Here is a 111,513-nt window from a genome sequence, read left to right as displayed (position 1 = left end):
GCCCTGCGGCGCGGCGACCGGCGCGTGGGCGTGCTGCTGCGCGACCCGGCCATGGCCGACCAGCTCGCGCTGGTGAACGCCGTGCTGCCGCAGAAGCGCCGCCTGGGCGTCATCGCCACGCCCGAATCCGAGCCGCTGGTGCGCGAGCTGCAGCGCGCCGCGCAGAACGCCAACCCGGCCTGGGACCTGCAGGTCGAGATCGCGCCCGACGCCCGCTCGCTGGCCACCGCGCTGCGCGCGCTGGTGCCGCGCAGCGACGCACTCATGGTGCTGCCCGACCTGATCGGCGACAGCCAGGCCGCCACGCTCTCGGTGCTGCATGCCGGCGCCGGCGCGGGCCTGCCGGTGTTCGGCGCCAGCGAGGGCCTGGTGCGCTCGGGCGGCCTGGCGGCGGCGGTCTCCACGCCCGGCCAGCTCGCGCAACAGGCGCGCCAGCTCGGACAGAAGGTGGCCAGCGCAGGCAGCACCGGCAGCGGCCCGCTGGTGGAAGCGGCCACGCCGGCCACCGTGCGGATCAACGCGACCGTGGCACGCGGGCTCGGCCTGCGTCCGCCGGAGGAACGGGAGCTCACCGAACGACTCGCAGCCCCGCGATGAGCACCACGCCGGTCCCCCCGAGCCCGCTGTCCCGCCCGACGGCGGCGGGAGCGGTCACGGCGACCGAATCCCCATCGCCCCCTCCACCACCGGCCGCCACTTCGCTGGTGGTGCGCGGCAACCTGCAGCGCGACCTGTTCCGCCTGGGCGTCGTGCCCTGCGCGGCGGTGGCGCTGGCGCTCACCGGCTGGTTCACGCACAACCGGCTGCAGACGCTCGAAGCCGCCTTCGACGCCGAAGGCCAGGCCGTGGCGAAACAAGTGGCGGCGATGTCCGACCTGAGCCTTTACGCAGGCGACCTGCCGGCCCTGCAGAACGTGGCCTCGGCCGCGTTGCGCGGCGGGCAGGTGACGCGGGTGGAGATCAGCAACAGCGCCGGCGTGTACGTCACGGCCGGGCCGAAGAACGAATCGCTCGCGCAGCTGCGCATGTTCAGTGCGCCGGTCACCTTGCGCGAAGCCTCGCGCGCCAGCGCCTTCGCGCCGGCCGGCTCCACCGCGGCGGGCGACACGCCCATCGGGCTGGTGCAGACCTTCCGCGACACCACCGCCTACACGCACGAGCGCAGCCGCTCGCTCATCGCCGGCATCGGCATCGCGCTGGTCGCGCTGCTGGCGGCCTGGGCCTCGGTGCGCCACATGGCGCGCACCGTGGCGCGGCCGCTGCGGCGCGTGTCGCGCACGGTGGCGGCACTGGAGGCCGGCCACTTCGAAGTGCGCTGCGACGTGGTCGAAGGCGGCACGCGCGGCACGCACGAGCTGGCGGTGCTCGCGCACGACATCGACCGCCTCGCCGAACGCCTGCAATACAACCGCCAGGTGAGCGAGGAGCGCGTGCGCGAAGCCACCGCCGTCGCGCTGCAGCGCATGGCCGAGGCCGAGCAGGCCGCCCTGTCGCGCGCGCGCTTCCTGGCCGCCGCGAGCCACGACCTGCGCCAGCCGCTGCATGCCATGGGCCTGTTCATCGACGGCCTCCTGCCCAGCGCCACCGAGGCGCAGCGCCCCGCCGTGCTGCGGCTGCAGGAGAGCACCGGCTTCATGGGCGTGCTGCTGGACGACCTGCTCGAAATTTCGCGGCTCGATGCGCAGGTGCTCACGCCCGCCATCACGCGCGTCTCGCTGGCCGCGCTGTTCGACCAGCTCGATGCGCAGCACGCCCCCGCCGCCAGCGCGGCACAGGTGCGGCTGCACTGGCGCGACCGCGGCCTGGCGGTGCGCAGCGACGCGGCGATGGTGCAGCGCATCGTCGGCAACCTGGTGGCCAACGCGCTGCGCCACGCACCCGAGGGCGGCACCGTGCTGGTGGCCGCGCGGCGCAGCCGGGCCGGCGTGCGCATCGAGGTGCGCGACAACGGCGTGGGCATCGCGCCCATCCACCAGGGCCGCATCTTCGAAGAGTTCTACCAGGTGGCCAACACCGAGCGCGACCGGCGCCGCGGCTTCGGCCTGGGGCTGGCGATCTGCGCGCGCATCGCCACCCTGCTGGGCACCCGCATCACCGTGCGCTCGGCGTTGCAGGCGGGCAGCACCTTCGCGTTCACGCTGCCGCCCGCGCGCAAGGCCGACGTCGCGCCGCCCGAGCCCGCACCGGTCGCACCGGCGCCGCTGGCCGGCCTGCGCTGCCTCGTGGTGGACGACGACCCCGCCATCCTCGACGGCACGCACGCGCTGCTCACGCAGTGGGGCTGCGAGGTCGAATGCGTCACCACCGGCGCCGAGGCGCTGGCGCGGCTGGGCACCGGCGACATCGTCTACGACGCCGTGCTGTGCGACCTGCAGCTGGCCGGCGACGCCGACGGCGTGGAAGTGATCGATGCCGCGCGCCGCCTGCAGCCCGGCGCGCTCGCCGTGCTGGTGTCGGGCGCCACCGGCCCCGAGGTGCTGCAGCGGCTGCGCCACGGCGGCGTGACGCTGTTGACCAAACCGGTGGCACCGGCCAAGCTGCGCGCACTGCTCACCACGCGGCGCCACGCGCCCGGCGCCTGACCCCGCATGCCCACCGCCATAGACCTGAAAGACGTCCGCCCCTTCGTCGCCACGCCCTGCCACGGCGGCGCGGTCGGCACCGAGTGCGTGCGCAGCCTGCTCGGCCTGGTGAACCTCGCGTGGACCCACGGCTTCGCGATGCAGACGCGCTTTCTCGACGGCGACAGCCTCGTCACGCGCGCGCGCAACCGGCTGGCCGCCGAGTTCCTGGCCGACACGCGCTGGACGCACCTGTTCTGGATCGACGCCGACATCGGCTTCGAGCCCGAGGCCGCGCTGCGGTTGCTGGGCGCGGGCCGCGACGTGGTGGCCGGCGTGTACCCGCACAAGAGCGACGGCTGGCCCGAAGGCGGCCTGCGCGCGCCGCTGCCGGCCGGCACCACGCGCGCCGACTTCGAGGCGCTGCATGCGGCGTTCCCGGTCAACGTGAACGATGCGGGCGCGCGCGTGGACGCCGATGGTTTTCTCGAAGTGCTGGACGCACCCACCGGCTTCATGCTGATCGCGCGCCGCGTGCTCGAACAGATGGCGCAGGCGCTGCCGGAGCTGCGCTACACGCCCGACCGCATGGACGACCCGGTCGTCGCGGCGCGGCCGCACTACCGCTTCTTCGACGTCTTCGCCGAACCGAACAACGGGCGCTACCTCAGCGAGGACTACGGCTTCTGCCGGCGCTGGCAATCGATCGGCGGGCGCGTGCATGTCGACACGCGCTCGCGGCTGTCGCACCAGGGCCTGCGCACCTACCGCGGCGACTTTGCGAGGACGCTGGGGCTGGGCGACTGAGCCGCTTGCAGGTCAGGCGGCAAGGTGCGGCGGTCGTAGTCGCGGTCGGGCTCGATGCGCATCAGCTGCAGCCCCGGCCCTTCTTCCGCGAGGTAGTCGTACCCGATGGCCTGGAACTGCCGCGCCGGATCGAGCCGCGTGTAGAGGTCGCGCCGCGCCACGCGGTCGGCGTGACGGATGCTCTTCAGGTGGTAGAGCCGGTAGCGGCTGTAGAACATCAGGCCGTGGCGCTGCGCATCGTCGGGCAGCCAGGGGCCGTGCAGGTCGGCGCTCAGTTCGAACGAGATCTGCTGCGGCAACCGGAACAGCCGCGCGCGCGACTTGCGGCCCCACGGGCCGTCGCTGCGCCAGGCGTCGGGCGAATTCCAGAGTTCGCAGGACACGAGCGACAGGCTGGCGAGCTGGTTGTCTGGCAGCGAATCGACGGTCGCGTGCAGGTGACTAAGGAACAACGTTTCGTAGCGCTCGTCGGCATCGCACACCAGCACCCAGCCTGCGCCGTGGCGGCGCGCGGCTTCGAGCAGGCGGCGCTTGTTCTCGTTCTCGCGCCAGACGTGCGTGCCGTCGTCGCACGGCGGGTTCGACAGCAGTTCCAGCAGCATCGGTTCGCGTCGCAGGATGTCGGCGGTGCCGTCGGTCGAGCCGTCGTCGAGCGCGACGATGCCGTCCACATGGCCGCGCAGGTGGTCGAGGCAGCCCGGCAGACAGCGCGCCTCGTTGCGCAGCTGCAGCACGCAGACGATGCGCAGCCGCGACGTGAGACGCGGTGCGATCGGCGGGCGCGCGCACCGCGGGCAATGAAAGGCGCTGGGCTCGTGGTGCAGCAGGCGCGCGCAGACCTCGCACTGGCGGCGCGAGCCCATCGGAACCACGGGTGCGGCGGCCAGCCAGGCCGGCGCTTCGGCGGGCCATGCACTGGCGCTGTCGTCGCGCGCGATGCGATGGAAATCACGGCCCCATCCGGCATCGCCCGCGCGCGCCTCGTGCGGCGTGCATTTGATCCAGTCGACGTCGCGGTCGAACTGCTCGCCGCCCGTGCGCGTTTCGTCCGACAGGTGCAGCAGGTGCGCGTCCGGGCAGGCCAGCAGCTGCCAGCCCGCCATCTCCAGGCGCACGCGCAGGTTGTCGTCGTCGCCGCCCCATTCTTCGAACGATTCGTCGTAGCCGTGCACCGCATCGAAGGCCTCTCGCGCGCAGCACAGTGAGCCGTAGAAGGTCTGCAGCAGCAGCGCGGGCGGCACCTGGCGCGCGAAGACGGTTTCGAGCGTGTCGGTGAGTTCGTCGAAGCGCGCGAAGCCGACGCGGCCGACCGCCACGCCGCGCGCGTGCCCCATCGCGGCGTGCAACAGCAGGGCCGGCGCATCGCCCACGTAGGCGGACTCGGGCGAATGGACCAGCACGAAGCGCCCCGCGCTGCCGCGCACGCCGGCGTTGATGGTCTTGCAGGGCGGGCGCCACGCATGCGCGACGTCGTTCACCAGAACCTTCCAGCGGATCTGCGGGAGGCGTGCGATCAGCGCCAGCACGCCCGCTTCCTCGCCCGGCTCGTCGAGCGCGAGCACGACCTCGATGCCGGGCCGCGCCCAATACCCCGCATTCATCGGCAGCACGCGCTCGAACTCGGCAAGCTTGCGGTAGAAAGGCAGCACGACGCTGAGCCAGGGACGGCCCGTGTCAGCCTCTCGACCTTCCGACGTCATGATGTTCACTGCATCGCTCCTTCGGCGATGACGCACTGGAGATGCCCATGCAAGGCTGCTACATCAACCTCGAGCGAAGCACCGAGCGCCGCGCCGCGATGGACGCGCAGTTGCAGCGGCTCGGGCTGACGAATGTCAGGCGGCACGCAGCCATCGACGCACAGGCACTCGCGCCCGGCAACACGGCGATCACGCCGGGCGAGCGCGCCTGCTTCCTCTCGCACACCGAAGCCCTCACCCGCGCGAACCCCTGCGAAGCGCTGCTGGTGCTCGAAGACGACGCGCAGCTCAGCGATGCCCTGCCGACCGTGCTGCGCAGCGGCGCGCTCGCACAACTCGAAGCGGAAGGCTGCGACATCGCGTTCCTCGAATGCCAGCCTGTGACCTCGACGCAGCACCTGCTCGCGCTCTGGCACAGCCTGCAACGGCGCCTGCCGCCGCAAGGAAGTGGTGCGCCGCGCCATGCACTGTCGGGCATCGACTTTCTCGACGCGCGCACGCTCTACAACTGGGGCGCGGTCGCCTACCTCGTCACACCGAAGGGCCTGCGCGTGCTGCCCGCGCTGCTGCAGGAAGCGCTCGCGCACGGGCCATTGCAACCGTACGACCTGACGCTGGGCAGCTTCCTGCGCGACGGCCACCTGCAAGGCGTGGTGCTCTCGCCCTTCCTCGCCACGCCGGCATGGGGCAGCCATGCCGACAGCACCCTCGGCAGCCCCGCGGAATCGGCGGCGCACGACGTTCTCGGCGGTGCGCTGCGGCGCCTGTTCTTCGCCGGCCCGCTCGACGGCCTGGAGGCCCATGCCGCGCCGTGGCGCCACGCCCCGCTCACCGACGACCCGCAACTGCGGCTGCTCGCGGACCTGATGGCGCAGCTCTTCGTGCTCACGGCCCGCGATCACGCGCCGCGCTGACACCTTCTCAGAAATCCGAACAGCCGTTGCGCCGCTCGGTGTTCACGCAGCTCAGCAGGTTGGGCCGCGAGCGCACGCGCGACCATTCGCGCGCCAGCACGTCGGCGCCCTGCTGCGCGCGGTCGCCGTCCAGCGGCCCGGTGGCCAGGCAGATCGGCGCCTGGCCGATGTTCCGGTCGTACAGGTACGAGGTCAGCGGCTCGCGCACCACGTCCACCGAAGGCAAGAGCGGCAGGCCGCTCACACGCAGCTGGCCCGGCACCACGCGCACCGCATAGCCCTCGGCCGAGGTGAAGCTGCCGTTGATCGGGTACAGGCCCGTCGGGCTGCCCGGCAGCGCCGGCGAGAACATCGAGCCGCTGAAGCCCGCGCCGGTGTCGCCCAGGATCAGCCCCGTGAGGCTGTAGATGAAGAACGGGTTGGGCGCCCCCACCGTGCGCGAAGCGTCGGCGATCACGACCGTGGCCGTCGGCTGCTGCGCGTAGATGAAGTGGTTGTCGCCCGGCGTCACGGTCACGGTGCACAGGCCCAGGTAGGCGCAGTGATAGAAGTTGGGCAGCGGGCCCGAGCCAGCCAGGCCGCCGCGCGTTTCGCCCACCCAGGTGTCGGCCCACACGCGCCACAGCGCACCCGAGATGCCATGGCCGCCCGGGTTCTGGAAGCGCGCCGCCGCCACGAGGTCGGTGCCGCTGGTGCTGCTGACCGGCGCGCCGAGCGTGAGGTCGCCGCTCAGCGTGCGCACGAACACGGTGTTGGCGGCCATCGAGTCGGCCGAGGTGACCTGCGGCAGGTTGCCCGCCGCATCGAAGCCCGTGACCGACACCGGCCCGATGGTGACCGCGTTCGCGTCCACGTAGGCAAAGCCGCCCGCCGCGCCGCCGCCGACCGTGGTCACGTCGTTGCCCGGATTGCGCAAGTCGACACTGCCGTTGCGCGAGCGCGCGAGCAGCGCACCCGCCGTGATCGTGCCCGCGCCCGACTGGCTCACGTTGCCGCCCGACAGCAGTCCCAGCGTCGCGGCCGAGACCGGCGCGTTGAGCGCGATGCCGCCGCCACCGCCTTCGTTCTGCAGGGTGAGCGCGCCGGAGGTCGTGAGCGCGCCCGCCACCGTGATGGCGCCCGCGTGCGTGGTGCTGCCTGCGACGATAGTCGGCGCCGACAGCTGCGCGAACTCCGCGCCCGACACCGAGAAGCCGTTGACCGTCGGCCCGCCCAGCACGATGGGCGTGGCCGTGTCGTCCGACGCGACCATGTTGACATCGACCCCGCCCGGGCGCAGGTCGATGGTGCCGGCCGCGACCACCGGCGCCTCGATCACGATCGAATCGCCGCTGCCGTCGTTGCTCGCGCGCAGCAGCACGTTGCCGCTGCTGCGAATGCCGGGCAGCGCACCCGGCGCGGTCGGCGCACCGCCGGCCTGCAGCACGACGCCACGCCCACCGTTCTGCGAACGGCCCGTGACCTCGATGTTGCCGCCGCCCGTGGTGACGAGCTGCGCGCCGTTCTCCAACCGCACGCCGCTGTCTTCGGTCACGCCCGGCGCCGAGGGGTCGTTGTTGAAGTTGTAGCCGCGCACCGCGATGTTGCCGCTGCCGGTGGTGATGGAACTGCCGCCGTTGATGAGCACGCCGTGCGCCGCCGCGAAGGTCGACGAGGCTTGGCGCCGCGCCACGCCCTGCACCGTGACGTTGCCGCTGGTGGTGCTGATGGTGCTCGGCCCGATCTGGCCGCTGGTGATGACCACGCCGCTGTCCCAGGTGGTCGAGGTGCCGCGGATGTCCACGTTGCCGGTGGCGCTGGCGATGCGCGCGCCCTGCAGCAGCACGTCGCCGCCTTCGATGCGCACGTTGCCGCCCGCGCCCGCGTTGCTCTGGCCGACGCGCGTGTCGACCTGCACGTCCTGCGTGAGGATCACGGTGCCGGTGGGCGCGCCGGGCTGGCCGCTGAGCAGCGACACGTTGCCGCCGTCGGTGACGACCTGCCCGCCGTTCAGGCGGATGAAGCCGCTGCCAGGCGTGCCCGTGCCCAGCGCGTTCATCGTCACGCTGCCGCCCTGCGTGAGGATGTTGCCCCCGAAGTCGATGAAGCCGCTGTTGCCCGAGGGCGTGCCGTCGGGGTTGACGCCCGCGTTCATCACCACGTTCAGGTCGTCGCCGCCGGTCGCGCGGATGGTGGTGCCCGGCGTGCGCGTCTGGATGCCGCTGGCGGCGTCCAGCTGCAGCGTGAGCGGGCCCTTGGAGCCGGTGTAGTTGATGTCGACGTCGGCATCGAGCGTGATGACACCGCCACCGCCCGTGCCGGTGCCCGTCGTGATCTTCACGCTGGTGCCGCCGTTGAGCGCGGTGTTGATGTCGCCGTCCTGGATGGTCGAGTTGGCGACCGCGTCGTAGGGGTTGGTCGGCAGCGTGCCCGCGGCCGTGCCATGGGCGATGGTGAGGTCGAAGGGGTCGATGAACCACTGCCCCGCCGCGCCCACCGGTGCCGACGCGTCGACGCGCGCGCCGCGCAGGTCGAAGCGCCCGGCCGAGGTCTCGATGCGCCCGCCGTCGCCGCCGGCCGCGCCGCCGCGCGCCGAGAGCTGGCCGTGCGCGCGCAGCGACTCGGTCGCCACCACCTTGATGCTGCCGCCGTTGCCCGCGCCCGTGCCCGCGTTGGCTTCCAGGCGCGTGTTGCCGCCGACGGCGATGGCGTTGGTGGCCGCGATGTCGATGCTGCCGCCGCCGGTCGCGCCACTGGCGTCCAGGCGCGCCACCGCGGGCGAGCCGTCGGAGTTCGTGGCGCCGTCGATCAGCACGTTGCGCCCTTGCACCGAGATGCTGCCGCCCTTGCCGCTGTCGCTGGCCACCGAAGCCAGCGTGCCGACGCTGGTGCCCACGCCGGAGATGAAGGTGACCATGCGCATCGAGATGTCGGTGCCCTGGGCGTCGATGGCGATGGTGCCGCCGTCGGTGCGCAGCGCCGTCGGATGGTCGGCGTCGGCCGTGACGGCCACGCCGTAGGTGGGCGTGGTGGACGGCGTGATGATGATGTCGGGGCTGCCGAGCGTGGCGCTGAAGCCTTCGCTGCCCGCGTGGCCGATCACGTCGATGCGCCGGCCCGCGCCGGCCGAGACCGCGCCCCGGATAGCGACGCCGTTGCCGCCGCCGGCCGACATGTTCCCCGCCGCAAAGCCCGTGTCGGTGCGCAGGCCGTCGAGGTTCGCGCCCTGGCCTTCGATGCGCACGTCGCGCTCGCCGGCGACGGTGGCATCGTCGATGACGACCGCCGTGCTGGCGCCCACCGCGGCCCCGCCGATGTTGGAGGTCCAGGTCGGGCCCTGGCCCTTGATGCCGATATCGCCCACGGACTTCAGCACCGCACCGCTGCCGATGGCCACGCCGCTGCGCCCGTAGCCCGCGAGGCCGTCGAGCTGCAGGCCGCCGGTGCCCGCTTCGACCGTGCCGCCCGTGATCGACACGCCGTTGCTGCCGCGGAAGATGAAGTCGCTGTTGTCCTGGTCGTCGATCCAGGTGCGGCCCTGGCCGCGCATCGCGATGCGGCCTTCGCCGCCGGTGGTGACCTGGCTGCCGGCGAGCGTCACGCCGTCGCGCCACACGAAATCGCCGGTGTCACCACCGAGCGGGACGATGCCACCGATGGCGCGGCCGTTCTGCGCGTCGCCCTGGCCGAAGAAGCGCACGTCGCCGCCGTTGGCCGTGATGGTCGCGCCGGTCAGCACGATGGCGCCCGCATAGTCGGTCTCCGCAGAAGGGTTGCCGCTGCTGTTGTTGATGTTCTTCGCGTTGGTGGCGACGCGGCCGGCCGCGTCGGCGTTGAAGTCGACGTGCAGCGCGCCTTGCTGCGATGCGATGGCCGAGCCCTCGTTCATCACGATGCTGCCGGCCGAATCGACGCGCAGCCGCGCCGTGCCGCCTTCGCTCTTGACGACCTGCACGCCGGGCGCAAAGGTCACGCCCGCGCCGAGGCCGGTGCGCCCGCTCGCCAGCGTCACGTCGGTGCCGCGGCCCAGCGTGTCGCCGACACTGCCGGCGCTCACGGAACCGCCGGTGAAGGCCGGCAGTTTGCTGTCATACGCCGGCACGTTGCCGGCCTCGACGATGCCCAAGTCGGACTGCTTCGCGCTCACGCGCCAGCTGCCGTTGGCGCCGCCTTGCGAACCGCCGCCCGCGTCCACACGCACGGCCTGCACACGCACCGCATCGGCTTCGTTGGAGATCGCACCGCCCTTGCCGGCGCCCGCACCGCGCGCGGTCATCTCGCCGTAGGCCTGCAGCCGCGACTCGCGCTCGGGCGCCGGATCGGCCTCGCCGACCAGGGCCTGGCCCTGGGCACTGGCCGTGGTGACGGTGCCGCCCGCGCCGCCCGTGGTGGCGTCGGCGCGCAGCACCGAGGTGGACGACAGTGCCACGTCGTAGCCATGCACCGACACGCTGCCGCCGCCGGCCTGGCCGCTGGCATCGATCACCGCGCGCTGGTCGCCGCCGCCGGTGCCTTCGATGCGCACCTGTCCCGCCGCGATGCGGATGGTGCCGCCGCGCTGCCCCGCCCCCATGCCGGTGGCGTCGAGCGTGCCGCCGTTCATCTCGATGCGGTTGTTGCTGCCGGCGCCGAGCACGATCTCGCCGTTGACGTTCTCCAGCGTGCGCGCGCGCACCGTGCCCGACTGGTTCACCACCAGCTCGCCCGCCGTGGTGGAACTGCCGATGAGCATCACGCGCCCGCCGTCGGCCTGCAAGGTGGCGCCTGCGGCGTTCACCACCTTGGCACTGGTGGCCATGGCATCGGCCGCGACCACGAGGTTGGTGAGCCCGTCGTTGCCCAGGTCGAAGCTGATCCTGCGGCCCGAGGCCAGTGCGACGGTGCCGCGGTTGGCGGTGATGCTGCCGGTGTTGGTCACTTCGGCGCCCATCAGCACCACGGGGCCGCCGGTGGCGGTGAGCACGCCGGCGTTGCTCACCACCTTGGCGTTGGCGTCGTCGCGCAGGAAATCGAGCTTGGTGCTGGCAGCAGTGAGGAAGTCGTTGTCGGTGGTGTTCAGTGCCAGCGTGGAGGCCACGAGACCGCCCACGTTGACCGTCGCGCCCTGGCTGAACACCACGCCGCTCGGGTTGATGAGGAACACGCGCCCGTTGGCCGTGAGCTGGCCGGCGATGGTCGAGAGCTCGCCGCCCGTCACGCGGTTGAGCAGGATGCTGGACGCGCCCATCGACTGACTGATGTTGACCGCGTCCTTGGCACCGATGGAGAAGCTGTTCCAGTTGATGATCGCGCGCAGCGATGACTGCGAGATGCCCAGCGCCTGTCCGCCCACGCTGGTGGCCGACGTGGTGGTTCCCACGGTCACGCCGCCCTGCGTGGTGTAGCCGTTCGGGCCGAAGCTCGGCAGGATGGTTTGTGCCAGCGCCGGGGCCAGGCCCATGCAGGCAATCGAAAGCGCCAGCGGACGCAGCGGATGCCGGGGTTGGAAGGTGGTGCGGGGCTTCATGGTCAGAACGCCTTCTGCAGCTGCACGTACAGCCGCGGGTTGCGCCCGCCGCCGTCGGTCTGCGCGGGCGGTGTGCCGGCGCGCCAGGCGAGCGTGGCGTTGATCGAGAAGTTGCCCGGGCGCGACCAGCTCAGGCCGATGCCGTAGCCGCGCAGGCTGTGGGAGTTCTCGCCGTCGAAGGGCGAGGGATGGCGCGCGATGCGTCCGCGCGCCGCGTCGTAGAACAGGTAGGGCGTGATCTCGTCGGTCGCGGCCCAGCGGTATTCGAAGGTGCCGATCAGGCCCTGGTCCACCAGCAGTTCGCCCGAGGGGTAGGCGCGCACCGCGCGCGCGCCGCCGAGCGCGAGTTTTTCCGAGGCGTCGAGGTTCTTGCTGGCCCACTGCCCACCGACCGAGAAGTACAGCGAGTGGCGCGGCACGATGGCCTGCAGGCGCGACACCTGGAAGCTCAGCTTGGTGAAGCCGCCTTCGGTGTGGCGCCCGCCGAACTGCTGGTCGGACTGGAAGCTCTGCGCGTCGCGGATCGACAGGTCGCCGTGGTACAGCGTGCCCGAGCTGGCCCAGTAGCCGCCGCCCAGCACCTCGTCGCGCCGCTCCCAGGCCCAGCCGATGCCGAAGCCCTGCACGCGCTTCTTCGCCGTGAAGTCCACGCCGCGCAGCTCGTCGGTGAGGTCCTTCACGTCGGCCGTGAGGCGCAGGAACAGGTTCTGCTGACGCTGGCGGATCAGCGGGTAGTTGAGCGACACGTCGAGCACGTCGGCGCGCCCGCGCGCGTCGAGGTCGACGAACTTGCCGCCCAGGTCGTAGCTCACGCGCGAGATGCCGATGCCCGCGCGCAGGCCGCTGGTGCCCAGCGGCGCCTCGTACGACACACGGCCGTACTGCAGCGCGTTGCTGTTGGACAGCAGCAGGCGCGCATCGAGGTTGTCGCCGATGCCGAAGGGGCTGAGCCAGCGCGCCGTGCCGCCCACGCGGTAGCGCCCTGCCTCCTTGGTGCCGTGGTTGTCGGCTTCGGCCGAGAAGGCCCAGCGCGCGCCGGCCTCGACCTCGACCGACAGGTCGGTGGTGCCCGCCTGTGCGCCTTCCTGCAGGCTCGACGACACCTTGAGGCCGGGCTGATCCGACAGCAGCAGCATGGCGCGCTCGTAGGCCGGCGCGTTCACGGCCTCGCCCGGCTGCAGCGCCGCCAGGAAGCCGCGCACGCGCGCCTCGCTGATCGGCGCCTCGGGCGCCACCAGCACCTCGACCTTGCCGAGCCGGCCTTCGATGATGCTGATCTCGACGATGCCGTCGCGCACGGTCTGCACCGGCACCACCGCCTGCGCGAGAAAGTAGCCGCGTTCCTTGTAGCGCGTGGTGATCGCCTGCGCGAGGCCTTCGAGGTCGCCGAGCGTGACGTCGCGGCCAATGTACGGCGCGGTGATGGTCTGCAGTTCTTCGTTGCTCAGCGCCTTCACGCCGTTCAGGCGCAGGTCGGTGAGCTTGAAGCTGCCCGCGCCTGCTGCAGGCCGGGGCGGCGCGGGCAGGGTTTGCGGCGCGACGGCGCCGGTGGCCTGCGCCACGGGGCGGTCGCAGCTGCCGCACGGGTCCTTGGTGGGCAACAACGTGGTGGCTTCCTGCGCATGGGCGCGGGGCATGGCGACCCACAGCGTGGCGCCGACGAGTGCCATGGCGGCGAGAGCGACCGGCGTGGGCCGTGGACGAAGGCGGATCGCAGGGGCCATGGCAGTGCTTCTTTGCAGGAGGGAGCGTGGCGAAGACATGGTCAGCTTCCCACCGTGAGGCGCCAGTTGCCGATCAGGTTGAACGGCGCCCAGAAGAAGGGGTGGGACATCTTGGGGTCCTTCAGCACGGCCAGTTGCCCGGCCTGCATCGCCTTCTGGATGTCGCGGCCCTTGGCGAGCTCGCCGTAGAGCGTGCCCATGAGCACGGCGGTGGCGTCGTCCGACACGGGCCACAGCGAGGCGATGAGGCTGGAGCTGCCGGCCGAGAGGAACGAGCGCGTGAAACCCAGCACCTCGTCGCCCTGCGCGATGCGCCCCAGGCCCGACTCGCAGGCCGACAGCGTGACCAGCGCAGTGCCGTCCATCGGCAGCGCGAGGATCTCGTGCGCCTCGAGAAAGTTCTGCTTGCCGCCTTCGTTGGCCAGCAGGATTCGCGAGTACAGCGGATCGACCTCGTCGGCCTCGGCGTGCGCCGCCACGTGCATCAGCGGCGAGCGCGAGGCCACATCGCGGAACTGCGTCTTGGTGGCGGCGGCGCCCATGTACACCGTGTTGCGCGGGAACAGCTGCGCGAGCTGCTTCACTTCGGTCTCGGCGCCGGGCAGGTCGTACTTGTCCTCGATGCGCGGATTGCCGAAGGCCGTGAGCGACGCGTTCACGCGCGGCGTGCGCTGCGCCAGCTGCACCGCGATGCTGATCGACGGCGCCACCGACACCGGGTGCGTCTCGATGAGGTAGCGCCCGTCCAGGCGCAGCGCCTGGAACGGCAGGTAGTGCAGCGGCCCGTGCGGCACCACCACCACGCGCTGGCCCGGCGCCAGGCCCAGCGGGCCGAGCAGCGCGGCGCCGAGCTTGTCGGCGTTGGTGATGGCCGCGCGGCGGCCGCGCACGATCGAGTTGCGGAAGGTCTCGACGAGTTCAGTGAGCTCCTCGCGCTTCACCGCGATGCGCTTTTCGACAATGCTGTCCGGCCCCACGACCCAGACCATCAGGCGGTCGGGCAGCGCGTGGTACTGCACCACGCGCTCGTCGGCCGCCAGCGTGCGCTGCAGCGCGGCCACGCCGACCGTGCCGGCCGACGATTCGCTGAGCTTGGCGCGCCCGCGCACCGCGTCGAGCAGCGCACGCGAGCGGCTGTGCTCGCTCACCTCGAAGGCGCGCTGCGGATCGCCCGCTTCGCTGTACACCGCCACGCCGCGTTCGAACACCGACTGCAGGTCGGAGAACAGGCCCATCTTCACTTCTTCGCTGCGAAAGCGCGCGCGCACCTGGTCGACGTCGGCGAGCGCACGGCCCGCGGCCTCGGCGGCGGCCTGCTTCTGGCCCAGCGCGAGTTCGCTGCGCGCCACGCCGTCCCAGGCCCAGAGCCGGTAGTAGGCGGTGTCGGTGCCGACCTGGCGCGTGGTGAGCGCGCGGTACTTGTCGCGTGCCTCGGCCGGCTTGTTCTCGGCCAGCAGCAGGCGGGCGCGCGTGCGTTCGAGCTGCGCGGCCAGCGGCGCTTCGCGCGGCTCGGCCATGTCGCCGAGCACCTGGCGTGCGCGTGCCGCGTCACCCGATTCGATGAGCGCGTTGACCAGCGAGGCCTGCACCAGCGGCGCATAGCGCGGCGAGCTGTTGGCCAGTGCCTCGTCGTAGCTGAGCACCGCACCGGCGAAATCGCCGCGCCGCGTGCGCACGTCGCCGATCACCTTCTGCACCGGGCCGACCACCAGCTTGGGGTCGCGCGCGGTGTGGCGCAGCGCTTCGCGCGCGAACTCCTCGGCCTTCTCGAGCTGACCCGAGTAGCTGTAGACGATCGCCAGGTCGCGGTTGGCCACGGCGCGCAGGTTCGGGTCGCTGGTGGCGTTGGCCAGGTGCAGCGCCTTGCTCGCGGCGCGCACGCTCTGGCGGAACTCGCCCGCCTCGGCCAATGCGACCGCCTGGCTGCAGTATTGATAGCCCGAGAGCTTGACCGCGTCCTGCCCGTAGAGCACCGCGCCTTCGCTGGTCAGGGCCAGCAGCGTGTCGGTGTCGGCCAGCCGCGCCTGCGCCATCCGGTCGGCCGCGGCTTCGGCATTCGGGCCGCCCGCCGAAGCAGCGGGAGTTGCAGGTGGTGGCGCGGGACGTTGTGCCTGCGCCGAAGGGCCGCCGGGACCCAGAAGCAGCACACCCACCAGGCCGACCGCACCGGCAAGACCGGCACGGCGACGCGCCGGATGCGCACATCCCCATCTCGAAAACCACGCCATTGAACCCCCTCGACCCATGCACTCGCTGCCGCGAACGCTCGACGCCGCGGGAGTGCGCGCCGTTCAGGCCTCGTGGGAAAGTCTAGGAGCGGGTGTTCACCTCGCCTATTCGCAATACGGTCTAGCGCAAATGGCGTAGAGCCGGTTCACGCTAGGCGGGCACGCTGTCGATGTTGAGCCGGTCCCAGTGCCGGTGCTTCGCGATCGCTGCAATGAAGTCGTGCGCAATCTGCGTCGCCGCCGTGGCGTCGCCCAGGTTCGTGACAGGCGTTTCGGCCACCACCACGCCAGCTGGCGCCTCGCCCTCGGGCGTGACGCCCAGCGTGGCCAGCAGTTGCACGCCCTCGCCCACCGCGCAGATCGCCTTGCAGTGCTTGTAGGCCTCGAGAACGAAGTGCACGGCATCGCCCTGCGCCGCAAGCGCAGCGGCGCCCTCGGCGCCTGCAGGCACGAGCACGGCGTCGAACAACACCGAGGCGGTGTTGGTGAAGGTCATGTCGACGTCGATCTGGCGTTTCGACGCGCTGGCCACGGTGCCGAGCTTCGGGCCCACCACCTTGCACAGCACGCCCACCTGCTCCAGCGCGTCGCGGATCGGCTTGAGCGAGGCCGAGTCGACGCCGTCGGCCACGAGGATCGCGACCTTGCGCGTGCGCACCACACCGTCGGCGCTGCCGTCGCTCATGCGCAGCGCGGGCGATTCGTCGATGGGCAGTTCGATGCGGTGTTCGCGAAAGCCCGAGTACCCTGCGGCCGCTTTCGCGTCGGGCTCGCCGATGCCCAGCGGCTCGGCCACGCGGCGCGCGAGCTTTTCATCCACGTGCGCGAGGTTGTCGACCATGCGCTGGCGGATCGCGGGCACTTCGAGCTTCGACAGCTCGAAGCGAAAGGCCGCGACGATGTGCTCCTTCTCGGCCATGCTCTGGCTGTTGAAGAACAGGCGCGCCTGCGTGAAGTGGTCGTCGAACGACGGGCTGCGGCGCCGCACCTTCGGCGACTCGATCTCTTCGGGGAAGGACTGGAAGCCGTGGCTGCCGCCGTCCACGCGGAACTCGGTGCCGCTGCCCAGCGTGTTGGGTTCGTAGGCGACCTGGCCGCGCGCGATGGTCTGGCGGTGCATGCCGTCGCGCTGCATGTTGTGGAACGGGCACACGGCCTTGTTGATCGGCAGCTCGTGAAAGTTGGCGCCGCCCAGGCGCGAGATCTGCGTGTCGGTGTAGCTGAACAGGCGCCCCTGCAGCAGCGGGTCGTTGCTGAAGTCGATGCCGGGCACGACGTGGCCCGGGTGGAAGGCCACCTGCTCGGTCTCGGCGAAGAAGTTGTCGGGGTTGCGGTTGAGCACCAGCTTGCCGATGCGTTGCACGGGCACCATCTCTTCGGGGATCAGCTTGGTGGGGTCGAGCAGGTCGAAGCCCAGCGACTCGGCCTTGTCGGGCGCGATGAGCTGCACGCCGAGTTCCCACTCGGGAAAGTGGCCCTGCTCGATGGCTTCCCAGAGGTCGCGGCGGTGGAAGTCGGGGTCCTTGCCGGCGATCTTCTGTGCCTCGTCCCACACGAGGCCGTGCACGCCGAGCTTGGGCTTCCAGTGGAACTTCACGAAGTGGCTCTCGCCGCGCGCGTTGACGAAGCGGAAGGTGTGGACGCCGAAGCCTTCCATCATGCGCAGGCTGCGCGGAATGGCGCGGTCGCTCATGGCCCACATCAGCATGTGGGTGCTCTCGGGCATGAGCGAGGCGAAGTCCCAGAAGGTGTCGTGCGCGCTCGCGGCCTGCGGCATCTCGTGGTGCGGCTCGGGCTTGACGGCGTGGATGAGGTCGGGGAACTTCATCGCGTCCTGGATGAAGAACACGGGGATGTTGTTGCCCACGAGGTCGTAGTTGCCCTCGCGCGTGTAGAACTTGACGGCGAAGCCGCGCACGTCGCGCACGGTGTCGGCCGAGCCGCGCGAGCCGGCCACGGTCGAAAAGCGCACGAACACGGGCGTCTTCGCATCGGGGTCCTGCAGGAAATCGGCGCAGGTGTACTGCGACATCGACTGGTAGACCTGGAAGTAGCCATGCGCTGCCGAGCCGCGCGCGTGCACGGCGCGCTCGGGAATGCGCTCGTGGTCGAAGTGCGTGATCTTCTCGCGCAGGATGAAGTCTTCGAGCAGCGTCGGCCCGCGCACGCCCGCCTTGAGCGAGTTGTGGTTGTCGGGAACCTGCAGGCCCTGGTTGGTCGTCAGGTGCGTGGGGTGCTCGGTGGTGAAACCCTCGAGCTGCAGCTGCTTGGCGTTGGCGCCGTCACCGGTCTTGGCGGTGCTGGCGCGGCGGCCTGCGGCGGCCTTGTTCTGGGGGGACATCGGGGTTCTGGGCATCGATGCGGGTCGGCTCAGCCGGCCTCGTTGCTGTTGCCGCTGCCGATGAAGATGTCGAGCACGTTCACCACGGCGATCAGGCCGATGCAGGCGGTCACGGCAGCCACCGCCCAGATCAGGATGTCGTCGCCCCAGGTGCCCATGAGCGAATCGAACAGTGCCGAGATTTCCATGATGTTTTTCCCTCCGAGAGAAGCGGGGCCGCAAGCCGGCAAATCCGCAAAGAGGAAGCTTAGGTGGGGCCCGGTGCGCGGGCCGTAGTGGCCGCCCCTCCCCGTCTGTGGGAGAAGGTGGGCGTCACCGGTAGGAGGGCGCCGACAGGCGCGAGCCTCAGACGGTCGGGTCGAGCACGCGCTCGCTGGGCCGCGCGAAGTAGAACCACTCGGCGCCCGGCAGCGCCATCGCGTTCGGGAACACGATGAAGCCGTCGTCGGGCGCGCTGACCAGCGTGCCGTCGTGCCGCATGCCCACGGGTTCGCCGCGCTGCACGGGGTCGAAGGTGGCCCAGTCGCGCACGAAGCTGTCGTCCTCGTGCAGGCGGTCGGTCACGCTGGCCAGGCGCAGCAGCTGGGGCGGCTGCGGGGGCGCGGCCGACAGGCCCGGCGGCAGCGCCGCCATGCCCAGCAGCGCGAGCGTGCGGCGGATGGCCGCCCACGCCACCTGCGGCGCCTGCGGGTCCTGGTGCTGACCGCATTCGAGGGTGACGCCATAGCCGCCGCAGCTGCGGATGTACTCGTTGGTGCCGCGGCCGAAGTCGATGGCGGCCTCGTCGACCGCCGCGCCGCGCTGCGCGAGGCCGGCGGCGTAGATGTCGAGCCAGCCCTCGACGACGATGGGCGTGCCGATGTGCAGCGCGAGCCGGCCTTCTTCCTGCGCGCGCGCAAAGGGTTCGAGGCTGCCGCTGTTGTCGCGCGGTCCGATCATGGCGAAGGCCTCGCCCTCGCTCTGGAAGGAATGCAGGTCGAGCAGCACGTCGTGGCGCGCGATGACGGGGGCCAGCCGGTTGGTGATGCGGGCCTCGTAGTCGGCCGGCGTCTCGCTCGGCCGGAACAGGCGGTTGAGGTTGCGCTGGCCCTCGCGCTGCAGGCGCCGCCGTGCGAGCGGGTTGGCCACGGGCACGAGCGTGAGTTCGCCGCGCAGCAGGCGCAAGTCGCCGGCATCGAGCTCGGCCAGCACGCGCGCGATGCCCTCGGTGCCGCAGGTCTCGTCGCCATGCACCCCGCCGATCACGAGCAGGCGCGGGCCGGGGTTCAGCGACGCGAATGCGTGAAGGCGCAGGCTGTCGGTGGCGGTCGCGGCGTCGTCGAAAAGCGGGGTGGACATGCGGGCGATTATGCGGAGGCGACTGTGACCACGCAAAAGACAAGACCCTGTGGCTTGGCGGACGCGCAGCGCGAACCTACAGCCGCGCCCTGGCCTGTCCTACCGCCCCGTGGCGGGGCGCCGCGCAAGCTGGCGCCAGACCCGAACTTTGAAGGAGCACACGATGGCCCAGCAGCCGCGCAAGGACAAGAAGGACACCACCCGCGTCGCACAGGACGGCGAATCGGCGCCGCGCCTGCCGCACGAGCGCGACCAGTCATCGGACAGCCAGGTGATGCAGGACGGCCAGCCGCCCGAGAAGGGCCGGCGCGGCTACGAGGACGTGGAACGCGGCGTCGTCGACACCGACCGCGGGCTCACGCCCGAGCGCACGCCCGACGGCAAGGTCAGGCCTTGACGGTGGCCAGCTGCTGGCGCATGTCGCCGATCACCGCGCCGTAGTCCTTGGCGTTGAAGATCGCGCTGCCCGCCACGAAGGTGTCGGCGCCGGCCGAGGCCACGCGGGCGATGTTGTCGGCCTTGATGCCGCCGTCCACTTCGAGGCGGATGTCGCGCCCGCTCTGCTCGATGCGCTTGCGCGCCTGCTCGATCTTGCGCAGCGCCGAGTCGATGAAGCTCTGGCCGCCGAAGCCGGGGTTGACGCTCATGATGAGGATCAGGTCGATGTCGTCGATGGCCCAGTCCAGCGCCTCGAGGCCGGCGCCCGGGTTGAACACCAGGCCGGGCTTGCAGCCGGCGGCCTTGATGGCCTGGATGCTGCGGTGCACATGGGTCGATGCGTCGGGGTGGAAGCTGATGTAGTCAGCGCCCGCTTGCGCAAAAGACGCGGCCAGCGCGTCGACCGGCTGGATCATCAGGTGCACGTCGATGGGCACGGGCGTGCCGTCGGCGGTCTTGGCGTAGGGCTTGAGGGCCTGGCAGATCATGGGGCCGAAGGTCAGGTTCGGCACGTAATGGTTGTCCATCACGTCGAAGTGGATCCAGTCGGCGCCGGCCGCGATCACGTCGGTCAGTTCCTGGCCGAGGTGCGCGAAGTCGGCGGAAAGAATGGAGGGCGCAATGCGGAACGGGGTGCTGCTCATAACCCCGGATTCTCGCAGCCGACGGAAGTCCGAGGAAAGGCCTCCGTTACCATGCGCCCCATGTCACACAGCCCCTTCAGCGTACAGGTCGAACCGCGTTACCTGGCCGACCAGTCCTCGCCCAAGGACAACGTCTACACCTTCTCCTACACGATCACCGTCACCAATGTGGGCACGGTGGGCGCGCAATTGATCGCGCGCCACTGGCTCATCAACGACGCCTCGGGCCATCCGCAGGAGGTCAAGGGCCTCGGCGTGATCGGCCAGCAGCCGCTGCTGGCGCCCGGCGAGTCGTTCCGCTACACCAGCGGCTGCCGCCTGCAGGCGCCCAGCGGCACGATGCACGGCAGCTTCTTCGTGGTGACCGAAGAAGGCGAGCGTTTCGACGTGCCGGTGCCCATGTTCGTGCTCGAAGCGGATATCGGCGGCGCCCCCGTCTCGCGCGTGCTGCACTGAGCGCGCCGCGCTCGTTCTTTTTCTTTTCTCCCCGCTCCCCATGGCTGCCGCATCGCGCGATCTGCAGGGGCTGCTTGCCGGCCTCGACCCCACGGCCGATGTGGCGCAGCGCCACATCTGGCTCATCAACCTCTTCGACTGGCTGCGCGGCGACCGCGCCTCGCCGCAGGCCGCCATCGGCCGCGTGCAGCTGCTGCTCGACGCCGTCGAGGCACGGCCCGAGCTGTGCGAGCGGCTGCGCGCCTGGTGGCGCGCGTTCACGCAGTCGGTCGACCTCACGGCGCTGCTGGCCGACTACGGCTTCGCGCCGCGCACCGCCTTCCTGAGCGAGTTCGGCGAGCGCATGCGCCGCAAGATCCTGCCGGGCACGCCCGAGACCACCGACGCCTCGGACCTGTTCCGGCTGGTGCTGCCCGGCGTGTTCGACGCCGGCTGGATCGCGCTGCTCGACGACACCCAGCTCGCGCGCATCGGCGCGCTGCTGGCCGACGCCGCGCCCATGCCCGACGGCTCCGCGCGCTGGCGCCACACGGTGATGGACGCCGTCACCTACTGCTGCAGCCAGGTGGTGGCCACGGGCTTTTCGCCCGAGCTGCGGCTGCGCATCAGCCCCGAAGCGGGCGAGGCGCGCCCTTTCCACGCCCTCATGGCCGACCTGGACGCGCTGCGCGAGCAGATGTTCGCCCTGCCGCGCGACGAAGAATCCCTGCAGGCCGCCTTCGTGGCCTTCCGCGACCGGCTCGATGCCTGCCGCTCCAGCGCCTCGTCGGTCTACACGCACCTGGAAGACAACGGCATCTCGGTCGGCCTGGTGTTCCGGCTGCGCCAGCTGCGCGAGCGCGTGCTGCGCATCCGCGAGCTGCTCGACTGCCTGATGTCGCCCGTGCCGGGGCCGAGCATGGCGCGGCTGGTCGGCAAGCTGGTGCTGGCGGGCGGCGAGCGCAACAGCATCCGCGCGCTGATCGCCTCCAACTCGTCGATGCTCGCGGCCAAGGTGACCGAGCGCAGCGCCGAGACGGGCGAGCACTACATCACCCGCGACCGCCGCAGCTACCTGCAGATGGTGAAGAAGGCTGCCGGCGGCGGCGCCTTCACGGCGCTGACGGTGCTGGCCAAGTTCGGCATCTACGCGCTGGCCCTGTCGGCCTTCTGGAGCGGGCTGACCGCGGGCCTCATGTATGCGGCCAGCTTCGTGGCGATCCAGCTGCTGCACCTCACGCTGGCCACCAAGCAGCCGGCCATGACCGCGCCCGCCATGGCGGCGCGGCTGCGCGACATCAAGTCGGACGACGCCGTGGACCAGTTCGTCGACGAGGTGGCCAACCTCGTGCGCTCGCAGGTGGCGGCCGTGCTGGGCAACGTGCTCCTGGTGGTGCCGGCGGTGGGACTGCTGGTGTGGGGCTGGCAGGCCGCGCTGGGCCGGCCGCTGCTGGACGCGGCGCATGCGGCCTCCACGCTGCATTCGCTGTCGCTGCTGGGACCGACCGTGCTTTTCGCGGCAATCACCGGCATCCTGCTGTTTTCGTCCAGCATCATCGCCGGATGGACAGAAAACGCCTTTGTCCTGCATCGCCTGGACTCCGCCATGCGTTACAACCCTCGCATCGGCGCCTTTCTCGGTGCCGCCCGGGCCCGTCGCTGGGCCGCCTTCATGCGCACACACATCTCAGGCTTCGCCTCCAACATCTCGCTGGGACTCATGCTCGGACTGCTGCCCGCGTTCGCGGGCTTCTTCGGGCTCGGGCTGGATGTGCGCCATGTCACGCTGTCGGCCGGCCAGATCGCGGCCGCGGCGGCATCCATCGGCCTGCCGGCACTGCACCAGCCGGCCCTGTGGTGGGCGGTTGCGGCGATCCCGGTGATCGGCGCGCTCAATGTGAGCGTGAGTTTCTACTTCGCTTTCCGGCTGGCGCTGCGCGCGCACAGCGTGAGCCTCGGTGACCGCGCCCGCATCCGCAGCGCGATCTGGGCCCGCTGGCGCAGCCGGCCGGTGAGCTTCTTCCTGCCTACATGAACCTGACCGCACTCCTCGCCGAACTCCAGGGCTTCTGGGCCGAATGGGCGCGCCCCTCGGCCGGCCTGCCCACCGTGCTCTGGGCCCTGCTGGTGGCCGCCGCCGCGGCCTCCGGCCACCTGGTGCAGCGCTACCTGGGAATGCCGAAGGTCATCGGCTATTCGGTGGTGGGCGCGGTGGTGGGCTTTGCCGGTTTCGAGGGCGCGATCTGGCCGCTGCGCGGCATTAGCCTGTTCCTGCTGGAGCTGGGCGCGGCCGTGGTGCTGTTCGAGGCGGGCGGGCGGCTGCCGCTGCGCTGGTTCCGCCACAACCCGATGGTGCTGGTGCAGAGCCTGCTGGAGGCGGGGCTGACCTACTTCGGCGTGTACTGGATATTGATTCTTCTGGGCCTGCCCGAGCCGGTGGCCAACCCCATCGCGTTGATGGCGATCGTCGCCTCGCCCGCCGTGCTCAGCCGCGTGATCATGGACACCCGCGCCGCCGGCCCGGTGACCGAGCGCGCCATGACGCTGGCCACGCTCAACACCTTCTACGCCCTCACGCTGGGCTACGCGCAGGCCGGCCTGATCGAGCGCGCGCCGCAGTCGCTGATGCTCAAGCTCTACCCGGTGGCGGTGGTGCTGGGCATGTCGTTCGTGGTCGGCGCGATCATGGCGCTGGCGCTGCGCTCGGCGCTGCGCGTGATGAGCCCGAACAGCGAGAACACCTCGATCCTGCTGCTGGCGATCATCGCGGCGGGCGCGGCGCTCACGGCCCACATCGGCGGCTCGGCGCCGCTGGCGGCGCTGATCGGCGGCGTGCTGCTCAAGACGCTCAACCCCAAGCCCTGGGCCTGGCAGCGCCAGCTCGGCACCGCCTCGTCGCTGCTGACCATGCTGATGTTCGTGCTGGTGTCGATGGTGGCGGCCCAGGCCGACTGGACCCTGCCCGTGGCCAGCGTGGTGCTGGCCGTGATCGGCGTGCGCCTGGTCACCAAGATCTCGGGCGTGGCCATTGCCAACCCGGGCAGCGGCGCCAGCTGGAAGCAGGCGTTCTGGGTCGGCTGCGCGATGACGCCGCTGTCGTCCATCGCCCTGCTGATCGCCTCCAATTTCGCCTCGGCCTCGCCGCTCCTGGGCACCATGATCACGCAGGTCGCCCTGCCCTCGATCCTGCTGATGGAAGTGATGGGCGCCGTGCTCGCCACCGTGGCGATCCACGCCGTGGGCGAGAGTTCGGTCCCCTGGACGCCACAGGCCTTCAGCACCACGGAAGACACGCAGCGATGAGCAGCAACAGCAACCCCACCTCCGTCCTCCCGATCGACCCGGACAGCGACGACGTCCGCTCTGCGCCGCTGCCCGCCGATCCGGCGAGCCGCGCCGTCAAGCTCGAGCCCTTCAACAAGTCCGAAGCGCTGTCGCTGGGCGTGGAGCTCGAGCTGCAGCTCGTGAACACGCACGACTACGACCTCGCGCCGTACGCCGAGGACATGCTGCGCCTGATGGCGCAGACGCCGCTGCCCGGCAGCGTGGTGCCCGAGATGACCTCGAGCATGATCGAGATCTCGACCGACATCTGCCACTCGGCGCAGGACGTGATCACGCAGCTGTCGCCGATCCGCGAGGCGCTGATCAAGAACGCCGACAAGCTCAACATCGCCGTGGTCGGCGGCGGCACGCATGCGTTCCAGCAATGGCACGAGCGGCGCATCTACGACAAGCCGCGCTTTCGCGAGCTGTCAGAGCTGTACGGCTACCTGAGCAAGCAGTTCACCATCTTCGGCCAGCACGTGCACATCGGCTGCCCCGATGCCGACTCGGCGCTGCTCATGCTGCACCGCATGTCGCGCTACATCCCGCACTTCATTGCGCTGTCGGCCTCGTCGCCTTTCGTGCAGGGGCAGGACACGCAGTTCGACTCGGCGCGGCTCAATTCCGTGTTCGCGTTCCCGCTCTCGGGCCGTGCGCCCTTCACCACGAGCTGGAAGGAATTCGAGGCCTACTTCGAGCGCATGACCCGCACCGGCGTCGTGCGCAGCATGAAGGACTTTTATTGGGACATCCGCCCCAAGCCCGAGTTCGGCACCATCGAGATCCGCGTGTTCGACACGCCGCTCACCATCGAGCGCGCCGCCGCGCTCGCGGGCTACGTGCAGTCGCTGGCCGCGTGGTTCCTGCAGGAGCAGCCTTTCGAGCCGAGCGAGGACGACTACCTCGTCTACACCTACAACCGCTTCCAGGCCTGCCGCTTCGGCCTGGACGCCGTGTACGTCGACCCGGCCAGCGGCCAGCACATGCCGCTGCGCGACCACATCCTGATGACCATGACCCAGCTCGAATGGCACAGCGAGGCGCTCAACGCCACGCAGGCGCTGGGCGAGCTGCGCACCAGCGTCGAGGCCAACCGCAACGACGCGCGCTGGCTGCGCGAGAAGCAGGGCAAGGAACGGCTGCTGGCCGAGGTCGTGCGCCAGGCCTCGCTGCGCTTTCGCGGCGCAGCCTGAGTTCGCGGGTCAGGCCGCCACGGCCTCCTGCGAGAACTGCCGGCGGTACACCGTCGGCGACACCTTGAACGCCGTGGCGAAGTGCTTGCGCAGCAGCACCGCCGAGCCGAAACCCGCATCGGCCGCCACGCGCTCCACCGAGCGGTCGGTCGTTTCGAGCAGCCGCTGCGCCAGCGCCAGGCGCTGGTTCTGCAGCCACTGGCCGACCGTCGTGCCCGTCGATTCGCGAAAGCGCCGCGTGAAGGTGCGCCGGCTCATGAGCGCGCGGCGGGCCAGGTCGTCGAGTTCGTGCGGCACCTGCAGATGCCGCCCCAGCCATTCGAGCAGCGGCGTGAGCCGGTCGCGCTCGGCCGCGGCCGGCACGGGCTGCTGGATGTACTGCGCCTGCCCGCCCTGCCGGTGCGGCGCGACGACCATGCGCCGCGCGGCGCGGTTCGCGGTGTCGGCGCCGTAGCGCACGCGCAGCAGGTGCAGGCAGCAGTCGATGCCCGCGGCCGTGCCCGCCGAGGTGAGCACGTTGCCGTCGTCCACGTACAGCACCTCGGGCTGCAGCACGACCTGCGGGTACTGCTTGGCGAAGGCTGCGGCCAGGTGCCAGTGCGTGGTCGCGGGCCGGCCGTCGAGCAGGCCGGCCTCGGCCAGAACGAAAGCACCCAGGCACAGCCCGACCACGGTGGCGCCGCGCCGGTGCGCCGCCTGCAGCGCGCGGATGAGCGCGGGCGGCGCGGGCCGGCCGTCGTCGCGCCAGGACGGCACCACCACGATCTGCGCGCGGCGGATCGCCTCCAGGCCGTGCGGCACGACGAGCGTGAAGCCCGCGTTGGTGGCCAGCGGGCCGGGCTCGGGTGCGCAGACCTGCACGCGAAAACGCGGCGCGCCGGTGTCGGTGCGGTCTTCGCCGAACACCATGCAGGGCACGGAGAGGTGGAAGGGGCTGATGCCGTCGAAGGCCACGACAGCGATGGTTTCAACGGCAGAGGAGCGCATGGCCCGATCTTATCGATGAATGGCTTTCGGGCCACTGTCGCAAAACCCGCGGTGCGCGAAGAATCGAGCCATTCCAGACACACACAACCACCGAAGGAGATACCCATGAGCCAATCCGCACCGCGCCGCGCCCTCGTCGTCATCGACGTGCAGAACGAATACTTCGAAGGCGGCGGCCTGCCCATCGAATACCCGCCGGTCGAAAGCTCGCTGCCGAAGATCGCGCAGGCCATGGACGCGGCGCGCGCGGCCGGCGTGCCGGTGGTGGTGGTGCAGCACCACGCGCCGAAGGGCGCGCCGGTCTTCCAAGCCGACAACTTCTACGGCCAGCTGCACCCCGAGATTGCGAAGCGCCCGCGTGACCACCTGGTCACCAAGGCCTTCCCGAGCGTCTTCACCGGCACCGACTTCGCCGACTGGCTCGCGCGCCACGAGATCGACACGCTGAGCGTGACCGGCTACATGACGCAGAACTGCGACGCCTCCACCGTGTTCGAAGCCATGCACCGCGGGCTGAACGTGGAGTTCCTGTCGGACGCGACCGGCGCGCTGCCTTACCAGAACGCGGCCGGCCGCGTGAGCGCCGAGGAAATCCACCGAGTCTTCAGCGTCGTGTTCCACAGCAACTTCGCCGCCGTGGCGACGACCGATGCGTGGATTGCTGCGCTGAAGAGCGGCGCGGCGATCGAGAAGGACAACGTGGTCATGTCCAACCGCCGCGCGCGCGGCGTCTGACCTTCTCGCTCAGGCCAGGTTCAGCGGCTGCAGCACGGGCTGCCAGCGCTGCACCGCGATCTTCTTGAAGCCGCGGCCGTTGGGGTGCAGCTCGTTGGCCCAGTCGGTGGGGCCCAGCGTGCCCCGGCTGTCCACCACGTGCAGGTGCTGCGGGTCGCCCGCGGCGATGTTCTGCAGCATGCCGTGGAAGCCGTCGATGAGGTGGTCGACGCAGGGCTTGAACAGCTCGGGTGCCACGCCCGCGTCGACCAGCGCCGGGCGCAGCCAGCCTTCGCGCCCGAACAGCGCCTTGCCGGTGGGCGGCGCGTAGTCGTAGCTGTGCATGACGATGTGGCAGTCGACGCTGGTGCGGGTGTAGATGAGGCCGATGAGCGCGCGGTACTGCTCGTCCATGTCGACGAGGAACTGGTCGAAGCCGCCCTTGCCGTTGCGAAAGCACTGCGCGGCCTGGGTCTCACCCGTGCAATCGGACTTGAGCAGCGGGCGCAGGTCGTTGAAGCCCGCGAAGTCGTTGCCGCCGCCGCTGATGAACACCGCCGACAGCGTCGGCCCGTACAGGCGCAGCGACTCGCGCACGGCGTTGCGGTACTTGCCTTCGACGTAGTCCTGGGCTTCCGCGCCGTTCATTCCCTTGGCCAGGATCACGTGGCCGCGCGCGCCGACCACGTCGCCCAGGAAGTTCAGCAGGCTGCCGCCCGGGAGCGGATACCAGAACCACGAATCGCCGAAGGCGAGGATGGTCGCGGTGCCGTGCGGGCCCATCTGCATCTTGGTCTCGTCCCAGTAGACAGCCATGGCGAACTCCTCGTGTAGAGGGCGCCATGGTTCTCGCAACCGCCGCGCGGCGCCATCCCCCGTTCGCAGTAGAACCTGCTGCTCAGTCCCGCAGCGACTGCACCAGCAGCACCAGTTCCGCCTGCCGGTGGCAGTCGGTCTTGCGCATCACGTTGCGCAGGTGGCTGCGCGCCGTGTGTTCGGAGCAGTGCTGCGCGGCGGCGAAGTCCTTCACGGTCTTGCCGCTCGTCAGGAGCAGCGCGAGCCGCGCCTCGGTCGGGCTCAGGCCGAGCAGGCTCTCCAGCTGCCGCGGCTCCACGGGCGCCGCCTCGGCCGGATGGGCGAAGACCACGAGCGCCCGATGGCGCTGGCGCAGCACGGCCAGCGGGTGCGAGGGCTTGAGCGGCAGCACCGTGACGCGGACCACGCTGCCGGCCACGGGCAGGTGCAGCACGCCGGCCCGCGCGCCACCGGCCGGGGCGCAGGCCTCGCGCACCCGCTGCTCGAAGGCTGACTGCAGCGCGGACGACGCGAGCCGCAATCGCCCCTGCGCGCTGTCGAACAGGCCGCCGCGGCCCGCGCACGCCGCCGCGCGCGCGTTCAGGTGGTCGATGCGGCAGGCCTCGTCGACCACGGCGATGCCCTGCGGCAGCGCGTCGAGCGCCGACAGCCCGGTGGCCGCATGCTCGCCCAGCTGCATCATGCGGGCGCGCAGTTCGCTGGCGCGCACCAGGTGCGGCGACAGGCGCCGGCAGAAGGCCTCGCTCTCAGGACCGTAGGGCGCTTCGGCCCGGGGGCGGATGAAGCCGAGCACTTCGCGCGTGTCGTCGTCGGCGCGCAACCCCATCGCCAGCGTGTGGCGCAGGCCGAGCGGCGCCAGCCAGTCGACATAGATCGGGCTGCGCGACAGCGTGCGCGCGCCGAAGTAGACGTGGTCGGTCACCGGCGTGCCCAGCGGGGCGTTCACCGGCATCTGCATGCGGATGTCGTCGCGCGCCAGGTGCTGCTCGTACTCGCGCACCTTGTCGGGCGGGCTCTCCAGGTTGGCGAGCCCCGCGCCCACCACCGAGCAGTCGGCGCGGCGCACCGTGAGCGTGTGAAAGCACGCGGCGCCGAGCACCTCGCGCATGGCATCGAGCGCGTCGTACCAGTCGCCGGGACAGGTGATCCCGTCGTACAGCAAGGCAACGATCCGGTCGGTGTCTGCGTCGGCGGACACGCCTCCCTGCACGATGGCTGTCATGGCGGCCTCCTCCTGTTCGGACTTTCGGTGTATCCGCTTGCATGACGGTATTACAAAATGCTTCCAGTGTCAGCCCCCCCTTTCCCGTGGGCGCCGCGGCGGGCGGCCCCGCGCCAGGTCGTTATGCTCTCGCACCCATGGGTGAATTCGACCTGATCACACGCTATTTCAAACGTCCCGCCACGCGCTCGCCGCTGGGCGTGGGCGACGACTGCGCCTTGCTCGCGCCGGCCGCGGGCATGCAGCTCGCCGTGTCCTCCGACATGCTGGTGGAGGGGCGGCACTTTCTCTCGACCGTGGAGCCGGCCCGGCTCGGCCACAAGGCGCTGGCCGTGAACCTCAGCGACCTGGCCGCCTGCGGCGCGAAGCCGCTGGCCTTCACGCTGGCGCTGGCGCTGCCCGGCGTGGACGAGCCCTGGCTCGAAGGTTTTTCGCGCGGCCTGTTCGCGCTGGCCGACGCCCACGGCTGCGAGCTGGTGGGCGGCGACACCACGCGCGGCCCGCTCAACATCTGCATCACCGTGTTCGGCGAAGTGCCGGCCGGCGCCGCGCTGCTGCGCTCGGGCGCGCGCGCGGGCGACGACCTGTGGGTGAGCGGCTCGCTCGGCGATGCGCGGCTGGCGCTCGAGGTGTTCCGCGGCACGCTGAGCCTGCCTGCCGACGCCTTCGCACAGGCCCGCGCGCGCATGGAACAGCCCACGCCGCGCGTGGCACTGGGCCAGGCGCTGCGCGGCATCGCCACGTCGGCGGTGGACGTGAGCGACGGCCTCATCGGCGACCTGGGCCACATCCTCGCGGCCAGCGGCGTGGGCGCCACGCTCGATGCCGATGCCACCACCGCGCTGATCGCGGTCGACACGGCCGGCCTGCCCACCGAGGCGCTGCGCACCTGCGCGCTCTCGGGCGGCGACGACTACGAGCTGGTGTTCACTGCGCCGGCCTCGGCGCGCGATGCGGTGGCGCAGGCCGGGCAGGCGAGCGCCACGCGCGTGACGCGCATCGGCCGCATCGAAGCGGACGCGGGGCTGCGCATCGTCGATGCGGGCGGCGCGCCGGTGTCACAGCGCTTCGGCTCGTTCGACCACTTCGTCTGATCAAGACCCGCGCATCAGCGCGCGCATCTTGTCCTGCGCGGTGTTGATCGCCGCCGACTGCTTGCCCATTTGCTGCGCCATCTTGTTGAGTTCGTCCCCCACGGCCGAGTCGGTCACGGTGAGCGTGCCGCCGGAAACCCGAAGCTTCGACTTGTTCTTCTCCATGAAATCGGCGATGGCCAACGCACTGTCGATCACGGCGTCGACCGGAGGGAACACCTCCTTGAACGTGGTGGCGGGCGTGGTCACGGTCTTCTCGTAGGCCTTGGCATAGACCTGCTTCAGGTCGTCGGGCTGCTTGAGTTGCGCGCGTGCCGCATCGGCCTTGGCCAACTGCTGATCGAGCGCGGTGCGAAGGCCGCCCAGGCCCTCCTTGGCGGCCTTGAGATCGTCCCGGCGTGCCGGCAGATCGACGAACGAGCGCAGCGCGCCCTTGTTCATGACCTGCGTCATCGGCTGGCTCACCGACTTGTTCATGCCTTCGTTGAAATCGGTGATCACCGCGTAGTGCTGCGCGTAGTCGCCGAACGAGGCTTTTTCTTCGGCGGTGGGCGTGGGCACGCGCAAGCCGGGCTTGTCGAGCACGCGGGTCTGCAGGTAGGCGATGAAGGCAGTGCGCTGTTCGGCCTCCTTGTTGCCGCAGGCCACGAGCAGCATCGACAGCATTAAGCCGAGTGCAAGACACAGCCATGCGGAAGAGAAACGGGACCGTGTGGTGGTGGTCATGGGGCACCTGCTTTCGCGCAAAGAAAAAGACCGGCCAGCATACGACCGGCCCGCCCCCACGGCTACTGCAGGCTCTGCTTCAGCGCCTCGATGAACGCCCGCGCCGCCGCCGACAGCGAATGGCCGCGCTTGGTGACGATGGAGATGTCGCGCACCACGCGCGGCGCGCTGAGCACCTTCACCACGAGCACCGGGTTCTTCTCGGCGCGCGCGAAGGCCGACGGCATGATCGACGCGCCCATGCCCGCCGCCGTCATCCACAGCGCGGTGGACAGGAAGGACACCTCGTTCACCACGTCGAGCGTCACGCCGGCCTCCGCTGCCGTGCCGTCGATCAGCGGGCGCACGCCGTAGCCGGGGCGCACGGTGATGACCGGGTGGCGGCCCAGGTCCGACCAGCGCACCACGCGTGCCTTGGCCAGCGGGTGGTCAGTGCGGCACACCACGGCGAGGTGGTCGCGCATGAGGCGCTGCACCTCGACCTCGGGGCCGGGCCGCTCGGGCGTGCCGATGCCGAAGTCGACGTGCTCGCCGAGGATGCGCGACAGGAACTGGTCGGGCGCGCAGTCGTTCACCAGCACGCGAACTTTCGGGTGCTGCTCGCCGAAGGCGCGCAGCGCATCGGGCAATAAAAACCCGGCCAGCGTGGGCGTGATGGCCAGCGTCACGCGACCGCGTTCCAGCGTGGCGAGTTCGCGGAAATCGGCCGAGAGCGAATCGACGTCGCGCAGCACGCGCTCGACGGTGGAAATCATCTGTTCGGCTGCGGCCGTGGGCTTGAGCGCACGCGTGGTGCGGTCGAACAGGCGCGTGCCCAGGCCCTCTTCGAGCTGGCGGATCAGCATGCTCACGGCCGACTGCGTGACGAACAGCCGCGTGGCCGCGGCGCCCAGCTTGCGCAGCTGGTAGACCGCGAGGAACGCACGCAGCTGGCGGATCGTAGGACTGAAGTTCGTATTCATCAGAAAATTTGAAAAATCATTCGGAATTTCTTGATTTACGAATGAATGCTGCCATCGTTCAATCTCCGATCAAAGCACCGAATTCAAGGAGAGGCCCGAATGACAGCACCCATCGCCCGCGGCATGCACGCATTTCGTGGGCGACGCAGGCAACTGCTGTGGGCCGTGGCCGGCGCGCTGGTGGCCGGCACCGCCCTGGCACAGGCCCCGGCGGGCGATTTCCCCACCAAGCCGATCCGCATGGTCGTGACCTTCCCGCCCGGCGGCAGCGCCGATGGCGTGGTGCGCATGCTGGTGCCGCGCCTGAACGAGAAGCTGGGCCAGCAGGTGGTGGTCGACAACCGCCCCGGCGCAGGCGGCAACGTGGGGCTGACGCTGGTGGCCAAGGCGCCGGGCGACGGCTACACGCTGGGCGTGGGCGCGGCGGGCGCGCTGGCGGCCAACGTGAGCCTGTACCCGCAGATGCCCTTCGATCCGCAGAAAGACCTCAAGCCGGTGGGCATGCTGGCGGCCATTCCCTTCGTGCTGGTCGGCCATCCGTCGGTGGCCGCGAAGACGCAGCGCGAACTCGTGGCGCTGGCCAAGGCGAAGCCGGGCACGCTGTCGATCGGCCACGGCGGCAACGGCACGGCCATGCACCTGTCGGCGGCGCTGTTCAACCAGATGGCGGGCACGCGGCTGGTGGAGGTGCCCTACCGCGGCTCGGGCCCGGCGGCGCTCGACGTGCTGGGCGGGCAGATTCCGCTCGCGGTGGTCGACCTGCCCTCGTCGCTGCAACAGATCCGCGCCGGCAAGCTGATCGCCTTTGCCGTGACCAGCCCGCAGCGCCTGCCGATGCTGCCCGAGGTGCCGACGGTGGCCGAGGCCGGCCTGCCGGGCTACGACTCGACCGGCTGGTTCGGCGTGGTCGCGCCGGCCGGCACGCCGGCGCCGGTGGTGGCGCGGCTCAATGCCGAACTCAACGCCGCGCTCGGCGACGAGCAGGTGAAGACCGCCATGCGCGCGCTCGGCGTGGAGCCGGCGCCGGGCTCGGTCGAATCCTTCGACAGCTACATCCGCGCCGAGACGAAGAAGTGGGCCCAGGTGATCCAGGACGCCCACATCAAGCTCGACTGAACGACAAGCCGATAGAGACATGACGAAGACCGCCGACACCTCGATGCAAGCCGACGTGCTGATCGTCGGCGCCGGCCCCGTGGGCCTCACGCTGGCGATGGACCTGGCCTCGCGCGGCGTCTCGGTGATCCTGTGCGAGACGCGCCGCTTCGCCGAGCCGCCGAACGTGAAGTGCAACCACGTGGCCTCGCGCACCATGGAGCAGTTCCGCCGCCTGGGCGTGGCGCAGCAGCTGCGCGATGCCGGGCTGCCGGCCGACCACCCGAACGACGTGGTGCTTCGCACCACGGTGACGGGCACCGAGCTCACGCGCATTCCCATTCCGTGCCGGCGCGACCGCTACACCGAGACCGAGGGCCCCGACGCGTGGTGGCCCACGCCGGAGCCGCCGCACCGCATCAACCAGATCTACCTCGAGCCGATTCTGCTGAAGCACACGGCCGCGCTGCCGGGCGTGACGCTGCTCAACCGCACGCGCTTCGAGCGCTTCACACAAGATGCCGACGGCGTGAGCGCCATCGCCACCGACATGGACAGCGGCGCCACGCGCAGCATCCGCTGCCGCTACATGGTCGGCTGCGACGGCGGCAGCTCGCCGGTGCGCAAGCAGATCGGCGCCAAGCTCGAAGGCACGGCCGTGATCCAGCGCGTGCAGTCGACCTTCATCCGCGCGCCGCAGCTGCGCGCGCTGATTCCGGGCAAGCCCGCGTGGTCGTACTACGCGATGAACCCGCGCCGCTGCGGCACGATGTTCGCCATCGACGGCCACGAGACCTGGCTGGTGCACAACCACCTGAACGCCGAAGAGCCCGAGTTCGATTCGGTCGACCGCGACACCTCGATCCGCGAGATCCTGGGCGTGGGCCCCGACTTCCATTACGACATCATCAGCAAGGAAGACTGGATCGGCCGGCGCCTCGTGGCCACGCGCTTTCGCGACGGCCGCGTGTTCCTCGCGGGCGACGCCGCGCACCTGTGGGTGCCCTACGCGGGCTACGGCATGAACGCCGGCATCGCCGACGCGCTCAACCTCTCGTGGCTGCTGGGCGCCTGCGTGCAGGGCTGGGGCGACGAGGCCATCCTCGACGCCTACGAGGCCGAGCGGCTGCCGATCACCGAGCAGGTGTCGCAGTTCGCGATGGACCATGCGCAGAAGATGATCCGCGCGCGCCGCGCCGTGCCGCCCGACATCGAGGCGCCCGGCCCGGCGGGCGACGCGCAGCGCGCCGAAATCGGCCGCGAGGCCTACGCGCTCAACGTGCAGCAGTTCTGCTGCGGCGGGCTCAACTTCGGCTACTTCTACACCGGCTCGCCGATCATCGTGCCCGACGGCGAGCACCGCGCGCCGCCGTATTCGATGGGCGAGTTCACGCCCTCCACCGTGCCCGGCTGCCGCGCGCCGCATTTCTGGCTGGCCGACGGTCGCTCGCTGTACGACGCCTTCGGCCCGGGCTACACGCTGCTGCGCTTCGACCGCAGCGTGGACGTGCGGCCGCTGGAGCGCGCGGCCGCCGCCTACCGCATGCCGCTCACGGTGCTCGACATCGAGACCGCGAGCCTGCCCAAGGCCTATGCGCACCGCCTCGTGATGTGCCGCGCCGACCAGCACATCGCGTGGCGCGGCGCGCACCTGCCGGCCGATGTGTATGACCTCGTCGCCACCTTGCGCGGCGAAACGCGCCGCGAACGTGGACGCCGGCGCGCGCTGGCCTGGGAAGGTGTACTGGCCTAGCGCCGCGCCACCGCGCGCCACGCCAGCCACGCGGCGATGGCAGGCGCCAGCGCGAAGACCGTGAACAACCAGATCGCGGCCGAGCGCGCACCGTCCACGCCGCCGGGCACCGTGAGCCCCGCCGCATTCGCCACCAGCCCGGCCACGGCCGCGCCGACGGCCATGCCGTACAGCTGCACGGTCGTGATCGACGCGGACGCCAAACCTTCTTCACCGTGCGGCGCGAGCGCCATCACGCGCGTCAGCAGGTGCGGCCAGCCGATGCCTACGCCGAAGCCGACCGCGGCCAGCGCCACGGCCACGAGCGAGGTCTCGACATTGGCGTCAAGCGCACCCGGCGTCGGCAGCAACCACGCGAGCGCCAGCAGACCTGCGGTGCAGACCACCGGCCCGGCGCGCAGCATGCGGTCGGCGCCCGCGCCAGTGCGGCCCGACGAGGTCAGCGAGCCGATGCTCCAGCCGCCCGCCATCGCCGCCGTGAGGTAGCCCGCCGCGAGCGGCGAGTGGCCGTGCAGCAGCTGCAGGAAGTAGGGCACGAATATCTCGGTGGTGGTGCCGATCAGCAGCAGCGCCACGCTCGCATAAATGGCGCCCAGCGGCGTGCCAAGCGCATAGGCACCGGTCGGCAGCAGGCGCACGGCGCCGGCGCGGCGGTCGATGCGGGTGGCGGCGAAGCCGATGGCCAGGCCCAGCGCCACGCCCACGGCCTGCCCTGCGAGGCCGGGCCAGAAGCCGCTGGCGGCGATCACCAGCACCGACAGCGCCAGCAGCGCGATCTGCGGCGCCGGCACGCGCGGCATCTGCGCCGGCCGGTCATGCCGGATGCCGGCCGCGGGCCGCAGCTGCACCGTCACCAGCAGGGCCTGCGCCGCCGCCACCGGCAGCAGCGCCCAGAAGGCCCAGCGCCAGTGGCCGGCCTGCGCGAACAGCCCACCCACGGCCGGCCCGCACAGCGTGGCCACGCCCCACATTCCCGACACCAGCGCCACCGCGCGCGGCCACAGCCGCGGTTCGAACACGCGCTGGATCAGCCCGTAGCTCAGCGCCGCCAGCAACCCGCCGCCCAGGCCCTGCACCGTGCGCCCCGTGAGCAGCCACGGCATGGCCGGCGCCAGCGCGCAGCCCACCGAGCCGGCGGTGAACACGGCCAGCGCCGTGAGGCAGGCGCCGCGCGGCCCGCGCGCGGCCAGCAGCCGCACCGAGAGCGTGGCGCCGAGGATCGAGCCGACCACGAACAGGGTCGTGCTCCAGGCGTACCAGTCGAGCCCGCCGATCTCGCGCACCACCGAGGGCAGCACGGTGGTCACGATGTGGACGTTGACCGCGTGCAGCGCGACGCCGCCGGTCAACGCCAGCGCGCGCCAGCCGTTGCGCCCGCTGAACAGCTCGCGCCACGCGGCGGTGGGCGGCGGCGCGCCAACGGCGGCGGCATCGAGGGAAGAAGAGGAGGACGACATGAGAACGAAGGGGAACGCCAAAGGAGCCTGGATACTAGGCGGCGCCCCTCAATTAAACAAGCTATTGCTTTGATAAATAGAAACTTCGGCGCGCAGCCGTCGCACAGGATGCGCGACACTTCGAAACCGATGCACGCCGTTTCTTCTTCCCCTTCTTCCTCGATGGATTCCTCTTCCGCCACCACCGGCGCCCTGCCCCGTCCCCCGATGCGTCGCCCCACCCTGCGTTTCCTGCTCTCGCACCCCGCGCACTTCATCGCGCTGGGCTTCGGCTCGGGGCTGTCGCCCTTCGCGCCGGGCACCGTGGGCACGCTGTGGGCCTGGGCCGCGTTCGTGGTGATGCAGCTGTGGTTCACGCCCGCGACCATCGGCTGGATCATCCTGGCCGGCCTGCCGATCGGCTGGTGGGCCTGCACGGTCGCTGCGCGCAACATGAACGTGTCCGACCCCGGCGCCATCGTGTGGGACGAGGTGGTCGCCTTCTGGCTCGTGCTCTGGCTGGTGACGCCGGCCGGCCTGTGGGCGCAGGTCGTGGCCTTTGCGCTCTTCCGTTATTTCGACGCCGCCAAGCCCGGCCCGGTGGGCTGGGCCGACGCCGCCTTCAAGCCGCACGACCCCGCGCGGGTGCAGTGGTGGCGCGCGGGCTTCGGCATTCTTCTGGACGACCTGGTGGCGGCCTTCTGCACGCTGCTGGTCATTGCGCTGTGGCGCGCATGGTGACCCCGATGCAACCTTCCGCTTCCCCGGCCTTGGCCGAACAGGACGTCCCCGCGCTCGTCGCGACGCTGGCCGAACGGCTGCAGGCCCGGGGCTGGATGATGGCCACCGCCGAAAGCTGCACCGGCGGCCTGATCGCCGGCGCCTGCACCGACCTGGCGGGCTCCAGCGTGTGGTTCGAGCGCGGCTTCGTCACCTACTCGAACGCCGCCAAGACCGAGATGCTGGGCGTGGACGCCGCGCTCATCGAGGCCCACGGCGCCGTGAGCGAGCCCGTGGCGCGCGCGATGGCCGAGGGCGCCATTGCCCGCGGCGCACCGGCGCGTGCATCCGTCGCTGTGACCGGCGTGGCCGGCCCCGCAGGCGGCTCGCCCGACAAGCCGGTGGGCACCGTGTGGTTCGGCTGGTCGGTCGACGGGCAGGTGCGCACCGAGCGCCGGCGCTTCGACGGCGACCGCGCCACGGTGCGCGCGGCCACGGTGCACTACGCGCTGCAGACGCTGGTCCAGCTGCTGGCGCGCTGACCGCGCGCGGGCGCTTCAGGCCTGCATGAAGTCGCCGACCGGCCGGCGCGGCGCGGGCGGCACCGGCGCCGTCGGAAAGCCCAGGCGGCACATCATCTGCACGGTCGGGCTGCGCGCATGGCGCGACGGCGCGGCGCCGATCAGCATGTCGTGCACCGCCGCGTGGTGCGGCGCCATCTCCGGAAATTCCTCGAGCGGCTGGCTCATCGGCTGCATGCCCAGGCCCAGGTCGGTGGCGCGCAGCTGCTGACGCACGTAGGCGCGGCCCGCGGCGATCTGCTCGCTGCGGCTGTTGCCGCCGGTGCTGATCCAGACGAAGCCCATTGCGGTGTGGGCCTGGTCCTCGAACATCCGCAGCGTCTGCCGAAAGGAGAGACTGTCTTCGGCCGCCGGCACCTCGCGGTCGAAGCGCCCCAGCGCGACCGCCATGCGCAGCGCTGGGTCGTTGAGCGAGAAGCCGTCGCGGTGCGCCAGGATTTCCTGCGGCCCGATGCGCAGCAGGCGCAGGTTCTCGCGCGCGGTGTGGGGCGTGACCAGCTCCACGCGCGCCGCCGCCGCGCACAGCTTGCGCAGCGGCAGCACGCGGGCCATGTCGACCGTGCCGGCCGATTGCACGCCCCCGCCCGCCCCCGAGGCCACGGCCGCGGTGAGCCCCTGCAGCATGTCGGCCGACACCCTGCGCCCGGTGTCGAAGCGCTGCTTGGGCGTGCGCCGGCGCAGCACCTGCGCGAACAGCGGATCGGGCGTGCCGCCGCGCGACAGCGTGAGACGCGCCACCGGCAGGTCGGGCCACTGCTGCGGCGCATCGCCCACCAGTTCGCCCTGCGGCCACAGCTGCACGCGCGCCTGCACGCCCTGCTGGGCCAGCGCCATCACCAGCAGCTCGATGAACGCACCGTGGCCGATCATGAGCTGGCGGCCGAAGGGGTCGGTGGCGGGCTGCACGCGGGCGCGGTCGGCGTGCAGCACGATGGCGTCGGGCTCGCGCAGGTCGACCCGCCACGGCTGGCCGTTGTAGGCCGTGGGCGCGGTGACGGCATAGGCGACGGCGCGCTTGCGCACATCGGGCTCGTCGCCCGGGCCGTTCCAGATCTCGAAGGCGGCGGCCGGCACGTCGGCGTGGAGCCACCAGGTGGCCAGGGCCGTCGCGCCCGCCGCCACCGCGAGGCCGCCGCCCAGCAGGCGCACGAAATTTCTGCGTTCTCTCATGGGCTCGATCGGTTGAAGCATCGGGCGCGTGACACACGGCCTGCCCGTGGCCGATTGCAGCACCGCCCCGCGCGGCGCCATGCGGCCCCCTGTCGTTTCCGACAGGGGTCGGTGGGCCGGCTCAGGGCGTGAGCAGGCCCAGCGCCAGGGCCCGCGCGCAGGTGGCGGTGCGGCCCTGCGTGTCGAGCTTGCGGGCGGCGCCCACGAGGTGGAAGTACACGGTGCGCTCGCTGATGTGCAGGATCTCGGAGATTTCCCAGGTCGACTTGCCCACGGCCACCCAGTGCAGCACCTCGCGCTGGCGTGCACTCAGCACCGGCACCTTGGCGTCGCCCTGCAGCCGGCGCACGGTCGAATGCAGGCAGGAGGCGAAGTAGTTCATCGGCGCCAACGTTGCACGCAGTTCGCGGAGGTCGGCGGTGGCGTCGGTGGTCAGGGTCATGAAGGCCCAGTCGATGCCGGGCGTCCACAGCGGCACGGTCAGCCCCGCCTTCAGCCCGTGCTCGCCCGCGCTGCGCAGCAGGCCGCGGGCACGCTGCCCGATGTCGGCGCGCGTGTGGCTCACCTGCCCGAGCCAGCTCCACGCGGTGGCCGGCATGCCGGCGCGCACATGCTGCACGCGGGCGTCGGCCTGCTCGCCGGCGCTGCTGCGCAGCGACTCGTAGCGGGTGCGGGCCCACGCCGGGGGCAGGTCGTGGAAGAACACCAGCGCGTCCTGCGCGGGGGTGTCGGCACGGGGCGCGGGCACCGGGCGCTTGAGCACGTAGGCGCCGTGGTTGAAGCCCATCGCCCGCATCGCGCGGCGGTTGACCTGCGCGACCTCCTCGAGCGTGCGGGCGGCCATGACGGCCTCGACGAACTGCCAGTCGTTGATCACCTCGGCCATGGATGCGTCCCCTCGGGTTGTGTGCGGCGGGCGCTGCGCTGTGGTTCTGGTTTTTCTGCGCCACCGCCAGGGCGCCGGCCCTGCAAGGACCGGCATCGGGGCGCATGTTAATGCGGGACACCCGGAATCACCCATGCGCTTCCTTGCGCGCCGCATCCCGGCGATGATCCGGGACCACCCATCCCGAGGCCCCATGACCGCAGCCACCCACGCCCCGACCATCGAGCGCTTCTACAGCGCGTTCTCGCAACTCGACGCCGCCACCATGGCCGCCTGCTACGCGCCCGACGCGGTGTTCGACGACGAGGCCTTTTCGCTGCGCGGCCGGCGCGAGATCGGCGGCATGTGGCGCATGCTCTGCGAGGCCACGAAGGCCAAGGGCGCCGACGTGTGGCGCCTGAGCTGGCGCGACGTGCAGGCCGACGCCCGCACGGGCAGCGCGCACTGGGACGCGCACTACCGCTTCAGCGCCACCGGCCGCCTGGTCGACAACAGCATCGACGCGCGCTTCACCTTCACGCCCGACGGCCTGATCGCCACGCACCGCGACAGCTTCCCGTTCTGGACCTGGTCGCGGCAGGCGCTGGGCACGCCGGGCCTGCTGCTGGGCTGGACGCCGATGCTGCGCAACAAGGTGCGCGCCACCGCCGCCGCCAACCTCGCCACTTTTCTTGCACGCCAACCCTCATGACCACTTCTTCCTCGACCGCCCTCACCTTCACGAACAACGAAGCGCAGCACCGCTACGAAGCCGCGCTCGACGGCAAGCTCGCGGCCTATGCCGAGTACAACCTGCTGACCGACGCGATCATGTTCACGCACACCGAGGTGCTGCCCGAGCATGAGGGCAAGGGCGTGGGCTCGGGCATTGCGAGGCACGTGCTCGACGAGGCGCGCGCCGCCGGGCGGCATGTGATTCCGGTGTGCCAGTTCATCGCGGGCTACATCCGCAAGCACCGCGAGTACGCCGACCTCGTGCGCCCGGACATCCAGCGCGCCTTCAAGATCTAGAACCAGGCTCGCCCCCAGGCTGCGCGCACTTCGTGTCGCTTCGCCAACCCCCTACCGGGGGCAACACCTGAGGCCCGGCAAAGCCGGTTCCTCGGTGTTCCACGATCAGGCAGCGGTAGATTTGGGAGCGGGCAGCCACGCGAAGGCGGCGATGCCGATCACCAGCAGCGCCGCAATGACCGCCAGCACGGCGGTCAGCGGATCGCCGCCGTGCGCCGCGGCCACCGAGGCCGCCACGCCCGTGCCCCACTGCATGAACGCGACGCCCAGGAACATCGCCATGGTGAAGACGGCCATCGCGCGGCCCGTGAGCGCGGCCGGGTAGGCCACACGCACGTCGGCGTACTGCCAGACGATGAAGCCCGAGAGCACGCCGATGAGCACCATGCCCGCAATGTCCAGCCAGGCGGAATGCACCACGGCGATGAGCGCGAACAGGCCGGCGTAGAAGAGGCCGCAGGCCACGATCCAGCGGCGGCGCGCGGCGCCGTCGCGGTCGAAACGGCCGAACAGCGGCGAGCCGAACAGCGCGATCACCGACACGGCAAGCGCGACGTTGCCGCTTTGTACCAGCGAGTAGCCGTGGCGCTCCATCATCAGCGGGCCCAGCCACAGCCCGCGCAGCGAGATGAAGGCCGCGTACGTCACCGCGCCCAGCACCATGATGCCCAGCGTGTGCGGCATGGCGAACAGCGCGCCGAACTGGCGCACGGCTTCGGGAATCGATTCTTTCACCTGCGGCACGGCCGACGCGGGCTCGTGCACCCAGCGCCAGATCGCGAGCCAGGCCAATGCGGAAGCCAAGGCGAGCACCAGGAAGCCCGCGCGCCACGAATACGCCTGCACCAGCCACGCGAGCGGCGTGCCGGTGGCCAGCATGCCCAGGCCGCCGATGGCCAGCACCAGGCCCGACACGGTGGCGAAACGCGCCGCCGGAAAGTGCCGCGCGATGAACACGGTGCACACCAGGAAGGCCGGCGCGCAGCCGACGCCGATCAGCGCCTGCCCGGCCACCAGCACGAGATAGTTCGGCGACACGGCCGACAGCAGCGCGCCCGCGATCGCGACGGGAAAGGCCACGAGCACGGTGCGGCGCACGCCGTGCAGGTCGATGCCGATGCCCATGAAGAGCTGCATCGCGCCGAACGCAAAGTGGAAGGCACCCGAGAAGATGCCGAGGGCCTGGGCGGAGAGATGAAAGTCCGACTGCAGCGGGCTCGCCATGATGGCGCCGACGGTGCGAAAGGCCTGGCTGAGCGCAACCCCTGCGCAGAGGGCGAGGACCATGACCCAGGCGGCTCGGGGTGTCAGGGGCTGTGCTGCAGGGCTCATGATTCGTCAGTGTTCTTGTTGTGATTCAGGGCGCGTGCACAGGCCACCGGGTACTTCCCTCCGCGAATGTCCCCCGGGGCTGCGCCCCTCCTCCTTGATTTCGCTGCGGGAAGCACCCAGTGTCCTGCGCACACCGAGCGCGGCCGTGGTGCGGGCCAATCAACGACCGCTGCACATCACGCTCACGCCGATGGGGTGCCTTGCGCAGCGAAATCAAGGAGGAGGCCGAAGGCCGGGGGACATTCGCGGAGCAAGGTACCCCGTCGGCGGGAGCGCGCCCTGAACACCGCGCTCCATGCGAAAGCTGGGAAGAAACCCAGTCACTCACCGTGGCACTTCTTGTACTTCTTGCCGCTGCCGCAAGGGCACGGATCGTTGCGGCCGGGCGTGGCCTCCTTGCGGATCGTCTCGACCTTCGGGCCCAGGCTCTTCCAGAGCTGGCGCAGGTCGTACACCGCCCAGATCGCAGCGCCGAAGTCGTCCAGGCGCTGCTGGCTCACGCTCGGCGGGCCGTTCTCGTCGTACATCGACAGCGTGGGCTTGGCGGTGTCGTCCTCGGTCAGCGCGACGATGTTGTCGAGCGCGTCGTCGAGCATCTGGGCAGCTTCCTTGTCGCGCGGCGCGGCCCAGTCTTCGGGCCAGTTCTCGACCGCATACATGAAGCCCAGCGCCCAGACCTGGGCGAAAGAGGGAATCTCTTCGGCGGCCATCTCGGCCCGTTCTTCCTCGGGCAGCGAAGCGATGGCGCCGCGGGTGTCGAGCACCTCGGGTTGCCAGCTGCGCTCGTCCTCGAGCGATTCGACGGGGGCGTCGAGGCCTTCCTCGATCTCGCGCCAGCGGCGCTTCCAGTTCCAGACGAACTCCATGTGCTGGGCCGGCACGAAGTGGTCGCCCAGCAGCACGGGCCAGTATTCGGTGGGGTCGATGGGGCGGCGCGTGCAGATCAGCGCGGCCATGAAGCCTTCGCAGAACTCCCACTGGGGAATTTCCTCGTCGTGCTCGCGCATGGCGTCGAGCGCGCTGTCGAGGGCGTCGAAATCGTCGGGCCCCAGGGCTTGCGAGGAGGCGGCCAGGGCGGTGTCAGGGGTATCGGGGGTGTCGGGTGTGGTCGTCATGGCAGCAGTCATGGCAGGTTGGGGGCAGCCCTCTATGATGCAGCAGGCTCCAGCCGACATCTGATGACTATGCCCACGATTATTCCGTTTCCCGCACGCTACAGCGCGTTCGCCCTGTGTGTGCTGGGTCTGGTCGCCTGCCTGGCGCTGGTTCTGGCCTCGCCGCACCTGTGGCTCGCGTGGATCGGCGTGGCCGCGTTCGCGGTGCTCACCGGCACCGGCGTGCATGACCTGCGCCAGGCGCGCCACGCCATCCTGCGCAACTACCCGGTCATCGGGCACCTGCGCTTTCTGCTCGAATTCATCCGCCCCGAGATCCGCCAGTACTTCATCGAGAGCGACGCCGAGGCTGCGCCCTTCTCGCGCGCCCAGCGCTCGCTGGTGTACCAGCGCGCCAAGGGCGAGCCCGACAACCGGCCCTTCGGCACGCAGCTGAACGTGTCGGCCGCGGGCTACGAGTGGATCAACCACTCGATGCAGCCCACGAAGCTGGCCGGGCACGATTTCCGCATCGTGATCGGCGGCACGCCGCAGCCGGCCGATGCGAACCTGGCGCAGGTCTGCACGCAGCCTTACAGCGCGAGCGTGTTCAACATCTCGGCGATGAGCTTCGGCGCGCTGTCGGCCAACGCCATCCTCGCGCTCAACCAGGGCGCGCAGATGGGCGGCTTTGCGCACGACACCGGCGAGGGCTCGATCTCGCAGCACCACCGCGTGCACGGCGGCGACCTGATCTGGGAAATCGGCTCGGGCTACTTCGGCTGCCGCAACGACGACGGCACCTTCAATGCCGAGCGCTTCACCGCCAACGCGCGCGACCCGCAGGTGAAGATGATCGAGATCAAGCTCAGCCAGGGCGCCAAGCCGGGCCACGGCGGCGTGCTGCCGGCGGCCAAGGTCACGCCCGAGATCGCGGCAGCGCGCGGCGTGCCGGTGGGCGTGGACTGCGTCTCGCCCTCGTCGCACAGCGCGTTCTCCACGCCGACCGAGATGATGCATTTCGTCGCGAAGCTGCGCGAGCTGTCGGGCGGCAAGCCGACCGGCTTCAAGTTCTGCCTGGGCCACCCGTGGGAATGGTTCGGCATCGTCAAGGCGATGCAGGCCACGGGCATCACGCCCGACTTCATCGTGGTCGACGGTGCCGAAGGCGGCACCGGCGCGGCGCCGGTCGAGTTCAGCGACCACGTGGGCGCGCCGCTGCAGGAGGGCCTGCTGCTGGTGCACAACACGCTGATCGGCGTGAACCTGCGCCACCGCATCAAGATCGGCTGCGCCGCCAAGGTGATCACCGCCTTCGACGTGGCCCGCATGATGGCGCTGGGCGCCGACTGGTGCAACGCGGCGCGCGGTTTCATGATGGCGCTGGGCTGCATCCAGGCGCAGAGCTGCCACACCGGCCACTGCCCCACCGGCGTGACCACCCAAGACCCGGTGCGCCAGCAGGCGCTGGTGGTGCCGACCAAGGCCGACCGCGTGCGCAACTTCCACCGCAGCACGCTGCATGCGCTGCAGGAGCTGGTGCAGGCCGCGGGCCTCGATCACCCGCAGCAGATCACCGCGCACCACATCGTGCGCCGCATCTCCGACACCGAGGTGCGCCTGTTGAGCAACCTGGTGATGCAGGTGCAGCCCGGCGCGCTGCTCGGGCCGCTGGACAACCAGCACACCGTTTTCCGCACCTACTGGCCGCTGGCCAGTGCACAGAGTTTCCAGCCCGTGACGCAGGGCCCGCACGGGCTGCTGGCGCCGGGCTTCGCCATGGCCGCATGAATCCACTGAGACGAGGAGGCGCCGCGACGCGCCTGTACAGCCAACGGGGCGCCGCATCGGCGCCCGCGCCGCTCGACGACGCCCCGGGCTCGGCGCCCGGCGACTACGCCGAGTTCCTGCGCGTCACGCTGCCCAGGCAGGCCAAGAACGTGGCCAGCCACCGCTTCGGCAGCGAACGCGTCTGGCTCAAGAAGGCCGGCCCGCGCCACGGCAAATGGGGCTACCGCGTGATGGCGCTGGCCGCGCGGCTGGCCGGCCTCGACGTGATCAAGCCCGTGCCCAACCCGGGTGGCGAAGCCGCCATCGCCACCGAGGCACGGCGCCTCAAGCAACTGGCCGCCGCAGGTTTGCGCGTGCCGATCGTGCTGGCGCAGCAGGCCGACGGCCTGCTGATTTCCGACCTCGGCGAAAGCGGCCGTGCCACCGTGGTGCTGCAGGAGCGCATCGACCAGGCCGCCGCCGCCGGCCCGGCCGCCCTGCTCGCCGTGTGGCGCGAGGGCCTGGCCGCCATCGCCGCCGTGCACCTGTGCGGCCAGCACCTGAGCCAGGCCTTCGACCGCAACCTCGTGCAGTGCCCCGACGGTGTGATCGGCTACATCGATTTCGAGGACGACCCCTCCGAGGTCATGACCCTGGCCGAATGCCAGGCCCGCGACTGGCTGAGCTACCTGCACTCCACGGCCATGATGCTCGAGGCCGCCGCGCCGCAGGCGGCGGGGCAGCACTGGCACGCGGCACTGAGCAGCGTGAACGAGGAAGTACGCGAGCGCATCGCGAACGCGGCGCGGCGCATGAAGTGGGCGCAGAAGCTGCCGGCCAGCCGGCGCTGGGGGCGGGACACGCAGCGCGTGCGGGCCGTCGCGCGCCTGCTGGGGCAGTGGTACGAGCTGAACAAGGCCTGAGACGGACCGGCGTGGCCTAGGCCAGCGCCGAGCGCACCGCCACCCCGCGCAGCGCCAGCCGCTTCTTCATCGACAGCACCGCCTTGTCCTTGCTGAACAGCTGCGCCCCGTGCGCCACGGACAGGTCGATGAACACCTGGTCGTCCGGGTCGCTGCATACGCAGGGCGCGCGCGCCGGCACCTCGGTCACCAGCTGCACGCGCGCATCGAAATCCGCGAGCACCACGGGAATCGTCAACTCCCGCTGCGCCATGCGCCGGGCGATCAGCGGGTAGCCCAGCACGCGTTCCAGCTCGCTGCGCATCGCGGGCGTGGCCAGCCAGCGCAGCGCGCCGCGTGCAAGGTCGTCCACCAGCGGCGCCCAGGCCGGGTCTTCGAAGACCAGCAGGTCGAGGGCGATGTTGGTGTCGATGACGACGAGGTCGGGGGCTGGCAAGGTCATGGGTCGCGTGAAAACGGTCGAGCGCCGATGTTGCACCATGCGGGCGCCACGGCCGCCAGCTAGCGCGCCGTCGGCCGCCCCGCAGGCATGGCCAGCACCTTCACGTCGGCGGCGAGCCGGGCGTAGGCGAAGTCGGTGAAGGCCTTGATCCGCGCGACCTCCTTCAGGTCGGGATGCGTCAGCACCCAGACCTGCGTGTCCAGCGCCTCCTGCGGCGGCTCGACCTGCACCAGCTCGTCTTCCGCGTCGGCCAGCATGCACAGGAGCATGCCCAGCCCCAGGCCGCGCTTCACGAGCTGCGTCATGCCGACGAGGCTGTCGACGCGCGCCGCGATCCGCGCCGGCGGCACCTGCTCGCGCAGCCACTTGGCCTGCAGCAGGTGCGACAGGCCTTCGTCGGGCGCGACCCAGTCGTGCGCAGCCAGCGGTGTCGTCGCCGGGTGCTTCGCAAGGTACGCCTTCGAAGCGTACACCGCCGTCTGCAGGCGCCCGGCCCGGCGCCCGACCAGGTGGTCCGGCGGGGCGTTGGTCGGGCGGATCGCCACGTCGGCCTCGCGCTTGGTGAGGCTCAGGAAAAGGTTGTTCATCACCACCTGCAGCTCGATGCCCGGGTGCAGCGCCCGGAAGTCGGCCAGGATCGGCCCGAGCAGCCCGGCCATGAAGGTGTCGGTGCTGGTGATGCGGATGACGCCGGTCAGCCGCAGGTCGAGCCCCATGAGGTGGCGTTGCGCGGCGTCGATCTGCTCGCCCACGCCGTGCAGGCGCTCGCGCAGCGCCTCGCCGGCCAGCGTCATCGCGTAGCCGGCGGGCAGCCGGTCGAACAGGCGCACCGCCATGCGCGCCTCGAGCGCGCCCAGGCGCCGCAGCACGGTGGAGTGGTTCACGCCCAGCTGGCGCGCGGCGCCGGAGAGCGAGCCGGCCTGGCCGACGGCCAGGAACACGCGGAAATCGTCCCAGTCTGTGCCCTGCATTTATGCATACCCCGGATGCGATTTTTTCGAATGGCTTTGCAAACGTGCGGATCCTACAGTCGTCCGCAAGGGGCCGCGATTCGCCCGCCCCGCATCCACACCACACGGAGGTCGATCCACCATGGACGCGTTTTTCATTCCTGCCTCGCTCGTCGCCGGGGGCCTGCTCGCGGTGCAGGCCGGCGCCAACGCCCAGCTCTCCAAGGCCACGGGCAGCCCGTTCACCGCCACGACCTTGCAGCTGTCGGTCGGCACGCTGGCCCTGCTGGCGGTGGCGCTCGCCACGGGCACGCTGACGGCGCTGGCCGGCCTGCCGGGCGTGCCGTGGTGGCATGTGATCGGCGGCACGGCCAGCGCCTTCTACGTGGTCTCGACCATCCTGCTGTTTCCGCGCCTGGGCGCGGTGGTGGCGGTCGGCCTGTTCATCGCGGGGCAGATGCTGGCCTCGTTCGCGCTCGACACCTTCGGCCTGCTCGGCGTGGCACCCAAGGCGCTGACACCGGCCATGGCCGGCGGCACGCTGGCGGTGCTGCTCGGGGCCGGTGCCATCGTCGCCGGGCAGGCCGGCAGCCTGCGCCAGGCGCTGGCGGGCAAGGCCGGCTGGATCGTGCTGGCGCTGCTGGCCGGTGCGGTGCTGCCGGTGCAGGGCGTGGTCAACGGGCTGCTGCGGCAGGACCTGGGCGCGCCCTTCGCGGTGGGCGCGGTGAGCTTCTTCGTGGCGACGCTGGCGATGGCCCTGGCGCTGCTGCTCGTCACGCTGTTCCGGCGTGCGCCTGCCCCTGCGGCGGTCGCACCGCAGGGCTCGGCGCTGCGCGGCATGCCGTGGTGGGGCTGGCTCGGCGGCTTTGCGGGCGCGGCCTATGTGACGACGGTGTTCACGGCGATCCCGGCCATCGGCGCCGCGGCCGCGGTCGGGCTGACGGTGGCGGGGCAGCAGGTGGCGTCGGTGTTCGTCGACCGCTACGGCTGGTTCCGGCTGCCGCAGCGCCCGGTGTCGGGCCTGCGCATGGCGGGCGTGGCCGTGCTGCTGCTCGGCGTGGCCATCATCAAGCTGCTGTGAAGGGAGCGAACGCCATGGCCTGGTTCCTTCTGCTTGCCGCCGGACTGGTGGAGATCGTGATGGCCCTCGCGCTGAAGGCCGCGGCGGGCTGGGAGCGCCCCGGCGCCGGCGCGCTGGGCTTGGGCGCCGCGCTGGCGAGCATCGTGCTGCTCACCGCCGCGATGAAGACGCTGCCGGTCGGGACGGCCTACGCGATCTGGACCGGCATCGGCGCCATCGGCGTCACGCTGATCGGCATCTTCTTTTTCCAGGAAAGCGCGGCGCCGCTGCGGCTGGTGTGCATCGCGCTGATCTTCCTGGGCATTGCAGGGTTGAAGCTGCAGTCCTAGGCGTCTGGCGGCGCCGCCCGGTTCGAGCCCCGCACCATGTCGAAACGGAACAGCCGGCATTCGATGGGGCCGTTCCACATCGGCACGCGGCGCGACTCCTTCAGGCGCATCTGCTTGGGCAGCTTCAGGTCGGGCGTGAGCACCCAGGCGGTCCAGCCCGCGTAGTTTTTCTTCCAGTGGGTGGCGAGCTGCGGAAAGAAGTCGCCGCCGTCGCCGCCTTCACCGTCGCCCGGGGTCTGGGCGGCTTCGCGGGCGCCGAAGCGTGCCACGCCGCCGACCTCGATGCGCTCGCCGTACGGCGGGTTGAGCATGATCACGCCGCCCTCGGCCGGCGGCATGCGCTGCAGGGCGTCGCCGCCGCGGAACTCGATGGCGCCGGCCACGCCCGCGCGTTCGGCGTTGCGCTCGGCGAAGTCGACCATGCGGTGCGACACGTCGGAGCCGAAGACGGCGATGGCGCTCGCATGCTGCGCGTTGGCGGCTTCATTCTTGATGGCGGCCCAGACATGGGCCTGGAACGGCAGCAGCTTCTCGAAGCCGAAGCGCCGCAGCGAGCCCGCCGCGATGCCGCTGGCGATCTGCGCAGCCTCGATGGCGATGGTGCCGCTGCCGCAGCAGGGGTCGTACAGCGGGGCCTTGGCGACCTCGCCGGTCTCGGGGTTCCACCAGCCGCTGGCGGCCAGCATGGCGGCGGCCAGGGTTTCCTTCAGCGGGGCGTCGCCCTTGTCCTGGCGCCAGCCGCGCTTGAACAGCGGCTCGCCCGAGGTGTCGATGTACAGCGTGCAGCTGTCGGTGGTCAGGTGCGCAAAGATGCGGCAGTCGGGCCACTGGGTCTCGATGCTCGGGCGCACGCCGTTGGCCTTGGCGCGGAAGCGGTCGGCCACGGCGTCCTTGATGCGCAGGGTGGCGAAGTTCAGGCTCTGCAGCGGGCTGTGCTGGGCCGTGGTCTCGATCTTGAAGGTCTGCTTGGGCGTGAACCAGATCTCCCAGGCCACGCCGTTGGCGATGGCGTACAGGTCGTTCTCGTTGCGGTACGGCCCATGGGCCAGTTCGACCAGCACGCGCTGCGCGAGCCGGCTGTGCAGGTTGAGCTTGAGGCCGTCGCGCCAGTCGGCGCGCACGCGCACGCCGCCGCGCAGGGTGAGCAGGTCCTGCCCGGCACGGCCGGTCAGGGCATGCACCTCCTGGGCAAGGAATTCCTCGACGCCGGCGGCGCAAGGCAGGAAAAATGAGAGATCGTTCACGGAAAGTCGGCCATCGGGAAGCCCGCTAAGGGCCCCCATTGTCGCCGGGGCTGGGGCCTTCTCTATATAGTCGATTTGCCCATGACGCCCACCCCCGCCTCCGCGGCCCCCCCGGCAGACGCCCGCGACGGCGACCACCGCTTCGCGATCCAGTGCGAAGTGCTGCGCTTGTCGATCCGTCCGCTCGGGCCGGTGCTGCTGGTGCAGTACCTGCTCAACTGCGGCGTGGCGGCGCTCTTCGCCTGGCAGTTCTCGCCGGTGCGCGCGCTGGTGTGGCTGGCGCTGGTCACCGGGGTCACGGTGATGCGCGGCTTCTTTCCTCAGCGCCTGCCCGAGCCCTTCACCCCCGCCACCCTGCGCGCCGCGCAGCGCCAGCACACGCTGCGCACGGCCATCTGGGAGCTGGCGCACGGCCTGGCGGGCGTGCTGCTGTTCAACCCCGAGCGGCCCGACCTGCAGCTGCTGCTGGGCCTGATCCTCATGGGCATGACGCTGTCGTCGGCGTTCTCGGTGTCGTTCTACACGCCGGCCACGCAGCTGGCCATCACGCTGCTGCTGGCGCCGGTGATCGTCACGGGCCTGTGGCTCGGGGCGCCGGTGATGATGGCCGTCGCGGTGATCGGCATCGGCCTGACCGCGATGATGTGGAAGCTGGTGGCCGACCATTCGCGCCAGCTCGAGGAGAACATCGGCCTGCGCCTGAACGAGCGCACGCTGCGCGAACAGGCGCTGGCCGGCCTGCGCGCCTCCGAGCAGGCCCAGGCCGAGCGGCTGCGTTTCTTCTCGGCGGCCAACCACGACCTGCGCCAGCCGGTGATGGCCATCGGGCTGCAGGCCGAGGTGCTGCGCCAGCAGCTGCAGCACGGCACCGACAGCGCGGCCGTGCAGCACACGGTGGCCTCGCTCTCGCGCGCGCAGCAGGCGCTCGAGGGCCTGACCAACCAGCTGCTCGAGATCGGCCGCATCGAGGCGGCGGTCGATCCGCTGCGCCCGGCGGCGGTGGCGCTGGCGCCGCTGCTGAACGAGCTGGCGCGCCAGGCCGGCGAAGGCCGCGTCGCGGTGCGCTGCCCGGCGGAGGCGGTGGCCTGGACCGACGCCGTGGCGCTGCGCCGCGTGCTCTCCAACCTGCTGGACAACGCGCTCAAGTTCACGCCGCGCGGGCGCGTGCTGCTGGCCGTGCGGGCGCGCCGCCGGCCCGGCACGGACACCGGGCGCGCGTGGCGCGTCGAGGTGCGCGACAGCGGCATCGGCATCGCGGCCGAATCGCAGACGCGCGTGTTCGACGACTTCGAGCAGGTCGGCAACGTGGAGCGCAACCTGCAGCACGGCCACGGCCTGGGGCTGGCGATCGTGCGGCGGCTGGCGGGGCAGCTGGGCATCGAGGTCGCGCTGCGCTCGGCGCCGGGCAAGGGCTCGGTCTTCAGCTTCGAGCTGCCGGCGGCCCGCCTCGGTGCGGCGGCCGTGCCGGCCCCCGCGCCCTCCGTGGCGCTGGACGAGCCCGACGCCGACGCCGAGCTGCGCCCCGGCCTCGCCGTGCTGGTGGTCGAAGACAACATCGTGGTGGCCGACAGCCTCTCGGCGCTGCTGCGGCACTGGCACGTGGCGCCGCGCATCTACGCCAGCGCCGCCGAGGCGCTCGCGCTGGCCGACCTGGACGCGCTCGACGCGGCGCTGTGCGACATCCGCCTGCCCGGCGCGTTCAACGGCATCGCGCTGGCCGAGCGGCTGGCGCAACGCAAGCCCACGCTGACGATCGCACTGATCTCGGCCGACATCACCGAAGCCACGCAGCAGCTGGCCGCCACGCGCGGCTGGCACGCGCTGCGCAAGCCGGTGCAGCCGGACGCGCTGCGGCGCGTGCTGCTGCGGGCCCAGCAGCAGCAGCAACCGCCGTCGTCGACGTAGCGCTCGGCGCGGGCCGGCCCCGCTGCGGTGTCATCGCTTCCGAGCTATGCTCCGCGCACAGGCCGCCGCCGCCCCTGCCCCGATGCCCGTCGAACCCCTTCCCGCCCCTGCCGTTGGCGCCGCCGCCCTGCGCGAGCCCCGCTACGGGCGGGTCGCGATGGCCTTGCACTGGCTGCTCGCGGCGATGATCGTCGGCTCGCTCGGCGTCGGGCTCTACATGACGGGCCTGCCCTTCTCGCCCCAGCGCCTGAAGCTCTACAGCTGGCACAAATGGGCCGGCATCACCATCCTCCTGCTGTCGGCGCTGCGGCTGCTGTGGCGCCTCACGCACCGCCCGCCGCCGCTGTCGGCGCGGGTGCTGGCGGCCATGCCGGCCTGGCAGCGGGCCGCCCACCGCATCAGCCATGCGCTGATGTACCTGCTGTTCTTCGCGGTCCCGCTGTTCGGCTGGGCCTACAGCTCGGGCATGGGTGTGCCGGTCGTGTGGTTCGGCCTGCTGCCGCTGCCCGACCTGGTGCCGGTCGACAAGGACTTCGCCGAGGCCGTGCTCAAGCCGCTGCACCAGCGCAGCGCCTTCCTGCTGGCCGGCGTCACGCTGCTGCACGTGGCGGCGGCGCTCAAGCACCACTGGATCGACCACGACGGTCTGTTGCAACGCATGTGGCCCGCGCCACACAAGGAATCCGCCGGATGACGACCCGTCTTTTGTGGGGCACCGCCGCCCTCTTCGGCCTCGCGCTGCACGCCGCGGCCGAGCCCATGCCGGCCACCACCGCGAGACTGGTGCCCGAGAAGAGCCAGATCGCCTTCGTCAGCAAGCAGATGGGCGTACCGGTAGAAGGCAGCTTCACGCGCTTCGACGCGCAGGTCGCCTTCGACCCAAAGAAGCCCGAGGGCGGCTCGGTCGTGCTGCAGATCGACACCGCCAGCGCCGGTTTCGGCGTGCCCATGAGCGATGCCGAACTGCCCAAGCCGACCTGGTTCGACACCGCGCATTTCCCGCAGGCCAGCTTCCGCTCGAGCGCCATCAAGGCGCTGGGCGAGGGCCGTTTCGAGATGGCCGGCAAGCTCACCATCAAGGGCGTCAGCAAGTACGTGACGGTGCCCGTGAGCATCGCGTCGTCGGGCGGCGCGTATTCGGTCGCCACGGGCACCCTCACGATCCAGCGGCTCGACTACAAGGTCGGCGACGGCGAATGGACCGACACCTCGGTGGTCGGCAACGAGGTGCAGGTGCGCTTCAAGCTGACGCTCGCGGGCCTCGGGCCGCTGTGACGACGATTTCATTTCCCATGCATCTCTCTTCCTTTGCCATGAACAAGCTCTTCTTCGCCGCGGCCCTGTGCGCGGGCGCGGCCCTGCCATTGGCCGCCACGGCCCAGGAATACACGGCGCCGCCGCTGGCCGCCAAACCCGCGGGCGGGCCGGTCAAGAACGCCAGCTACGTGATCGACCCGACCCACACCTTCGTCATGTACGAGATGGGCCACTACGGCACCACCACCAACCGCGGCCGCTTCAGCACCAAGGACGGCTCGGTGCAGATCGACGGCACCGGCGCCAGCGGCAAGGTCGACATCACGATGGACATTAGCTCCATCAACACCGGCGTCGACCTGCTCAACCGCCACGTGCAGAGCAAGGACTTCTTCAACGTGGCCGAATTCCCCACCGGCCGCTTCGTGGCCGAGCGCATCGACTTCAGCGGCGACAAGGTGACCGACGTGCCCGGCACGCTCACGCTCATGGGCCAGACCAAGCCGGTGACGCTGAAGGCCGTGCGCTTCAACTGCTACCTGAACCCGCTGATCAACCGCCAGGTCTGCGGCGGCGACTTCGAGGCCACCGTGCAGCGCAGCGACTGGGGCATCACCTGGGGCCTGAACTTCGGCTTCGAGAACAAGGTGAAGCTGCTGGTGCAGGTCGAAGCCGTGAACGTGCAATGAACCCATCCCCCACCGGAGCCCACTCATGACCGACGCCCACCTCCTGTCCCTGCTCGGCATTGCCGGCGCCATGGCCGTGGGCGCGATGAGCCCGGGCCCGAGCTTCGTGATGGTGGCGCGCACGGCCGTGGCCTCGCGCAGCGACGGGCTCGCGGCGGCACTGGGCATGGGCGCCGGCGGGCTGGCGTTCTCCATCGCGGCGCTGGCCGGGCTGCAGGCAGCGTTTCTCGCGGTGCCGGCGCTGTACCTCGCGATCAAGGCCTTCGGCGGCGCCTACCTGATCTACCTGGGCTTTCGCATCTGGCGCGGCGCGCGCCAGCCGCTCGCGATCACGCCCGACACGGACGCCTCGCCCCGCAGCCAAGGCCGCAGCGGACGCACCTTCCTGCTCGGCCTGGCCACGCAGATCAGCAACCCGAAGACGGCGGTGGTGTACGCGAGCATCTTCGCGGCCTTCCTGCCGCGCGAGGTGCCGCTGGTGCTGGCGCTCGCGGTGCCGGCGGTGATCTTCTGCATCGAGACGGGCTGGTACGCGATCGTCGCGCTGGCGCTGTCCTCGGCCGCACCGCGCGCGGCCTACCTGCGCTACAAGACCTGGATCGACCGCGCGGCCGGCGGCGTGATGGGCCTGCTGGGCCTGCGGCTGGTGTGGTCGGCCGTGCGCGGCACCTGAGGCCCTAGAGCAAGCTCTCGGGCGTGAGCGGCGACAGCAGCTCGAGCATCGTGCGGTCCCAGAAGCCCGAGTCGGGCTCTTCGTGCAGAACGGTGGTCTTGCCGCCTTCCTCGCTGACCCACTCGATGCGCCGCGAGCCGGTGGCGCCCGCATCGGCGCCTTCGGCAAAGCGCAGCCGGTAGGCGCCCTGCTGCTTGAGCACGTCGAGCAGCTTCAGGGTCTGCTGCGCCATCTCGGGGCTGCGGATGAACAGGCCGATCTCGGTGTTGTGGATCTCGGAGCGCGGATCGAAATTCATCGAGCCGACGAACAGGATGCGCTGGTCGATCACCGCCGACTTGGCATGCAGCCGCCCCACCGACGTGCCGAACAAACCCAGCCGCACGCTGCGCCGCGTGCGCGCGGAACTCAGCTCGTGCAGCTCGGCGCCCAGCGCGAGCATGTCGGCGCGGTAGCGGCGGTAGGCGGTGTGGACCAGCGGTTCGTCGGTGGCGGCGAGCGAGTTGGTGACCACGCTGATCTTCACGTTGCGCCCGCGGATCTCGCGCATCACCTCCAGCCCCGACGCGCCCGGGATCAGGTAGGGCGAGACCAGCGTCACCTCGCTGCGCGCGCGGCGCATCTGCTCGACCACGTTGTAGCGCACGCTGTCCACGTCGAGCAGCGGCACGCCGCCATACGACGCGGTCTTGCCGATCACGCGGTCAGGTGAATCGGCATACGCCTCGGCGGTGGTCCAGATCAGGCCGAGCTTGCCGGCGTCGAGGTCGTCGGCCACGGGGCTGTAGCCGAGCAGGTCGTTGGGCGCGGGCCTGGGCGGTGGGGGCGTGGTGTCGGGGCCGGTGGCGGCGTCGAAGCGGCGCTGCAGCTCTTCGCGCGGCAGGTCGGTGTGCACGACCGCGCCGATCGGGCGCACGTGCGGGCTGTTCCAGTACTGGTCGAACAGCACGCCCAGGCGCGGGATCAGCGCACCCGTGACGAAGGTGTCGAGGTCGATGAAGTTCGGGCCCGTGGTGCGGCGGAAGTACTGGTTGCCGATGTTGCGCCCGCCCGCCACCGCCATCGCGCCGTCGGCGATGAAGAGCTTGTTGTGCATGCGGCGGTTGACGCGGCTGAAGTCGAACAGCGATGCGGTGAAGCGCTTGAGCAGGCTGCCGCGCCCGGCCGGGAACGGGTTGAACAGGCGCAGCTCCACGTTCGGCGTGGCGGCAAGGCCGAGCAGCAGTTCGTCTTCGCCGGACGTGTACAGGTCGTCCATCAACAGGCGCACGCGCACCCCGCGCTGGGCCGCATCGCGCAGGGTGCGCAGCAGGTAGCGGCCGGTCTCGTCGTTCTCGATCTGGTAGTACTGCACGTCGAGCGTGCGCTGCGCGCGGCGCGCCAGCTGCAGCCGCGTGTCGAAGGCGAAGTCGCCGCCGGGCATCAGGCGAAAGCCGCTGAGGTCGGGATCGGGCTGCGAGGCCAGCGCGATCTTGCCGAGCGCGGTGTCGGCCGAGACGGCGATGGCCTTGGTGGGCGGGCGCGGTGCCTCGTCGGGCAGCGTGGCGCAGCCGGCAAACAGCAGCGCCGCCGCGATGACGACCACCCAATGCCCACAACGCGACAGCAGGCGGCTCGTCATCGTCGGTCTTCTACAGGGCTTTGCGCAGGTTGGCGGGCGCGATGCGCAGCGCTTCGCGGTACTTGGCGACGGTGCGGCGCGCGCACTCGATGCCCTGCTCTTTCAGCATCTCGGAGATCTGGCTGTCGGACAGCGGCTTCTTGATGCTCTCGGAACTCACGAACTGCTTGATCAGCGCGCGCACCGCGGTGCTCGACGCGTTGCCGCCGGTCTCGGTGCCCAGCGCCGAGCCGAAGAAGTACTTCAGCTCGACCGTGCCGAAGGGCGTGGCCATGTACTTGGCGGTGGTCACGCGCGAGATGGTCGACTCGTGCAGGCCCAGTTCGTCGGCGATCTCGCGCAGCACCAGCGGGCGCATGGCCAGCTCGCCGTGCACGAAGTAGCTCTTCTGCCGCTCGACGATGGCGTTGCTCACGCGCAGGATGGTGTCGAAGCGCTGCTGGATGTTCTTGATGAACCAGCGCGCCTCCTGCAGCCGCTGCGACAGCGCCTGGCTGCCTTCGCCCTTGTGCGACTTGAGCGCGCCGGCGTAGATGTCGTGCACGCGCAGGCGCGGCATGACCTCGGGGTTGAGCATGACGCGGAACTTCACGTTGGTGCCGCGCCCGGTCTTGGTGACGATCACGTCGGGAATGACGATGTTGCGCTCGACGTCGACGAAACGGCGGCCCGGCTTGGGTTCGAGCCGCGCAATGATCTGCAGCGCCGAGCGCACCAGGTCTTCGTTGGTGCGCGTGAGCGTGGCCAGGCGCTTGAAGTCGCGCCGCGCGAGCAGCTCCATGGGCTGCTTGCAGATCGCGATGGCGGTCTTGCGGATGAGCGCTTCGGCCTCGGTCTCGTCTTCGCTGGCGAGCGCCTTCAGCTGGATGCTCAGGCATTCGCCGAGGTCGCGCGCGCCGACGCCCACCGGCTCCAGGCTCTGCAGCAGGCCCAGCGCCACCTGGAAGTGGTGCACGAGGTCGTCGAACTGGTCGTTGTCGTCGCCCGCCAGGCCCGAGGCCAGCGCGGGCAGCGAGTCTTCGAGGTAGCCGTCGTCGTTGAGCGATTCGATCAGGAAGCGCAGCGCGGCGCAGTCGTTTTCATTGAGCCGCAGGCTCAACGCCTGGCGGTGCAGGAAGGACTGCAGCGACTCCTGGCTGCGCGCGAGTTCGGTGGCATCGGCCCGTTCGTCGTCGCCCAGGTTGTTCTGGCGCGCGGGCGCGTCGCTGCCCCACTCGCTGTCGTCGGGCGCCATGTCGACGGTGCCGTCGCCTTCCCAGTCGGGCTCGCGCTCGGCGATCTCGGCGGCGGGGCCGTCGGTGTCGGGGGTCGAGGTGCTGGTGTCGCTGGACGTGGAGGAAGTGCTGGCGGCGGACGGCGTGAACTCGGCCTCACCCTCGCCCGCGTCGTCGCGCGGCACCGGCGCGTCGGCCGTGTCCAGCCCGAACTCCTCGCGCGCCGCTTCTTCCGCGGTGCGTTCGAGGAACGGGTTCTCGTCCAGCATCTGCTCCACCTCCTGGCTCAGTTCGAGCGTGGAGAGCTGGAGCAGGCGAATGGACTGCTGCAGCTGTGGCGTCAGCGCCAGATGCTGCGAGACGCGAAGGGACAGCCCTTGCTTCATGAGGAAATGGCTCCCCCCCAGGCTGCGCGCTTCGCGCTACGCCAACCCCCTACCGGGGGCGGGCCGGCCGCTTCGGGCGGCCGTGCGCGGCGGCCCCCGCGAGGAAGCTCCGCGCGGACGGCGGCCACGATGATCCTTGACCCTCGCCGCACGGTCACATCCGGAAGTGCTCGCCCAGGTACACCCTGCGTACCTCGGCGTTGTCGACGATCTCCGAGGGTGTGCCTTGTGCCAGCACGTGCCCGTCGCTGATGATGAACGCGTGATCGCAGATGCCCAGCGTTTCACGCACGTTGTGGTCGGTGATGAGCACGCCGATGCCGCGCTCTTTCAGGAAACTGATGATCCGCTGGATCTCGATCACCGCGATCGGGTCGATGCCGGCGAAGGGCTCGTCCAGCAGGATGAAGCGCGGCTGGGTGGCCAGCGCGCGTGCAATTTCAACGCGGCGACGCTCGCCGCCCGACAGCGCGAGCGCGGGCGAATCGCGCAGGTGGTCCACGCGCAGGTCGGCCAGCAGGTCGGCCAGTCGCTCTTCGGTGTGCTGCTTGGTCAGCGGCATCATGCGGCCGTTGGCGTCGGGCTCGCGCTGCAGCTCGAGCACGGCGCGCACGTTTTCCTCGACCGTGAGCTTGCGGAAGATCGAGGCCTCCTGCGGCAGGTAGCTCAGGCCCATGCGCGCGCGGCGGTGAATAGGCATGTGGGCGATGGGCTCGCCGTCGATGGTGATCTCGCCGGCGTCGGCGCGCACCAGCCCGACGATCATGTAGAACGAGGTGGTCTTGCCCGCGCCGTTGGGGCCGAGCAGTCCGACGACCTCGCCCTTTTGCACGTCGAGCGAGACGTCTTTCACGACCGTGCGGCTGCCGTAGCTCTTCTTGAGGCCGCGCGCCACGAGGCGGCTGCCCGGAATGCCGTCGGCGGTCTGGGTTCCTGCGGTTTCGATCACTTGCGCCCTTCCCCTTCGGTGCCGCCCAGCGTGGTGGTCGGGCGCAGCCCGGCGCCGGGCGCGGGGGTGGGTGCCGGGGCCGCGGGCTTCTTGCCGCCGGCTGCCGGTGCGGAGCCGGGCGCCGCCGGGGCCGGTGTGGCCTTCGGCGTGAGGATGGCCTTCACGCGACCGCCGCCGCCCGCCGAGACGCCGGCGTTCGGCGGCACGAGGGAGCCGTTGACGGTGTAGGTGTCGTTGCTCTGGTCGTAGACGATCAGCGCGCCGCTGCTCTCGTCGTTGGCCGTGGCGCCGATCAGCCGGCGCATGACGGCGCGGCGGATGAACTTGACGTTGTCGGCGCGGCTGTCGTACTCGATGACTTCCGACTCGCCCTCGATCCACTCGTCGCCGGCGTTGCGCTTCTGCTTGTAATAGGCCAGCTTGCCGGGCGCGGCCGTGACCACGCCGTACTGGTAGCCCTCGGCGTCCTGGCGCACGTCCAGCCGCGCACCGCGGATGATGATCGTGCCCTTCGTGACCAGCACGTTGCCGGTGAACACGCTGGTCTGTTTCAGGTCGTCGTAGCGCATCGAGTCGGACTCGATGTTCATCGGCTTGGTGCGGTCGGCGGTTTCGGCCAGGGCGCCCGAGGCGGCACCGGCCAGCAACAGCGCACCGAAAGCCAGGCGGCCGAGGCGACGAAGGGTGGGGAATGTGGGGATGGAGGGCAATGTCATAAAGGCACGAAACTTGCTCTGAAACATTGTATGCGTGGGATGGCAATTGCCCACCGCCGCCAATGAAAAAGCCCGCCGAAGCGGGCCTTGCATTCGACCAAAAAAGCAGGTCGCCGGATCGGTCAGCCCTTCTTGGCTTCGCCGATGAGGAAGGTCGCGACCTGCAGCACCTTGGACATGCTGCCGGCGGTTTCGCCGTCGACATACCAGCGGCCCGCCACGGCCAGGGCCGGCACGCCGGCGACCTTGTAGGCCTCGGTCTGTTGCGCCGCGCGGCGGGCCTTGCTGGCCACGCCGAAGGACGCAAAGGTTTCCTTGAACTTGGCGCCGTCGAGGCCGGCACGCTCGGCCCAGGCCTGGATGTTGGCGTCGCCGTTCAGGTTCTGGCGCTGCGCGTGGATCGCGGCGAAGACCTTCGGGTGGTACTCGTCCAGCTTGCCCATGGCTTCGAGCGTGAAGTACAGGCGCTGCTTGGCTTCGACGTCGTTGCCCACGAAGGGCACGGGGATGCGGCGGAAGGCCACTTCCTTCGGGGCTGCCTTGACCCAGGCTTCGAGCGAGGGCTCGAAGTCGTTGCAATGCGGGCAGTTGTACGAGAAGAACTCGACCACCTCGACCTTGCCGGCGGGTGCATCGACGGGCACGCGCTTGTCGAGCACGAGGAAATCGGTGCCGGCCTTGGGCGCGCGCTGGGCGTGTGCCGGAACGGCAGCCAGCGAAAGCAGCCCGATCGAAGTGGCGGCCAGCGAAAAGTCACGACGTTTCATGGAAAAGGTTCTCCTGTGGGTACCGCAGTACAGAGCCGGCGCGCCGCCGGGAGTTCCCCGTGGGCGGCGCGCCCGAGGCGCTGGAATTGACAAACGAGTGCGGCAGATGCCGCGCGGGCGAGAGCTTAAAGGCTGTTCAGGAAAAGCGCCGACGGGTCAGCGCTGCACGCGCACCAGCGCCGATTCGAGACCGCCGCCGTCGAGCCGTTCCTTGAGCCGGTCGGCGTCGTCCTTCTTGTTGAACGGACCCGCGCGCACGCGGTAGACCGTGCGACCGGCCTGCTCGCGCTCGGTGACCTTGGCCTCGACGCCCATGAGCGACAGCTTGGCGCGCTGCGCCTCGGCGTCGTCGGTGGTGCGGAAGGCGCCAGCCTGCACGAAGTACATGAAGGGATCGGCACCCGACGACGACGGTGCGGCGGCGGTCGTGTGGCTCGGCGCGGCGGACGCGGTGGTCGTGCTGCTGCCGCCTGCGCGGGCCCGGGCGAGGTCGCCCAGCGGATCGTTCGACGGCGGCAGGGCGTTGGCTTCGGCCGGCACCGGCGCGGGGCGCGTCGGCTTGGGCGCCACCACCACGGGGGCCGGGGCGGTGACCGGCGCGGTGGCGACAGGCGGCGTGCCGGGCGCCACGGTGGCGGGCGCGCCGGTGATCGGGTTCACCGGGCCGGTGGCCGTGGCGGCCGGCGGCGTGGCGGCGGGCTTGGGCGCGCCGGCCTTGCCGGCCAGCGGCGCGTTCGGGTCCCAGTCGCGGTTCTTGCGGGCTTCGGCTTCGTCCTGCTCGGCACCGCCGCGTTGCGTCTTGTTGACGAACGGGATCGGCACCTTGGTGACGTAGACCGCGATGCCCAGGGCGACGCCCAGACCGAGCACCAGGCCGATGATCAGCCCGATGACGATGTTGCCGCGTTGTCTGCTTGTCTTCTTCATGTTCAGAGGGTGATTCACATCTTGCTCGGCGCACTGACGCCGAGGATCGCGAGGCCATTGTGCAGCACCTGCGCGGCCGCTGCGACGAGTGCGAGACGCGCCAGCTTGACCGGCTCGTCGTCCACCAGGATGCGCTCGGCATCGTAGTAGCTGTGGTAGCTGGCCGCGAGTTCGCGCAGGTAGAAAGTCACGTCATGCGGGGCGAAATCCTTCGCCGCCGCCGTCAGCATGGCCGGGTACTTGGCCAGCAGCAGCATCAGCGCCTGGGCCGCCGGGCTGTCCAGCGGCGACAGGTCGACCGCCTTGAGCGCGGCCACGTCGCCACCCCACGCCGCGAGCACCGAGCAGATGCGCGCGTGGGCGTACTGCACGTAGTACACGGGGTTGTCGTTGTTCTTGGTGACCGCCAGGTCGACGTCGAAGGTGTATTCGGTGTCGGGCTTGCGGCTGAGCAGGAAGAAGCGCACGGCATCGGTGCTGGTCCACTCGATCAGGTCGCGCAGCGTGACGTAGCTGCCGGCGCGCTTGCTGATCTTGACCTCTTCGCCGCCCTTCATGACGCGCACCATGGTGTGCAGCACGTAGTCGGGGTAGCCCTCGGGAATGCCTTCGCCGGCGGCCTGCAGGCCGGCGCGCACGCGCGCGATGGTGCCGTGGTGGTCGGTGCCCTGGATGTTCACGACCTTGTGGAAACCGCGCTCCCACTTGGCGATGTGGTAGGCCACGTCGGGCACGAAGTAGGTGTACGTGCCGTCCTGCTTCTTCATCACGCGGTCTTTGTCGTCGCCGTAGTCGGTCGACTTCAGCCACAGCGCGCCGTCCTGCTCGTAGGTCTTGCCGGCGGCCACGAGCTTGGCCACGGCCGCCTCGACGCGGCCGCTGGTGTAGAGGCTGGACTCGAGGTAGTAGTTGTCGAAGCGCACGCGGAAGGCCTGCAGATCGAGGTCCTGCTCGCGTCGCAGGTAGGCCACGGCGAATTCGCGGATGCTGTCCAGGTCGTCGATGTCGCCGCTGGCGGTGTATTCGCGGTCGTCCGACTTGACGGTCTTCTTCGCCTTGAAGTCTTCGGCGATGTCGGCGATGTAGTCGCCGTTGTAGGCCGGGGCTTTTTCGCCGCTGGGCCACTCGGGGTCGCCGGGCTTGAAGCCCTTGGCGCGCAGCTGCGTGCTGTTGGCCAGCGTCTGGATCTGCACGCCGGCGTCGTTGTAATAGAACTCGCGCCACACGCTCTGGCCCTGCGAGGCCTGCAGGTTGCAGATCGCGTCGCCCAGCGCGGCCTGGCGGCCGTGCCCGACATGCAGCGGACCGGTCGGGTTGGCCGACACGAACTCGACCAGCACCTTCTCGCCCGTGGCGGGCTGCTGGCCGAAGGCTTCGCTGGCGGCCAGCACCTCGCGCACGATCTGCTGCTTGGCGACAGCCTTCAGGCGGATGTTGAGGAAGCCGGGGCCGGCAATCTCGATGGCCTCGACCCATTGGCCGAAAGCAGGGGTGGCGAGCAGCGCAGCGCTCAGTTCCTCGGCCAGTTCGCGAGGCTTGCGCCCCAGCGGCTTGGCGAGCTGCATGGCAGCGGTGCTGGCGAAATCGCCGTGCGCCGCCACCTTGGGCGACTCGAACGCGGCTTTGGCGCCGGCGCCGGGAGAGAGGGTTTCGAGCGTGTTCGCGAGCGCCGCGAGCAGCTCCTGTTTGACCAATAGCATCTGTGAATTTTACCGGGGGCAAACCCGGACCCAGTTAACGATCGTCATCCGATGGGCGATGTCGCCCGTTAGGATGATCGGCCCCGAGGCGGGGCGTCTGTCACAACCCAACCTTGCAAGGACATATCCACCATGAAGAAGCTCCTTTCCCTGGTCGCCTCCACCGTCGCGCTCGGCGCCTGCCTGTCGTTCAGCGCCTACGCGCAGGACAAGGCACCCGCACCGGTCGTGGCCCCCGCTGCTGCCGCCGCACCTGCGGCAGCCCCTGCCGCCGCGGCCGCACCCGCCGGTGGCGCCAGCTGCGATGCCAAGGCCATCGACAAGAACGGCAAGCCCCTGGCTGGTGCCGCCAAGAACAGCTTCATGAAGAAGTGCACCAAGGCCGCCGCCGGACCCGCCTGCGCCGCCAAGGCCCTCGACAAGAACGGCAAGGCCCTGGCCGGTGCCGCCAAGAACAGCTTCATGAAGAAGTGCGAAGCCGACGCGGCCAAGGCCTGATCCGGCGCGGCGCCGTGTGGCGCTGACATTTGTTACTCCCGAAGGGCCCGCTCATGCGGGCCTTTTCTTTTGTCTTTTGTGTTGATTACTTGCCGAAGCCGCGCGCCAGAAACACCGCCACCAGCGGGATCAGCGCGATCAGGTGCGCCTGGATCATCACCAGCTTGCGCGTCTTCAGGATGTCGGCCTCCGCGGGCAGCTTGCCCGTGGCCCGCAGCGTCTTGCGCCAGCGGAAGTAGGTCAGCGTCGGGAAGATCGACAGCACGCCCACGATGATGAACAGCGTGAGCTTCACGTGCAGCAGCGGGTTGGTCCAGTACCAGGCCGTGCCCTTCACGCCCCACCAGGTGCGCGCGATGCCGGTGGCCAGCACCGCGATGGCGGCGATGCCGTAGACCATGTCGACCTTGGCCAGCCGCTCGACCACGGCGGCATTGAGCCATTGCACGCGGCACAGCGCGGCTTCACTGGAGATGAACACGACCATCGTGAGGATGGCCAACAGATGCAGGTAGGCGAGGATGGCTTCGAGGGTCATCGGAAACTTTCTTCATCGGGGGTTGCAAGCAAATGCAAAAAGCATTGTGCCGCCCGGTCACGATTTCAGGACCGCCCGCCCCAGAATTCCGGCTGCCCGTACTGCGCTTTGAGGAAATCAAGCCACAGTCGCACGCGCAGCGGCAGGTGCTTGGTGCCTGTGAACACCGCATAGATGCCGTTGGGCGGCGCGGCGAAGTCGTCGAGCAGGGGCACGAGCAGGCCGGCGTCGATCTCGGCCTCGACCTCCCAGGTGCTGCGCCAGGCGATGCCGTGGCCCGCGAGGCACCAGTCGTGCAGCACCTGGCCGTCGGAACAGTCGAGTGGGCCGCTGGGGCGCAGGTGGATGAGTTCCTGCACGCCTTCCTCGCTGGTAATGCGAAAGGCCCAGCCGCGCGTCTGCGAGGCGTCGCTCGACAGCGTGAGGCAGGCAAAGCGCGACAGCTCGCCGGGGTGCCTGGGCGCGCCGTGGCGGCGCAGGAACTCGGGCGTGGCGACGCAGCGGCGGCGGTTGTCGGCCAGGCGCACGCTCACGAGCGACGAGTCGGGCAGGTCGCCCACGCGCACGGCGCAGTCGAAGCTCTCGCCCGTGACGTCGACCACGCGGTCGCTGAGGTTCAGCGAGATCGTCACCTCGGGATGCAGCGCATGAAAGCGCGGCACCAGCGGCGCGACGTGGCGGCGGCCGAAGCCGGCCGGCGCGGTCACGCGCAGGTGGCCGCTGGCCTTCACGCCGCCGGCGCTCACGCTGGCCTCGGCGTTCGCGAACTCGGTCAGGAGGCGCTGGCAGTCTTCGAGAAAGGCGCTGCCTTCGTGCGTGAGCGCGATGCGGCGCGTGGTGCGCACCAGCAGCTTGACGCCCAGGCGCTCTTCGAGCGCGTCGATGCGACGGCCCATGATCGCGGGCGCCACGCCTTCCGCCTTGGCCGCCGCGGTGAGGCTGCCGCGGGTCGCGACCGAGACAAAGGATTCGAGCTGCTTGAGGCGGTCCATGGCGCGGGAACTATATCGCCCGCCACCGAAGATCAGTCGCCGGCCGTGACGCCCTGCGCCCGCAGCGCGGCGATGTCGCCGTCGCTGTAGCCCACTTCCTTCAGCAGCGCCGCGCTGTGCTCGCCGATGTGCGGCGGCTGCAGGCGGATGCCGGGGCGTTCGCCGCCCAGCGTGAACGGCGCGAGCGGCACCTTGGCCATGTGGCCGTCGTTCATGCGCACGGGCGCGAGGCCGCCGGTGGCGTTCAGGTGCGGGTCGTCGAACAGCTCCTGCGGCTTGGTGATGGGCGCGAAGGGCAGCTCGTGCTGCTCGAACACCGCGCTCAGTTCGGCCGCGCTGTGGTTGGCGAGGTGCGAGCGCAGGATCGGCATCATCCACTCGCGTGCGCGCACGCGGTCGTTGTTGGTCTTCAGGCGCGGATCGGCCAGCATCTCCTCGAGGCCGAAGGCCTTGCAGAAGATGGCCCACTGCTTGTCGCTCACGGCCGCCAGGAAGATCTGCTCGCCGTCCTTCACCGTGAACACGTCGTACACGGCCCAGGCCGAGATGCGGCTGGGCATCGGGTCGGCCGCCTTGCCCGTGGCGGCGAACTGCATCATGTGCTGCGCGACGAGGAACACGTTGTTCTCGAACAGCGCCGACTGCACCTCGCAGCCCTTGCCCGTGAGGTCGCGCTGGCGCAGCGCGGCCATCGCGCCGATGGCGCCGAACATGCCGCCCATGATGTCGTTCACGCTGGTGCCCGCGCGCAGCGGATCGCCGGCACGGCCGGTCATGTAGGCCAGGCCGCCCATCATCTGCACGACCTCGTCGAGGGCGGTGCGGTGGTCGTACGGGCCGGGCAAAAAGCCCTTGTGGCTCACGTAGATGAGGCGCGGGTTGAGCTTGGCGAGCGTGTCGTGGTCGAGCCCCAGCTTCTTCATCATGCCGGGCTTGAAGTTCTCGCTCACGATGTCGGCGGTGGCGATGAGGCGCAGCGCGGCCTCCACGCCCTCGGGCTTCTTCAGGTCGAGCGCGATGCTCTTCTTGTTGCGGTTGAAGGTCGGGAAGAAGCCCGCGCCCGAGCCCAGCAGGCGGCGTGTGTTGTCGCCCTCGATGGGCTCGACCTTGATGACTTCGGCGCCCAGGTCGGCCAGCAGCAGGCCGCAGGTCGGGCCCATGACCATGTGGGTGAACTCGACGACGCGCACGCCCGCGTAGGGCAAGGGATTGGCTTCAGACATGAGAGAGGGTTTCCTGGACAAAGCCCTTGGGCAGGCCGGCTTCGGGCGTCATGCCGTAGACCGGCTCGCCGGGCAGGCCGGCCTTGAGCGGCGCACGCGCCGCGATGAGTTTGTCGATGTCGATGCCGGTGCGCACACCCATGGCCTCGAACATGAAGACGAGGTCTTCGGTGACGGCATTGCCCGACGCGCCCGGCGCATACGGGCAGCCGCCAAGGCCGCCGAGCGAGGCGTCGAAGGTGCGCACGCCCTCGTCCCACGCGGCCAGGCAATTGGCGATGCCCAGGCCGCGCGTGTTGTGCATGTGAGCGGCGCCCGCGTGCACGCCGAGTTCGGCGCGCAGCCGTTTGAAGAGGCGGCGCACCTGCGCAGGGTTGGCATAACCCACGGTGTCCGACAGGCCGACCTCCTGCGCGCCGGCCTCGACGCACTGCACGGCCAGGCGGATCACGTCGTCTTCCGGCACCAAGCCCTGCAGCGTGCAGCCGAAGGCGGTGGAGATGCCGGCTTCGAGCTTCACCTGCGGCGCGAGGGCAGCGCGCAGCTCGGCGATGGCGCGCACCTCCTCGACCATCTCGGTCGGCGTCTTGCGCACGTTGGCCAGCGAATGCGCGACGCTGGCCGACACCGGCATCGTGAGCTTGTGCACGCCGGCTTCGAGCGCGGCCTGCGCGCCCTTGCGGTTGGGCACCAGCGCCATCACCACGAGGCCGGGCAGCGTGATGGCATGGCGCACCACCTCGGCGGCGTCGGCCATCTGCGGCAGCAGCTTCGCGGGCACGAAGGAAGCGACCTCGATCTCGCGCAGGCCGGCGGCATGCAGCGCGTCGATCCAGCGCAGCTTGTCGGCCGTGGGCATGGTGGCCTTCACGGACTGCAGGCCGTCGCGCGGACCGACCTCGCTGATGAGAACGTCGGGGGAGGTCATCGGGTGCTTTCTTGACTGTTCTATCTTGCAGAACTATATTCTGTTAAACAGAATTAAATCGGCAAGCCCGCCGACTGTCAAGCCACGCCATGCCCCGCAAAGCCCAGACCGAATCGGTGTCCGACCTCAACGCCGCCCCCGGCGGCGCCGCCGCGGTCGACCGCGCGCTGAGCCTGCTGTCGGCCTTCCGCCCCGGCGACGAGGCGCTGTCGCTCGCGCAGTTCGCCGAGCGCACGCAGCTCTACAAGAGCACGGTGCTGCGCCTGCTGGCCTCGCTCGAACATGCGCGGCTGATCCGCCGGCAGGACGACGGGCGCTATGCGCTGGGGCTGGAGATCGCGCGGCTGCACGGGCTGTATGCGGCGTCGCAGTCGCTCGACCGCCTCGTGCTGCCGGTGCTGCGCACGCTCGCCGCCGCCACCGGCGAGAGCGCGGCGTACCACGTGCGGCAGGACCAGGGCGACAGCTGGGTGCGGCTGTGCCAGTTCCGCGTCGATTCCTCGCACGTCGTGCGCGACCACGTGCGCGCAGGCGACCTGCTGCCCAACGACCGGGGCGCGGGCGCGCGCGTGCTGATCGCCTTCGGGCCCGAGGCCGAACGGCCGCGTGGCGCGAAGGAGCGCAAGCTGTACGACGCGATCCGCGCGCAAGGCTATTGCGCGCTGGTGGGCGACCGCACGGCCGAGCTGGCGGGCATCTCGGCGCCGGTGTTCCACGCGGATGGCGGCCTGGCCGCGGCGGTCACGCTGACGATGCCGACGCACCGCTATGACGCAGCCTACATCGAGCCCGTGCGCGCGGCGGCGAAGGCGCTCAGCGGGCAGGTCTGAGCATCAGGATTCAGCCTTGAAGCCGGAATTCTTGATCGGCAGTTCCCACCGCTTCAGGTGCGTCGCCTGGATGCTTGCCAGTTCCGCCGGCCCCGCATGCGCCGGCACGAGGCCCAGCGCGTAGATCTTTTCCTGCACATCGGGCATGCGCAGCGCGTCGGCCACGGCCTTGTCGATGCGCGCGACCAGCTCGGGCGACATGCCCGGCGGGCCGTACAACCCGAAGAAGGCATCGGCCGTCACATTGATGCCCGCTTCTTTCAGCGTCGGCACGTCGGGCAGCGCGCGGCTGCGCTTTTCGCCCGTCACCGCGAGGATGCGGACCTTGCCCGCGCGGTGGTGCTCGATGGTTTCCGAGGCGGTGTCCACCATCAGCGGCACCTGTCCGCCGATGAGGTCCTGCGCGGCCGGCGCGCCGCCGCGGTAGGCGACGTGCGTCATCGGCACGCCCGAGGCCTGCGCCAGCAGCTGGCCCGCGAAGTGCGGCACGGTGCCGGCGCCCGAGGTCGCGTAGTTGGCCTTGCCCGGGTTGGCCTTCATCCAGGCCAGCACCGCCTTCAGGTCGCCCGCCGGCGCGCCCGGCCCGGCCGTCACGGCGAAGTCGAAGGTGCTGCCGAGCGAGATCGGCGTGAAGTCTTTCACCGTGTCGTAGCCGAGGTTCGAATACAGCCACGGGTGGATCACCATCGCGCCGCTGGGCGAGAAGATGAGCACGCTGCCGTCCGGCGGCGAGCGCTTGAGTTCGGCCAGCGCGAGCCGGCCGGCCGCGCCGGGCTTGTTGTCGACGATGACGTTCTGCCCGAGCGACACGCGCATCTTGTCGGCCAGGATCCGCGCGACCACGTCGGCCGACCCGCCCGGCGGAAAGCCGATCAGGATGCGCACCGTGCGCTCCTGCGCGAACGCCATCGGCGCGAGGGCCGTGGCGGTGATGACGGCAGCGGCCTGCGCTGCGAACTGGCGGCGTTGCATGGGGCGGTCTCCTCGGGGTGGTTGTTCTTCGGTGTGCGTTTGACCGTCAGCGCAGCGCGGCCAGCAGCGCCTCGTTCTGCGCCGGCAGGCCGACGCTCACGCGCAGCCATTGGGGCAGGCCGTAGGGGCCGAGCAGCGAGACCTCGATGCCGGCGGCCAGCAGGCGCGCGTGCACGGCGGGCGCATCGCCGACCTGCACCATCACGAAGTTGCCCGACGACGGCACGTGCGGCAGGCCCAGCGCGGTGAAGCCCGTGGCGAGCTGTTCGCGCCCGGCGGTGTTGAGTTCGTAGGTGCGCGCCAGGAAGTCGGCGTCGCCCAGCGCCGCCACGGCCGCGGCCTGGGCCGGCGTCGTCACGTTGAAGCGCGGACGGTGCGCATTCATGCGCGCCGTGAGCGCCGGCTGCGACACGCCGTAGCCGATGCGCAGCCCCGCCAGGCCGAAGGCCTTGGAGAAGGTGCGCGCCACGATCAGGTTGGGCAGGCGGCGCACCCATTCGATGCTGTCGTAGCGCTGCGCGGGCGCCAGGTACTCGGTGTAGGCCTCGTCGAGCAGCACCGTCACGTGCGCGGGCACCGATTGCAGAAATTCGCGCAGCGGCGCAGCATCGATGAAGGTGCCGGTCGGGTTGTTCGGGTTGGCCACGAAGACCAGCTTGGTGTCGTCGCCGATGGCGGCGCGCATCGCGTCCAGGTCGTGGCCGAAATCGCGCGAGGGCACGACGGTGGCGCGCGCGTGGGCGTGCGCCGTGGCCGCCGCATAGACGATGAAGCCGTACTGCGAATAGACGACGTTCTCGCCCGGCTTGAGGCTGACCTGCGCCGCGAGCTCGAGGATCTCGCTCGACCCGCTGCCCAGCGTGAGCCACTCGGGCGGCACGTCGAGCCGGGCGGCCAGCGCCTGCTTGAGCGCGGTGCCGTTGCTGTCGGGGTAGTTGCCCGCGCCTTCGAGGGCGGCGGCGGCGGCGCGGCGGGCCGACTCGGGCATGCCGAGCGGGTTTTCGTTGGAAGCCAGGAGGATCATTGCGGCGGGAGCTGATTATTTAAGAAGTTAAATATATACAGCTGCCACCGGCCCGGCCTCAGGGCCTACCCTTTGAAGCGAGGCTGGGGCCTGGGTCGATTACCTTCATTTTTGTCACAGATAAATCTCACTTTCGGCTCTTACTCGCCCGCAAAGTATCGAATACAGTTCTCCCATGGCTTCACCTGGGGCAAGTGCGCCCCACTGCTGCGCCGCCCCCCGATTTCCTGTTTTTTGCATTGCGTTCCCCAAGGAGAAACACATGACCGACCGCACCACCGCCCACCGACTCCAGGTCGCGACCGAACTGCACCGCTTCGTCGAAGAGAAGGTCCTGCCCGCCAGCGGCGTGGCCAGCGACGTGTTCTGGAAGGGCTTCGACGCCATCGTCCATGACTTGGCGCCCAAGAACGTCGCCCTGCTCGCCGAGCGCGACCGCCTGCAGAGCGAGCTCGACGCCTGGCACAAGAAGAACCCCGGCCCGATCGCCGACATGCCGGCCTACCGCGCCTTCCTGGAAAAGATCGGCTACCTGCTGCCGCAACCCAAGGGCGTGAAGGCCACCACGGCCAACGTCGACTCCGAACTCGCGCTGCAGGCCGGCCCGCAGCTGGTGGTGCCGATCCTGAACGCGCGCTACGCCCTGAACGCCGCCAACGCGCGCTGGGGTTCGCTGTACGACGCGCTGTACGGCACCGACGCCATCCCCGAAACCGGCGGCGCCGAAAAGGGCAAGGGCTACAACCCCGTGCGCGGCGCCAAGGTCATCGAGTTCGCACGCAACGTGCTCGACCAGGCCGCACCGCTGGCCAACGGCTCGCACAAGAACGCCACCGGCTACAGCGTGAAGGACGGCCAGCTGGTCGTCGCGCTGCAGGGCAGCACCACCGGCCTGGCCGATGCGTCGCAGTTCGTCGGCTACCAGGGCGACGCCGCCGCGCCGTCGTCGGTGCTGCTCAAGCACAACGGCATCCACCTGGACATCCGCATCGACCGCAGCACCGCCATCGGCAAGAGCGATGCGGCCGGCGTGAGCGACCTCGTGCTCGAAGCCGCGCTCTCCACCATCCTCGACCTGGAAGACTCGGTGGCCGTGGTCGACGCGGCCGACAAGGTCGTCGCGTACGCCAACTGGCTGGGCATCGTGCAGGGCACGCTGACCGAAGAAGTCGCCAAGGGCGGCAAGACCTTCACGCGCGGCCTGAATGCCGACCGCGAGTACACCGGCGCCAACGGCCAGCCGCTGAAGCTGCACGGCCGCTCGCTCATGTTCCTGCGCAACGTGGGCCACCTGATGACCAACCCGGCCATCCTGTACGAAGGCGGCAAGGAAATCCCCGAAGGCATCCTGGACGCCGTGGTCACCACCACCATCGCCATGATCGACGTCAAGCGCAAGGGCAACTCGCGCACCGGCAGCATCTACATCGTCAAGCCCAAGATGCACGGCCCGGCCGAAGTCGCCTTCGCCAGCGAGCTGTTCGGCCGCGTCGAGCAGCTGCTCGGCCTGCCCGCCAACACCGTCAAGCTCGGCATCATGGACGAGGAGCGCCGCACCAGCGTGAACCTGCAGGCCTGCATCGCCGAAGCCGCCGCACGCGTGGCCTTCATCAACACCGGCTTCCTCGATCGCACCGGCGACGAGATGCACACCGCCATGCAGGGCGGCCCGATGATCCGCAAGGGCGACATGAAGTCCAGCGCCTGGATCGGCGCCTACGAAAAGAACAACGTGCTCGTCGGCCTGAACTGCGGCCTGCGCGGCAAGGCGCAGATCGGCAAGGGCATGTGGGCCATGCCCGACCTGATGGCCGCCATGCTCGAGCAGAAGATCGCCCACCCCAAGGCCGGCGCCAACACCGCCTGGGTGCCCTCGCCCACCGCCGCCACGCTGCACGCGCTGCACTACCACCAGGTCAGCGTGACCGCCGTGCAGCAAGAGCTCGAGAAGATCGACGCCGACGGCGAGCGCGAGAACATCCTGAACGCGCTGCTGCAAGTGCCGATCGCTGCGCAAGCGAAGTGGACCGACGCCGAGAAGCAGCAGGAAATCGACAACAACGTGCAGGGCATCCTGGGCTACGTGGTGCGCTGGGTCGACCAGGGCGTGGGCTGCTCGAAGGTGCCCGACATCCACAACGTCGGCCTGATGGAAGACCGCGCCACGCTGCGCATCTCGAGCCAGCACATCGCCAACTGGCTGCTGCACGGCGTGGTCACCAAGGCGCAGGTCGACGAGGCCTTCCAGCGCATGGCCAAGGTGGTCGACGAGCAGAACGCCGGCGACGCGCTGTACCAGCCGATGGCCGGCCACTTCGACACCTCGGCCGCCTACAAGGCCGCGCAAGACCTCGTGTTCAAGGGCATCGAGCAACCCAGCGGCTACACCGAGCCGCTGCTGCACGCCTGGCGCCTGAAGGTCAAGGCCGCGGCCTGACGCGCGCGGTGCGCAGGGCCGGGCATCGCCGGCGCTGACGCCTCGGAGACACGCAACGAACGGCGCCCTCGGGCGCCGTTCTGCATAGGGCGCGACATGCCGGTAGCATCGACGCCGCCCTCTTCTCTCTCTCCGGTCTCCGTTTCTCCCGATGAACAAGCACGCGGCTTCGCCGCCCCCGACCCGCGGGTCGACCTCGGCCGCGGCCATGCTGGTCGCACTGGCCACCGCCTTCGCGCTGAGCCAGGCCTTTCGCACCGTCGGCGCCATGATGGCCACGCCGCTCACGCAGCACTTCGGCCTCACGCCGCAGGCGCTGGGCACCTGGGCCGGCACCTTCCATTTCACCTTCGGCATCATGCAGCTCGCGATGGGCGTGTCGATCGACCACTTCGGCGTGCGCCGCACCGTGCTCACCGCCTTTCCGCTGGCCATCGCGGGCGCCGCGCTGTGCACCGTGGCGCCGGGCTTCGGCGCGCTGCTGCTGGGGCAGGCGCTGATCGGCGTGGGCTGCGCGCCGGCCTTCCTGGCCTGCACCGTGTTCATCGCGCGGCACTTCGACGCCGCGCGCTTCACCGCCATGTCGGGGCTGGTGATGAGCCTCGCGGGCATGGGCATCCTGTTCACCGGCACGCCGCTGGCGCTGCTGATCGAGGCCGCCTCGTGGCGCGCCGGCTATGCCGCGCTGACCGCCTTCGCCGTGCTCTCGTGGATCGTCATCTTCTGGCGCGTGCATGAACCCGCGCGCACCGCAGTCGCACCGGAAGAACCCGCACCCGAACGCCAGTCGCTGCGCCAGGCCGTGCGCGACCTGCTGCCGTTGTTCGCCATGCCGCACACGCTCGGCCTGCTGTGCTTCGCCTGCGTGTCGTATGCGGCCTTCATCACGCTGCGCGGCCTGTGGCTGGGCCCCGTGCTGCACGACCGCCACGGCCTCTCGCTCGTGGCCAGCGGCAACGTGGCGCTGGTGATGACCGTCGCCGGCATGGCCAGCCCCATGCTGTTCGGCCGCCTCGACCCCGGCGGCGCGCGCCGCACGCGCTGGATGATGCGCTGCGCCTTCGCCGGCGCGGCGATGTTCGCCGCCATGGCCCTCACGCAATCGCGCGCCATCGACATCGGCCTGCCGATCGTCTACGGCATGCTCTCGGGCTACAGCGTGCTGCTGTACGCGTACACCAAGAACGCCTACCCGGCGGCCGTGACGGGCCGCGCGATGGCGCTGCTCAACATGGCGATGTTCCTCGGCGTCTCGCTGATGCAATGGACCACCGGCGTGGCCGCCTCCTGGGCCGTGGCCCAGGGCAGCGAGCCGTTCCGCGCGGTGTTTCTTACGGTGAGCGGGATGCTGGCAGCGGGGACGTTGGCGTTTCTGCTGCTGCCGCGGGCGCGCGAACGTGCGCGTCCGACGTCGGCCGATCTTTGACGGGGCGCGAGCGCTCGGGCCAGTTCAGGCACTGACTTCCGAGACGTCGTCTCGGAAGTCAACGGTGCGAACTTCCGGGGCGACGCTCAGGCCGCATCGCCCAGCCGCGCCCGCACCTCGCGCCGGCTCAGCTGCCGCTTGGCCACCGCATAGACGTCGTGGCGCCCGTACATGCCGAGGTGCGTGAGCAGGCCCGATGCCGCACCGCAGCGCGTGACCATGCAGCGGCGCAGCACGTCGTAGCACTTGGGCTCTGGCTGCGCCGCGCTTGTGCGCTCGGGAAACTGCGCCAGCACGACCTCGAACCAGCAGCCCTCGACGCAGTGCCACTGCGTGGTCTCGTCGATCACGTGGTAGACCGCATACGGCGTGTCGCCGCGCCGCCCGGCCCGGTCCGCACGGCGCGCCGCACGCGCCTCGCGCAAGCGCCGGTTCGGCAACAGGATGCCGGTGACCGGATGCACGAACAGCTCGACACCCGGCGCTTCGTGCAGCGGCACGCCGGGCCGGTCTCCCCAGCGGTACGGTCGCACCCGCACCTCGCCGTCGCACAGCACCGCGTCGCGCGCCACGAAGTCGTCGACGTGCAAAAAGATGTGCGCCTGCACCGTGCTGCGGCGATCGATGCCGCTGCACAGCTCGGCGTACACCTTGTCCCATGGCCGATGCACCTGCTTGTGCAGCCAGCGCTTGAGCGGCTGGAGGTTTTCGCTCAGCCACTTCGGATGCTGCAGGCCGCGCTTCATGCCCAGGTGCGAACCGCGCTCGGGGCTGTTGCGCCACGGGCGGCCATCGCCCTGCACGCGCCAGCCGCCGCGCGGACGCTCGACGATCACCTTGTCCATGTCGTCACGCATCGTCGGCCCTCTGCCCGAAGTCGCGCGCGGCCTTCTGCAGCGCCACCTTCTGCGCGCGCCGCTCGGCGCGGTGGGTGCGCAGGTGGCGGCCCGCGCCCTGGCTGGATTCGCGGCGCGCCATCGCGGCCACCACGGGATTGCGCGGTGCCGACGCGGGCACCGCAAAGTAGAACCGGCCCAGACGCTTGTCGTCGTCGCGGGCCTTTCGTTGAGCACTCATGTGCACACACTCCGAAAAAACAAAAAGGCCCCGGCGAATGCAGTTGCGCGCGGGGCCCTTGTCGATTCGGCCGCGGCGGATGCGAAGGTGCACATCCGGCCGGGGCGGTCGGTGTGCGTCAGGTGTTCAGTGAACGGTTCATTGAATGGTGTTCTCGCCCGGGAGGTTGATCGTCGCCGTGCGTGGTGTCTGGAAAAACTGTCGCTGAAAAAGGAAGGGCGGATTCTGGCGAGGGCCTTCGCCGCGCGCAAGCCCGCCGCGGCGCGCTGTGGCGCAAAGCTGACAGGGCACATCGGTTGAATCCGCTTCACGCCTCGCGCCGTATGGCATCTCAAGCGCATCGCGCCTCCGAGCTGTTGGCGGTTTCCACAGAGCCTTTCCTTCCAGGAGACATCCATGAAAAAACTCGTGATCGCCCTCGGCGTGTCGGTCCTGCTCGGCGCGTGCGCCGGCAGTGGCATGAGCAACGCCAGCAGCAGTGCCGCCACCCCGATGGTCGGCGGCGCGCCGATGTACCCGACGAAGGACATCGTCGACAACGCGGTGAATTCGAAGGACCACACGACGCTGGTCGCCGCGGTGAAGGCGGCCGACCTCGTGGCTACGCTCAAGAGCCCGGGCCCGTTCACGGTGTTCGCGCCCACCAACGCCTCGTTCGCGGCGCTGCCGGCCGGCACGGTCGACACGCTGCTCAAGCCCGAGAACAAGGCCACGCTCACCAAGGTGCTGACCTACCACGTGGTGCCCGGTCGCATGGACAGCGCGGCGCTGACGAGCGCGATCAACGCGGGCGGCGGCAAGGCGCTGCTCAAGACCGCCAGCGGCGGCACGCTCACGGCGACGATGAGCAGCGGCACGGTGTGGGTGACCGACGCCAAGGGCGGCACGGCGGCGGTGACGATCGCCAATGTCTACCAGTCGAACGGCGTGATCCACGTCGTCAACAAGGTGCTGCTGCCAGGTTGAGTCAGCTGCGCTGCGCGGCCTCCGCCTCGTCGCGCAGCCATTGCGCGAAGTCCTGCGCGTCGCGGTTGCCCGCGGCGCGCCGCGACGTCTCGATGAAGTAGCCGCGGTGCGATGCCGCGCCCTGGCCGAGCGGCGCCACGAGCCGGCCGTCGCGCACCAGTTCGCGCAGCAGCGGCAGGCGCCCGATCACCACGCCCTGCCCCGCCACCGCGGCGGCCACCGCATCGGCGTACTGCGAGAAGCGCAGCGTGCTCTTCATGCGCAGGTCTTCCAGCCCCATCACCTTGAGCCACGGCTCCCAGTCGGTGGTCGGGGCTTCGCTGTGGTCCGGGTATTCGATGGTCAGCAGCGTGAGCTTGGAAAAATCGGACAGCTCGCGCAGCGACGCGGCCACCTGCGGCGCGCACAGCGGGATCACCGACTCCTCGAACAGCGCCGGGCCCACGCCGCGGCCGATGGGCACGAAGCGCACCGCGAGGTCGAGCCGGCTCACGTCCAGGTCGAGCACGTCGAGCGTGGCCGACACGCGCACGTCGACCTGCGGATGCGTGCCGGTGAAGCGCGCCAGTTTCGGAATGAGCCACAGCGACGCGAAGCCCGGCGTGGTGGTGATCGACACCTGCCGCGGCGCGGCGCTGGCGCGCACGCGCGCGGTGGCGTCGCGCAGGCGCTCCAGGCTGTCGGTGACGGCGCGCTGCAGCACGCCGCCGGCCTCGGTGAGCGCGAGCGCGCGGTGGCGGCGCTCGAACAGCAGCACGCCCAGGCTGGCTTCGAGCTGCTGGATCTGCCGGCTCACGGCCGACTGCGTGAGGTGCAGCTCGCCCGCCGCCAGCGTGAAGCTGAGCCGGCGCGCGGCGGCCTCGAAGCTGCGCAGCAGCTCGAGCGGCGGGAGCTCGCCGGCAGGGGTTTTCACATTCTCTGGAGGCATGCAACGAGTTCCGAATGACCGCGTGTAAGAGAGGGTTCGGCTCACTATATTCATTCGTATCACGAATGCAATGGAGGTTCCCATGAGCACTACCGACCGGTCCCCTTCCACCTTTTTCTCCTCGTCGAGCTCGCGCTTCCACGTGAGCCTGCCCAGCCGCGCCGTCTTCGCCGTGCCCGACGGCGCGGGCGTGGGCATCGAATGCCGCAGCGGCGCGGTGTGGATCACGCTCGACCGCGACCCGCGCGACATCGTGCTCGGGCCGGGCGAGCGCTTCGAGAGCACCGAGCACCGGCGCGTGCTGGTGTCGGCGCTGGAGTCATCGTGCATCTCGGTGTCGGACGCGCAGCCCGCCGCGCTGCCGAACCCGGCCTCGCGCGCACAGGCTCGCGTGCGGTCGCCTTGGCGACTGGCGCTGCACGGGTTGTCCCCGGCTTGACCGCGGGCGCCGTGGCATCGAACCTCGATGCCATGGACCGCCCCCGCAGGGAGCAGCACCGCGCGCCGCCGTGACGACAGGCGGCTTTTTGCTTTGGGCGTCCGTTTTCCTTCTTGGCCTTGAAAGGGACACGCCCATGACCACCACTTCTGGCGCAGCGCTCGCATGACCGCGCCGCAACCCACACCCCAACCCTGCATCCTGTGCGAGCAGGCCGACGGCATCGCCACGCTCACGCTGAACCTGCCGCACAAGCTGAACCCGATCGCGAAAGACCTGCAGGTCGAGCTGCGCGACGCGCTCGAGCGCATCCGCGATGACCGCACGGTGCGCGCCGTGATCCTCACGGGCGCCGGCAAGGCCTTCTGCGTGGGCGCCGACCTGAGCGCGATGGCGCCGCCCGGCGAGCCCGGCCAGACGCTCGGCGACCAGACCGCCGAGTGGATGCAAAAGCTCAGCAACCCGCTCATCGAGACGCTGCGCACGCTGCCGGTGCCGGTGGTGGCCGCCGTCAACGGCCCGGCGGCCGGTGCGGGCGTGGGCCTGGCACTCGCGGCCGACGTGACCATCGCCGCGCGCAGCGCCTACTTCTACCTGCCCTTCCTGCCCAAGCTGGGCATCGTGCCCGACCTGGGCTGCACCTGGGCCATTCCGCGCCGCGCCGGCCGTGCGCGCGCGATGGGCATGGCGCTGCTCGACGAGCGCCTGAGCGCCGGGCGTGCCGTGCAGTGGGGCCTGATCTGGGCCTGCGCCGACGACGAGCAACTGATGGACGAGGCCCGCGCCATCGCGCAGCGCCTGGCGCGCCTGCCGGCGCATGCGGTGCTCGAAGCCCGCGAGGCCTTCGAGGCCTCGGAGCACCACACGCTGAAGGAACAACTCCACTACGAGAGCGAGCGCCAGCGCGCGCTCATCGACCGCCCCAGCTTCCGTGAAGGCGTGAGCGCCTTCCTGCAGAAGCGCCCCCCTGTCTTCGAAACCCGCTGACGTCCCCATGACCATCGAACGCACCCTCTTCACCGCCGACCACGAGGCCTTCCGCGACAGCTTCCGCCGCTTCATGGACAAGGAGATCGCGCCCTTCCACGACGCATGGGAAGAGCAGGGCTATGTGGACCGCGCCGTCTGGTCCAAGGCCGGCGAGAACGGCTTCCTGTGCATGGCGCTGCCCGACACCTACGGCGGCGCGGGCGCCGACCTGCTCTATTCGGTGATCCAGTTCGAGGAGCTGTGGGCACGCGGCTTCACGGGCATCGGCTTCGGCCTGCACAACGAGATCGTGGCGCCGTACATCCTGCGCTACGGCACCGAGGCGCAGAAACAGCACTACCTGCCCAAGCTCGCGAGCGGCGAGATGGTCGGCGCCATCGCCATGAGCGAGCCCGGTGCGGGCAGCGACCTGCAGGCGGTGAAGACCAGCGCCATCCGCCAGGCCGACGGCAGCTACCTGCTCAACGGCAGCAAGACCTTCATCACCAACGGCTGGCACGCCGACCTGGTGATCGTGGTCGCCAAGACCGACCCGGCCGCCGGCGCGAAGGGCACGAGCCTGTTCCTCGTCGAGCGCGGCATGCCGGGCTTCGAGAAGGGCAAGCGCCTGAAGAAGCTGGGCCTGAAGGCGCAGGACACGTCCGAGCTGTTCTTCAACGACGTGCGCCTGCCCGCCGAGGCGCTGCTGGGCGAGCTCAACCGCGGCTTCGTCTGCCTGATGGAGCAGCTGCCGTGGGAGCGGCTGCAGATCGCGATCAGCGCGGTGGCCGCATCGCAGGCGGCCATCGACCACACCGTGGCCTACGTGAAGGAGCGCAAGGTGTTCGGCCAGCCCGTGGGCAACTACCAGAACACGCGCTACACGCTGGCCGAGCTGCAGACCGAGGTGCAGGTGGCGCAGGTGTTCGTCGACAAGTGCATCGAGCTGCTGATGGCCGAGAAGCTCGACACCGCCACCGCGAGCATGGCCAAGTACTGGACCAGCGACCTGCAGTGCAAGGTGATGGACGAGTGCGTGCAGCTGCACGGCGGCTACGGCTTCATGTGGGAGTACCCGATCACCCGCGCGTACGCCGACGCGCGCGTGCAGCGCATCTACGGCGGCACCAACGAGATCATGAAAGAGGTGATCACGCGCTCGATGGGCCTCGGCGGGCGCTGAAGCGCCCCGCATTTGGCACCACTGGCGCCATGGAAAGGGCTGCGGGAGAATGCCGCCCATGCCCATCCTCAACGCCTTCTACGCCCAGTCGGGCGGCGTCACCTCGGTCATCAACGCCTCGGCCTGCGGCGTGATCGAGACGGCGCGCCAGCACCCGGACCGCATCGGCACGCTCTATGCCGGGCGCAACGGCATCCTCGGCGCGCTCACCGAGGACCTGATCGACACCAGCGCCGAGCCGGCCGACGCGATTGCGGCGCTGCGCACCACGCCCTCGGGCGCCTTCGGCTCGTGCCGCTACAAGCTCAAGTCGCTCGAAAAAAATCGCCGCGAGTACGAGCGCCTGATCGAGGTGTTCAAGGCGCACGGCATCGGCTACTTCTTCTACAACGGCGGCGGCGACTCGGCCGACACCTGCTTCAAGGTGAGCCAGCTGTCGCAGTCGATGGGCTACCCGCTGCAGGCCATCCACGTGCCCAAGACCATCGACAACGACCTGCCGCTGACCGACTGCTGCCCGGGCTTCGGCTCGGTGGCGAAGTACGTGGCGGTGTCCACGCTCGAGGCCTCGTTCGACGTGCGCTCGATGGCCGCCACCTCCACCAAGGTGTTCGTGCTCGAGGTGATGGGCCGCCACGCCGGCTGGATCGCCGCGGCCGGCGGGCTGGTGGCCGACCATGGCATTCCGGTGGTGGTGCTGTTCCCCGAGATCGAATTCGATGCGGCCCGCTTCCTGGCGCGCGTCGATGCCATGGTGCAGCAGCACGGCTACTGCTCGGTGGTGGTGTCCGAGGGCTGCCATCACCCCGACGGCACCTTCCTGGCCGAGCAGGGCGCGCGCGATGCCTTCGGCCATGCGCAGCTGGGCGGCGCGGCGCCGGTGGTGGCGCAGATGGTGAAGGAGGCACTGGGCCACAAGTTCCACTGGGCGGTGGCCGATTACCTGCAGCGCGCGGCGCGCCACATCGCCTCGGCCACCGACGTGAAGCAGGCCTACGAACTGGGCCAGCGCGCGGTCGAGCTCGCGCTCGAAGGCCGCAACGCGGTGATGCCGACCATCGAGCGCACGAGCGACGTGCCCTATGCGTACACGCTGGGCGCGGCGCCGCTCGAAGCGGTCGCCAATGTCGAGAAGCCGATGCCGCGCGATTTCATTTCGGACGACGGCTACGGCATCACCGAGAAGTGCCGCCGCTACCTGCTGCCGCTGATCGCGGGCGAGGACTACCCCGCCTACCGCGACGGCCTGCCGGTGTATGCGACGCTGCGCAACGTGGCGGTGCCGAAGAAGCTGCCGGCCTTCGCGCTCGCATGACGGTGGTCATCGACACCGCGCGCTGTCCGCTGTGCGGCGAGGCGAACCGCTGCGCGATGGAGGTCGAGCGCGAGACCGGGCAGGCGCAGCCGCCCTGCTGGTGCATGGCCGCCGATTTTTCGCTGGCCCCGCTCGACACGCTGCCCCCGGCGTTGCGCGGCCAGGCCTGCATCTGCGCGCGCTGCGCCGCAGGAAAGCCGCCGCTTCAGGACTGAGCGACGTCGCCCTGCGACTGAGATTGGGTCTGCCCCTGTGCAGGCTCGGCAGCTTCCGTCGCGGCTTCCGCCACATCCCCCGCCGTCACCATCGTCGGCGCCGTGCCGCTGCGCTGCGCGGTGACCACGCCGTGGATGAACTGCAGCTTGCCCACCGCCGCGCGCGGCAGCACGAAGGGGTAGTAGTCGGGCTGACCCATGCTGCGCGACAGCTCGTTGAGCATGCTGGTCAGCAGCACCCAGCCGTTGATGAAGTCCAGGAATTTCGCGGCGTCAGGATGCTCGGGCTGCCACAGGTCGGCGGCGGTGAAGAGGTCGCTCGTGAGCTCCACATTGCTCGCATCGATGCCGAAGCTCATCGCCGTGTCGGCGGTGTCCGCCATGTGCAGGTAATGGGCCCAGGTCTCGGCCCAGTCTTCCCACGGGTGCATGCTCGCGTAGCTGCTGACGAAGCGCTGCGCCCAGTCGGGCGGCGGGCCCTGCTCGTAGTGCTGCTGCAGCGCGGCGCCGTAGTCGGCGCGCTCGTCGCCGAAGAGCGCGCGGTAGTCGTCGATCCAGCGCGTGGGCAGCACCAGCAGGTCCCAGTAGTAGTGGCCGATCTCGTGGCGGAAGTGGCCCAGCAGCGTGCGGTAAGGCTCGTGCATCTCGGCGCGGATGCGCTCGCGCACGGCGTCTTCGGCCTCCTCGGCGTTGAGCGTGATCAGGCCGTGCTCGTGGCCCGTCATCACGTGCGGGGCGCCCGGCATGTTGCTGAGAAAGTCGAAGGCCAGCCCGTGCACCGGATCGGCATGGCGGCTCACCACCGGCAGGCCGAGTGCGAGCAGCTGCGAGATCAGGCGGCGCTTGGGCATCTCGAGCTTGCGCCAGAGCTCGCCGTTGGCCTCCACCGACAGGTCGGGGATGGTGCGCGTGACGCTGCAGGCCAGGCAGTAGCCGGGCGCCAGGCCCTGCGTGTCGGCGGGAATCGTCTCGCCCTCGCGCGGCTGCGCCACCATCCAGTTGCAGGCGGCCGGCGTCATGAGGTTGGCGCAGCGGCGGTAGGTGGCGCCGTACGGGTCGCCGAAGACGGTGAAGGTGTCGGGCAGGGCGCCCTCGCCTTCGGCCGGTGCCAGCGGCACCACGCCGAGCCGGTCGATCACGTAGCCCAGCGGCGTGTGGCAGGCCAGGCACTCGCTGTTGCGCAGGAACACGGGGCGCCCGCACTGGCAGCGGTAGGCGCGGCTGACGGTGGGGGCGGCGAGTTCGGCCGCGAGCGTGGGGGTGGCGTCGGGCACGGCGGGGTCGTGGACCGAGTCGGGGGTCGATGGATGCATGGCTTGTTCTTTGGAGACTTGACGCACAGGGGACAGCCGCCGCATTGTGCGACCGGCCCGCGCGCGGTCGACGCCGCAAACACCGATATGCTTGTAGGACGACGGACCCGCGACCGTCCCTGCGCCGCCCCATGACCTCCCCCCCAACACCCGACACGCCGCCCTCCATGGGCGCCCTGCGCGCCCGCTACGGCGAGCGCTACCGCTGGTACCTGCTGCTGTCGGTCATGGTGGGGACGATGGCGTCCATCATGTCCTCGACCATCGTCAACGTGGCGATCCCCGACATGAGCCACCACTTCGCGCTGGGCCAGGAGCGCGCGCAGTGGGTCAGCTCGGGCTTCATGGTGGCGATGACGGTGTCGATGCTCACCACGCCCTGGCTGCTGTCGCGCTACGGCTACCGGCGCACCTACGTCGGCACCATGCTGTTGCTGCTGGCCGGCGGCATCGTGGGCGGCGTGGCCAACCACTACCCGCTGGTGCTGCTGGCGCGCGTGGCCGAGGGGCTGGCGGCGGGCGTGGTGCAGCCCATTCCGGCCATCATCATCCTGCGCGCCTTCGAGCCCCACGAGCAGGGCCGCGCCAGCGGCATCTTCGGCATGGGCGTGGTGCTGGCGCCGGCCATCGGGCCGAGCATCGGCGGCGTGCTGGTCGACCTGTTCGGCTGGCGCTCGATCTTCTTCATGGTGGTGCCCTTCTGCCTGGCCTCGATCTGGCTGGCCTACAAGTTCGTGCCCAAGACCGCGCCCGGCGGGGTGGCCGCGACGCGCGGCAGCGGGCTCGATGCGCGCGGCCTGGCGCTGGGCACCGTGGGCACGCTGTGCCTGCTGAACGGGCTGGTCGAGCTGCGCGGCGATTCGCCGCTGCAGGCCGCGCTGCTGCTGGCCGGCGCGCTCGTCGCCTTCGCCGCCTTCGTGTGGTGGCAGCGCCGGCTCATGGCCTCGGGCGGCGCGCCGCTCATGAACCTCGCGCTCTTTCGCTACCGCCAGTTCGCCATGGGCAGCCTGGTCGCCTTCATCTACGGCACCGCGCTGTTCGGCTCGACCTACCTGCTGCCGGTGTACATGCAGGTGGGGCTGCACCTGTCGGCCTCGCACGTGGGCACCACCCTGCTGCCGGCCGGCATCGTGCTGGCCTTCACCATCGCGGGCGTGGGCCGGCTGGCCGACAAGCAGCCGACCTGGCTCCTGGTGAGCATCGGCCTGGCGCTGCTGGCGGTGTCGTTCGCGCTCATGGCCGTGCTGCGGCTGGACAGCCCGCTGTGGCTGCTGGTAGTGTTCGCGATCGTCGGGCGCATCGGGCTGGGCTTCATCCTGCCCTCGCTCAACCTCGGGTCGATGCGCCCGCTGGCCAAGCCGCTCATCCCGCAGGGCGCGAGCGCAATCAGCTTCGTGCGCATGCTCGGCGGCGCCGTGGGCGTGAGCCTGTGCGCCATCATTCTGGAATGGCGCCTGGCGGCGCACGGCGACTCGCTCGCCAACCCGGTGAGCACGCCGGCGCGCCTGGCCGCCTTCGACGAGGTGTTCCTCATGCTGGCCGGCCTGTGCGCGCTGGCCGTCTGCGCGGCTTGGCAGCTGCGCGAGCCACCCGGCGAGGACACGGCGCAACACAGGGGGTAAACCCCGGCGGCGCGGGGACTCGCTTTCGCTTTCAATTGTTATCAGTTGTATCTAAAAGCGGAATCGGTTCCATGCATCGCAGACGTTTTCTCGCCGCCTCGGCCGCGGCGACGGCCGGACTCGGCCCCCTCCTTTCCTTGCCTTCCCCCGCCCTGGCCGCCGAGAGCGGCGTCAGCGACGGCGAGATCGTCCTGGGCCACACCGGCATCCTGAGCGGGCCGCTGGGCGTGCCGATCAAGGTCGTGATGGCCGGCGCCGGGCTGGCCTTCGACGCGGTCAATGCGCAGGGCGGGCTCGCGGGCCGCAAGCTCAAGCTGGTCTCGCTCGACGACGAGCTCAAGCCCGAGAAGGCCGTCGCCAACTACGAGAAGCTGCTCGCCGAGCACCGCGCCTTCGCCTTCTTCGGCTGCGTGGGCTCGGGCACCACGGCCGCCGCGGCCAAGGTGCTGGGCCAGAGCGGCGCGCCGATGGTGGGCGGCTATGCCGTGTCGGACTCGGCGCGCGAGAAGGTCGCAGGCGCAGGCTACTTCGTGCGCGCCACCTTCGCGCGCGAGGCGCAGGCGCTGGTGCAGCACCTGAGCACCATCGGCGTCTCGCGCATCGCCGTGGCCTACCTGGACAACCCCGGCGGTGCCGAAGTGGCGCGGCTGGTCGAGGCGGCGCTCGACACGCTCAAGCTCAAGCCCGTGGCAGCGGTGCCCGTGAAGGGCGACGGCACGACCAACGAGGCCGCGGGCAAGGCGCTGGCCGACAGCCAGGCGCAGGCCGTGCTCATGTATCTGGGTGGCGGCATCGGCGGCGAGGTCATGAAGAGCGCCTGGACCGCCGGCGGTCGCCAGATGTTCTACGGCATGTCGATCGTGCCGGGCGACGTCACCGCCAAGCTCGTCGGCGACAAGACCAGCGGCCTGGCCATCTCGCAGATCGTGCCCTACCCCTGGAGCGAGGTCGACGCCACCGCGCGCGAGTTCCGCCAGCTGGCCGAGCGCGCCAAGATCGACATCGGCTACCTGAGCTACGAGGGCTACGTGAACGCGCTCGTGATGATCGAGGCCCTGCGCCGCACCGGCCGCGACCTCACGCGCGCGAAGCTGCACGCCACGCTGAAGGCGATGAAGCTGCGCATCGGCAACATGGAGATCGACTTCACGGGTGCGAGCAACACGGGCTCGCGCTTCATCGAGATGGTGCGGGTGACGAAGGAAGGGCGGTTCCTGCGCTAGAGACAGAGGCCGGGTCTGCTCACAGCCCCAGCTGCGTGAGCGCCCACGCCACCGTGCCCAGCTGCATCACGTTGAGCACCATGCCCGCGATGTGGAGCTTGCGGAACTGCACGATCGACGTGTCCGTGGCCGGGATCGTGTGGCGCAGCAGGTCCATGCGCGGAATGATGAGCCAGCGGCGCAGCGCGAAGGCCAGGCCGGCGATGAAGGCCATGCCGACCGCGAAGAAGGGCTTGCCGCACCACGCATAGCTGAGCGCCGCCGCGCTCGCGGTGAGCACCACGGCCACGTAGTAGACGTTGAACAGGCCGCGGATGAAGCGCGAGTCCAGCGGGGTGTCGTGCGAGAGCACGAGCAAGGGCAGCGAGCCCATCATGAAGAACCCCATCCAGACCAGCAGGATGACGGTCGCCATGAGCGCAACGACGATGGGAAGCATCTTTGAAAACCCTCCGCGGCGCGCAAGCATACGCCCGGGCAGGCGTTGCGTCTCTCGGCGCTTACACGGCGCGTGCGGCGGCCGGCACCCGCGCCCCGCCATCGGCCACCAGCGCCGCGCCGGTCACGAACGAGGCTTCGTCGCTGGCCAGGAACAGGCAGACGGCGGCCATCTCCTCGGGCGTGGCCATGCGGCCCAGCGCGATGCGCGCCACCGTCTGCGCGCGCGCGGCGTCTTCGTCGATGCCGCGTTCGGCGGCCAGGTCGCGCATCTCCTGGCGGCTCATGGGCGTGTCGACCCAGCCGGGGCACAGGGCGTTCACGCGCACGCCGTGCGGGCCGTAGGCCTGCGCGGCCGAGCGCGTGAGCGCGACCACGCCGGCCTTGCTGGACGCATAGCTGGCCATGCCGGCGCCGGCGTTGAAGGCCGCGACCGAGGCGATGTTGACGATGGCGCCGCCGCCCTGCGCCACCATGCCGGGCAGCACGGCGCGCTGGCAGCGCATGGTGCCGCCGAGGTTGACCTCGTGCAGCCGCTGCCAGTCGCCGTCGTCGATGTCGGCCGCGTCGTCGTTGCGCACGATGCCGGCGCAGTTCACGAGCACGTCGATGCGCCCGAATGCGGCCTGCACCGCGGCCACGGTGGCGCGCACGGCCGCGTCGTCGGTCACGTCGCAGTCGAAGGCCGGGCCCTCGCCCACCGGCTGCGGGCGCGGCCAGCCGGCCACCGCGACGCGCGCGCCCTCGGCCGCGAAGCGCGCGGCCACGGCGGCGCCGATGCCGGTCGCTGCACCGACGATGAGGCAGGCCTTGCCGTGCAGGCGCGCGCTCATGTGGGCTGCTCCGCGAAGAACGGGCTTTCAGGCAGCGTCGAGCCGCCATCGACCACGATCGTCTGCCCCGTGATGTAGCGCGCCGCCGGGCTCGCCAAGAAGCGCATCGCGTAGGCGATGTCCTCGGGCCGGCCCAGTTCACCGGCCGGGATGTGGCGCGCGATGCGCGCGGCCTTGGCCGGGTCAGACAGCAGCGAGCCGCCCTGCTTGGCGATGTAGCCCGGCTCCACGCCGTTCACGGTGATGCCCTCGCGCGCGTACTCCAGCGCTGCGGTGCGGATGAAGCCGTTCACGCCGGCCTTGCTGGCCGCGTAGTGCGCGCTGCCCGGCATGGCCACGCGCGGGCCGGTCACCGACGAGGTGACGAGCAGCCGCCCGCCGCCGCGCGCACGCAGGTGCGGCACAGCGGCCTGCGTGAGCCAGAAGCAGGCCTTGAGGTTGACGGCCAGCGTGTGCTCCAACTGCTCGTCGGTCATCGCGTCGATGGCGGCCCAGGGGTTCACGGCCGCGTTGTGGACCACGATGTCGAGCGCGCCGAACACGCGCACCGCTTCGGCCACCGCGCGCTCGGCCTCGTCGCGCCGGCCGATGTCGCAGGCCATCGCCTGCGCCGCGAAGCCGCGCGCACGCAGTTCCGCCGCCACCGCCTCGCCCGCACTGCCGGTGCGGTTGGCGATGAGCACCGAGGCGCCGGCTTCGGCAAACACCTGCGCGATGGCCGCGCCGATGCCGCGCCCGCCGCCGGTGACCAGCGCGACCTTGCCCTGCAGGCCGAAGAGATCGGGCGTGCTCATCCCTTGCACTCCCGCACGAACTCGGCGAAGGCCGCGTTGTGCTCGTCGACCTCGCGCTCGGTGGTGCCGGGGCAGCACAGCATCATGTTGTGGAAGGGCGTGATGAGCACGCCGCGGTTCATCATGTACAGGTGCAGCAGCGCCTCGAGTTCGCCGTCGCGCGTGCGGCGCACATCGCTTGCGTTGCGCGGCGCGTCGGCGCAAAAGAGCGTCTCCACGCGCGCACCGACCTGCGTCGCATGCCAGGGCAATCCCGCGGCGGCGATGCTGGCGTTGACGCCTTCGGCCAGGCGCTGCGCGAGCACCAGCATGCGATCGAAGGCCTCGGGCGTGAGCACCTGCGAGAGCACCGCGCGCATCACGGCCACGGTGAGCGCGTTGCCCGCCAGCGTGCCGCCGAAGCCGGCATGCGCCGACTGGCGCTTCGTCGGGTGCAGCTTGGGCAGCACCTGCCAGACGCGCTCGGCGGTCTCGGCACTCAGCCCGAAGGCGGCGGCGGGAATGCCGCCGGCGATGGCCTTGCCGATCACGAACATGTCGGGGTCGAGCCCGTGCTGGCGCGTATAGCCGCCGGGGCCGCTCGAGATGGTGTGCGTCTCGTCGATGACCAGCAGCGTGCCGGTCTCGCGCGTGAGGCGGCGCAGCGCGTCGTGAAAGCCGGGCGCGGGCGCGATCATTCCGTAGTTGGTCATGGCCGGCTCGGCCAGCACGCAGGCCACGTCGCCGGCGCGCAGCGCGCGCTCCAGCGCGGGCACGTCGTTGAACTCAACCACGGCCGAGAGCTGGTCGTGCGGAAAGCCGTTGGGGTGGATGTCGTTGCGCATCGCGACGGCGCCGTCGCGCAGCTCCACATGCGCCTCTTCCACCGAGCCGTGGTAGCAGCCCGAGAACACCAGCACGCGCGGGCGGCCCGTGACCATGCGCGCCAGGCGGATGCAGGCGCGGTTGGCGTCCGAGGCCGAGGTCGTGAGGTTCCAGTACGGCAGGCCGAAGCGGCGCGACAGCTCTTCGCCGACCCAGGCCGCGTCGTCGGTGGGCAGCATCAGCGAGCTGCCCACGCGCGCCTGCCGCGCCAGCGCCTCGACCACGGCCGGGTGGCCGTGGCCGCACATGCCGCCGGTGTCGCCCAGGCAGAAGTCGGCGTAGCCGTTGCCATCCACGTCGACAAAGCGCGCGCCATAAGGCAGCTGCGCGTCCTGCACGTACAGCGGCCAGCCGCCGATCCAGCGGCGCATCCAGTGCGAGGGCGCGCCGTAGAGCCAGGCCTGCTGGCCCTGGGCAAAGCGTTCGCCGCTGCGCGCGTGGGTGCGCGCATAGCGCGCCTGTTCGGCCTGCATCAGGGCCTGCACGCGCTCGCGCGGCACGGTGGGTTCGAAGGTCGGGGTCATCGCAAACTCGGTCAAAGGGAAGAAGAAGGAGAAACGCCCAGCATCGACAGCGCCTGCGCGTAGCTCGCGCCCGGATGCATCACGTCGAAGTGCACGGTGCGCAGGCCCACGCGCTGCGCGCCGACGATGTTGCGCAGCTGGTCGTCGACGAACACGCAGGCGTCGGCGGGCAGGCCGAGCTGGTCCAGGCACTGCTGGTAGGCGCGCGCATCGGGCTTGAGGATGCCGGTGTGCGTGGCGTCCACCACCACGTCGAAGGCGCTCATGAAGGGCAGGCGCTGGCGAAAGCCCGCGCCATAGAACAGGTCGAGCTCGTTCGACAGGATGGCGAGCCGGCAGCCGGCGCGCCGCGCCGCCTCGATGGCCGCGAGCGCCTCGGGGCGGATGGCGGCCTCGGGGTCGGCGCCGCGTGCGCGCTGCACGAAGGTCTCCATGCGGTCCCAGCGTTCACCGACCAGCGCGCCCACTTCGCGCGTGCGCGCCATCCAGTAGTCGCGCTCCGAGAGCTTGTCGGCCTGCATGTCGCGCCACAGTGGATCGCTCGCGAGGTCGAAGGGGCCGCGCCAGGTGAGCGTGCCGCGCGGCAGCGACAGCGCCTCTTCGGTGAGGGCGTGGGTCTCGAACAGGGTGCGGCTGATGACGCCGCCGAAGTCGAGCACGAGGGCTTGTGTGGCGGGGCTCATGCGCGGCTCCCTGCGGGCACGGTGCCGTCGGCCACCCAGGCGTCGAACACGCGCAATGCGGCGTCGCAGAAGGCGCTGTCGTTGATGTGCGCATCGAGCTCGACGAGCCGCGCCGGGTCCACGCTGCCGCGCAGCGCTTCGGTGAAGGCCGCGAGGCCTTCGGGGTCGTGCAGCGGCTCGCCGGGCCGGTCCCAGCCTTCGATGCCTTGCAGCGGCATCAGCAGGCAGGTGGCGCCCTCGGCGCGCGCGAGGCGGCGTGCGATCTCGCTCGCCACATCGCGGCGGAACGCGGGCGCGCTGAGCGCCGAGGCCAGCAGCCGGTTGTGGATGTGCGTGGGCCGCCCTTCCAGGCCTTCGGGCGTGGACTGCCAGGCCGGGTAGTCGAGCATGTCGATGGCGCCGGGCGCGACGATCTGCGGCGTGCCCGCGCGGCCCGCACCGAGCAGCCGGTCGGGCCCGGCCGTCACGCACGAGCCGCCGAGCTGGTTGGCCAGCTCCTGCAGGCTGAAGTCCATCACCGCGCAGAAGCGGCCTTCGGCGGCCAGCGCCTCGAAGGCACGCCCGCCCATGCCGGTGGTGTGGAACACGGCGACCTCGTAGCCGCGCGCTTCGAGCGCGGGCTTGAGCGTCTTCATGTAGGTGAGCGCGCTGGAGCCCAGCGAGGTCATGCCCACCAACGGCTTCTCGAAGGCCGGCACGCAGGCCTGGCGGCAGGCGCCGAGCACCGCGCCGGCGGCCTGGCTCAGGGCCGAGCGGCACAGGCTGTTGAGGCCGTAGAGCCCGCCGGCCCACAGCACCATGATGAGGTCGGGCGGAATGCGCTCGGGCGGCAGCAGGTGCGAGTAGGCGATGGTCGACACCAGCACCTTCGGCACGCCCAGCGGCAGCGCCTGCGCCACGTCGAGCGCGAGGTCGGTGCCCATGGTGCCGCCGAGCGCGAGCAGGCCGTCGATGCGGCCCTCGGCCTGCCAGCGCGCGGCGAGCTTCGCGGCGCCGCGCGCCATCAGCGTCATGGCGCTGTTCTCGTCGCCGCTTTGCGCCACTTCGGCCACGGTCTTGCCGGCGGCGGCGGCCACCTCGGTGTTGGGAATGTCGGGCGTGAAGGGCGCGCCGTCGAGCACGCCCACGTCCATCACGACGACGCGGCCGCCGCCGGCCTCGATGCACTCGCGCATGAACAGCAGCTCGGCGCTCTTGGTGTCGGCGGTGCCGATCAGCAGGATCGTGGGCGATGCACTCACAGCGTCGCTTCCACGTCGGCGAACGCACCTTCGAGCGCATCGACCATGAAGTCCACCTCCTCGCGTGTGATGACCAGCGGCGGCGAGAGGATGAGGTTCGGGCCCGAGATGCGCACCATCAGCCCGCGCTGGTAGGCCGCCTGCGCCACCTTGGCGGCGATCGGGTTGCCGCGCGGCAGCGTGGTGCGCGTGGCCTTGTCGGCCACCATCTCGATGCCCAGCATGAGGCCCATGCCGCGCACGTCGCCGACGAAGCTGAACTTGTCGACGAAGGGCCGCACGCGTGCCTGGAAATGCGCGCCCACGCGCGCCGCGTTGCCGGGCACGTCGAGCGCCTCGATCTGGTCCAGCGTGGCGAGTGCCGCAGCAGCGGCCACCGGGTGCGCGCTGTAGGTGTAGCCGTGGCCCACCGCGGCCTGGCCCGTGGGGTCGTTGAGGAAGACCTCGGCCACCTTGCTCCCGATGGCGGTGGCGCCCAGCGGCACGTAGCCCGACGAGATGCCCTTGGCCAGGCACCACAGGTCGGCCTTCACGTTCCACAGCCGCGTGCCGAACATCGCGCCGCCGCGGCCGAAGCCGGTGACGACCTCGTCGGCGATGAGCAGCACGCCGTACTTGTCGCAGATCTCGCGCACGCGCGGCCAGTAGTTGGGCGGCGGCACGATCACGCCGCCCGCGCCCTGGATCGGCTCGGCGATGAAGGCGGCCACGGTGTCGGGGCCCTGGAACTGGATCTCGCGCTCCAGCTGCGTGGCGCAGATCTCGCCGAGTTCTTCCGGGTCCTGCGTGTAGGGGTTGCGGTACAGCCAGGGCGTGTCGACGTGAAAGCAGCCCGGCAGCAGCGGTTCGTAGGCGCGGCGGAAGTTCAGGTTGCCGTTCACGCTCATGCCGCCGAAGTGCACGCCGTGGTAGCCCTGTCGCAGCGCGATGAACTTGAAGCGGTCGGCCTGGCCCTTGAGCTTCCAGTACTGGCGCGCGAGCTTGAGCGCGCCCTCCACGGCATCGGAGCCGCCGTTGCTGAAGAACACAGCGGCCACGCCGTCGGGTTCCATGGTCTTGACCAGGCGCGCCGACAGCTCGATGGCGCGCGGGTGCGTGGTGCCGCGGAACACGTTGTAGAAGGGCAGCTCGTCCAGCTGCGCGACGATGGCGTCGCGCACGGGCTTGTTGCTGTGACCCAGGTTCGCGGCCCACAGGCCACCGACGCCGTCGAGCATCTTGTGGCCGTCCACGTCCCAGATCCAGCAGCCCTGGCCGCGCGCAATGATGTCGGGCTTGCTCTTGAGCATGGCCTGCGGATGCGCCATGGGGTGCCACAGGTACTGGGCGTTGTCTTGCTTGAGCGCCGCCACGGCGGCGGCATCGGTCGTTGTCATGCAGGTCTCCGGAAGTGTTCGATGCGCGTGCTCAGGACGGCACGCCGACGGTGAGGGTCTTGACCTCGGTGTAGTGCAGCAGGCCTTCGGCGCCCATCTCCTGGCCGATGCCGCTTTCCTTCCAGCCGCCGAAGGGCATCTCGGGCTGCGAGACGCCGAAGTGGTTGATGCCGACCATGCCGGCCTCGAGCGCGTCGCCCAGGCGGTGCGCGGTGTGCAGGTCGCGCGTGAAGGCGTAGGCGCCCAGGCCGTAGGGCAAGGCGTTGGCCTGCGCGATGGCTTCGTCGAGCGTGTCGTAGGGCTGCAGCACGGCGATGGGGCCGAAGGGCTCCTGGCGCATCACGCGGCTGTCAGCCGGTGCGTTGGCGATCACGGTGGGCTCGAAGAAGAAGCCGGGGCGCTGCACGCGGTGGCCGCCGCACAGCAGCTGCGCGCCGCGTTCCACGGCGTCGTCGACGAAGCGCTGCATGTCCTCGATGCGGCGTGCGTGCGCGAGCGGGCCCATCTGCGTGGCGGGGTCGGTGCCGTCGCCCAGGCGCAGTGCGCGCGCGGCCTGCACGAAGGCGTCGCTCCATTCGCCGAAGCGGGCGCGCGGCACGTAGAAGCGGATCGGCGACGCGCACACTTGGCCCGCGTTGCGGAACTTGGCGGCCAGCGACTGCTTGAGCGCGAAGGGAAAGTCGGCGTCGTCGCAAACGATCACCGGCGCGTGGCCGCCGAGTTCGCCGGTGAAGCGCTTCACATGCCGCGCCGCCTGCTCGCCCAGCAGCTTGCCCACGGCCACCGAACCGGTGAACGACACCTTGGCGATCGCCGGATGGTCGATAAGAAACGACGACACCTCGGCCGGGTCGCCGCACACCATGTTCAGTGCGTCGGGCGGCACGCCCGCGTCGAGAAAGGCGCGCACCAGCAGCATGCAGGTGCACGGCGTTTCTTCCGCCGGCTTGATGACCACGCTGCAACCCGCGGCCAGTGCGCTCGCGAGCTTGCGCGCGGGCAGGTTGGCCGGAAAGTTCCACGGCGTGAAGGCCGCCACCGGCCCCACCGGCTGGCGCATCACCGACTGCGAGAGGATGCCCTCGACGCGCGGCGGCACGAGACGCCCGTACAGGCGCTTGGCCTCCTCGGCCTGGAAGTCGATGATGTCCGCCGAGAGCGTGACCTCGCGCAGCGACTCGGCCAGCGGCTTGCCTTGCTCGAGGGTGAGCACGTGCGCAATCGTCTTCGCTTGTTCGCGGATGTTCTGCGCGGCAGTGCGCAGGATGTTGCAGCGCTCGAGCGCGCTCTTGCCGCGCCACTGCACGAAGCCGCGGCGCGCGGACGCGGCCGCTTCGGCGAGTTCGTCGCGGCCGGCCAGCGGCAGCTGCGCGATGGTGGCTTCGGTGGCGGGGTTGACGACCGCGCGGCGGCCGCCGGCGGTCTGCGTGCGCCATTGGCCGGCGATGTGCAGTGCGAGTTCAGGGTAGTCCATGCCCTGCACGATAGGGAGCGAGCCCCTTGCCGCGTTATCGAAAACTGGCAAACCTCGCGCGGCCTCGTGCGTGATGCGCAAGGGCCTTCCTATACTGTCCGCGCCGATCTTCTTTCACGACGCCTTCACGCCACGACCTCACCGTGCCCCGTTCACGCACCCCTTCCCGGCCCAGCGCCAAGCCCCTGCCCAAGGCACGCAGCAGCGCCGCGAGCGCCCCGGCCTTCGACCTCGAGACCTTCCTGCCCTTCCAGCTCTCGGTGGTCGCCAACCGCGTGAGCCAGACGGTGGGCCAGTCGATCGCCAGCCGCTTCTCGCTGCAGATTCCGGAGTGGCGCATCGTCGTGGTGCTGGGCAAGTACGGTGCGCTGTCGGCGCTCGAAATCGCACAGAAGACGAGCATGGACAAGGCCCGCGTGAGCCGCGCGCAGCACCGGCTGGTGGACCTGGGGCTGGCCAACATGCACCCCTCGGCCGATGACCGCCGCAAGGTCATCGTGTCGCTCGAGGAAGAAGGCCTGGCGCTGTACCGCGACATGGTGCCGCTGGCACACGACACGGCGCAGCGCCTGTTTTCGCAGCTCACGGCGGACGAGCGCCAGGTGCTGCAGACCATCGTGCAGAAGCTGTTCGACAGCACCACCGGCTTCGAGCCCAGCGGCGAACTCGAATAGGCCACGGTCGGGTGGCTTAGGGGTTTGCCCTGTCACTTTAAGATCGTTGTCAACGAAACAATCTGGTCTGGAGATTGCTTCCGGCACGGGTCTTCGCACCCCTGCCACCGCTTCGCCGGACCGCCATGACCAGCCAGACCGCCTCCGTTCTTCCTGCCCCTGCCCCCACCGTCGCGACGCGCTGGACCCTGTCCACGCACGACATCGACGCCTACGCCAGCGGCCAGAACGGCTGGCACCTGGCGTGCGACATGCTCTCGGGCGGCAGCTTCGCCGGCTTTCTCGACCACGTGCAACTGCCCGGCCTGCGGCTGGTGCGCGAGACCACCAACCGCGCGCTGCGCCAGCACGGCGAGATGAACCCCGACTGCTGCGGCTTCGCCCTCACCTGCCGGCAGGACGGCGAGGCGCGCTTCTCGGGCCAGCGGCTGGACACCGAATCGGTGATGGTCGGGCGCTGCGACGAGCTCGACCTGTGCAGCCCGCCGGGCTTCGAGCTGACGGGCATCGTGGTCGACAACGCGCTGCTGCAGTCGCTCACCGAACGCCTGAACGACCGCGCGCCGCCGGCCTGGCTCGAACGGCGCGTGGTGCTGCACTTCGACGACCCCACCATGCAGTCGCTGCGCGGCACCTTGCGCGGCGCCTTCTCTGCGCTCGACGCGATGCCCGGCCTGCTCGACGACCCCGTCGCCACGGTGCAGCTGCGCGACGACGTGCTGCTGGCCTGGCTCAACGCGCTGCCCGAAGACGTCGACCTGCGCGAGCTGCGCTCCACCGAGGCGCACCGCCGCGTGGTGCGCCGCGCCTGCGAGCTGATGATGTCGCGGCCCGACGAGCCGCTGTCGATGCTGCAGGTGTGCAGCCGCATCGGCGCGAGCCAGCGCAAGCTGAACTACTGCTTCCAGGAAACGCTGGGCCTGAGCCCCGCGCGCTACCTGCGGGCGCTGCGCCTGAACGGCGTGCGCCGCGCACTGAAGCGGCCCGAGTCGCGCTCGGTGCAGGACATCGCGGCGCACTGGGGCTTCTGGCACCTGAGCCAGTTCGCGACGGACTACCGGCGCCAGTTCGGCGAGCTGCCCTCGCAGACGCTGCGCGGCGCGGCGCTCACGAGGCACTGATCCGGTGCACGGGCCGAGGGGAATCCCTCGGTTTTCGGGGCGCCAGTTTTGCCGTTTTTTGATACCTGCTTGCGGAGGCGGTCGCTATCGTTGACCGCCATATGTCCGCCACGCTGCCCCCCCTTCCCAGCGCCCGTTCGCTCGCCGCCGCCCTGCAACGCCGCGAGCTCTCGTGCCGCGAACTGATGCAGACCTGCCTCGCGCGCATCGAGCGCCTCAACCCGCAGGTCAACGCGCTCGTGTCGCTGCAAGCGCCCGAGGAGATGCTGCGCCAGGCCGATGCCTGCGATGCGCAGTTGGCGCGCGGCGACGCGGTGGGCCGGCTGCACGGCTTCCCGATGGCGCCGAAGGATTTCGTCGCCACCGCCGGCCTGCCGACCACCATGGGCAGCCCGGTGTTCGCCAAGCAGGTCACGCCGCACGACGCGATCATGGTCGAGCGCCTGCGCCGCGCCGGCGCGCTCTTCGTGGGGCGCAGCAACACGCCCGAGTTCGGCCTGGGCTCGCACACCTACAACACGGTGTTCGGCACCACGCGCAACGCATGGAACCTCGACCACGCGGCCGGCGGCAGCAGCGGCGGCGCCGCGGTGGCGCTCGCGCTGCACATGCTGCCGGTGGCCGACGGCAGCGACATGATGGGTTCGCTGCGCAACCCCGCGGCCTGGAACCACGTCTACGGCCTGCGCCCGTCGCTGGGCCGCGTGCCCACCGGGCCGGGGCCGGAGCTGTTCTTCCAGCAACTGGGCTGCGAAGGACCGATGGGCCGCACGCCCGAGGACGTGGCCTGGCTGCTGTCGGTGCAGGCCGGCTACGACGCGCGCTCGCCGCTGAGCCTGGCCGGCGACGGCGAGGCCTTCGCGCAGCCGCTCGATGCGGAGTTGCGCGGCCAGCGCATCGCCTGGCTCGGCGACCTCGGCGGCCACCTGCCGATGGACCCGGGCGTGATGGCGCTGTGCGAATCGGCGCTGCGGCATTTCGACACGCTGGGCTGCAGCGTCGCACCTGCCGTGCCCGCCTTCGATTTCAACGCCCTGTGGACCGCCTGGCTGCGCCTGCGCGGCTTCATCGTCGCCGGCGCGCTGCGCGGGCTGCATGCCGACCCGGCCACGCGCGCGCAGCTCAAGCCCGAGGCCTGCTGGGAGATCGAGCAGGGCGAGCGCCTGAGCGCCGCCGCGCTGCATGAGGCGGCTGTCACGCGCACGCAGTGGCATGCCGCACTGCTGCAGCTCTTCGAACGCTTCGACTTCCTGGTGCTGCCGGCTGCGCAGGTGTTCCCGTTGCCGGTGGACGTGCACTGGCCGCGCGAGGTCGGCGGCCGCGCCATGGACACCTACCACCGCTGGATGGAAGTGACCATCGGCCCCTCGCTCGCCGGCCTGCCCGCGATGGCGATCCCGGCCGGCTTCTCGCAGGCCGAGGGCACGCGCGGCCTGCCGATGGGCCTGCAGCTCATCGGCCGCCCCGGCGCCGACCTCGACGTGCTGCGCATGGCGCACGGCTGGCACCAGGCCGTGCCCTTCGCGAACGTGCAGCCGCCGCTGCTGCAGCCGTAGCAGCCACAACAAGCCCCCTGTTTCCCGTACTCCGACACATCTCACACAACCCGAGGAGAGAACCCATGCGCAGACGTTCGCTGATTGCTGCCGGCCTGGCCGCCGGCCTGTCCCCCATCGCCCTGCCCGCCCTGGCGCAGGGCCTGGGGGGCAAGACCCTGAACCTGATCGTGCCCTACCCCGCGGGCGGCGGCTCCGACATCAACGCGCGCCTGGCCGCGCCCGAGCTGTCGCGGCTGCTGGGCCAGCCGGCCATCGTCGACAACGTGCCCGGTGCCAGCGGCTCGCTCGGCGTGATGAAGGCGGCCAATGCGCCGGCCGACGGCACGGCGCTGCTGCTGGGTTCGCCGATGGAGCTGATGCTCACGCCGCTCACGCTCAGCAGCGCGCGCTACAAGGCCGAAGACTTCCGTCCCATCGGCGTGATGGCCGTCACCTCGATGGTGCTGCTGGCGCGCAAGGACCTGGGCGCGGGCAGCGTCGACGAACTCATCGCGCTCTTGCGCCGCCCCGACACGAAAGAGCTGAGCTACGGCAGCATCGGCCCCGGCTCGCTCTACCACCTGCTGGGCGAGCGCTTCATGCAGCAGACGGGCACCAAGATGCTGCACGTGCCCTACAAGGGCTTCGCGCCGCTGGTGAACGACCTGCTGGGCGGGCAGATCGACCTGGTGTTTGCGCCGCTGGCCGGCAACGTGCCCGACCTGCTGGACGCCGGCAAGGTCAAGGCGCTGGGCATCGCGGCCTCGGCGCCGCACGAGCGCTTCACGGCCATTCCGCTGATCCGCAACAGCAAGGGCCTGGACGACTTCGTCTACAGCCTGTGGGCGGGCATCCAGGTGTCGCATCGCGTGCCCGAGGAAGCGCAGCAGCGGCTGCACACGGCCTTCAACCAGATGATGCTCAAGCCCGAGTTGCGCCGCGCGCTGGAACTCGGCGGCAGCAAGGTGGCGCCCGAACAGACGCTGGCCGAGCTGCGCCGCGGCTACCAGGCCGATATGGAGCGCTACCGCGCCATCGCCAAGTCGGTGAACCTGCGGCCCGAATGACATCCGCGGGCACGGGCCCGCGTTTTGCCAGTTTTCGATAACGCCGCAGCGGCGCGCAGAGAGAGGATGCGGACCTGTCCATCCTTCATCCGCCAAGGAGAACCTCCATGTCCGCCGACCTTTTCCCCGCAGCCCCCGGCGCCCTCACGCGCCGCCAACTCGTCATCGGCGGCGGCGCGGCCGCGCTGGCCGGCGTGCCTGCGCTGGCGCATGCGCAATCGAAGACCATCAAGATCGGCTACCTCACCACGCTGTCGGGCGTTCGCGCCAACTTCGGCGAGGCCGACCCCTGGAGCCTGGAGCGCGTGCGCGCCGCGCTGAAGGACGGCCTGACCATCGGCGGCACGACCTACAAGGTGGAGATCGTGGTGCGCGACACGCAGTCCGACGCCAACCGCGGCGCCACCATGTCCAGCGAGCTGCTGCTGCGCGAGAAGGTCGACCTGCTGCTGGTGCAGGACAGCGACGCCGCGCTGGCCGCGGGCCAGCTGTGCGACGTCAACGGCGTGCCGATGGTCTCGACCATGGGCCCGTGGCAGGCCATCACCTTCGGGCGTGGCTCCACGCCGCAAAAAGGTTTTCCGTTCTCGTTCCATTTCTTCTGGGGCGCCGACGACGTGCTGAAGAACTTCTTCGGCATGTGGGAGCCGCTGAAGGTGGAGCGCACGCTGGGCACGCTGTACATCGACAACGGCCCGGGCCACGCCTTCGCCGATCCGGCCACGGGCATCCCGGGCGGCGCGAAGCAGCGCGGCTACAAGGAGACCAACGGCGGCTTCTTCAAGATCGCGACCGACGACTTCAGCAACCAGGTCTCCAGCTTCAAGGCGGCGCGTGCGAACATCGTCTCGGGCTTTGCCTACGCCAACCACTTCGCCACCTTCTGGAAGCAGGCGCAGCAGGCAGGCTACCGGCCCGAGGTGGTGACGATGGCCGCGTCCTTCCTGTTCCCCAGCGCGGTGGAGTCGCTGGGCGCGGCGGGGAACGGCATGTCGACCGAGGTCTGGTGGACGCCCAACTTCCCGTTCAAGTCCTCGCTCACGGGCCAGAGCGCCAAGGCGCTGGCGGCCGACTGGGAGGCCACCACCGGCAAGCAGTGGACGCAGCCCATCGGCTACGGCCACGCGCTGTTCGAGGTCGGCATTGCCGCATTGAAGAACGCCACCAACCCGAAGGACAAGAAGGCCGTGCGCGACGCGCTGGCCAACCTGCAGCTCGATTCGGTGGTGGGGCGCATCGACTTCAAGGGCAGCCCGATCAAGAGCGTGGCCGTCACGCCGATGGTGGCGGGCCAGTGGCGCAAGACCAAGGCGGGCAGCAAGTTCCCATACGAGCTGGTCATCACGCACAACAGCACCGCGAAGCAGATTCCGGTGGAAGACGAGCTCAAGCTGCTGTCGCAGCTGAAAGCTGCATGAGCGATTGCCTCGTCATCGACGGCCTGTGCAAGCGCTACGGCGAGATCGTCGTGGCCGACCAGGTGGCGCTCTCGCTCGCGCGCGGCGAGTGCCTGGGCGTGGTCGGGCCGAACGGCGCGGGCAAGAGCTCGCTGTTCAACCTGATCACCGGCGTGGCCGTGCCCGACGCGGGCAGCATCCGCCTCGAAGGCCGCGAACTGGTCGGGCTGCGCGCCGATGCGCGGGCGCGGCTGGGCGTGGCGCGCGCCTTCCAGATTCCGCAGCCCTTCGCGCATTTGAGCGCCTACGAGAACGCACTGGGCGCCGCCACCTTTGCCGCACGGCTGCCGCGCGCGCAGGCCGCGCGCCAGGCCTGGGCCGTGCTGGAACGCACCGGGCTGGCCGACCGCGCCGACGTGCCGGCCGGCCGCCTGCCGCTCTTGGACCGCAAGCGCCTCGAGCTGGCCAAGGGCCTGGCGGCGCGGCCGCACCTGCTGCTGCTCGACGAGATCGCCGGCGGCCTCACCGAGGCCGAGGTGCAGGTGCTGGTGGCGCTGGTGCTCGAGCTGAAGCAGGACGTGGCGATGATCTGGATCGAACACATCGCGCAGGCGCTGATGGCCGTGGCCGACCGCATCATGGTGCTGAACTTCGGCCGCAAGCTGCTGGAAGACACACCCGCCGCCGCCATGGCCAGCCGCGAGGTGCGCGAGGTCTACATGGGCGTGGGCGATGAAGACGCGCAAGAGGAGCACACCCATGCCGCTGCTTGAAGTGCGCGACCTGTGCAGCCACTACGGTGACCTGCAGGCGCTGTTCGACCTGTCGCTCGACGTGGCCGAAGGCGAAGCCACCGCGCTCATCGGCGCCAACGGCGCGGGCAAGTCGACGCTGATCCGCGCCATTGCCGGGCTGGGCTCGCGCAGCCGTGGCGGCATCCGCTTCGACGGCCAGGCCATCGAGGCCGAGCCGGCCGAGCGCATCGCGCGCCGGGGCATCGCGCTGGTGCCCGAGGGGCGGATGCTGTTCCCCTCGCTCACCGTGGAAGAGAACCTGCGCATGGGCGCGCTGTGCGGCCGCACGGGCCACTGGACGCTGGCCACGGTGTATGCGCTGTTCCCCATCCTGCAGGAGTTCCGCCACCGGCCGGCCACGCAGCTGTCGGGCGGGCAGCAGCAGATGGTGAGCATCGGCCGCGCGCTCATGGCCAACCCGCGCCTGATGTTGTGCGACGAGATCTCGCTGGGCCTGGCGCCCGTGGTCATCGAACAGATCTACCGCGCCTTCGGCGACATCCGCGCGCAGGGCACGGCACTGCTGGTGGTGGAGCAGGACGTGACGCGCGCCTGCCGCATCGCGCAGCGCGTGTACTGCCTGCTCAAGGGGCGCGTCACGCTGGCGGGCCGCGCGAGCGACTTCAGCGCCGCACAGATCGCCAACGCCTATTTCGGACACTGAACACCTCCCCACCATGGCCTGGCTCGAAACCCTCATCAATGGCGTGCTGCTCGGCGGCCTCTATGCGCTCTTCGGCCTCGGGCTGGCGCTGGTCTTCGGCGTGATGCGCATGGTCAACCTCGCGCACGGCGAGTTCGTGGTGCTGGCGGCGTACTTCGCGGTCTTCCTGGCCACGCAGTTTCCCGGCGTGTCGCCGCTGCTCTTCATCGCGCCGGTGGCGCTGGCGGCCTTCGGCATGGGCTACCTGCTGCAGCGGCTGCTGCTGAACCGCGCGGTGGCCACCGACGATCCGCTCACGCCGGTGCTGCTCACCTTCGGCATCGCGGTGGTGCTGCGCAACCTGATGGTCGAGCTGTTCGGCGCCGACCCGCGCGCCCTCGACGGCGGCGCGCTGGCCACGGCGGGCTTCGAGATCGGCGGGCTGCGCATCGGCTGGTACCCGGTGCTGGTGCTGGTGCTCGCGGTGCTGGCCTTCGGTGCGCTGCAGTGGCTGCTGCAGCACTCTCGCTTCGGCCTCGTGGTGCGCGCCACCTCGGACCACCGCGAGATCGTGCGCACGATGGGCGTGCGCCCGCGCCATGTGTATGCGGTGGTGATGGGGCTGTCGCTGGCCTTCGCGTCGGTGGCGGGGCTGCTGCTGGCGCTGCGCACCTCGTTCACGCCGTTCTCGGGCGTGGAGCGGCTGCTGGGCGCGTTCGAGGTCGTGATCATCGGCGGCATGGGCTCGTTCCGCTGGGCGCTGGTCGGCGGCATCGCGCTGGGCGTGGCGCAGCTCGTGGGCCAGCGGCTCGATTCCAACGCGGGCGCGCTGTACGCCCACCTGCTGTTCTTCGCGGTCCTGATGGTGCGCCCCAACGGCATCGCAGGTTCCCGCACCTGAGATCACTGACTTCGATGCGCCATCCGTCCCTCGCCCCCTGGATCGGCTTCACCGCCGCGGCCCTTGCCATCGCCTTCGCGCCCACCGTGGCCGACGGCGGCCTGCTGCGCCTGCTCAGCGAGGTGCTGATCACGCTGGCCATGGCCCAGATGTGGAACCTGCTGGCCGGCTACACCGGGCTGGTGTCGATGGGCCACCAGGCCTTTGCCGGCATCGGCGCCTACCTGCTGTTCGTGGCCTCCGACCGGCTGGGCATCTCGCCCTACTGGATGGTGCCCGTGGCAGGCCTGGGCGGTGCGCTGCTGGCCGCAGTGGTGGCGCCGCTGATGTTCCGCCTGCGCGATGCCTACTTCTCGATCGGCATGTGGGTGCTGGCCGAGATCGTGCGCCTGCTGGTCGCCAAGTTCCCGCTGTTCGGCGGCGAGTCGGGCGTGCCGCTGCAGGCGGTGCGGCTGGTGGAGGCCGAGACCTTCCAGCAGAACGCGTTCTGGATCTCGGGCGCCATCGGCCTGGCAGCGGTGGCCGGCGTGTACCTGCTGATGCGCTCGCCCTTCGGCCTGGGCCTGATGGCGGTGCGCGACAACGAACTGGCCGCCACCAGCATCGGCGTGAACGTGTGGCGCAACCGTTTCATCGCCTTCGTGCTGTCGGGGCTGGGCTTCGGGCTGGCCGGCGGGGCGCACTTCATGGGCACGATGTTCGTCTCGCCCGACTCGGCCTTCGACATCAACTGGGTGGTGACGGCGATGTTCATCGTGATCATCGGCGGCATCGGCACCATCGAGGGGCCGCTGATCGGCACCGTCATCTACTTCGGGCTGCGCGAGCTGTTCAACACCTGGTTCGCGATGTCAGGCGGCTGGTACCTGATCGCGATGGGCTGCATCGCGATTGCGGTCATGCTGCTGGCACCGCGCGGCCTGTGGGGGCTGGCGCGCGAACGCTGGGGCTGGCGCGGCCTGAGCGTGCAGCGCCATCCGCCGCCGCGCGACGAAGCCTCGCTTTCCGCACCTCTTCCTCCCTCCACGCAACAAGGACGCACCGCATGAAGACCACCGCCTTCTTTCACGACGAACGCACCTTCTGGCACGTGCCCGGTGGACTGCATGCCCTGTTCCTGCCGGTGGGCGGCTGGGTGCAGCCCATGGCCGGCAGCGGCATGGCCGAATCGCCCGACTCCAAGCGGCGCATCAAGTCGCTGATGGACGTGTCGGGCCTCAGCGCGCAGCTCGACATGCTGAGCGCGCCGATGGCCAGCGAAGAAGACCTGCAGCGCGTGCACCCCGCCGGTTACCTGCAGAAGTTCAAGGCCGCCAGCGACGCCGGCGGTGGCGACCTGGGCGAGGTCGCGCCCTTCGGCCCGGGCAGCTACGAGATCGCGAAGCTCTCGACTGGCCTGGCCATTGCCGCGATGGACAGCGTGCTGCAGGGCCGCCACCGCAACGCCTTCGCGCTCACGCGCCCGCCGGGGCATCACTGCCTGCGCGAGCACAGCATGGGCTTTTGCCTGTTCAACAACATCGCGGTGGCCATCGAGACCATGAAGGCGCGCCACGGCCTGGGCCGCGTGGCCGTGATCGACTGGGACGTGCACCACGGCAACGGCACGCAGGAAATCTTCTACGACCGCCCCGACGTGCTCACGCTGTCGCTGCACCAGGAGAACTGCTTCCCGCCCGGCTACAGCGGCGCCGAAGACCGCGGCACGGGCGCGGGGCTGGGCTTCAACGTCAACATTCCGCTGCAGCCCGGCGGCGGGCACGCGGCCTACATGCACGCCTTCGAGCGCATCGTGACGCCGGTGATCGACCGCTACCGCCCCGAGCTGATCGTGGTGGCGAGCGGGCTGGACGCCAACGGCGTCGATCCGCTGGCGCGCATGCAGCTGCACCCCGAGTCGTTCCGCCAGATGATGCGACAGGTCAACGCGCTGGCCGCGAAGCACTGCGACGGGCGCGTGGTGGTGGTGCACGAGGGCGGCTATTCGGAAGCCTGCGTGCCCTTCTGCGGGCTGGCGGTGGTGGAAGAACTGTCGGGTCACCGCACCGAGGTGGAAGACCCGTTCAGCGACTTCTTCGGGCTGCAGCAACCGTCGGCACGCTTCGATGCGTTCCAGCGTGAATTGATTGGCGAGATGGCGGCGTTGCACGGGCTCTGAGACGTTCGCATGGACTAAGCTCGTCGCTGCCGGCCCGTGGCCGCGCGTCCTGCTTCAGAGTCCATGCCCCGTTTCATCACTCGCCGCACCGCCGTCGTTCTCTCTGCCCTCGTCCTCGTCGCCCTGCTCGGCCTGTGGGCCGCGAGCCGCTTCAACGTCAACCCGACGCATGCGCCCGGCGAGGTGATCGACCAGTTCGAGGGCGTGCCGGTGTACTACAACGGCGCGATCAACCACGTCGACGGCCGCAGCCTCGCGCCCGATGGCTACAACATCGGCCTGCGCTGGCAGTGCGTGGAGTTCGTCAAGCGCTACTACTACGAGCGGCACCAGCACCGCATGCCCGAGGCGCGCGGCCATGCCAAGGCCTTCTTCGACGCGGCCGTGGCGGACGGCGCGCTGAACACGGCGCGCAACCTGGTGCAGCACCACAACGGCGGCGCGAGTGCGCCGGCCGTGGGCGACATCGTGGTGTTCGCGCCGTGGCTCTTCAATCCCTACGGCCACGTGGCGATCGTGTCGCGCGTGGACGCCGACGCGCTCGAGATCGTGCAGCAGAACCCCGGGCCCTTCGGCAGCTCGCGCGAGCGCCTGCCGCTGGCGCTCACCGCCGAGGGGCGCACGCAGCTGGGCACCGAACGCGTGCTCGGCTGGCTGCGGCTGCCCGCCGCGGCCGCCTCCCCCAAACCCTGAAGCACGATCCCATTACTTTACCGGCCGATCAACTCTGGCAGGCAATCAACGACCGTGTGCCTGCCGCGTCTCACGGATCATCGTTGCTAGCTTCGAAACTCGGCCCGCCTGGATGTTTCGCAATTAGCCGAGTCCGCGCTTTGACATGCTGATGCTCAGACCTGCGACCGCCGCATCGGCGAGAGGCCTTGCGCCGCTACAAGAGAAATCACCAAGGATCACGAATCGCTCAACGATTCACCATGGTCTCGGGCAGTTACCGGGCCACGCCAAAACTCTTTTCTAACTTGCTAAGTCCTGCAGTAAACGCACGGGTATCTAGGAAATAGTTGGGAAATGCACGGCGAAGTGCTTTGACCGAAGAGGTGGTAACAAGTACCGGTTGGACGGCTTCATTGGAATTAGCTGCTTGTTCTTCAGCTCGTGCATATGCAGCATTTGCCTCCTCTAGACGGAGTTGCCCAAACGACTCAATGGTGACATTCCGTTCAATGGCATCAAGAACGATGAGGTGGTAGCTGCCCCCTACCTTCTGTGTGCTGATCGCTCGCGCCGCTAGCGAGAACTGCTGCAGCTTGCGTCGAACGTCCAGCCGTCGCTCTTGATCAACACATTGACGCACAACGTCGATAGGACGCATTCCCGCGAAATCGGGGTGCACAGGACAGCTTTCTGACAATGCGAAAGCGGCGCTCGCAGTCCTGAAAAAAGCAAGCCATTCATCAGGCCCTTCACTGGACTTCAGCGCTTCGTTTAGGAACGTGCCAACCGTTTCTACAGCAGTTGCCCATGCATGCTGGAGCTTCGTTCTGATTTGAAGTTCGAGCGAAAGATCGTCATACGCCGGCGCTGCAGGATTGGCATATTTATAGATCAGGTGGACTGATCGATACCCTGATTTTTTTGGATCAGCTAGATAGTCATCAGTGCCTACAAGGCGATGCGATAGGCTTTTGTCGCTATACATTTCCACCAAGAGACGCACAGCATCGATGTTGTCGACGATGGCCCTTAGTCCCCCGACGTCTTGCATACGCGCCAGCATCATCCCTTTGTTGTCACGCAGCTTCTTCGTTATTGACGGAATGCGCTTCAGGCGGGTAGCGACGAGTTCTTGCATACCCTGTCGCTTGAGCCGCGCACGGAGGGTCGCTTGAAACGTGTTGACAGGGTAGGCATGGCAGGCACGCCAATGATTTATGAGGGCGAGGGCATCCGCCTTAGCGCCTGGCGCAGCCTCGTCATCGATGAGCGTCGCACCGGCACGGGTGACTGCCTTGCGAGAAAAGTCAGGTATCGCAAAACTCATGTAAGAAGGTCGCTCCTTCGGACCGGTGTATTTGGGTAGGTGGCTTTGCCTAGTCTGCGTGTGAGTCCGATACAGCCACTCGCGATCCTCGCATGAAACCCCACCGAAGAAGGCCGCCGCGACCGATCGCAAATCGCGGTCTAATCACAGCCATGTGCCAATTGCTAGGGATGAACTGCAACACGCCGACCGACGTGACCTTCAGCTTCACGGGGTTCGCGCAGCGCGGCGGCCGCACCGACCACCATGCCGACGGCTGGGGCATCGCGTTCTTCGAGGACCGCGGGCTGCGCCACTTCGTCGACCACCAGCCGGCCTGCGAGTCGCCGGTGGCGGAGCTGATCCGGCGCTACCCCATTCAAAGCCGCAACGTCATCGCGCACATCCGCAAGGCGACGCAGGGCGAGGTCAACCTGCAGAACTGCCACCCCTTCGTGCGCGAGCTGTGGGGCCGCTACTGGGTGTTCGCCCACAACGGCGACCTGAAGGACTTCCGCCCGCGCCTGCACGGCAACTTCCACCCGGTGGGCAACACCGACAGCGAGCACGCCTTCTGCTGGATCATGCAGGAGCTGGCCAAGTCGCACGCGGGCGTGCCCAGCGTCGAGGAGCTCACGCTCACGCTGCGCGAACTGGCGCCGCAGCTGGCGGCGCACGGCACCTTCAACTTCATGCTGTCGAACGGGCAGGCGCTGTGGGCGCATGCCTCCACCAACCTCTGGTACGTGGAGCGCCGCCACCCTTTCGTGACGGCGCAGCTCTCGGACGAAGACCTGGAGATCGACTTCGCCCAGCACACCACGCCCACCGACCGCGTGGCCGTGGTGGTGACGGCGCCGCTCACCACCAACGAGACCTGGACGCCCTTCGCCTCGGGCGAGTTGCATGTGTTCGTGGACGGGCAACGGATGCCGCGCTGAGGCCCGAAATTCAGTCTTTTGGCTGACACTTTTTTGCAACAGCGCAAGAAAGTATCGATGAGTGAGTGCAAACAATGAACAATAACTGTTCTCATTTGCATCCGGTCGATCTTTCATGCCCGCTCCCCATTTCTTTCTCCGCCCGACCGTGGCCGCCTCGCTGCTGGCCCTTCACGCCCTGACGGCGCTGGCGCAGACGCCGCCCGCAGAACCGGCGGCCCCCGCCAGCGGCACGCTGAGCACCGTCACCGTCGAAGCCAGCGCCGACGCCTCGGCCGAAGGCCTCACCAAGCCCTTCGCGGGCGGGCAGGTGGCGCGCGGCGGGCGCGTGGGCATCCTGGGCAACCAGGACATGATGGATTCGCCCTTCTCCAGCACCAGCTACACGCACGAGCTGATCCAGAACCAGCAGGCCAAAAGCGTGGCCGACGTGCTGCAGAACGACCCCTCGGTGCGCGTGGCGCGCGGCTTCGGCAACTTCCAGGAGTCGTACTTCATCCGCGGCTTCGTGGTGAATTCGGACGACATCGCCTACAACGGCCTGTACGGCCTGCTGCCGCGCCAGTACATCTCGTCGGAGTTGTTCGAGCGCGTCGAGGTGCTGCGCGGCGCAAGCGCCTTCCTGAACGGCGCCACGCCCACCGGCGGCGGCATCGGCGGCAACATCAACCTGCTGCCCAAGCGCGCGCCGAACGACCCGCTGACGCAGGTCACGCTGGGCACGGCCAGCGGCTCGCAGAGCTATGTGTCGACCGACATCGCGCGCCGCTTCGGGCCCGACCAGAGCCTGGGCGTGCGCCTGAACGCGGCCCACCGCGACGGCGGCACCGGCGTGAACGCCGAGCAGGTCAAGCTCGACGTGGCCTCGGTAGGCTTCGACTGGCGCAGCCGCAACGCGCGCATCTCGGCCGACATCGGCCACCAGGAACATCGCCTCTCGCGCACGCGCCCGAACGTGACGCTCGGCGCCGGCGTGACGCGCGTGCCGTCGGCGCCCGACAACCAGCTGAACTACGCGCAGCCCTGGACCTACTCCAACGAGCGCGATACCTTCGGCTCGCTGCGCGGCGAGTACGACCTCACCGACAACGTGACGGCCTGGATCGCCGGCGGCGCGCGCAAGAGCCACGAGGGCAATGCGCTGGCCGGCCTCACACTCACGAACAACCTCGGCATGGGCAACATGTCGCGCTTCGAGAACCAGCGCCAGGACAGCACCCGCACGGCCGAAGCCGGCGTGCGCGGCAAGTTCACGACCGGCCCGGTGAACCACACGGTGGTGGCCTCGTACTCCTACTACCAGCTCAAGGAGAAGAACGCCTACAAGTGGGATTTCTTCAACCCCCTGAAGACCAACCTGTATGCGCCCGTCGGCTACCCGATCCCGGCCTACACGGCGAGCGCGTTCCGCGGCAACGACATGGACAACCCCGCGCTGCTGACGCAGACGCGCCTGAGCAGCCTGGCGATCGGCGACACGCTGTCGTTCCTGGACGACCGCGCGCAGCTCACGCTCGGCGTGCGGCGCCAGAAGCTGGAGAGCACCGACTTCGCCTACGACACCGGCAAGCCCACCGCGTACGAGAAGAGCCGCACCAGCCCGATGGCCGGCTTCGTGTTCAAGCTGCAGCCGCAGGTGTCGCTGTACGCGAACTACATCGAGGGCCTGAGCAAGGGCGACACCGCACCCACGGTGTCGACCGGCGGCGCCGTGCGCAACGCGGGCACGCAGCTGTCGCCCTATGTGTCGAAACAGAAAGAGATCGGCATCAAGTTCGACGGCGGCCGCATCGGCGGCGGCCTGGCCTTCTTCACGACCGACAAGCCGCGCGCGCTCGTCAACAGCGCCGGCTACTACGTGGCCGAAGGCCGCGACCGCCACCAAGGCCTGGAGCTGACCGCCTTCGGCGAAGCGGCCAAGGGCGTGCGCCTGATGGGCGGCATCACCTTCCTGGACGCCAAGCAGCGCGCCACGGGCGACGCCACGACCGACGGCCGCCGCGTCATCGGCATCGCGAAGACGCAAGGCACCCTGGGCGTGGAATGGGACGTGCCGGGCGTGCGCGGCCTGTCGCTGGACGGCCGCGTGGTGTCCACGGGCCCGAGCTACGCCGACGCCGCCAACACGCTGCGCGTGCCCGGCTGGACGCGCTTCGATGTCGGCGCGCGCTACCTCACCGAAGTGGCCGGCAAGCTGGTGACGCTGCGCGCGCGCATCGACAACCTGACCAACCGCAACTACTGGGCCTCGGTGGGCGGCTACCCGAACAACGGCTACCTGGTGCTGGGCGCGCCGCGCACCTTCACGCTGTCGGCGTCGGTCGACTTCTGATCAGGCCGAGGCCAGGTGCGCCTCGAGCGCATCGATGAACATCTTCGGCACGTCGAAGCCGGTCTGTTCGGTGATCTCCTGAAAGCAGGTCGGGCTGGTCACGTTGATCTCGGTGACCGAGTCGCCGATCACGTCGAGCCCGATCAGCAGCAGCCCGCGCGGCGCCAGCACCTTGCCGATCGCTTCGGCGATCTCGCGGTTGCGCGCCGTGAGCGGCTGGGCCACGCCCTTGCCGCCGGCCGCGAGGTTGCCGCGCACCTCGGTGCCCTGCGGAATGCGCGCCAGCACGAAGGGCGCCGGCTCGCCCGCGATGATCAGGATGCGCTTGTCACCCTGCGTCACCTCGGGCACGAAGCGCTGCACCATGATGGTTTCGGCGCCGTCCTTGTTGAGCGTCTCGACGATGGAGCCGAGGTTCAGCGCGTCCTGCTTCACGCGGAAGATGCCCATGCCGCCCATGCCGTCGAGCGGCTTGAGGATGATGTCGCCGTGCTCGGCATGGAAGTCGCGCACGGCCTGCGCGCTGCGCGTGACCAGCGTGGGCGTGACGAACTGCGGAAACTCCATGATCGCGAGCTTCTCGGGGTGGTCGCGCAGCGCGCGCGGCGAGTTGACCACCTTCGCGCCCTCGCGCTCGGCCTGCTGCAGCAGGTGCGTCGAGTAGATGTACTCGGCGTCGAAGGGCGGGTCCTTGCGCATGAGCACGGCGTCGAAGTCTTTCAGCGCCTTCGATTCGATGATGTCGACGTGGTACCAGTCCTTGGCGTCGCCGGTGAGCGTGATCTGCTGCACCACGGCCGAGACGCGCCCGCCGGAGGTCCACTGGATGTCCTGCGGCAGGCAGGCCGCGATGCGGTGGCCGCGGCGCTGGGCCTCGCGCATCATCGAGAAGGTCGTGTCCTTGTAGATCTTGAAGTGATCGAGCGGGTCGGCGACGAAGAGGATGTTTTTCATCAGGCGTTCTTTCCGGCGCCGGGAGCGGCGGCTGTGGAGGGGGTTTCTGGCGGCATGTTGCCGGAAGCGGCGATGTCCTTGCCGGCCGGGGCTTTTTCAACGGGCACCTGCGCCCGTGCGCGGCCGACCTGCTGCACCGCCAGCGCCACCGCGCCGGCCACCACGCCCCAGAAGGCGGAGCCGATGCCGGCCAGCGTCACGCCCGAGAGCGTGACCAGGAAGGTGATGAGCGCGGCCTCGCGGTGGGCCTCGTCGCGCACCGCCGCCGCCAGCCCGCCGCCGATGGTGCCCAGCAGCGCCAGCCCGGCGATGGCCGCGACCAGCTCCTTCGGAAAGGCCGTGAGCAGGCCCGTGACGGCCGCACCGAACAGGCCGATCACCACGTAGATGGCGCCGCAGCTCACGGCCGCCGTGTAGCGCCGCGCCGGGTCTTCGTGCGCCTCGCGGCCCATGCACATGGCGGCCGTGATGGCGCTCAGGTTGAGCGCGAAGGCACCGAAGGGCGCGAGCACCAGCGTGGCAAGGCCGCTGATCGTGATGAGCTTGCTGACCGGCAGGTCGCTGTAGCCGCTGGCGCGGATCGCCGCCACGCCGGGCAGGTTCTGCGAGGCCATGGTCACGACGAACAGCGGCAGCGCCAGGCTCACGATGGCCTGCCAGGTGAACACCGGCACCGTGAACACCGGCCAGGTGAGCGAGAAGTGCACGGAGGACCACGCCAGCTCGCCGCGCGCGGCCGTGAAGGCGATGGCCACCAGCAGCGTGAGCGGCACCGCGTAGCGCGGCAGCAGGCGCTTGCCCACGAGGTAGGTACCGAGCATCAGCAGCACCAGCGGCAGCGCGGTCTGCGCCGCCGTGAAGGCCGAGATGCCGAAGCGCGCCAGCACGCCGGCCAGCAACGCCGAGGCGATGGCCATCGGGATCTTGTTCATCACGCGCTCGAACCAGCCCGTGGCGCCCGCGAGCACGATCAGCACCGCGCAGACGATGAAGGCGCCCACCGCCTCGCCCATGCCGTAGCCCGCGCCGGCCACGGCCAGCACGGCCGCACCGGGGGTGCTCCAGGCGATCATGACGGGCTTGCGCCACCACAGCGAGGGCAGCGCCGAGGCCAGCCCCATGCCGATGCCCAGCGCCCACATCCACGAGGCCACCATCTCGGGCGTGGCCCCGAAGGCCTGGGCGGCCTGGAACACGATGGCCACCGAACTCGTGAAACCCACGAGCACGGCGACGAAGCCCGCGGTGAAGGCCGAAAGGCTCAGGTCCTTGAAGAATCGCATGCCGCGATTCTGCCCGCGACATCTCTTCGCCAGAAACACCGCGGAACCGGCTTTGCCGGGCCGCAGGTGTTGCCCCCGGTAGGGGGTTGGCGAAGCGACACGAAGTGCGCGTAGCCTGGGGGCGAGCCTAAATCTCGATCTTGGAACCGAGCTCGACCACGGCGTTGTTCGGCAAGCCCAGGAAGGCCGCCGCGCCGCTCGCGTTGTGGTGCATCTGCGCGAAGAGCTTCTCGCGCCAGGGCGCCATGCCGCTGCCCAGCGTGGGGATCACGACATCGCGCGAGAGGAAGTAGCTGGTCGTCATCGGCTCGAGCTGGCAGCCGCGCATGCGTGCGTTGTCGAGCGCGCGCGGCAGGTCGATGTCGTTCTTGAAGCCGTAGTGCACGATCACCTGCCAGCAGTGGTTGCCCAGCGCCTCGATCTCGATGCGCTTGTCCATCGGAATCCAGGGCACCTCGTGGTTGCGCACGGTGACGAACATGTTCTGCTCGTGCAGCACCTTGTTGTGCTTGAGGTTGTGCAGCAGCGCGTTGGGCACCACGCCCGGTTCGGCCGTGAGGAACACGGCCGTGCCGTCCACGCGCGCGGGCGGGCTCATGAACACCGAGCCGAGGAACGACTTCAGGTCGATCGCGTCAGCATGCTGCGCCTCGCCCATGAGGCGGCGACCTTCCTTCCAGGTGACCATCAGCGTGAACACGGCGCCGCCGATCAGGAGCGGGAACCAGCCGCCTTCGAACAGCTTGAGCAGGTTCGAGGCGAAGAACAGGAAGTCGACCACGAAGAAGATCGCGGTCGAGGCGATGCACAGCGCCAGCGGCAGCTTCCACGCGTAGCGGATCACGAAGAAGGTCAGGATCGTGGTGATCAGCATGTCGGTGGTCACGGCAATGCCGTAGGCCGCGGCCAGGCTGCTCGAGGTGCGGAACATCACGACCGCCATCACGATGGCCACGAACAGGCCCCAGTTGACCAGCGGGATGTAGATTTGTCCGGCCGTGCGCACGCTGGTGTGCTCGATGTTCAGGCGCGGCAGGTAGCCCAGCTGGATCACCTGGCGCGTGACGCTGAAGGCGCCGGTGATGAGCGCCTGCGAGGCGATCACCG

The 111,513-nt window shown here is 70.2% G+C and carries 100 protein-coding genes and 1 pseudogene (2 of these 101 cut by a window edge); 51 read left to right on the top strand and 50 right to left on the bottom strand.

The window, feature by feature from the left end:
* The 3 genes in view from AC1RAD_RS01990 to AC1RAD_RS01980 are tightly spaced (at most 6 nt apart) and all read left to right on the top strand, a layout consistent with a single transcriptional unit that may run on beyond the window.
* Positions 1–597, top strand: partial view of an ABC transporter substrate binding protein gene (locus tag AC1RAD_RS01990; protein ID WP_492733640.1) — the 3' portion only. 411 nt of this gene lie to the left of the window's left edge; only the last 597 of its 1,008 coding nucleotides appear in the window; its start codon lies off the left edge, out of view; it ends in the stop codon at positions 595–597.
* Positions 594–2,582: a hybrid sensor histidine kinase/response regulator gene (locus AC1RAD_RS01985; protein ID WP_492733638.1), complete on the top strand. Its 1,989-nt coding sequence runs from the start codon at positions 594–596 to the stop codon at positions 2,580–2,582. Before AC1RAD_RS01990 ends, AC1RAD_RS01985 begins: the two co-directional genes overlap by 4 nt.
* Positions 2,583–2,588: 6 nt before the next feature.
* Positions 2,589–3,368: a hypothetical protein gene (locus tag AC1RAD_RS01980; protein ID WP_492733636.1), complete on the top strand. Its 780-nt coding sequence runs from the start codon at positions 2,589–2,591 to the stop codon at positions 3,366–3,368.
* Here AC1RAD_RS01980 and AC1RAD_RS01975 read toward each other — a convergent pair.
* Entirely contained in the window at positions 3,326–5,068 is a 1,743-nt protein-coding gene (locus AC1RAD_RS01975) for a galactosyltransferase-related protein (RefSeq protein ID WP_492734539.1), read from the bottom strand. The two genes, AC1RAD_RS01980 and AC1RAD_RS01975, sit on opposite strands and share 43 nt — an antisense overlap.
* Positions 5,069–5,115: 47 nt before the next feature.
* On the opposite strand from AC1RAD_RS01975, the gene AC1RAD_RS01970 reads away from it, so the two are divergent.
* Positions 5,116–5,982 (top strand): glycosyltransferase family 25 protein, encoded by an 867-nt coding sequence (locus AC1RAD_RS01970; RefSeq protein WP_492733634.1) that lies wholly within the window; start codon positions 5,116–5,118, stop codon positions 5,980–5,982.
* Between the two features lie 7 nt (positions 5,983–5,989).
* On the opposite strand, the gene AC1RAD_RS01965 is transcribed toward AC1RAD_RS01970, so the two are convergent.
* The 6 genes from AC1RAD_RS01965 to AC1RAD_RS01940 all read right to left on the bottom strand — a co-directional run bounded on the left by AC1RAD_RS01965 (position 5,990) and on the right by AC1RAD_RS01940 (position 19,098).
* The gene (locus tag AC1RAD_RS01965; RefSeq protein WP_492733632.1) at positions 5,990–11,467 is read right to left on the bottom strand and encodes a two-partner secretion domain-containing protein; all 5,478 of its coding nucleotides are present in this window, start codon (positions 11,465–11,467) and stop codon (positions 5,990–5,992) included.
* A gap of 2 nt (positions 11,468–11,469) precedes the next feature.
* A complete protein-coding gene (locus tag AC1RAD_RS01960; protein ID WP_492733630.1) occupies positions 11,470–13,191 on the bottom strand; it encodes a ShlB/FhaC/HecB family hemolysin secretion/activation protein in 1,722 nt (573 codons plus the stop codon).
* Positions 13,192–13,232: 41 nt separating this feature from the next.
* Positions 13,233–15,344 carry a CHAT domain-containing protein gene (locus AC1RAD_RS01955; RefSeq protein ID WP_492733628.1) on the bottom strand — a complete coding sequence of 704 codons (2,112 nt, stop codon included), beginning with the start codon at positions 15,342–15,344 and terminating at the stop codon, positions 13,233–13,235.
* A 226-nt stretch (positions 15,345–15,570) separates the two neighbouring features.
* Positions 15,571–17,760: a catalase gene (locus AC1RAD_RS01950; RefSeq protein ID WP_159278722.1), complete on the bottom strand. Its 2,190-nt coding sequence runs from the start codon at positions 17,758–17,760 to the stop codon at positions 15,571–15,573.
* Positions 17,761–17,789: 29 nt separating this feature from the next.
* Positions 17,790–17,948, bottom strand: coding sequence for a hypothetical protein (locus AC1RAD_RS01945; protein ID WP_167394958.1), 159 nt, complete (start codon positions 17,946–17,948; stop codon positions 17,790–17,792).
* Between the two features lie 157 nt (positions 17,949–18,105).
* The gene (locus AC1RAD_RS01940; RefSeq protein ID WP_492733626.1) at positions 18,106–19,098 is read right to left on the bottom strand and encodes a succinylglutamate desuccinylase/aspartoacylase family protein; all 993 of its coding nucleotides are present in this window, start codon (positions 19,096–19,098) and stop codon (positions 18,106–18,108) included.
* A 163-nt stretch (positions 19,099–19,261) separates the two neighbouring features.
* On the opposite strand from AC1RAD_RS01940, the gene AC1RAD_RS01935 reads away from it, so the two are divergent.
* Positions 19,262–19,495 carry a hypothetical protein gene (locus AC1RAD_RS01935; protein WP_369631050.1) on the top strand — a complete coding sequence of 78 codons (234 nt, stop codon included), beginning with the start codon at positions 19,262–19,264 and terminating at the stop codon, positions 19,493–19,495.
* Here AC1RAD_RS01935 and rpe read toward each other — a convergent pair.
* Complete coding sequence (gene rpe / locus AC1RAD_RS01930; RefSeq protein ID WP_062480999.1) at positions 19,485–20,180, bottom strand: ribulose-phosphate 3-epimerase; 696 nt, start codon at positions 20,178–20,180, stop codon at positions 19,485–19,487. The genes AC1RAD_RS01935 and rpe overlap by 11 nt on opposite strands.
* A 60-nt stretch (positions 20,181–20,240) precedes the next feature.
* Between rpe and apaG the strand changes: the two genes are divergently transcribed.
* From apaG to AC1RAD_RS01910, 4 genes are read left to right on the top strand one after another with little or no spacing between them, the layout of a single operon-like run.
* A complete protein-coding gene (gene apaG / locus AC1RAD_RS01925; protein ID WP_489062670.1) occupies positions 20,241–20,636 on the top strand; it encodes a Co2+/Mg2+ efflux protein ApaG in 396 nt (131 codons plus the stop codon).
* Positions 20,637–20,676: 40 nt separating this feature from the next.
* Positions 20,677–22,650 (top strand): site-specific recombinase, encoded by a 1,974-nt coding sequence (locus AC1RAD_RS01920; protein WP_492733623.1) that lies wholly within the window; start codon positions 20,677–20,679, stop codon positions 22,648–22,650.
* On the top strand, positions 22,647–23,918 hold the full coding sequence (locus AC1RAD_RS01915; RefSeq protein ID WP_062480997.1) for a cation:proton antiporter: 1,272 nt from the start codon (positions 22,647–22,649) through the stop codon (positions 23,916–23,918). The genes AC1RAD_RS01920 and AC1RAD_RS01915 overlap by 4 nt, the downstream gene beginning before the upstream one ends.
* Positions 23,915–25,135: a YbdK family carboxylate-amine ligase gene (locus tag AC1RAD_RS01910; RefSeq protein WP_062480995.1), complete on the top strand. Its 1,221-nt coding sequence runs from the start codon at positions 23,915–23,917 to the stop codon at positions 25,133–25,135. Before AC1RAD_RS01915 ends, AC1RAD_RS01910 begins: the two co-directional genes overlap by 4 nt.
* A gap of 9 nt (positions 25,136–25,144) precedes the next feature.
* Here the strand turns inward: AC1RAD_RS01910 and AC1RAD_RS01905 are convergent, their stop codons facing one another.
* A complete protein-coding gene (locus tag AC1RAD_RS01905; protein WP_492733621.1) occupies positions 25,145–26,122 on the bottom strand; it encodes a GlxA family transcriptional regulator in 978 nt (325 codons plus the stop codon).
* A 105-nt stretch (positions 26,123–26,227) separates the two neighbouring features.
* On the opposite strand from AC1RAD_RS01905, the gene AC1RAD_RS01900 reads away from it, so the two are divergent.
* On the top strand, positions 26,228–26,857 hold the full coding sequence (locus AC1RAD_RS01900; protein ID WP_492733619.1) for an isochorismatase family protein: 630 nt from the start codon (positions 26,228–26,230) through the stop codon (positions 26,855–26,857).
* A 9-nt stretch (positions 26,858–26,866) separates the two neighbouring features.
* Here AC1RAD_RS01900 and AC1RAD_RS01895 read toward each other — a convergent pair whose 3' ends face one another.
* Positions 26,867–27,652, bottom strand: coding sequence for an SGNH/GDSL hydrolase family protein (locus AC1RAD_RS01895; RefSeq protein WP_062483039.1), 786 nt, complete (start codon positions 27,650–27,652; stop codon positions 26,867–26,869).
* Positions 27,653–27,734: 82 nt separating this feature from the next.
* Positions 27,735–28,874 carry a helix-turn-helix transcriptional regulator gene (locus AC1RAD_RS01890; protein ID WP_492733617.1) on the bottom strand — a complete coding sequence of 380 codons (1,140 nt, stop codon included), beginning with the start codon at positions 28,872–28,874 and terminating at the stop codon, positions 27,735–27,737.
* Positions 28,875–29,011: 137 nt separating this feature from the next.
* Between AC1RAD_RS01890 and thiL the strand changes: the two genes are divergently transcribed.
* The gene (gene thiL / locus AC1RAD_RS01885; protein WP_492733615.1) at positions 29,012–29,968 is read left to right on the top strand and encodes a thiamine-phosphate kinase; all 957 of its coding nucleotides are present in this window, start codon (positions 29,012–29,014) and stop codon (positions 29,966–29,968) included.
* Here thiL and AC1RAD_RS01880 read toward each other — a convergent pair whose 3' ends face one another.
* On the bottom strand, positions 29,969–30,694 hold the full coding sequence (locus tag AC1RAD_RS01880) for a DUF3053 domain-containing protein (RefSeq protein ID WP_492733613.1): 726 nt from the start codon (positions 30,692–30,694) through the stop codon (positions 29,969–29,971).
* Positions 30,695–30,756: 62 nt separating this feature from the next.
* Positions 30,757–31,656, bottom strand: coding sequence for a LysR family transcriptional regulator (locus AC1RAD_RS01875; RefSeq protein WP_095743373.1), 900 nt, complete (start codon positions 31,654–31,656; stop codon positions 30,757–30,759).
* A gap of 99 nt (positions 31,657–31,755) precedes the next feature.
* Between AC1RAD_RS01875 and AC1RAD_RS01870 the strand changes: the two genes are divergently transcribed.
* Positions 31,756–32,772, top strand: a complete 1,017-nt coding sequence (locus AC1RAD_RS01870) for a Bug family tripartite tricarboxylate transporter substrate binding protein (protein WP_307587658.1) — start codon at positions 31,756–31,758, stop codon at positions 32,770–32,772.
* Positions 32,773–32,791: 19 nt separating this feature from the next.
* Positions 32,792–34,504, top strand: coding sequence for an FAD-dependent oxidoreductase (locus AC1RAD_RS01865; RefSeq protein WP_492733610.1), 1,713 nt, complete (start codon positions 32,792–32,794; stop codon positions 34,502–34,504).
* Here AC1RAD_RS01865 and AC1RAD_RS01860 read toward each other — a convergent pair.
* A complete protein-coding gene (locus AC1RAD_RS01860; protein WP_492733608.1) occupies positions 34,501–35,961 on the bottom strand; it encodes an MFS transporter in 1,461 nt (486 codons plus the stop codon). The genes AC1RAD_RS01865 and AC1RAD_RS01860 overlap by 4 nt on opposite strands.
* Positions 35,962–36,123: 162 nt before the next feature.
* On the opposite strand from AC1RAD_RS01860, the gene AC1RAD_RS01855 reads away from it, so the two are divergent.
* Together AC1RAD_RS01855 and AC1RAD_RS01850 are read left to right on the top strand one after the other, a co-directional pair.
* A complete protein-coding gene (locus AC1RAD_RS01855; RefSeq protein WP_235926901.1) occupies positions 36,124–36,681 on the top strand; it encodes a phosphatidylglycerophosphatase A family protein in 558 nt (185 codons plus the stop codon).
* Entirely contained in the window at positions 36,675–37,202 is a 528-nt protein-coding gene (locus AC1RAD_RS01850; RefSeq protein ID WP_492733606.1) for a CinA family protein, read from the top strand. Before AC1RAD_RS01855 ends, AC1RAD_RS01850 begins: the two co-directional genes overlap by 7 nt.
* 15 nt (positions 37,203–37,217) lie before the next feature.
* Here the strand turns inward: AC1RAD_RS01850 and AC1RAD_RS01845 are convergent, their stop codons facing one another.
* Positions 37,218–38,411 carry an Acg family FMN-binding oxidoreductase gene (locus tag AC1RAD_RS01845; RefSeq protein WP_492733604.1) on the bottom strand — a complete coding sequence of 398 codons (1,194 nt, stop codon included), beginning with the start codon at positions 38,409–38,411 and terminating at the stop codon, positions 37,218–37,220.
* 121 nt (positions 38,412–38,532) lie between these two features.
* Positions 38,533–39,297, bottom strand: a complete 765-nt coding sequence (locus tag AC1RAD_RS01840; protein ID WP_062480292.1) for a helix-turn-helix transcriptional regulator — start codon at positions 39,295–39,297, stop codon at positions 38,533–38,535.
* A 193-nt stretch (positions 39,298–39,490) separates the two neighbouring features.
* Here AC1RAD_RS01840 and AC1RAD_RS01835 point away from each other — a divergent pair, with 193 nt between their 5' ends.
* Both AC1RAD_RS01835 and AC1RAD_RS01830 read left to right on the top strand, forming a co-directional pair.
* Positions 39,491–39,988 (top strand): nuclear transport factor 2 family protein, encoded by a 498-nt coding sequence (locus AC1RAD_RS01835; RefSeq protein WP_070063749.1) that lies wholly within the window; start codon positions 39,491–39,493, stop codon positions 39,986–39,988.
* Entirely contained in the window at positions 39,985–40,308 is a 324-nt protein-coding gene (locus AC1RAD_RS01830; protein ID WP_070063748.1) for a GNAT family N-acetyltransferase, read from the top strand. Before AC1RAD_RS01835 ends, AC1RAD_RS01830 begins: the two co-directional genes overlap by 4 nt.
* Positions 40,309–40,413: 105 nt before the next feature.
* On the opposite strand, the gene AC1RAD_RS01825 is transcribed toward AC1RAD_RS01830, so the two are convergent.
* Together AC1RAD_RS01825 and AC1RAD_RS01820 are read right to left on the bottom strand one after the other, a co-directional pair.
* A complete protein-coding gene (locus AC1RAD_RS01825; protein ID WP_492733602.1) occupies positions 40,414–41,595 on the bottom strand; it encodes an MFS transporter in 1,182 nt (393 codons plus the stop codon).
* Between the two features lie 365 nt (positions 41,596–41,960).
* Positions 41,961–42,755, bottom strand: a complete 795-nt coding sequence (locus AC1RAD_RS01820; protein WP_062480299.1) for a UPF0149 family protein — start codon at positions 42,753–42,755, stop codon at positions 41,961–41,963.
* 69 nt (positions 42,756–42,824) lie between these two features.
* On the opposite strand from AC1RAD_RS01820, the gene AC1RAD_RS01815 reads away from it, so the two are divergent.
* Both AC1RAD_RS01815 and AC1RAD_RS01810 read left to right on the top strand, forming a co-directional pair.
* Entirely contained in the window at positions 42,825–44,525 is a 1,701-nt protein-coding gene (locus AC1RAD_RS01815; protein ID WP_492686728.1) for an FMN-binding glutamate synthase family protein, read from the top strand.
* Positions 44,522–45,427: a BUD32 family EKC/KEOPS complex subunit gene (locus AC1RAD_RS01810; protein ID WP_062480302.1), complete on the top strand. Its 906-nt coding sequence runs from the start codon at positions 44,522–44,524 to the stop codon at positions 45,425–45,427. The genes AC1RAD_RS01815 and AC1RAD_RS01810 overlap by 4 nt, the downstream gene beginning before the upstream one ends.
* Before the next feature lie 16 nt (positions 45,428–45,443).
* On the opposite strand, the gene AC1RAD_RS01805 is transcribed toward AC1RAD_RS01810, so the two are convergent.
* Positions 45,444–45,869 carry a PIN domain-containing protein gene (locus AC1RAD_RS01805; protein WP_062480304.1) on the bottom strand — a complete coding sequence of 142 codons (426 nt, stop codon included), beginning with the start codon at positions 45,867–45,869 and terminating at the stop codon, positions 45,444–45,446.
* Between the two features lie 59 nt (positions 45,870–45,928).
* On the bottom strand, positions 45,929–46,840 hold the full coding sequence (locus tag AC1RAD_RS01800) for a LysR family transcriptional regulator (RefSeq protein WP_492733600.1): 912 nt from the start codon (positions 46,838–46,840) through the stop codon (positions 45,929–45,931).
* A 121-nt stretch (positions 46,841–46,961) separates the two neighbouring features.
* Between AC1RAD_RS01800 and AC1RAD_RS01795 the strand changes: the two genes are divergently transcribed.
* Together AC1RAD_RS01795 and AC1RAD_RS01790 are read left to right on the top strand one after the other, a co-directional pair.
* On the top strand, positions 46,962–47,900 hold the full coding sequence (locus AC1RAD_RS01795) for a DMT family transporter (protein ID WP_492699036.1): 939 nt from the start codon (positions 46,962–46,964) through the stop codon (positions 47,898–47,900).
* A 14-nt stretch (positions 47,901–47,914) separates the two neighbouring features.
* Positions 47,915–48,229 (top strand): DMT family transporter, encoded by a 315-nt coding sequence (locus tag AC1RAD_RS01790; protein WP_062480310.1) that lies wholly within the window; start codon positions 47,915–47,917, stop codon positions 48,227–48,229.
* Here AC1RAD_RS01790 and AC1RAD_RS01785 read toward each other — a convergent pair.
* Positions 48,226–49,473, bottom strand: a complete 1,248-nt coding sequence (locus AC1RAD_RS01785) for a THUMP domain-containing class I SAM-dependent RNA methyltransferase (protein WP_095743360.1) — start codon at positions 49,471–49,473, stop codon at positions 48,226–48,228. The genes AC1RAD_RS01790 and AC1RAD_RS01785 overlap by 4 nt on opposite strands.
* Positions 49,474–49,554: 81 nt before the next feature.
* On the opposite strand from AC1RAD_RS01785, the gene AC1RAD_RS01780 reads away from it, so the two are divergent.
* From AC1RAD_RS01780 to AC1RAD_RS01760, 5 genes are all read left to right on the top strand, one after another.
* Positions 49,555–51,378, top strand: a complete 1,824-nt coding sequence (locus tag AC1RAD_RS01780) for a sensor histidine kinase (protein ID WP_492733597.1) — start codon at positions 49,555–49,557, stop codon at positions 51,376–51,378.
* Positions 51,379–51,460: 82 nt separating this feature from the next.
* Entirely contained in the window at positions 51,461–52,072 is a 612-nt protein-coding gene (locus tag AC1RAD_RS01775) for a cytochrome b (protein WP_492733596.1), read from the top strand.
* Positions 52,069–52,653, top strand: coding sequence for a YceI family protein (locus AC1RAD_RS01770; RefSeq protein WP_492733594.1), 585 nt, complete (start codon positions 52,069–52,071; stop codon positions 52,651–52,653). The genes AC1RAD_RS01775 and AC1RAD_RS01770 overlap by 4 nt, the downstream gene beginning before the upstream one ends.
* A 38-nt stretch (positions 52,654–52,691) precedes the next feature.
* On the top strand, positions 52,692–53,324 hold the full coding sequence (locus AC1RAD_RS01765; RefSeq protein WP_095743357.1) for a YceI family protein: 633 nt from the start codon (positions 52,692–52,694) through the stop codon (positions 53,322–53,324).
* Positions 53,325–53,349: 25 nt separating this feature from the next.
* Positions 53,350–53,997, top strand: coding sequence for a LysE family translocator (locus AC1RAD_RS01760; RefSeq protein ID WP_095743356.1), 648 nt, complete (start codon positions 53,350–53,352; stop codon positions 53,995–53,997).
* 4 nt (positions 53,998–54,001) lie between these two features.
* Here AC1RAD_RS01760 and AC1RAD_RS01755 read toward each other — a convergent pair whose 3' ends face one another.
* From AC1RAD_RS01755 to argS, 7 genes are all read right to left on the bottom strand, one after another.
* Positions 54,002–55,618, bottom strand: a complete 1,617-nt coding sequence (locus AC1RAD_RS01755; RefSeq protein ID WP_492733592.1) for a phospholipase D family protein — start codon at positions 55,616–55,618, stop codon at positions 54,002–54,004.
* A gap of 10 nt (positions 55,619–55,628) precedes the next feature.
* Positions 55,629–57,218 (bottom strand): RNA polymerase factor sigma-54, encoded by a 1,590-nt coding sequence (rpoN, locus tag AC1RAD_RS01750; protein WP_492733590.1) that lies wholly within the window; start codon positions 57,216–57,218, stop codon positions 55,629–55,631.
* A gap of 154 nt (positions 57,219–57,372) precedes the next feature.
* Entirely contained in the window at positions 57,373–58,167 is a 795-nt protein-coding gene (gene lptB, locus AC1RAD_RS01745) for an LPS export ABC transporter ATP-binding protein (protein ID WP_070063734.1), read from the bottom strand.
* Positions 58,164–58,883, bottom strand: coding sequence for a lipopolysaccharide transport periplasmic protein LptA (gene lptA, locus AC1RAD_RS01740; RefSeq protein ID WP_492686718.1), 720 nt, complete (start codon positions 58,881–58,883; stop codon positions 58,164–58,166). Before lptA ends, lptB begins: the two co-directional genes overlap by 4 nt.
* A 122-nt stretch (positions 58,884–59,005) precedes the next feature.
* Positions 59,006–59,650: a thiol:disulfide interchange protein DsbA/DsbL gene (locus tag AC1RAD_RS01735; RefSeq protein WP_095743352.1), complete on the bottom strand. Its 645-nt coding sequence runs from the start codon at positions 59,648–59,650 to the stop codon at positions 59,006–59,008.
* A 156-nt stretch (positions 59,651–59,806) separates the two neighbouring features.
* Positions 59,807–60,577 (bottom strand): SPOR domain-containing protein, encoded by a 771-nt coding sequence (locus AC1RAD_RS01730; protein ID WP_070063732.1) that lies wholly within the window; start codon positions 60,575–60,577, stop codon positions 59,807–59,809.
* Between the two features lie 14 nt (positions 60,578–60,591).
* Positions 60,592–62,277: an arginine--tRNA ligase gene (argS, locus tag AC1RAD_RS01725; RefSeq protein ID WP_492733588.1), complete on the bottom strand. Its 1,686-nt coding sequence runs from the start codon at positions 62,275–62,277 to the stop codon at positions 60,592–60,594.
* 132 nt (positions 62,278–62,409) lie between these two features.
* On the opposite strand from argS, the gene AC1RAD_RS01720 reads away from it, so the two are divergent.
* Positions 62,410–62,775, top strand: coding sequence for a hypothetical protein (locus AC1RAD_RS01720; RefSeq protein ID WP_095949699.1), 366 nt, complete (start codon positions 62,410–62,412; stop codon positions 62,773–62,775).
* Positions 62,776–62,860: 85 nt separating this feature from the next.
* Here AC1RAD_RS01720 and AC1RAD_RS01715 read toward each other — a convergent pair whose 3' ends face one another.
* From AC1RAD_RS01715 to AC1RAD_RS01700, 4 genes are all read right to left on the bottom strand, one after another.
* A complete protein-coding gene (locus AC1RAD_RS01715) occupies positions 62,861–63,313 on the bottom strand; it encodes a DUF2214 family protein (protein WP_056584391.1) in 453 nt (150 codons plus the stop codon).
* Between the two features lie 65 nt (positions 63,314–63,378).
* On the bottom strand, positions 63,379–64,305 hold the full coding sequence (locus tag AC1RAD_RS01710; protein WP_489059970.1) for a LysR family transcriptional regulator: 927 nt from the start codon (positions 64,303–64,305) through the stop codon (positions 63,379–63,381).
* A gap of 32 nt (positions 64,306–64,337) precedes the next feature.
* The gene (locus AC1RAD_RS01705; protein WP_492733586.1) at positions 64,338–65,528 is read right to left on the bottom strand and encodes a CaiB/BaiF CoA transferase family protein; all 1,191 of its coding nucleotides are present in this window, start codon (positions 65,526–65,528) and stop codon (positions 64,338–64,340) included.
* Entirely contained in the window at positions 65,521–66,456 is a 936-nt protein-coding gene (locus tag AC1RAD_RS01700; RefSeq protein ID WP_492733584.1) for a hydroxymethylglutaryl-CoA lyase, read from the bottom strand. Before AC1RAD_RS01700 ends, AC1RAD_RS01705 begins: the two co-directional genes overlap by 8 nt.
* Before the next feature lie 89 nt (positions 66,457–66,545).
* Here AC1RAD_RS01700 and AC1RAD_RS01695 point away from each other — a divergent pair, with 89 nt between their 5' ends.
* Positions 66,546–67,286: an IclR family transcriptional regulator gene (locus AC1RAD_RS01695; protein WP_070063727.1), complete on the top strand. Its 741-nt coding sequence runs from the start codon at positions 66,546–66,548 to the stop codon at positions 67,284–67,286.
* Positions 67,287–67,289: 3 nt separating this feature from the next.
* Here AC1RAD_RS01695 and AC1RAD_RS01690 read toward each other — a convergent pair whose 3' ends face one another.
* Both AC1RAD_RS01690 and hisC read right to left on the bottom strand, forming a co-directional pair.
* Entirely contained in the window at positions 67,290–68,258 is a 969-nt protein-coding gene (locus AC1RAD_RS01690; RefSeq protein WP_139702181.1) for a Bug family tripartite tricarboxylate transporter substrate binding protein, read from the bottom strand.
* 46 nt (positions 68,259–68,304) lie between these two features.
* Positions 68,305–69,288: pseudogene (gene hisC / locus AC1RAD_RS01685) on the bottom strand (histidinol-phosphate transaminase); the annotation flags it as partial.
* A 256-nt stretch (positions 69,289–69,544) separates the two neighbouring features.
* On the opposite strand from hisC, the gene AC1RAD_RS01680 reads away from it, so the two are divergent.
* Entirely contained in the window at positions 69,545–71,719 is a 2,175-nt protein-coding gene (locus AC1RAD_RS01680) for a malate synthase G (protein ID WP_070063724.1), read from the top strand.
* A 151-nt stretch (positions 71,720–71,870) separates the two neighbouring features.
* On the top strand, positions 71,871–73,145 hold the full coding sequence (locus tag AC1RAD_RS01675; RefSeq protein WP_095743343.1) for an MFS transporter: 1,275 nt from the start codon (positions 71,871–71,873) through the stop codon (positions 73,143–73,145).
* An 86-nt stretch (positions 73,146–73,231) separates the two neighbouring features.
* On the opposite strand, the gene AC1RAD_RS01670 is transcribed toward AC1RAD_RS01675, so the two are convergent.
* The gene (locus AC1RAD_RS01670; RefSeq protein WP_492733581.1) at positions 73,232–74,002 is read right to left on the bottom strand and encodes a hypothetical protein; all 771 of its coding nucleotides are present in this window, start codon (positions 74,000–74,002) and stop codon (positions 73,232–73,234) included.
* Positions 73,995–74,222: a hypothetical protein gene (locus tag AC1RAD_RS01665; protein ID WP_492733579.1), complete on the bottom strand. Its 228-nt coding sequence runs from the start codon at positions 74,220–74,222 to the stop codon at positions 73,995–73,997. Before AC1RAD_RS01665 ends, AC1RAD_RS01670 begins: the two co-directional genes overlap by 8 nt.
* A 396-nt stretch (positions 74,223–74,618) precedes the next feature.
* On the opposite strand from AC1RAD_RS01665, the gene AC1RAD_RS01660 reads away from it, so the two are divergent.
* Positions 74,619–75,188 carry a fasciclin domain-containing protein gene (locus AC1RAD_RS01660; protein WP_492733577.1) on the top strand — a complete coding sequence of 190 codons (570 nt, stop codon included), beginning with the start codon at positions 74,619–74,621 and terminating at the stop codon, positions 75,186–75,188.
* 1 nt (position 75,189) lies between these two features.
* Here the strand turns inward: AC1RAD_RS01660 and AC1RAD_RS01655 are convergent, their stop codons facing one another.
* Complete coding sequence (locus tag AC1RAD_RS01655) at positions 75,190–76,116, bottom strand: LysR substrate-binding domain-containing protein (protein WP_492733575.1); 927 nt, start codon at positions 76,114–76,116, stop codon at positions 75,190–75,192.
* A gap of 82 nt (positions 76,117–76,198) precedes the next feature.
* Between AC1RAD_RS01655 and AC1RAD_RS01650 the strand changes: the two genes are divergently transcribed.
* The 5 genes from AC1RAD_RS01650 (at position 76,199) to AC1RAD_RS01630 (ending at position 80,237) form a co-directional block, all read left to right on the top strand.
* Positions 76,199–76,555, top strand: a complete 357-nt coding sequence (locus AC1RAD_RS01650) for a DUF2917 domain-containing protein (protein ID WP_062479754.1) — start codon at positions 76,199–76,201, stop codon at positions 76,553–76,555.
* 165 nt (positions 76,556–76,720) lie between these two features.
* The gene (locus AC1RAD_RS01645) at positions 76,721–77,542 is read left to right on the top strand and encodes an enoyl-CoA hydratase-related protein (RefSeq protein WP_307636078.1); all 822 of its coding nucleotides are present in this window, start codon (positions 76,721–76,723) and stop codon (positions 77,540–77,542) included.
* A gap of 7 nt (positions 77,543–77,549) precedes the next feature.
* Positions 77,550–78,707 carry an acyl-CoA dehydrogenase family protein gene (locus AC1RAD_RS01640; protein WP_492733573.1) on the top strand — a complete coding sequence of 386 codons (1,158 nt, stop codon included), beginning with the start codon at positions 77,550–77,552 and terminating at the stop codon, positions 78,705–78,707.
* Between the two features lie 58 nt (positions 78,708–78,765).
* The gene (locus tag AC1RAD_RS01635) at positions 78,766–80,022 is read left to right on the top strand and encodes a 6-phosphofructokinase (RefSeq protein ID WP_139702191.1); all 1,257 of its coding nucleotides are present in this window, start codon (positions 78,766–78,768) and stop codon (positions 80,020–80,022) included.
* Positions 80,019–80,237, top strand: coding sequence for a cysteine-rich CWC family protein (locus AC1RAD_RS01630; RefSeq protein WP_159273620.1), 219 nt, complete (start codon positions 80,019–80,021; stop codon positions 80,235–80,237). Before AC1RAD_RS01635 ends, AC1RAD_RS01630 begins: the two co-directional genes overlap by 4 nt.
* On the opposite strand, the gene AC1RAD_RS01625 is transcribed toward AC1RAD_RS01630, so the two are convergent.
* Positions 80,228–81,550 (bottom strand): zinc-binding metallopeptidase family protein, encoded by a 1,323-nt coding sequence (locus tag AC1RAD_RS01625; RefSeq protein ID WP_492733571.1) that lies wholly within the window; start codon positions 81,548–81,550, stop codon positions 80,228–80,230. The genes AC1RAD_RS01630 and AC1RAD_RS01625 overlap by 10 nt on opposite strands.
* Before the next feature lie 131 nt (positions 81,551–81,681).
* Between AC1RAD_RS01625 and AC1RAD_RS01620 the strand changes: the two genes are divergently transcribed.
* Together AC1RAD_RS01620 and AC1RAD_RS01615 are read left to right on the top strand one after the other, a co-directional pair.
* Positions 81,682–83,172, top strand: coding sequence for a DHA2 family efflux MFS transporter permease subunit (locus AC1RAD_RS01620; protein WP_492733569.1), 1,491 nt, complete (start codon positions 81,682–81,684; stop codon positions 83,170–83,172).
* 137 nt (positions 83,173–83,309) lie between these two features.
* Positions 83,310–84,395 carry an ABC transporter substrate-binding protein gene (locus AC1RAD_RS01615; RefSeq protein WP_492733567.1) on the top strand — a complete coding sequence of 362 codons (1,086 nt, stop codon included), beginning with the start codon at positions 83,310–83,312 and terminating at the stop codon, positions 84,393–84,395.
* Positions 84,396–84,414: 19 nt separating this feature from the next.
* On the opposite strand, the gene AC1RAD_RS01610 is transcribed toward AC1RAD_RS01615, so the two are convergent.
* The 8 genes from AC1RAD_RS01610 to AC1RAD_RS01575 form a co-directional block, all read right to left on the bottom strand.
* Complete coding sequence (locus tag AC1RAD_RS01610; protein ID WP_062479768.1) at positions 84,415–84,834, bottom strand: hypothetical protein; 420 nt, start codon at positions 84,832–84,834, stop codon at positions 84,415–84,417.
* A 61-nt stretch (positions 84,835–84,895) separates the two neighbouring features.
* Positions 84,896–85,666 (bottom strand): SDR family NAD(P)-dependent oxidoreductase, encoded by a 771-nt coding sequence (locus AC1RAD_RS01605; RefSeq protein ID WP_492733565.1) that lies wholly within the window; start codon positions 85,664–85,666, stop codon positions 84,896–84,898.
* Positions 85,663–86,460, bottom strand: a complete 798-nt coding sequence (locus AC1RAD_RS01600) for an SDR family oxidoreductase (RefSeq protein WP_159278765.1) — start codon at positions 86,458–86,460, stop codon at positions 85,663–85,665. The genes AC1RAD_RS01605 and AC1RAD_RS01600 overlap by 4 nt, the downstream gene beginning before the upstream one ends.
* Complete coding sequence (locus tag AC1RAD_RS01595; protein ID WP_492686705.1) at positions 86,457–87,848, bottom strand: transaminase; 1,392 nt, start codon at positions 87,846–87,848, stop codon at positions 86,457–86,459. Before AC1RAD_RS01595 ends, AC1RAD_RS01600 begins: the two co-directional genes overlap by 4 nt.
* An 11-nt stretch (positions 87,849–87,859) precedes the next feature.
* On the bottom strand, positions 87,860–88,531 hold the full coding sequence (locus tag AC1RAD_RS01590) for an HAD-IA family hydrolase (RefSeq protein ID WP_492733563.1): 672 nt from the start codon (positions 88,529–88,531) through the stop codon (positions 87,860–87,862).
* Complete coding sequence (locus tag AC1RAD_RS01585; RefSeq protein WP_492733561.1) at positions 88,528–89,772, bottom strand: Tm-1-like ATP-binding domain-containing protein; 1,245 nt, start codon at positions 89,770–89,772, stop codon at positions 88,528–88,530. Before AC1RAD_RS01585 ends, AC1RAD_RS01590 begins: the two co-directional genes overlap by 4 nt.
* The gene (locus AC1RAD_RS01580) at positions 89,769–91,148 is read right to left on the bottom strand and encodes an aminotransferase class III-fold pyridoxal phosphate-dependent enzyme (RefSeq protein ID WP_492733559.1); all 1,380 of its coding nucleotides are present in this window, start codon (positions 91,146–91,148) and stop codon (positions 89,769–89,771) included. The genes AC1RAD_RS01585 and AC1RAD_RS01580 overlap by 4 nt, the downstream gene beginning before the upstream one ends.
* A gap of 31 nt (positions 91,149–91,179) precedes the next feature.
* Complete coding sequence (locus AC1RAD_RS01575) at positions 91,180–92,622, bottom strand: NAD-dependent succinate-semialdehyde dehydrogenase (RefSeq protein WP_492733557.1); 1,443 nt, start codon at positions 92,620–92,622, stop codon at positions 91,180–91,182.
* A gap of 143 nt (positions 92,623–92,765) precedes the next feature.
* Between AC1RAD_RS01575 and AC1RAD_RS01570 the strand changes: the two genes are divergently transcribed.
* The 11 genes from AC1RAD_RS01570 (at position 92,766) to AC1RAD_RS01520 (ending at position 103,608) form a co-directional block, all read left to right on the top strand.
* Positions 92,766–93,296 (top strand): MarR family winged helix-turn-helix transcriptional regulator, encoded by a 531-nt coding sequence (locus AC1RAD_RS01570; protein WP_070063702.1) that lies wholly within the window; start codon positions 92,766–92,768, stop codon positions 93,294–93,296.
* A 125-nt stretch (positions 93,297–93,421) separates the two neighbouring features.
* A complete protein-coding gene (locus AC1RAD_RS01565) occupies positions 93,422–94,417 on the top strand; it encodes a helix-turn-helix domain-containing protein (RefSeq protein WP_159273608.1) in 996 nt (331 codons plus the stop codon).
* Positions 94,418–94,518: 101 nt separating this feature from the next.
* The gene (locus AC1RAD_RS01560; protein ID WP_492733555.1) at positions 94,519–95,973 is read left to right on the top strand and encodes an amidase; all 1,455 of its coding nucleotides are present in this window, start codon (positions 94,519–94,521) and stop codon (positions 95,971–95,973) included.
* Positions 95,974–96,038: 65 nt separating this feature from the next.
* Positions 96,039–97,022: a Bug family tripartite tricarboxylate transporter substrate binding protein gene (locus tag AC1RAD_RS01555; RefSeq protein WP_492733553.1), complete on the top strand. Its 984-nt coding sequence runs from the start codon at positions 96,039–96,041 to the stop codon at positions 97,020–97,022.
* 107 nt (positions 97,023–97,129) lie between these two features.
* The gene (locus AC1RAD_RS01550; protein ID WP_369631005.1) at positions 97,130–98,440 is read left to right on the top strand and encodes an ABC transporter substrate-binding protein; all 1,311 of its coding nucleotides are present in this window, start codon (positions 97,130–97,132) and stop codon (positions 98,438–98,440) included.
* Positions 98,437–99,192, top strand: a complete 756-nt coding sequence (locus AC1RAD_RS01545; protein WP_492733549.1) for an ABC transporter ATP-binding protein — start codon at positions 98,437–98,439, stop codon at positions 99,190–99,192. Before AC1RAD_RS01550 ends, AC1RAD_RS01545 begins: the two co-directional genes overlap by 4 nt.
* A complete protein-coding gene (locus tag AC1RAD_RS01540) occupies positions 99,179–99,877 on the top strand; it encodes an ABC transporter ATP-binding protein (protein WP_492733547.1) in 699 nt (232 codons plus the stop codon). Before AC1RAD_RS01545 ends, AC1RAD_RS01540 begins: the two co-directional genes overlap by 14 nt.
* Positions 99,878–99,890: 13 nt before the next feature.
* On the top strand, positions 99,891–100,757 hold the full coding sequence (locus AC1RAD_RS01535; RefSeq protein ID WP_492733545.1) for a branched-chain amino acid ABC transporter permease: 867 nt from the start codon (positions 99,891–99,893) through the stop codon (positions 100,755–100,757).
* A 14-nt stretch (positions 100,758–100,771) separates the two neighbouring features.
* Positions 100,772–101,806 carry a branched-chain amino acid ABC transporter permease gene (locus AC1RAD_RS01530; protein WP_492733543.1) on the top strand — a complete coding sequence of 345 codons (1,035 nt, stop codon included), beginning with the start codon at positions 100,772–100,774 and terminating at the stop codon, positions 101,804–101,806.
* Positions 101,803–102,915 (top strand): class II histone deacetylase, encoded by a 1,113-nt coding sequence (locus AC1RAD_RS01525; RefSeq protein WP_492733541.1) that lies wholly within the window; start codon positions 101,803–101,805, stop codon positions 102,913–102,915. The genes AC1RAD_RS01530 and AC1RAD_RS01525 overlap by 4 nt, the downstream gene beginning before the upstream one ends.
* A gap of 63 nt (positions 102,916–102,978) precedes the next feature.
* Positions 102,979–103,608 (top strand): CHAP domain-containing protein, encoded by a 630-nt coding sequence (locus AC1RAD_RS01520; RefSeq protein WP_492733539.1) that lies wholly within the window; start codon positions 102,979–102,981, stop codon positions 103,606–103,608.
* A gap of 256 nt (positions 103,609–103,864) precedes the next feature.
* Here the strand turns inward: AC1RAD_RS01520 and AC1RAD_RS01515 are convergent, their stop codons facing one another.
* Complete coding sequence (locus AC1RAD_RS01515) at positions 103,865–104,917, bottom strand: RelA/SpoT-related domain-containing protein (protein ID WP_492733537.1); 1,053 nt, start codon at positions 104,915–104,917, stop codon at positions 103,865–103,867.
* 152 nt (positions 104,918–105,069) lie between these two features.
* Between AC1RAD_RS01515 and AC1RAD_RS01510 the strand changes: the two genes are divergently transcribed.
* Positions 105,070–105,837: a class II glutamine amidotransferase gene (locus AC1RAD_RS01510; RefSeq protein WP_062477710.1), complete on the top strand. Its 768-nt coding sequence runs from the start codon at positions 105,070–105,072 to the stop codon at positions 105,835–105,837.
* 115 nt (positions 105,838–105,952) lie between these two features.
* A complete protein-coding gene (locus tag AC1RAD_RS01505) occupies positions 105,953–108,169 on the top strand; it encodes a TonB-dependent receptor (RefSeq protein ID WP_492733535.1) in 2,217 nt (738 codons plus the stop codon).
* On the opposite strand, the gene gshB is transcribed toward AC1RAD_RS01505, so the two are convergent.
* The 3 genes from gshB to AC1RAD_RS01490 all read right to left on the bottom strand — a co-directional run.
* Positions 108,170–109,123, bottom strand: coding sequence for a glutathione synthase (gene gshB / locus AC1RAD_RS01500; RefSeq protein WP_062477716.1), 954 nt, complete (start codon positions 109,121–109,123; stop codon positions 108,170–108,172).
* The gene (locus AC1RAD_RS01495; RefSeq protein ID WP_492733533.1) at positions 109,123–110,406 is read right to left on the bottom strand and encodes a benzoate/H(+) symporter BenE family transporter; all 1,284 of its coding nucleotides are present in this window, start codon (positions 110,404–110,406) and stop codon (positions 109,123–109,125) included. The genes gshB and AC1RAD_RS01495 overlap by 1 nt, the downstream gene beginning before the upstream one ends.
* A gap of 127 nt (positions 110,407–110,533) precedes the next feature.
* Positions 110,534–111,513, bottom strand: the 3' portion of a protein-coding gene (locus AC1RAD_RS01490; protein WP_159273598.1) for a potassium transporter Kup. It continues 889 nt past the right edge of the window; the window shows 980 of its 1,869 coding nt (coding positions 890–1,869); the start codon falls outside the window, past its right edge; the stop codon is at positions 110,534–110,536.

Source organism: Variovorax sp. GW823-FHT04B03, from assembly GCF_058796495.1.
Note: the sequence above shows the minus strand (reverse complement) of the source record. Positions and strands in the feature narration are given on the sequence as shown.

Excerpts from the sequence above, each read along its gene's own strand:
- AC1RAD_RS01985 (WP_492733638.1), top strand. The coding sequence starts at position 594 with ATGAGCACCACGCCGGTCCCCCCGAGCCCGCTGTCCCGCCCGACGGCG.
- AC1RAD_RS01980 (WP_492733636.1), top strand. The coding sequence starts at position 2,589 with ATGCCCACCGCCATAGACCTGAAAGACGTCCGCCCCTTCGTCGCCACG.
- AC1RAD_RS01975 (WP_492734539.1), bottom strand. The coding sequence starts at position 5,068 with ATGACGTCGGAAGGTCGAGAGGCTGACACGGGCCGTCCCTGGCTCAGC.
- AC1RAD_RS01970 (WP_492733634.1), top strand. The coding sequence starts at position 5,116 with ATGCAAGGCTGCTACATCAACCTCGAGCGAAGCACCGAGCGCCGCGCC.
- AC1RAD_RS01965 (WP_492733632.1), bottom strand. The coding sequence starts at position 11,467 with ATGAAGCCCCGCACCACCTTCCAACCCCGGCATCCGCTGCGTCCGCTG.
- AC1RAD_RS01960 (WP_492733630.1), bottom strand. The coding sequence starts at position 13,191 with ATGGCCCCTGCGATCCGCCTTCGTCCACGGCCCACGCCGGTCGCTCTC.
- AC1RAD_RS01950 (WP_159278722.1), bottom strand. The coding sequence starts at position 17,760 with ATGTCCCCCCAGAACAAGGCCGCCGCAGGCCGCCGCGCCAGCACCGCC.
- AC1RAD_RS01945 (WP_167394958.1), bottom strand. The coding sequence starts at position 17,948 with ATGGAAATCTCGGCACTGTTCGATTCGCTCATGGGCACCTGGGGCGAC.
- AC1RAD_RS01940 (WP_492733626.1), bottom strand. The coding sequence starts at position 19,098 with ATGTCCACCCCGCTTTTCGACGACGCCGCGACCGCCACCGACAGCCTG.
- AC1RAD_RS01935 (WP_369631050.1), top strand. The coding sequence starts at position 19,262 with ATGGCCCAGCAGCCGCGCAAGGACAAGAAGGACACCACCCGCGTCGCA.
- rpe (WP_062480999.1), bottom strand. The coding sequence starts at position 20,180 with ATGAGCAGCACCCCGTTCCGCATTGCGCCCTCCATTCTTTCCGCCGAC.
- apaG (WP_489062670.1), top strand. The coding sequence starts at position 20,241 with ATGTCACACAGCCCCTTCAGCGTACAGGTCGAACCGCGTTACCTGGCC.
- AC1RAD_RS01920 (WP_492733623.1), top strand. The coding sequence starts at position 20,677 with ATGGCTGCCGCATCGCGCGATCTGCAGGGGCTGCTTGCCGGCCTCGAC.
- AC1RAD_RS01915 (WP_062480997.1), top strand. The coding sequence starts at position 22,647 with ATGAACCTGACCGCACTCCTCGCCGAACTCCAGGGCTTCTGGGCCGAA.
- AC1RAD_RS01910 (WP_062480995.1), top strand. The coding sequence starts at position 23,915 with ATGAGCAGCAACAGCAACCCCACCTCCGTCCTCCCGATCGACCCGGAC.
- AC1RAD_RS01905 (WP_492733621.1), bottom strand. The coding sequence starts at position 26,122 with ATGCGCTCCTCTGCCGTTGAAACCATCGCTGTCGTGGCCTTCGACGGC.
- AC1RAD_RS01900 (WP_492733619.1), top strand. The coding sequence starts at position 26,228 with ATGAGCCAATCCGCACCGCGCCGCGCCCTCGTCGTCATCGACGTGCAG.
- AC1RAD_RS01895 (WP_062483039.1), bottom strand. The coding sequence starts at position 27,652 with ATGGCTGTCTACTGGGACGAGACCAAGATGCAGATGGGCCCGCACGGC.
- AC1RAD_RS01890 (WP_492733617.1), bottom strand. The coding sequence starts at position 28,874 with ATGACAGCCATCGTGCAGGGAGGCGTGTCCGCCGACGCAGACACCGAC.
- thiL (WP_492733615.1), top strand. The coding sequence starts at position 29,012 with ATGGGTGAATTCGACCTGATCACACGCTATTTCAAACGTCCCGCCACG.
- AC1RAD_RS01880 (WP_492733613.1), bottom strand. The coding sequence starts at position 30,694 with ATGACCACCACCACACGGTCCCGTTTCTCTTCCGCATGGCTGTGTCTT.
- AC1RAD_RS01875 (WP_095743373.1), bottom strand. The coding sequence starts at position 31,656 with ATGAATACGAACTTCAGTCCTACGATCCGCCAGCTGCGTGCGTTCCTC.
- AC1RAD_RS01870 (WP_307587658.1), top strand. The coding sequence starts at position 31,756 with ATGACAGCACCCATCGCCCGCGGCATGCACGCATTTCGTGGGCGACGC.
- AC1RAD_RS01865 (WP_492733610.1), top strand. The coding sequence starts at position 32,792 with ATGACGAAGACCGCCGACACCTCGATGCAAGCCGACGTGCTGATCGTC.
- AC1RAD_RS01860 (WP_492733608.1), bottom strand. The coding sequence starts at position 35,961 with ATGTCGTCCTCCTCTTCTTCCCTCGATGCCGCCGCCGTTGGCGCGCCG.
- AC1RAD_RS01855 (WP_235926901.1), top strand. The coding sequence starts at position 36,124 with ATGGATTCCTCTTCCGCCACCACCGGCGCCCTGCCCCGTCCCCCGATG.
- AC1RAD_RS01850 (WP_492733606.1), top strand. The coding sequence starts at position 36,675 with ATGGTGACCCCGATGCAACCTTCCGCTTCCCCGGCCTTGGCCGAACAG.
- AC1RAD_RS01845 (WP_492733604.1), bottom strand. The coding sequence starts at position 38,411 with ATGAGAGAACGCAGAAATTTCGTGCGCCTGCTGGGCGGCGGCCTCGCG.
- AC1RAD_RS01840 (WP_062480292.1), bottom strand. The coding sequence starts at position 39,297 with ATGGCCGAGGTGATCAACGACTGGCAGTTCGTCGAGGCCGTCATGGCC.
- AC1RAD_RS01835 (WP_070063749.1), top strand. The coding sequence starts at position 39,491 with ATGACCGCAGCCACCCACGCCCCGACCATCGAGCGCTTCTACAGCGCG.
- AC1RAD_RS01830 (WP_070063748.1), top strand. The coding sequence starts at position 39,985 with ATGACCACTTCTTCCTCGACCGCCCTCACCTTCACGAACAACGAAGCG.
- AC1RAD_RS01825 (WP_492733602.1), bottom strand. The coding sequence starts at position 41,595 with ATGGTCCTCGCCCTCTGCGCAGGGGTTGCGCTCAGCCAGGCCTTTCGC.
- AC1RAD_RS01820 (WP_062480299.1), bottom strand. The coding sequence starts at position 42,755 with ATGACGACCACACCCGACACCCCCGATACCCCTGACACCGCCCTGGCC.
- AC1RAD_RS01815 (WP_492686728.1), top strand. The coding sequence starts at position 42,825 with ATGCCCACGATTATTCCGTTTCCCGCACGCTACAGCGCGTTCGCCCTG.
- AC1RAD_RS01810 (WP_062480302.1), top strand. The coding sequence starts at position 44,522 with ATGAATCCACTGAGACGAGGAGGCGCCGCGACGCGCCTGTACAGCCAA.
- AC1RAD_RS01805 (WP_062480304.1), bottom strand. The coding sequence starts at position 45,869 with ATGACCTTGCCAGCCCCCGACCTCGTCGTCATCGACACCAACATCGCC.
- AC1RAD_RS01800 (WP_492733600.1), bottom strand. The coding sequence starts at position 46,840 with ATGCAGGGCACAGACTGGGACGATTTCCGCGTGTTCCTGGCCGTCGGC.
- AC1RAD_RS01795 (WP_492699036.1), top strand. The coding sequence starts at position 46,962 with ATGGACGCGTTTTTCATTCCTGCCTCGCTCGTCGCCGGGGGCCTGCTC.
- AC1RAD_RS01790 (WP_062480310.1), top strand. The coding sequence starts at position 47,915 with ATGGCCTGGTTCCTTCTGCTTGCCGCCGGACTGGTGGAGATCGTGATG.
- AC1RAD_RS01780 (WP_492733597.1), top strand. The coding sequence starts at position 49,555 with ATGACGCCCACCCCCGCCTCCGCGGCCCCCCCGGCAGACGCCCGCGAC.
- AC1RAD_RS01775 (WP_492733596.1), top strand. The coding sequence starts at position 51,461 with ATGCCCGTCGAACCCCTTCCCGCCCCTGCCGTTGGCGCCGCCGCCCTG.
- AC1RAD_RS01770 (WP_492733594.1), top strand. The coding sequence starts at position 52,069 with ATGACGACCCGTCTTTTGTGGGGCACCGCCGCCCTCTTCGGCCTCGCG.
- AC1RAD_RS01765 (WP_095743357.1), top strand. The coding sequence starts at position 52,692 with ATGAACAAGCTCTTCTTCGCCGCGGCCCTGTGCGCGGGCGCGGCCCTG.
- AC1RAD_RS01760 (WP_095743356.1), top strand. The coding sequence starts at position 53,350 with ATGACCGACGCCCACCTCCTGTCCCTGCTCGGCATTGCCGGCGCCATG.
- AC1RAD_RS01755 (WP_492733592.1), bottom strand. The coding sequence starts at position 55,618 with ATGACGAGCCGCCTGCTGTCGCGTTGTGGGCATTGGGTGGTCGTCATC.
- rpoN (WP_492733590.1), bottom strand. The coding sequence starts at position 57,218 with ATGAAGCAAGGGCTGTCCCTTCGCGTCTCGCAGCATCTGGCGCTGACG.
- lptA (WP_492686718.1), bottom strand. The coding sequence starts at position 58,883 with ATGACATTGCCCTCCATCCCCACATTCCCCACCCTTCGTCGCCTCGGC.
- AC1RAD_RS01735 (WP_095743352.1), bottom strand. The coding sequence starts at position 59,650 with ATGAAACGTCGTGACTTTTCGCTGGCCGCCACTTCGATCGGGCTGCTT.
- AC1RAD_RS01730 (WP_070063732.1), bottom strand. The coding sequence starts at position 60,577 with ATGAAGAAGACAAGCAGACAACGCGGCAACATCGTCATCGGGCTGATC.
- argS (WP_492733588.1), bottom strand. The coding sequence starts at position 62,277 with ATGCTATTGGTCAAACAGGAGCTGCTCGCGGCGCTCGCGAACACGCTC.
- AC1RAD_RS01720 (WP_095949699.1), top strand. The coding sequence starts at position 62,410 with ATGAAGAAGCTCCTTTCCCTGGTCGCCTCCACCGTCGCGCTCGGCGCC.
- AC1RAD_RS01715 (WP_056584391.1), bottom strand. The coding sequence starts at position 63,313 with ATGACCCTCGAAGCCATCCTCGCCTACCTGCATCTGTTGGCCATCCTC.
- AC1RAD_RS01710 (WP_489059970.1), bottom strand. The coding sequence starts at position 64,305 with ATGGACCGCCTCAAGCAGCTCGAATCCTTTGTCTCGGTCGCGACCCGC.
- AC1RAD_RS01705 (WP_492733586.1), bottom strand. The coding sequence starts at position 65,528 with ATGTCTGAAGCCAATCCCTTGCCCTACGCGGGCGTGCGCGTCGTCGAG.
- AC1RAD_RS01700 (WP_492733584.1), bottom strand. The coding sequence starts at position 66,456 with ATGACCTCCCCCGACGTTCTCATCAGCGAGGTCGGTCCGCGCGACGGC.
- AC1RAD_RS01695 (WP_070063727.1), top strand. The coding sequence starts at position 66,546 with ATGCCCCGCAAAGCCCAGACCGAATCGGTGTCCGACCTCAACGCCGCC.
- AC1RAD_RS01690 (WP_139702181.1), bottom strand. The coding sequence starts at position 68,258 with ATGCAACGCCGCCAGTTCGCAGCGCAGGCCGCTGCCGTCATCACCGCC.
- AC1RAD_RS01680 (WP_070063724.1), top strand. The coding sequence starts at position 69,545 with ATGACCGACCGCACCACCGCCCACCGACTCCAGGTCGCGACCGAACTG.
- AC1RAD_RS01675 (WP_095743343.1), top strand. The coding sequence starts at position 71,871 with ATGAACAAGCACGCGGCTTCGCCGCCCCCGACCCGCGGGTCGACCTCG.
- AC1RAD_RS01670 (WP_492733581.1), bottom strand. The coding sequence starts at position 74,002 with ATGCGTGACGACATGGACAAGGTGATCGTCGAGCGTCCGCGCGGCGGC.
- AC1RAD_RS01665 (WP_492733579.1), bottom strand. The coding sequence starts at position 74,222 with ATGAGTGCTCAACGAAAGGCCCGCGACGACGACAAGCGTCTGGGCCGG.
- AC1RAD_RS01660 (WP_492733577.1), top strand. The coding sequence starts at position 74,619 with ATGAAAAAACTCGTGATCGCCCTCGGCGTGTCGGTCCTGCTCGGCGCG.
- AC1RAD_RS01655 (WP_492733575.1), bottom strand. The coding sequence starts at position 76,116 with ATGCCTCCAGAGAATGTGAAAACCCCTGCCGGCGAGCTCCCGCCGCTC.
- AC1RAD_RS01650 (WP_062479754.1), top strand. The coding sequence starts at position 76,199 with ATGAGCACTACCGACCGGTCCCCTTCCACCTTTTTCTCCTCGTCGAGC.
- AC1RAD_RS01645 (WP_307636078.1), top strand. The coding sequence starts at position 76,721 with ATGACCGCGCCGCAACCCACACCCCAACCCTGCATCCTGTGCGAGCAG.
- AC1RAD_RS01640 (WP_492733573.1), top strand. The coding sequence starts at position 77,550 with ATGACCATCGAACGCACCCTCTTCACCGCCGACCACGAGGCCTTCCGC.
- AC1RAD_RS01635 (WP_139702191.1), top strand. The coding sequence starts at position 78,766 with ATGCCCATCCTCAACGCCTTCTACGCCCAGTCGGGCGGCGTCACCTCG.
- AC1RAD_RS01630 (WP_159273620.1), top strand. The coding sequence starts at position 80,019 with ATGACGGTGGTCATCGACACCGCGCGCTGTCCGCTGTGCGGCGAGGCG.
- AC1RAD_RS01625 (WP_492733571.1), bottom strand. The coding sequence starts at position 81,550 with ATGCATCCATCGACCCCCGACTCGGTCCACGACCCCGCCGTGCCCGAC.
- AC1RAD_RS01620 (WP_492733569.1), top strand. The coding sequence starts at position 81,682 with ATGACCTCCCCCCCAACACCCGACACGCCGCCCTCCATGGGCGCCCTG.
- AC1RAD_RS01610 (WP_062479768.1), bottom strand. The coding sequence starts at position 84,834 with ATGCTTCCCATCGTCGTTGCGCTCATGGCGACCGTCATCCTGCTGGTC.
- AC1RAD_RS01605 (WP_492733565.1), bottom strand. The coding sequence starts at position 85,666 with ATGAGCGCGCGCCTGCACGGCAAGGCCTGCCTCATCGTCGGTGCAGCG.
- AC1RAD_RS01600 (WP_159278765.1), bottom strand. The coding sequence starts at position 86,460 with ATGAGCACGCCCGATCTCTTCGGCCTGCAGGGCAAGGTCGCGCTGGTC.
- AC1RAD_RS01595 (WP_492686705.1), bottom strand. The coding sequence starts at position 87,848 with ATGACCCCGACCTTCGAACCCACCGTGCCGCGCGAGCGCGTGCAGGCC.
- AC1RAD_RS01590 (WP_492733563.1), bottom strand. The coding sequence starts at position 88,531 with ATGAGCCCCGCCACACAAGCCCTCGTGCTCGACTTCGGCGGCGTCATC.
- AC1RAD_RS01580 (WP_492733559.1), bottom strand. The coding sequence starts at position 91,148 with ATGACAACGACCGATGCCGCCGCCGTGGCGGCGCTCAAGCAAGACAAC.
- AC1RAD_RS01575 (WP_492733557.1), bottom strand. The coding sequence starts at position 92,622 with ATGGACTACCCTGAACTCGCACTGCACATCGCCGGCCAATGGCGCACG.
- AC1RAD_RS01565 (WP_159273608.1), top strand. The coding sequence starts at position 93,422 with ATGACCAGCCAGACCGCCTCCGTTCTTCCTGCCCCTGCCCCCACCGTC.
- AC1RAD_RS01560 (WP_492733555.1), top strand. The coding sequence starts at position 94,519 with ATGTCCGCCACGCTGCCCCCCCTTCCCAGCGCCCGTTCGCTCGCCGCC.
- AC1RAD_RS01555 (WP_492733553.1), top strand. The coding sequence starts at position 96,039 with ATGCGCAGACGTTCGCTGATTGCTGCCGGCCTGGCCGCCGGCCTGTCC.
- AC1RAD_RS01550 (WP_369631005.1), top strand. The coding sequence starts at position 97,130 with ATGTCCGCCGACCTTTTCCCCGCAGCCCCCGGCGCCCTCACGCGCCGC.
- AC1RAD_RS01545 (WP_492733549.1), top strand. The coding sequence starts at position 98,437 with ATGAGCGATTGCCTCGTCATCGACGGCCTGTGCAAGCGCTACGGCGAG.
- AC1RAD_RS01540 (WP_492733547.1), top strand. The coding sequence starts at position 99,179 with ATGCCGCTGCTTGAAGTGCGCGACCTGTGCAGCCACTACGGTGACCTG.
- AC1RAD_RS01535 (WP_492733545.1), top strand. The coding sequence starts at position 99,891 with ATGGCCTGGCTCGAAACCCTCATCAATGGCGTGCTGCTCGGCGGCCTC.
- AC1RAD_RS01530 (WP_492733543.1), top strand. The coding sequence starts at position 100,772 with ATGCGCCATCCGTCCCTCGCCCCCTGGATCGGCTTCACCGCCGCGGCC.
- AC1RAD_RS01525 (WP_492733541.1), top strand. The coding sequence starts at position 101,803 with ATGAAGACCACCGCCTTCTTTCACGACGAACGCACCTTCTGGCACGTG.
- AC1RAD_RS01520 (WP_492733539.1), top strand. The coding sequence starts at position 102,979 with ATGCCCCGTTTCATCACTCGCCGCACCGCCGTCGTTCTCTCTGCCCTC.
- AC1RAD_RS01515 (WP_492733537.1), bottom strand. The coding sequence starts at position 104,917 with ATGAGTTTTGCGATACCTGACTTTTCTCGCAAGGCAGTCACCCGTGCC.
- AC1RAD_RS01510 (WP_062477710.1), top strand. The coding sequence starts at position 105,070 with ATGTGCCAATTGCTAGGGATGAACTGCAACACGCCGACCGACGTGACC.
- AC1RAD_RS01505 (WP_492733535.1), top strand. The coding sequence starts at position 105,953 with ATGCCCGCTCCCCATTTCTTTCTCCGCCCGACCGTGGCCGCCTCGCTG.
- gshB (WP_062477716.1), bottom strand. The coding sequence starts at position 109,123 with ATGAAAAACATCCTCTTCGTCGCCGACCCGCTCGATCACTTCAAGATC.
- AC1RAD_RS01495 (WP_492733533.1), bottom strand. The coding sequence starts at position 110,406 with ATGCGATTCTTCAAGGACCTGAGCCTTTCGGCCTTCACCGCGGGCTTC.